Raw genomic sequence first — 112,677 nt, 5'->3', positions numbered from 1 at the left:
CCGCACTGCTCGACGAAATGAATGCCGACGCGCGGATAGCGCGGCAGACCACCGGCCGCGGTCAGCGCCTCGCCTTCATCGCACAGGACCAACTGCCGCCGGGCGCGGCCTACGAGGCGCATATCGCCGCGACAGGCTGCGTGCCCACTCGCCATAACCTGCACGATTTCTTCAATGCCTCGGTCTGGTTTGCCTTCCCGCGCATCAAGGCTGTGCTGAATGCGCGCCAGTCGGCCGCCATCGATGCTCTGGGCGTCGGTCCGACGCGCGGCGGCGTGCGCGATGCCCTGACGTTGTTCGACGAGAACGCCTTGCTGTTCGCGTGTGCGGATCCTCAGCTCAGCCAGGGATTGCGCGGCTTCGACTGGTCGACGCTGTTCGTGGCGAACCGCCCGGCGTGGGGCGAACGCTGCGAGGTGCGCTGTTTTGGTCACGCGTTGCTGGAGAAGCTGATCTCGCCCTATAAGGCGTGCACTGGGCATGCGTGGATCGTCGAGGTCCCTGCCGGATATTTCTCGTGGTCCATCGAGGCACGCAATGCATGGCTCGACGAAGCGGTCAGCCGCGAGCTGTCGTCCTTGCCGGACTTGACGGTCCGCCTGTTCTCACCGCTGCCGCTGCTGGGCATCCCCGGCTGGTGGCCAGCCAATGAGGCGGCGTCTTTCTACGACGATCCCGCGGTATTTCGCGCGGGACGCAGCCGGATTCTCGCCAGGCCAGCGCCTTGAGAACCGATGCCCGTTGTTCGCGCTGAACAGCACGACAGGGCGGTCGACCCGCGAACAGCCGCCGTAGCCTCAGTTTCTATTTCTCCCTCGCCGCGGCCTCATTCGCCCGCAGGTGTTAAAATCCGCGCCAGCAAAGCAGGTCAGGCAGTCGCGGCCTCTGCGGTTTCGGCCAACGAGGGCGAGGAAAGTCCGGACTCCATAGGGCAGGGTGATGGCTAACGGCCATCCGTGGCAACACGCGGAACAGGGCAACAGAAAGCAAACCGCCGATGGCCCGGCGCAAGCCGGGATCAGGTAAGGGTGAAACGGTGCGGTAAGAGCGCACCGCGGCTGCTGCGAGGCAGACCGGCACGGTAACCTCCACCCGGAGCAATTCCAAGTAGGCAGGCTAGCATCTTCGAGATGCAGGATGGGGCCCCCGTCACGTCTGCGGGTAGGAAGCTTGAGCGCGTCAGTAATGGCGCGCCTAGAGGAATGGCTGCCACGCGCGCGGCGCTTCGGCGCGGCGCGTGCACAGAATCCGGCTTATCGACCTGCTTTGCCGCTGAATAGAAAAATGCCGGCATCCGTGAGGATGCCGGCATTTCCTTTCGGTGTCGCCGCCTGGCGCCGCCAGGTTCAGCCCGCGACGATATCGAACGAGTGCGTCAGTTCAGCGGTCTTGGCGATCATGATGGACGCCGAGCAGTATTTGTCGTGCGACAGGTTGATCGCCCGTTCCACGGTAGCGGGGTTCAGGTTCTTGCCGGTGACGGTGAAGTGAAAGTGAATTTTGGTGAACACTTTCGGATCTTCGCTGGCGCGCTCGGCTTTCAACGTCACCGAGCAGCCGGCGATTTCCTGACGGCTTTTCTTCAGGATCATCACCACGTCGTAGGCCGTGCAGCCGCCGGTGCCGAGCAGAACCATTTCCATGGGACGCGGCGCTAGGTTGCGGCCGCCGCCTTCCGGCGCGCCGTCCATCGTGACGAGGTGGCCGCTGCCCGTTTCGGCGGCGAAGGCCATGCCGTCTTGCCCCATCCAGCTAACTTTGCATTCCATGCCTGTACCCCAGCTTGCGCATCTTGTATTCGAAATGCCATTGTAGCCCGAGGTCTGCGCGTTCGCCCGAGGGCACTTCGGCGCGCCGATATGCTCGTTGATGGCTTGCATGTTGCGGTGCCGCATGCTGCGTGCAGTGCGGGATTGCCCTGACGCCATTAGGGGTTTTGCTCTAGTGCAGCCGTGAAAAAGGGCGATGAATCAAAGGCTAAGTGTTTGATATAAATAATATTTATTGCTGAACTCTAGAGCGGAGGTGTGTGCCACATTATGAAATCGAATTTCGTAATGCAAATGATCTTGCGTTGCACAAGGTCGGCTCATATAATCGTTTCCATTGGTTGTCGCAGTTCGGCAACTTCCGCATGTCTCCTCCACCCTCCTCCTATGGTGGATTAAACCCGAACCGCTCGTTCGGGTTTTTTTTCGCCCGCGCCCCGAACCCGGCTTGGCCGCTGCAAATTTTGACGAGCGCGCAGAATTTCCTTTATAATCCAAGGCTTTTCCGCATTCGTGCCCGCGGAGGAAGAACAGGGAGAGCCTGCACGCGCCTCGATGCGCACATTACAAGCAGGAAAAAACACTGGGCGCAGCAATTATTTTTGGATCGATCATGAAGACATTTTCCGCAAAGGCCCATGAGGTTACGCGCGAATGGTACGTGATTGACGCGACGGATAAGGTTCTCGGGCGTGTCGCCAGCGAAGTGGCACACCGTCTTCGCGGCAAACACAAGCCAGAATTCACTCCGCACGTCGACACCGGTGATTTCATCATCGTTATCAACGCCGGCAAGCTCCGTGTCACGGGCAACAAGTCCACGGACAAGAAGTACTACCGTCACTCGGGTTACCCGGGCGGTATTTATGAAACGACGTTCGGCAAGATGCAGGAACGCTTCCCGGGCCGCGCGCTCGAGAAAGCGGTCAAAGGCATGCTGCCGAAGGGCCCGCTCGGCTACGCGATGATCAAGAAGCTGAAGGTCTACGCTGAAGCAACGCATCCGCATTCGGCACAACAGCCGAAAGCGCTCGAGATCTAAGGGGAGCCCACATGATCGGTAATTGGAACTATGGCACGGGCCGCCGCAAGAGCGCCGTCGCACGCGTCTTCATCAAGGCAGGCAAGGGCGATATCGTTGTGAACGGCAAGCCCATCGCCGACTACTTCTCGCGCGAAACGTCGCTGATGATCGTGCGTCAGCCGCTGGAACTCACGAACCACGGCGTCACGTTCGACATCAAGGTCAACGTGACGGGTGGCGGTGAAACGGGTCAAGCCGGTGCGGTTCGCCACGGCATCACCCGCGCGCTGATGGACTACGACGCAACGCTGAAGCCGGAACTGTCGAAGGCTGGCTTCGTTACGCGTGACGCTCGTGAAGTCGAACGTAAGAAGGTCGGCTTCCACAAGGCACGTCGCAGGAAGCAATTCTCGAAGCGTTAATCGCTTCGGTGTGCTCTGGCCTTCGGGTCAGGTCACTGCAAAAGCCGCCAGCGCGTTTGCGTTGGCGGCTTTTTTCATATTCGGGCGTCGTGCGGGCCGACCGCGGGCTGTCGGAGAGAACCCATTGATTTTGTGGGCTTCGGCACGATATTGAGATCAGCCCTACAATAGCGGTTAGAAGCCTTTTTGGAGAGTTCGAATGAACGCAGTCACCGACACCCCCGTGACCGAGATGCCTAGCCCCTTCGTTTTTACCGACGCAGCGGCTGACAAGGTCAAGCAGCTGATCGACGAAGAAGGCAACCCGGAGCTGAAACTGCGCGTATTCGTGCAGGGCGGCGGCTGCTCGGGCTTTCAATACGGTTTTACGTTCGACGAAGCCGTCAACGAAGACGATACCGTGATGAACAAGAGCGGCGTCCAGCTGCTGATCGATTCGATGAGCTACCAGTATCTGGTTGGCGCTGAGATCGACTACAAGGACGACATCAACGGCGCCCAGTTCGTGATCAAGAATCCGAACGCCACGACCACCTGCGGTTGCGGTTCGTCGTTCTCGGTCTGAGATAGAAGGTCGCGGGACTGAGGCCTGAGCAGGCAGACCGGAATCTGGATCGGTGTTACAAGAAACGGGGCTTCGGCCCCGTTTCTCATTGATCCTGCACATTGCCCGCCATGCCGGCCGGGCCTGCGAATCTCTCAGCGCGGATAAATCGCGCCCAGCACTCGCTCTCCCGCCGCGCCCGTGACCGCCGCCAGGTTGCCCGGCTCGCGCGCCACGCAGCGCATCGCCAGCCACGCGAACGCCAGTGGCTCGACCTGGTGAGGCGGCACGCCGAGCGCCTCGGTGGTCAGCACCGGTACGCCGCTAACGCCGCTGTCCTCAAGCGCGGCCTGGATCGCTTTCATCAACACCGGGTTACGCGCGCCGCCGCCGCAGACATACACCGCCCGCACATCCGATGCATGACGTTCGATTTCGCGAGCCACTGTGATTGCTGTCAGCGCGACCAGCGTCGCCTGCACGTCGGCGGGGGCGAGGGCGGCAAACGGCTGCAGTTTCGCGTCGAGCCAGGCCGGATTGAACAGGTCGCGGCCGGTGCTTTTTGGCGGCTGTTGCGTGAAGAACGGCTCGTCGAGTAACGCGTTTAGCAACGGTTGATGCAACTTGCCGCCAGCAGCGAAATGCCCGTTTTCGTCGAACGGCTTGCCGAGATGGCGCTGCGCCCATTCGTCGAGCAGCGCGTTGGCCGGCCCGCAATCGAAGCCGCGCACGCCGCCCGCGGCATTCAGAATCGTAATGTTGCTGATGCCGCCCAGATTGCACACCACGCGCGTTTCGCCCGGCGCTCCGAACACGGTCGCGTGGAACGCCGGCACCAGCGGCGCGCCCTGGCCGCCCGCGGCGACGTCGCGGCTGCGGAAGTCCGCGATCACGTCGATGTGCGCCATTTCCGCCAGCAGCGCCGGATTGTTGGTCTGACGCGTGTAGCCTTTCTCCGGACGATGCCGCACCGTCTGGCCGTGCACACCGATGGCCCGCACGTCGACGGCTGACAGACTGCCCCCGCGCAACAGTTCATGCACGCACACCGTGTAGCGGGTGGCGAGCGCATTGGCCGCCAGCGCTTCGCGCTCGATCTCGTTCTCTCCCGGATGCTGCAGGCCGAATAGCGCCTCGCGCAGGCCTTCCGCGAAGCCCACGAAGGCCTCCGCGAGGACGACCGGCGGCTTGCCCCTGGCGAATTTGACGGCAATGCCGTCCACGCCGTCCATGCTGGTCCCCGACATCAAGCCGAAATAGATGCCGTCCGCCGTGCTCTCTTGCGCCACGATGCTGCTCCTGTCAGTCATTGGTGATGAACCGTGCCGGTTTAAACAGTATGGGTTTTAAACCGCGCGGTTTGAACCTTGTCCGCAGATTATCAGACGCCTGCGGCCCTCGTCTGCGGACTCGGCGGTGTCCATCTATGGGACAATCTCTCTTTTTGCGACATCACGTTCCAGCATGAGCACCGAGTCCACCTCCAAGCCCAGTCCCGCCTTCCCGATCACCGACGAAGTCCGCCACGCGCTCGCCATTACCAAACGCGGCGTCGACGAACTGCTGATCGAAGAAGAATTCGCACAGAAGCTCGCGAAGAGCGCGGCCACCGGCACGCCGTTGCGCATCAAGCTCGGTCTCGACCCGACGGCGCCTGACATCCACATCGGCCACACCGTCGTGCTGAACAAGATGCGCCAGTTGCAGGATCTCGGCCATACGGTGATCTTCCTGATCGGCGATTTCACCTCGCTGATCGGCGACCCGTCCGGCCGCAACGCCACGCGCCCGCCGCTCACGCGCGAGCAGATCGAATCGAACGCCCGGACGTACTTCGAGCAGGCCGCGCTGGTGCTGGATCGCGAGAAGACCGAGATTCGCTACAACAGCGAATGGTCGATGCCGCTCGGCGCCGACGGCATGATCAAGCTCGCCTCGCGCTACACGGTGGCGCGCATTCTCGAACGCGAAGATTTCACCAGGCGTTATCAAGGCGGCCTGCCCATCTCGATCCACGAATTCCTCTACCCGTTGATGCAGGGTTACGACTCGGTCGCGCTCAATGCCGACCTCGAACTCGGCGGCACCGATCAGAAATTCAACCTGCTGGTGGGCCGCGAGCTGCAGAAGCAGTACGGCCAGGAACAGCAGTGCATTCTGACCATGCCGCTGCTCGAAGGGCTCGACGGCGTCGAGAAGATGTCGAAGTCGAAGGGTAACTACATCGGCATCAGCGAAAAGCCGTCGGATATGTTCGGCAAACTGATGAGCATTTCCGACGATCTGATGTGGCGTTACTTCGAACTGCTGTCGTTCCGTCCGCTGGACGAGATTGCCGGCTTCAGGAAGGAAATCGAAGGCGGCCGTAACCCGCGCGATTTCAAGGTAATGCTGGGCCAGGAGATCGTCACGCGCTTTCACTCGCAGGCGGACGCCGAGCGTGCGCTCGAAGACTTCAACTACCGCGCGAAGGGCGGCGTGCCGGACGATATTCCGGCCCTGACGCTGGCGGGCGCGCCGCTCGCGATCGGTCAGTTGCTCAAGCAGGCGAACCTGGTGCCGTCGACCAGCGAAGCGCTGCGCAATATCGAGCAGGGCGGCGTGAAAATCGACGGCGCAACGGTGTCGGACAAGGGCCTGAAGGTCGAAGCCGGCGAATACGTCGTGCAGGTCGGCAAGCGCCGTTTCGCGCGCGTCACGTTGACGGCGTGATGCGGCGGCGCGGGTTCAGGCCGGAGCGTCGCGCATGATCGCGCTGATCCAGCGCGTGCGGCGCGCGGAAGTGCGCGTCGGCGAACGTGTCACGGGCGCCATCGAAGCGGGCCTGCTCGCGCTAATCTGCGCCGAGCGCGGCGACACGGAGGCCGCCGCCGACCGCTTGCTGGCGAAGGTGCTCGGCTACCGCGTGTTCAGCGACGCAGCCGGCAAGATGAATCTCTCCGTGCAGAACGTGGACGGCGCCGGGCGCGCCGGCGGCCTGCTGCTGGTCTCGCAATTCACGCTCGCGGCCGATACGAACAGCGGCCTGCGCCCGAGCTTCACGCCGGCCGCCCCGCCCGACGAGGGCAAGCGCCTGTTCGATTACTTTGTCGCCGCCGCTCGCGCGAAGCATGCCATTGTCGAAACTGGGGAGTTCGGCGCGGACATGCAGGTCTCGCTCGTCAACGACGGGCCGGTGACGTTCTGGCTGCAAACGCACGCGTAACGCCTAATCCCTTTCGCGGCCGTAGCGGGCCGCCATCACCGGCCACGATGCCGCATGCTCATGTCCACGCAAATTCTCTTTATCCGCCACGGTGAGACCGACTGGAACCGCATCAAACGCATCCAGGGTCACACCGATATTCCGCTCGCGGCGACCGGTGTCGAGCAGGCCCGGCGGCTCGCCCAGCGCCTCGTAGAGGAAGCCGCCCAGGGCGCCCGGCTCGACGCGATCTACTCGAGCGATCTTCTGCGCGCGCGGCAAACCGCCCAGCCGATCGCCACGGCGCTCGGTTTGCCCTTGCAACTGCGCGAAGGTCTGCGCGAGCGTTTGTATGGGGCGTTTGAGGGCTACGACCGCGAGCAGATCGCCGAACGCTATCCTGACGAATTCGAGCATTGGCAATCGCGCGATGGCGGCTTCGCGCCGCCGGACGGCGAGTCGATGCGCGCTTTCTATCGCCGCGTGATGGAGACGGTTGCGCCGATCGTCGCCGCACATCCGGGCGGCCGGGTCGCGTGCATCGCGCATGGCGGCGTGCTCGATTGCGTCTACCGGTTTGCGCGCGACCTGACGCTCGAAGTGCCGCGCGACTATGCGTTGCTCAATACGAGCATCAACGTGGTGGATTTCGACGGCGGCAAGGGAAAAGTGGTGTCGTGGGCGGACATCGCGCACCTCGATGCACCGAGCGACGACGACACCTTGCGGCGGATTCCGGAACCGGGCCGCTGAGCGAAGCAAGCGGGATTCGCAGCCGGGATTGCGCAGCTCGCGCTTGCGGCGCGATGGCTGTTGTGACCGCTGCTTAGGCGCGTCCTGCCGCCACCCGCCGGCGCGCCCGCTTCGACACACCGTTGGTCAGCGCCCAACGAATCACCGGCGCGACCAGTTTCACGCCCGGTCTGACGACCACGCGGCGCACGCCGGCGAGGCGGTGGAAGCCGAGCATTTCCTGCGCCCACGGCGGCAACAGATCCGCCCCGGCATTGAGCATCAACGTCCCTGCCGGCCGCAGCGCCAGGCTCGGCGGCCGCGCCTTCATCAGGATTCGCACGACTTCGCGGGTGCGCTCGCTGGTCGCCAGTTCGGGCCGCATCGCCAGCAGGTAGGCGTCGATCTCGTGCCGCGAGCGCGGGATATCGACCGCGCCGAGCATCTCGGCAATCCGCGCCGTCTCCGCGAAGTAACGGTCCTGTTCGGCAACGGGCAGCGCCGGATTCACATAGTGCAGATGCGCGCTCAGGAAGCTCGAGACCTCGGCGACGTGCACCCACGTCAGCAGCGCAGGGTCGCTCGCCTGGTATGGGCGCCCGTCGGGCGCGGTGCCGCTCACGCCAAGATGAATCTGCCTGACCCGTTCGATCAGCGCCAGCGCGTCGTGCCGGTTGCCATAGGTGGTGCCGGCGATGAAGGTCGCGGTGCGGCGCAGCCGTCCGAGGATATCCGTGCGGAACGACGAGTGATCCCACACGCCGGCCAGCGCCAGTGGATGCAGAGCCTGCAAGAGCAGGGCGCTGATGCCGCCGGTCATCATCGAGGTGAAATCGGCGTGGACTTTCCAGCAGACGGTTTCGGGGCCGAACAGGCCGGGATCGCCAGGCGGCGAGGAGTAGTCGAGCGTCGGGCCGCTGCCGCTTGTCAGGTGCGTGACGCCGTTCGCCAGCTTCGAGCGCACGTGCTGGGTGAGGCGTTGGACGAGGCCGGCGCGCTCATCGGAATAGCTGGCTTCATCGGACATGGCTGGCGCTCGGAGCTCTCCTGATCTGGCGGGTTTCGCTCGTTTTCTGCTGGTTTCGTGAGGCGATCCGCAGCGGCTCAGGACTCGCCCGCATCCCACAGGTTACGCACCGGGCTGGACGAATCCGGCGCGGCGAGGCCGAAGTGCCGGTAGGTCAGCAGCGTCGCCACGCGGCCACGCGGGGTGCGTTGCAGAAAACCTTGCTGGATCAGGTACGGTTCGAGCACGTCTTCGATGGTGTCGCGCTCCTCGCCGATGGCCGCCGCCAGGTTGTCGACGCCTACCGGCCCGCCGTCGAACTTGTGCAAGATGGCTTCGAGCAGCTTGCGGTCCATCAGGTCGAACCCCACCGGATCCACGTCGAGCATTCTGAGCGCGGCGTCGGCTACCTGCGCGGTGATGTTGCCGTCCGCCTTTACCTCGGCGAAGTCGCGCACGCGGCGCAGCAACCGGTTGGCGATTCGCGGCGTGCCGCGGGCGCGCTTGGCGATTTCAAAGGCGCCGTCCGGATGAATTTGCGCATTGAGCAGCGACGCCGAGCGCGTGACGATGCGTGCCAGTTCTTCGGCGTTATAGAACTCGAGCCGCGAGACGATGCCGAAGCGGTCGCGCAGCGGATTGGTCAGCATGCCGGCGCGAGTGGTGGCGCCGACCAGGGTGAATGGCTGCAGGTCGAGCTTGACGCTGCGCGCCGCCGGCCCTTCGCCGATCATGATGTCGATCTGATAATCCTCGAGCGCCGGATACAGGATTTCCTCGACGACCGGCGAGAGCCGGTGAATTTCGTCGATGAACAGCACATCGTTCTTTTCGAGGTTCGTCAGCAACGCCGCGAGGTCGCCGGCGCGCTCCAGCACCGGGCCGGACGTCTGCCGCAGATTGACACCCATTTCCCGCGCGATGATGTGCGCGAGTGTGGTTTTGCCGAGACCCGGCGGCCCGAACAGCAGCACGTGGTCGAGCGATTCGGAGCGGCGCCTCGCGGCCTCGATAAAGATTTCGAGCTGGCCGCGCACCTTTTCCTGCCCGACGTATTCGTCGAGCTGACGCGGGCGCAACGCGCGCTCGAACGCTTCTTCGTTCGGCGAGACGGGCGTGGCGGCAATGATGCGCTCGGCGGCGAGTTTGTCGGTTTCGATCATGTCGGCATTGTACCGCGCGGTGCTCGCCGCCGAAGCTAGCCGATCGGCCAGGGTGCATCCCGCGGCGCGGCATGCCAGGATTTAGCCCATGCACGCGGGGTGGCCCGCCTGGCTTGAACCGCTTTAACCTTTTGAGAGCGCCTTCAGTGCGAGCTTGATGCCCTCGGACACGCCCGTGCCCGCCGGCACGTTCTTGACGGCCGCCAAGGCTTCTTTTTCGGAGTAACCCAATGCGATCAATGCGTTCAGGATGTCAGAGGCGTGGTCGGACGCCGACACGGCGCCCGCCATCGCGCCCAGGTCGGCGCCAATCTTGCCCTTCAGTTCGAGCAGCAGGCGCTCCGCCGTTTTCTTGCCGATGCCCGGTACCCGCGTGAGGCGCGCTGCGTCCTGCATCGTGACGGTCTGCGCCAGTTCGTGCACGCTCATGCCGGACAACACGCCGAGCGCCATGCGCGCGCCAATGCCGCTGATCTTCAGCAATTCGCGGAAGGTGGCGCGCTCTTCGGCGCTGCCAAAACCGAACAGCAGATGGGCGTCTTCGCGCACGATCATCTGGGTGAGCAGAACCACCCGTTCGCCGGTCGCAGGCAGGTTGTAGAACGTGCTCATCGGCACATCGACTTCGTAGCCCACGCCGTTACAGTCGACGAGCAGGTGTGGCGGATTCTTTTCCAGCAGGACGCCGGCAATGCGACCGATCATGGCGGGTTCAATCGTGAGAGAAAGGGCGAGTGTAGCGCAGGGCGCCGCCCGTGAGCGAACGTAAGCGTAGGCGTTTTCGCGGTTGACCAGCCGAAAACCGGCCTCTAGACTGAGATCCCTTTTGGCGGGTTCTCGCCCCATCACCGAAAGGATTTATGCTGAGTTTCACTACCATCGCCATCTTTGCCGGCGCGTGCCTCGCGCTCACTGCCACGCCGGGTCCCGACATGCTGCTGATTGCATCGCGCAGCGTCAGCCAGGGAAGATCAGCGGGATTTGCGTCGCTTGCGGGCATTCTGGTGGGCACTTACTGCCACGCACTGGCCGCGGCTTTCGGACTGGCGCAGCTATTTGTCGCCGTGCCCATGGCCTACAACGCCGTGCGCTTTGCCGGCGCGGCCTACCTCGCGTATCTCGCCTGGAAGACGATCCGCTCGAAGGGCACCGCGCTCTCGCCGGACGCATCAATGAGCCGCTATCCCGTCGGGCGCATTTTCCGCCAGGGCCTCTTCACCAATCTGCTGAATCCGAAAGTGGCGCTTTTCGTGCTGGCCTTGTTTCCACAATTCGTGCGGCCGGAAGCGGGGTCGGTGGCGTTGCAGATCATGGCGCTTGCAACCGTGCTGAATTGCATCGGCTTTTGCGTGAACGGCGCGGTCATCCTGATGGCGAGCAAGCTGAGCCGGAAACTGAGGTCGGGGCATCGCCCTTCGCGGGTGCCGCAATATCTGCTGGGCGGGGTGTTCGCCGGGCTCGCCTGCCGCCTGGCGCTGGCGAGCCGTAATTGAACGCCTCGGTGCGCGCGCGCCGGCCGTGATTAACCCACCAGCCGCCCGCGCCGCACCCGCAGCCCCTTTTTGGCGAGCGAGGGCGCGATTGCGCCCAGCGTGCTGAGCGTGCTGCCGCCGTGAGCGTGGCAGATCGCCATGCCGAGCGCGTCGGCGGCGTCGGTGCTGGGTACGCCGGAGAGGTTCAGCAGGCGCACCACCATCTGTTGCATCTGCTCCTTGGTGGCGCGGCCGTAACCCACCACGGCCTGCTTCAATTGCAGCGCGGTATATTCGGCCACCGGCACGCCGCCCGCCACCAGGCCGCAGATCGCCGCGCCGCGCGCCTGGCCGAGCAGCAGCGTGGATTGCGGATTGACGTTGACGAACACCTTTTCGATCGCGGATTGGTCTGGAGCGTGCTGACGGATCAACGTCGAAATGCCTTCGAAGATCGTCCCCAGGCGCGACGGCAGGTCGGCGTCGGCGGTCTTGATGACGCCACTCGCCACGTAAGTGAGTTGATGACCGTTCTGGTCGATCACGCCGAAACCGGTCACACGCAAGCCGGGGTCGATGCCGAGAATTCTCATGAGATGCGCTGCGAACTAAGTGCCTGCGATACTACAACGAACCGGCGGTCCGGCGGCGCGCGCAAATCGCGAAGACAGGAATAAATGGGCTCGCCGGATTTTGCGCCACGTGGCAAGCTGAAGAATTGCGGCATTCGCTGCAACCGGGACGTGCGCACGTGGAAACCTATCGAAATCTAAGCGGTGATTCCGGCATCGAGTCTTATGCGCTCGGTGACGGTTGCATCGCGGTTCGCTTCAAGTCCGGTGTGATCTATTGGTACACGGACGCGAGTGTCGGTCCGGATCATGTTGCGGAAATGATTCGTTTGGCCCGCTACGGAAAGGGACTGAGCACTTACATCAGCAGCCACCCTGACGTGAGTGCGGGTTACGCCAGAAAAATCCCCGAGGCCTGAACAGCGCGCTTCGGCTGAATTCACCTGAAGGCGCTCACATGAAAAACGGCCCGGCGGAAAATTCCGCCGGGCCGTTTTTTCTCGGACCCTGGAGCCCAAAGCGCCACTCGAAAGCGCCGCCGGCTCAAGCCGCAATGATCAGTGCCGGAAGTGACGCACGCCCGTCAGCACCATGGCGATGTTGTGCTCGTCGGCTGCGGCGATCACTTCGTCGTCGCGCATCGAGCCGCCCGGCTGGATCACGGCCGTCGCGCCTGCTGCGACCACCACGTCGAGGCCGTCGCGGAACGGGAAAAATGCGTCCGACGCCACCGCCGAACCCGTCAGCGTCAAGCCCGCATTCTGCGCCTTGATGCTTGCAATGCGTGCCGAGTCCACGCGGCTCATCTGACCGGCACCGACGCCGAGCGTCATGCCGTTGCCGCAGAACACGATGGCGTTCGACTTCACGTACTTCGCCACGCGCCATGCGAACAGCAGATCGTCCATTTCCTTCGGCGTCGGATGACGCTTCGTGACGACGCGCAGTTCATGTGGCTGCACGTTGTGCGAGTCCAGCGATTGCACCAATAGGCCGCCGCCCACGCGCTTCAGGTCGAAGGTGTTGTGTCCGTCGCCGAGCGCGATTTCAAGCAACCGCACATTCTTCTTCGCTTCGAACACCTGGCGCGCCGCCACGCTGAACGAAGGCGCAATTAGCACTTCGACGAACTGCTTGGTCACAGCTTGCGCCGCCGCTTCGTCCACTTCGCGGTTGAAGGCGATGATGCCGCCGAACGCCGAGGTCGGATCGGTTTGCAAGGCCTTCGAATAGGCTTCGTGCGCATCCGCACCCACTGCCACGCCGCACGGATTGGCGTGCTTGACGATCACGCAGGCCGGCACGTCGAAGGTCTTCACGCATTCCCACGCCGCATCGGAATCGGCGATGTTGTTGTATGACAGTTCCTTGCCCTGCAACTGCTCGTAGTTTGCCAGCGCGCCGGCCGGCACCGACAGATCGCGGTAAAACGCGGCGCTCTGATGCGGATTTTCGCCGTAGCGCAGATCCTGCACCTTGTCGAACGCCAGGTTGAAGGTGGCCGGATAGGTGTTGCGCGACGAATGCTGCAGCTCTTCGGTCAGGCTGGTTAGATAATTCGTGATGGCGCCGTCGTATTGCGCCGTGTGCGCGAACACCTTGGTGGCCAGACGGAAGTTCGTCTTGTACGAAACCGCATTGCTGTGTGTGCGCATTTCTTCGAGCACCACCGCGTAATCCGCAGGGTCGACCACCACCGTCACGTCACGATGATTCTTCGCCGCCGAACGCAGCATGGTCGGGCCGCCGATGTCGATGTTCTCGATCGCGTCTTCCAGCGAGCATTCTTCCTTCGACACCGTCTGCACGAACGGGTACAGATTCACGACCAGCAGATCGATGGTCGGAATGTCGTGCTTTTCAAGCGCGGCCATGTGCTCCGGCAGATCGCGGCGCGCGAGGATGCCGCCGTGCACCTTCGGATGCAGCGTTTTCACGCGCCCGTCGAGCATTTCCGGGAAGCCTGTGTAGTCAGCGACTTCGGTGACGGCGAGCCCCGCGTCCGCGAGCAGTTTCGCGGTGCCGCCGGTGGACAGGATCTTGACGCCGAGGTCCGAGAGCGATTTGGCGAAATCGACGATGCCGGACTTGTCGGAAACGGAGATGAGCGCTTGCTTGATCATGATGAAGAATGAGAAGCCGAAGAGGTGGACGTGGCAGGGCGCCAGGAAATTACATCGAGCTACAGCAAACCGTGCTGTTGCAATTTCTTGCGCAGCGTATTGCGGTTGATGCCGAGATACTCGGCGGCCAGCGACTGATTGCCGCCGGCCTGCTCGAGCACCACCTCGAGCAACGGTTTTTCGACACACGAAATAACCATGTCGTAGACGTCGTGCGGATTGGAGCCGTCGAGATCCTGGAAGTACATGCCCAGGCTGTCGCGGACGGATTGTTCGATATTGTTCTTGCTCATGCTGCTAGTCGGTCGGAGTGGTCCGGCTCGCCGTTCGGGTTGACATCCTCTTCCACGTAGACGAGGCGGTCGGAGAGCGCCTTTTGGGCGTCGAAGAACTCGTTGACGGCGAGAAGTTGTTCGCGCGTCGTGTCCAGCGTATTCATGCGGTGCCGGAACACGTTGGCGCCAGAAAGGCCGCGAGTGTACCAGCCGATGTGCTTGCGTGCTGTGCGCACGCCCGTAAATTCGCCGTAGAACGCGTAGTGATCTTCGAGATGCTCGTTCATGACCTGCTGGATCTCGTCGATGCGCGGCGGCGGCAGCAACTCGCCCGTTTGCAGGAAATGTTCGATCTCGCGGAACAGCCACGGACGCCCCTGCGCCGCGCGCCCAATCATGATGGCGTCGGCGCCGGTGGCGGCGAGCACCTCGCGCGCCTTCTGCGGCGAGGTGATGTCGCCATTCGCGACCACCGGGATGCGCACCGCGGCCTTCACGGCGGCGATGGTCTCGTATTCGGCCTCGCCGTGATACAGGTCGGCGCGGGTGCGGCCGTGCACCGTCAGCATCGAAATGCCGGCGTTTTCAGCCAGATGCGCCACGCTCAGCGCGTTTTTGTTGTCGCGGTTCCAGCCAGTGCGGATTTTCAGCGTGACAGGCACCGCGTCCGGCCCGACACCCACCGCGCCCACCACTGCCTCGACGATGCGCTGCACGAGCGGCTCGTTTTGCAGCAGCGCGGAGCCAGCCGCCACATTGCAGACCTTCTTGGCCGGACAGCCCATGTTGATGTCGATGATCTGCGCGCCGTTGGCGACGTTGTAGCGGGCTGCCTCGGCCATCATGGCCGGATCCGCGCCGGCGATCTGCACGGCGATCGGTTCGACCTCGCCCGCGTGATTGGCGCGGCGCATGGTCTTCTCGCTCTTCCACAACTGCGCGTTCGACGCGACCATTTCCGACACGGCATAGCCCGCGCCCAGCCGCTTGCAGAGCTGGCGGAACGGCCGGTCGGTCACACCCGCCATGGGGGCGACGAACAGGTTGTTGCGCAAATTGTGAGGGCCGAGAGTGGGCATAGCAAAGACGCAACCGTCGAACATCAGCGAGATGGGGACGGGCGCGAAATACGAGGGAAAACCGCTATTTTAGCGTTAACGGATAGCCGGCACCGGACTTGAATCCGCCGTAACCCATTAAATCTTCTATGAAAGTGCGTGGATTCATAGAACCGCGAAACGCGAATCACCCGAAGCGGGCGCAGGGGTTCGCGTATGCACCGTGCCTGCGCATACGCGTCGCGCGCTTCGTGTGCGGACGGCTAATTTTGCAAACGTCCGGCGTCTAACGGCGTTGCCCGAACATCATCTGGCGTGCCAGCGCGGTCTTGACCGGCGGCACGAATTCGAGCGCGGTCAAGGCGAGCCCGCGCAGCGTGGCGAGGGCGGGGAAGTCGACGGTGAAGAGGCGCGCGAGCGTGTCGGTCGAACGGATCGTCAGGCGCCGGTCGAGCGTGCGGCGCTGCGCGAACGCGGCCAGCGCGAGCGGCGTGGCGCCGAATGTCGAGAGCGCGTCGGTGAGCGCGTGCGCATCGCGCAGTCCCAGGTTCAGCCCCTGGCCGGCCACCGGATGCAGCGTCTGTGCCGCATTGCCGATCGCCACTACGCGGCCCTTGACGAGCGTGTCGAGCGCGTTCAGGCCAAGCGGGAAAGCGGCGCGGCCTTTGATCTGCGTGAAGCGGCCCATGCGGTCGCCGAATGCGGCGCCGAGTTCGCGCAGGAAGGCGTCGTCGGGCAACTGGGCGCGGCGAGCCGCTTCTTCCGGCGAGCAGCACCAGACGAGCGCGTAATCGGCGTCGCGCGGGCCGCCGGTGGGCAGCAGCGCAATCGGCCCTTGCTCCGTGAAGCGTTCCCACGCGACATGCGGCCGCGGCGTCGACACGCTCACCGTGCCGACCAGCGCGGTCTGCCCATAGTCGCGGGTGCCGGCGGCGCTGCCGCTTTTCTGCTGCTCGTGGAACAGACCGCCCTCGGCATTCACGAGAATGCGCGTGCGCAGATTGCGTTTGCCCTGCGCGGTTTCGACCGGCAGCGTCACGCCCTCGTGCTCCTGAAGCGGCGTCTGCGCCGAGGTGTTCTGTAACCAGTGGACGGCGCTCGGCCGCGCGGCTTCGGCGAGCGCCTGCACGATCGAGCCGTAACGCAGCACATAGCCGAGCGCGGGCAGACCGTGTTCGGTGTGGTCAATCAGCGTGCGGCCGAAATGCCCGCGCTGCGACACGTGGATCCGATGAATCGCCGTGGCGTCCGCCGGCCAGCGCAGCGGTTCGAGGATCATCCGGCTGCCTTGCGACACCGCAATCGCACGCGGATCCCCCTGCGCGTCTTCCGGCTTGCGGGCGTCGACCAAAGCAATCGACAGCGCCCGGGTCGCGCTACGGCGTGCAAGCCAGCCGGCCAACGCGAGCCCGACCGGTCCGGCGCCGACAATCGTCACGTCGAAGTCGAACGGCGCGGCGCCGGCATCGGGCGCACCGGACGAGACCGGTTGCGGTTGAGAAACGTCGCTCATGAGCTTAGGGTGTCCGTGCTGTCATGCCTTGCGCGCCGCGCCGGCCGCGCTCCGCGCTTCCCGCATCAGCGCCTCGATCTCGTCAGCCTTGACCGGCACCCCGCGCGTCAGCAGTTCGCAGCCGTCCGCCGTCACCACGGCGTCGTCCTCGATGCGGATGCCGATGTTCCAGTACTTCTCGGGCACGTTCTCGCCTGGGCGAATGTACAGACCCGGTTCGATCGTCAGCGCCATCGAAGGCCGCAGGATGCGTGACGGCAGTGCGCCTTGCGCGTCGCGCGGCGCATGGCGCTCGCGATAGTCGCCGCAATCGTGCACGTCCATGCCGATCCAGTGGCTCGTGCGGTGCATGTAGAACGGCGCATAGGCGCGTTCTTCGATCACGTCATCGACCGAGGAAAACAGTCCGCGCTCGATGATGCCCGTGTCGAGCAGCCCCTGCGACAGCACGCGCAAGGCGGCGTTATGCGGATCGTCGAAGGAAGCGCCTGCGCGCGTGGCGGCAATCGCGGCTTCCTGCGAGGCCAGCACGATGTCGTACAGCTCGCGCTGCGCCGGCGTGAAGCGGCCGTTCGCCGGGAAGGTGCGGGTGATGTCGGAGGCGTAGCCGTCCAGTTCGCAGGCGGCGTCGATCAGGATCAGGTCGCCGTCCTGCGCGACGGTGTTGCCCGCGGCATAGTGCAGCACGCAGGCATTGGCGCCTGCTGCGACGATCGAGCCGTATGCCGGCCCTTGCGCGCCGTGCTTGCGGAACGTGTACAGCAGTTCGGCTTCGAGTTCGTATTCGTGTACGCCGGCGTGGGACGCAGCCATGGCGCGGCGGTGCGCGATGGCCGAGATTTCGCCGGCCCGGCGCATGATGGCCAGTTCGTGGCTGTCCTTGATGAGGCGCATTTCGTCGAGCAGCGGCAGGATGTCGTGCGCAGCGGCCGGCGCGGCGATACCGCTGCGGCCCTTGGCGCGCACCGCATCGAGCCAGCGGCGCACGTTTTCGTCGAGACCTGCCGAGCTGCCGAGTGCGTAGTGCAGCGCGGGCTTGTCCGCGAGGATGGCGGGCAGTTCGGCCTCGATCTCATCCACCGCAAAGGTGGCGTCGAAGCCGAACGCCTCGCGCGCGGCTTCTGGACCGAAGCGAAAGCCTTCCCAGATCTCGCGCTCGGCGTTCCTGGCGCGGCAGAACAGGATGGCGGCCGGGTCGTTCTCGCCCGCGCTCGCGTCCAGCACCAGCAGGCCTTCGGGCTCGGTGAAGCCGGTCAGGTAGTAGAAATAGCTGTCGTGCCGGTAGGGATAATCCGCGTCGCGGTTGCGCACCACTTCCGGCGCAGTGGGGACGATGGCGACGCCGCCGCCTGCCGCGCGCAGGGCGGCGAGCACGCGCTCGCGGCGCTGGCGGTAAATGTCGATGGCGAGAGTGGGTTCGGTCGGCTGGTTCATCGTGAGATTGTAGCGCCCAATCGGCCTCGGGTTTCAGCACCCTGGCCATCAGGCCAGGTGGACGGGCGGCCCGTAAAGCCGCAATGTTGCAATCCGTCCACAGGTGCGGTGGGCGTTGATCCGGAAGATGGCGCGCGGTTGTCAGGAGGGCCGTCAACCCACGTATACTTCCGCCCAATTCCAGAAAAGGCAATTGTGATGATGAAACTCATCGGTTCGTTCGGCAGCCCGTTCGTGCGCAAGGCGCGGATCGTGTTCGCCGAGAAGAAGATCGACTACAACCTGGTGCTCGAAAACGTCTGGGCGCCGGACACCACCATCCATACCTTCAATCCGATCGGCAAGGTGCCGTGTCTCGTGATGGAAGACGGCGAGGCGGTGTTCGATTCGCGGGTGATCTGCGAATACGTCGATACGCTGTCGCCGGTCGGCAAGCTGATTCCGCCGTCCGGGCGCGAGCGCGTCGAGGTGCGCTGCTGGGAAGCGCTCGCCGACGGGCTTCTGGACGCGGCGGTGCTGATCCGCCTCGAAGGGACGCAGCGGCCGGCCGAACACCGCTCGGACACGTGGGTGGCGCGCCAGCAACTCAAGATCGACGACGGCCTCGTGGCGATGTCGAAAGGGCTGGGCAGCAAGACATGGTGTGCGGGCAATCGCTACACGCTGGCGGATATTTCCCTCGGCTGCGCGCTCGGCTACCTGGATTTCCGCATGCCGCAGTTGAACTGGCGTGAGCTGTACCCGAACCTCGACAAGCACTTCCAGAAGCTGTCGCAACGGCAATCGTTCATGGACACCTTGCCGTCCGACTGAGGGCGGCTTGCGAATCTGACGGACGGCATGGCACGACCAGGGCGGAGCCGTGCGCGCGGGGCAGAGGTGCAAAGCCGCAAGATCCCCATGCGCCGCGAGGGCGCATGGCGCGCCGCGTCAGGTCGCCGCGAGTTCCACTTGCGGCGCAAACGTGTCGGCGCTCGCAATCGGCCACCACTTCTCGTAGATCGAGTAGCGGTACTTCCCGTTCAGCAGATCGTTCGGTTCCAGATACTTCAGCAGATCCGACATCAGGCTGACCTCATGCGAGGACACGCGCCGCACGATGTGATGCGCGCGCAATTCGGCCGGATGCTTGAGGCCGGCGGCCTGGATGATTTCCTGCAGCGCGTGCAGCGTGTTGTGATGGAAGTTGAAGACGCGGTCGGACTTGTCCTGCACCACGAGGGCGCGCTGGCGCACCGGGTCCTGGGTGGCGACGCCGGTCGGACAGCGGCCCGTGTGACACGTCTGCGCCTGGATGCAACCCACCGCGAACATGAAGCCGCGCGCCGAGTTGACCCAGTCCGCGCCAATCGCCAAAGTCTTGGTGATGTCGAACGCGGTGATCATCTTGCCGCTCGCGCCAATGCGAATCCGTTGCCGCAGGCCGATGCCGACCAGCGTGTTGTGCACCAGCAGCAGTCCTTCCTGCAGCGGCACGCCGACGTGATCGGTGAATTCCAGCGGCGCCGCGCCGGTGCCGCCTTCCGCGCCGTCCACGACGATGAAGTCCGGCAGAATGCCCGTTTCCAGCATCGCCTTGGCAATGCCGAAAAACTCCCACGGATGGCCGATACACAGCTTGAAGCCGGTGGGCTTGCCGCCTGACAGATTGCGCAGGCGTTCGACGAATTCGAGCAGGCCGCGCGGTGTGGAAAACTCGGAGTGTGTGGCGGGCGAAATGCAGTCGCGGCCCATCGGCACGCCGCGCGTCTCGGCAATCTCCGGCGTGATCTTGGCGGCCGGCAGCACGCCGCCGTGACCCGGTTTCGCGCCTTGCGAGAGCTTCACCTCGATCATCTTCACTTGCGGTTCGCGCGCCTGCTTCGCGAACTTGTCCGGATTGAACGTGCCGTCGTCGTTGCGGCATCCGAAGTAGCCCGAAGCAATTTCCCAGATGATGTCACCGCCGTGCTCGCGGTGATACTTTGACATCGAGCCTTCGCCGGTGTCGTGTGCGAAGTTGCCCTTCTTCGCGCCGAGGTTGAGCGCCATGATTGCGTTGGCTGAGAGCGAGCCGAAGCTCATCGCCGACACGTTGAAGATCGACATCGAATAAGGCTGCTGGCGGTCCGGGCCGACCACCACGCGGAAGTCGTGACCATCGAGCTGGGTGGGCGCGAGCGAGTGGCTGATCCACTCGTGCGCTACGGCTCTGACATCGAGTTCGGTGCCGTAGGGGCGGCTGTCCACATCATTTTTCGCGCGCTGATAGACGATGCTGCGCTGGGCGCGCGAGAACGGCTTTTCGTCCGTGTCGTCCTCGACGAAATACTGGCGAATTTCCGGCCGGATGAATTCGAACATGAAACGGAAATGGCCCCACAGCGGGTAGTTGCGCAGGATGGCGTGGCGTGGCTGGGCCAGATCGAAAATACCGAGCGCGACGAGCAAGACCGGAACGATGATCCAGAACCACGACAGATGTTGCGCGGCAGCGAGCGCGGCTACGGCGACGAGCAGCACAACCGCGCACCACATGGCCAGATAACGTCGAGAAAACATGGGGACTCCGTTGCAGAGAGCGGGTTGACCGCTGATGGCGCTGATTGTTATGTTGCTGCGCTGCACGCAGCGTGTGGCTGATTTTCCTGCTTGTCATGCAGTTTTTGCGGCTATTGAGGCCGCCGTCATGCAGCGGACCGCGCGCATAACGAACCGCGCGGCCCTTCGCATGAGCGGCTTACCGGGCGCTGAGCAGCGCGGCGGTCTGCGGCGTCCTGGCCGCCGGTTGCACCAGCTGCGCCGTCACGGCGTGCTCGATGATGCCGCCGCCCAGACAGATCTCGCCATCGTAGAGCACGGCCGATTGCCCGGGTGTGACAGCCCACTGCGCGTCGTCGAAATTGAGCGCGAAATGGCCGTCCGTTTCGCCCGCCGTGCTGAACGTGCAGGCGGCATCGGCCTGGCGGTAGCGCGTTTTTGCCCCGCAGGCGAACTCTTCGGCGGGCGGCTGGCCGGCGACCCAGCTGGTATTGCCCGCGCTCAGCCTATGGCTCAGCAGCCACGAATGATCGTGACCCTGGGCGACATACAGCGTGTTCGACGGAATATCCTTGCCCGCGACGAACCACGGCTCGCCGCTGCCTTCCTTGCTGCCGCCGAGGCCAATGCCCTTGCGCTGGCCGAACGTATAGAACGCGAGGCCGATATGCTCGCCGACCACCTTGCCGTCGGTGGTCTTCATGGGACCCGGCTTGGTGGGCAGATAGCGGTTCAGGAAATCGCGGAACGGCCGCTCGCCGATAAAGCAGATGCCGGTCGAATCTTTTTTCTTCGCGTTCGGCAGGCCGATCTGTTCGGCGATCTCGCGCACCTTCGTCTTGGGGATCTCGCCGAGCGGAAACATCGTCTTCGATAACTGGGCCTGGTTCAGGCGATGCAGGAAGTACGACTGGTCTTTCGTATGGTCGAACGCCTTCAGCAGTTCGAAGCGGCCTTCGACCTCACGCACGCGCGCATAGTGGCCAGTCGCGATAGTTTCCGCGCCGAGCGTCATGGCGTGATCGAGGAAGGCCTTGAACTTGATCTCGGCGTTGCACAGCACGTCCGGATTCGGCGTGCGGCCCGCCGAGTATTCGCGCAGGAATTCGGCGAATACGCGGTCTTTGTATTCGGCGGCGAAGTTGACCGCTTCGACGTCGATGCCGATCAGATCGGCCACCGAGACGACGTCGATCCAGTCCTGCCGGGTCGAGCAGTACTCGCTGTCGTCGTCGTCTTCCCAGTTCTTCATGAACAGGCCGACGACCTCGTAACCCTGCTCTTTGAGCAGCCATGCGGTGACCGACGAATCGACGCCGCCCGACATGCCTACTACGACTTTCTGCTTGCTCATTGTGTGCCTGACTTGCTGGATCGGGTGGGGCCGACCGAATGCGTATGCACGAAGTCGAGCGGGAAACGCCGGCCTGCGAGGTAATCGTCGATACAGCGCATCACGAGCGGCGTGCGATGCCGTTCGGGACACGCGCGCAATTCCTCCGCGCTCATCCACAGCGTGCGGACGATATCGGGATCGAGCGCGCGGTTGACCTCAGCCTCGCCGACGCTGCCGCAATACGTGAAGCGCAGATAGGTGGCGCCCGAACTGTCCGGCCGCCCGAAATGCGCCACATACACGCCTACCAGCGCTTCGGGCGTGAAGTGATGCGCCGATTCTTCGAGGGTTTCGCGCACGACCGCTTCGGCCAGCGTTTCGCCCGCCTCCAGATGGCCGGCGGGCTGGTTCAGACGCAGCCCGTCGTCCGTATGTTCCTCGACGAGGAGGAAGCGTCCGTCGCGCTCGACGATGGCGGCCACGGTGACGTGCGCAGCCCAGGTTTCCGGATTCATGGGGCGGTATTTTACCGTTTATGGCGCCTGGCTGCCCGCAAGCGGGCGGGGCGGGACCCTCTGCGCGGCCATGCCGTGTCGCCCTGTCGTTGCCCTTGCTGCTGCCCTTGCCGCGGCGGCCCCCCGGATTGTCCCTGATTTCGGTGCGCCCCCCTGTTTCGGTTAAAGTGGTGTCGTTAGCCGTTGCAATTGCAAGCCGGCGTGCCTCGTCGGCAGCTCTGTCGTAATAACAGCAAGGCCGAGGAGGAGTCAAAGATGCACATTGGAGTGCCAGCCGAGACACGCGCGCACGAAACACGCGTCGCCGCCACCCCCGAGACGGTCAGGAAATACGTGTCGCAGGGCCACCGGGTCACCGTCCAGAGCGGTGCCGGAACGGGCGCCAGCTTCCCTGACGAGGCTTTCAGCGCGGCGGGCGCGGAACTCGTCGATGCAGCCAGTGCGTTCGGCGCCGATCTCGTCCTCAAAGTCCAATCGCCGACTGAAGCCGAGTTGCCGCAGCTGAAGCGCGGCGCGGTGCTGATCGGCATGCTCGATCCTTTCAATGCCGACAACGCGGCCAGCCTCGCCGCCGCCGGGGTGACCGCTTTCGCTCTGGAAGCCGCGCCGCGCACGACGCGGGCGCAAAGTCTCGACGTGCTGTCATCCCAGGCGAACATTGCCGGCTACAAAGCCGTGCTGCTCGCCGCCGACCTCTACCCGCGCTTCATGCCGATGCTGATGACCGCCGCCGGCACCGTGAAGGCGGCGCGCGTGCTGATCCTCGGCGCCGGCGTGGCGGGTTTGCAGGCCATCGCGACCGCCAGGCGCCTCGGCGCCGTGATCGAAGCCTCGGACGTGCGTCCAGCCGTGAAAGAGCAGATCGAGTCGCTCGGCGCCAAATTTCTCGACGTGCCCTATGAAACCGACGAGGAGCGCGAGGCCGCGCAAGGCGTCGGCGGCTATGCGCGGCCGATGCCGCCTTCGTGGCTGACGCGCCAGGGGGCGCTTGTCCACGAACGCGCCAAACAGGCCGATATCGTCATTTCCACCGCGCTGATTCCGGGCCGTCCCGCGCCGACGCTGATTTCCGTCGAAACCGTGCAGGCCATGAAACCCGGCTCGGTGCTGGTGGATCTGGCCGCCGGTCGTGGCCCCGAGTACGAAGGCCGGCGCGGCGGCAACTGCCCGCTGACGGAAGCCGACAGGATCGTGACCAGAAATGGCGTGCAGATTGTCGGCTACACCAACCTCGCTTCGATGGTGGCCGCCGACGCTTCTTCGCTCTACGCGCGCAATCTGCTCGACTTCCTGAAGCTGATCGTCGACAAGGAAGGCGCACTCAACATCGATCTCGCGGATGACATCGTCGCGGCCACGCTGCTGGCCCGTGACGGCGAAGTCATCCGCAAGGCATAAGACACACTTCCTGGGAGAACGGCGATGGAAGTCATCAACCATACGGTCATCAACCTGATCATCTTCATTCTCGCGATCTACGTGGGCTATCACGTGGTCTGGAATGTCACGCCCGCGCTGCACACGCCGCTGATGGCGGTGACCAATGCGATTTCCGCGATCGTCATTGTGGGCGCGATGCTGGCGGCCGGCCTGACGGTGGGCGGCACAGGCAAGTTTTTCGGGACCCTGGCGGTCGCACTGGCCGCGGTCAACGTGTTTGGCGGCTTTCTTGTCACCCGGCGAATGCTGGAGATGTTCAGGAAGAAAGAACCGAAGAAGCTGCCCGCAGCCGCCAAGGAGAACGCGTAATGAGTCTGAACGTCGTCACGCTGCTTTACCTGGTTGCTTCGGTCTGCTTCATTCAGGCGCTCAAAGGGCTCTCGAATCCGAAGACGGCGCGCATCGGCAACACCTTCGGCATGGCCGGGATGGCGATTGCGATCCTCACCACCATCGCGCTGATCCTCAAGCAGGCGGCCGGCCTCGGCTCGAATCTCGGACTCGGCCTCGGGCTGCTGTTCGCGGCGCTGGTGGTGGGCGGGGCGATCGGGGCGTTCGTCGCGGCGCGCGTCGAGATGACCAAGATGCCCGAACTGGTCGCCGCCATGCACTCGCTGATCGGCCTCGCGGCGGTGTGTATTGCGTATGCGGTGGTGTCGGAGCCGTCGGCGTTTGGCCTCGTCGACCCCGACAATCCGATTCCCGGTTTTCTGCCGTATGGCAACCGGATCGAGCTGTTCATCGGCACGTTTGTTGGTGCCATTACCTTTTCCGGTTCGGTGATCGCGTTCGGCAAGCTCTCCGGCAAATACAGGTTCCGTCTGTTTCAGGGCGCGCCGGTGGTGTATCCGGGCCAGCATCTGATCAACCTGATGCTGGCGATCGGCATGATCGGCTTCGGCGTGATCTTTTTTCTCACGCAGTCGTGGCTGCCGTTCATCATCATGACGCTGATCGCGTTCGCGCTCGGCGTGCTGATCATCATTCCGATCGGCGGCGCGGATATGCCGGTGGTCGTGTCGATGCTCAACTCGTACTCGGGCTGGGCGGCGGCAGGCATCGGCTTCTCGCTGAACAATCCGATGCTGATCATCGCCGGCTCGCTGGTGGGATCGTCCGGGGCGATTCTTTCGTACATCATGTGCCACGCGATGAACCGCTCGTTCTTCAACGTGCTGTTGGGCGGCTTCGGCGCGGAAGCGGGCGCGGCGGCCGCAGGCGGCGCGCAGGAGCAAAGGCCGGTGAAGTCGGGCTCAGCTGAGGATGCCTCGTTCATGCTCGGCAATGCCGAAACCGTGGTGATCGTGCCGGGCTACGGGCTTGCCGTGGCACGCGCGCAGCACGCGCTGAAGGAACTCACCGACAAGCTGACCGAGAAAGGCATCGACGTGCGCTACGCGATTCATCCGGTGGCAGGCCGCATGCCGGGTCACATGAACGTGCTGCTCGCCGAAGCCGAAGTCTCCTACGACATGGTCTACGAGATGGACGACATCAACAGCGAGTTCGGCCAGGTGGACGTGGTGCTGGTGCTCGGCGCGAACGACGTGGTGAATCCGGCGGCCAAGAACGATCCGAAGTCGCCGATTGCCGGCATGCCGATCATCGAGGCGTACAAGGCGCGCACGGTGATCGTCAACAAGCGTTCGATGGCGGCCGGCTACGCGGGTCTCGACAACGACCTCTTCTATATGGACAAGACCATGATGGTGTTCGGCGACGCCAAGAAGGTGATCGAGGACATGGTGAAGTCAGTGGAGTGAGGACGATCGACGGCGGGTTTTGGGCCGCGATTTTTACGGCCCGAACCTGCATCGGAATCACTGTCGTTTCACCCCGGGTTTCACTTCGACGTGCCGCAGAAAATCCGCGAGCCGTCTGCCTTCCATATCCGCAAACGGCTCGAGCACCTGCAACTCGCGAATCTCTTCGACGTCGAAATTGCGGAAGTCGCCGCGCAACTCGCACCACGCGCCGATGGTCCAGCGCGCGCCCCAATAAAACAGTCCGAGCGGCCAGATGCGCCGCTGCGAATGCGCGCCTTTGCGGTCGCGATAGGCGAAGCTCACGACGCGTTTGTCGTTGATGGCGAGATGCACCGCGTCGACCTTCCCGGCGAACTCCCCTTTGATGTGAAACGACGGCGCGAAAATCGGCAGCCGTTCGAGCGTCGCGCGTTTGTCGGCGGGCATCGCGGAGGCGATTTTCGCCAGCGCGCCGCGCGCCCCTTTGGCGAAACTCGCGCCGCCCCAGGTTTCGAGCATGCGCGCGCCGGCGGCCAGCGCGGCGAGCTCCTCGACGGTGAAGGTGAGCGGCGGCAGGCTGGCCGAGCGGCTCAGACGATAGCCAATGCCCGCTTCCCCTTCGATCGGCACGCCCGACAACTGCAGGTCGCGCACGTCGCGATAGACCGTGCGCGGCGAGATATGCAACCAGTCGGCAAGCTGCTGCGCGGTCGTCAGACGCCGGCCGCGCAGCAGTTCGGCGATCTGAAACAGGCGGTCGGCACGGCGCGTCATCGGGGGCGTGTTTGTCAGGGTGGAAGGCGATTTCGCGATGATAGCGCTGCGCGAAGACCGTGCGCGCAGCGGGATCGCAAAGGGCCATGCGCGGCGGGCGGATTCCGCTTCGCCGGTGGCGAGTCCGTCAGCCATGCTTCGGCGAATGCAGTCCGATGCGGTTGCCTTCGGTGTCGATAAAGAAGCCGATATAGCCGATGTTCCGAGGCAGCTCGATGGCTGGCCCTTGCACTTTGCCGCCGGCTTTCTCGACGCGTGCCAGTACGGCGTCGACATTCGGCTGCGCATTCAGATAGACGACCACGCCGTCGGCGGAAGGTTTGACCGTCGGGCTATGAACGATGCAGCCGCCGGTGGCCGGTTCGGTGTACTGGAAGATGCCGATCGGTTGATCGCCGAAATTCTCGCGGCGCAGCGCGGTGCCCAGCACGGTCTCGTAGAAACGCGCGGCGCGCTCGAAATCGGTGGAGGGAATTTCGAACCAGGAAACGATGTGGCTGGCGGCTTCTGACATTGCATTCTCCTTGGGCGGATCGGGCTGGGTTGCGCCAGCTTCGACCTTTGCGATGCGCCGGATGGCGTGATCAGAAGTGTGCGGCGGGGCTACTGACAACGGTCTGTCAGTAGCGTTGAGCGTTTCGGTCCATTCAAAGCAAAAGAGGCTGCGGACTTGACGTCCGCAGCCTCGCGACCAGCGTGTAAAAGCCGCTTATATCAATCCGCCGGCACGTCGTTCGCCGGGTTCGCCGGACGTTGCCTGACGCTGCCGGCAATCAGATCGAAGCGGAACAGGCGGCATTCCAGTGCGCCGTTAAAGAGCGGTGTCTTGGTCGATTCACGCAGCCGCAACTGACCGGGCAGCTTGCGATCCGAGGTCAGGATGAACGCGTGCCAGCCGGTGAAACGCTGCTTGAGCGCGTCGCCAAGCGACTTGAAGAATTCGCTGTCCGGCGCTTCTTCCTGGGCGCGGCGGAAGCTGTCGTCTTCGCGGTTTTCTCGCGTTTCGCGCAACTCGCCGCGCGCGTTGCGGCCGCGCACTTCGATCCGCTCGCCGTAAGGCGGGTTGGCGACGAGGATGCCCGGTTCCGTGGAAGGCGGCGCCATGCCGCGCGCGTCCACCTGCTTGAGCGAGACCGAAGACAGGCCCGCCCGTTCGAAATTGGCGCGGGCCTTGACGAGCATGTCGCCGGAAATGTCGCTGCCGAAAATCTGCAGATTGGCGCGCGAGGCGCGGGCGGCGTGTTTGGCATCCAGCGCCGCGGCTTTCAGCGCCTGCCAGGTCTTGGCTTCGTACTGCTTGAGCTTTTCGAAGCCGAAGCGGCGCTCGGCGCCTGGCGCGATATTCAACGCCACTTGCGCGGCTTCTGCGAGGAATGTGCCGCTGCCGCACATCGGATCGTAAAGCGGCGTGCCGGCGCTCCAGCCGGTCAGGCGCAGAATGCCCGCGGCGAGGTTTTCGCGCAGCGGCGCCGCGCCCTTGTCGAGACGCCAGCCGCGCTTGAAAAGCGGCTCGCCCGACGTGTCGAGGTACAGCGTGCAGTCCGTGGCGGTGAGGAAAGCGAACACGCGCACGTCGGGCGCGCTGGTGTCGATGTTGGGACGCGCACCGCTCACTTCACGCAAGCGGTCGCAAATCGCGTCCTTGACGCGCAGCGTGGTGAATTCGAGGCTGCGCAGCGGCGACTTGATGGCCGTGACGTCGACGCGCAGCGTTTCCTGCGCGGAAAACCATTGCTCCCAGCGCTGCTCAAGCGCGAGGGCATAAACATCCTGCTCGCTGCGATACGGCCGCTGGGCGATCTTCAGCAGCACGCGGCTGGCGATGCGCGAATGCAGGTTGGCCGCCATGCCGGCCGCCCAGCCGCCGCGGAAATGCACGCCGCCCGGGACTTGCGCGCCCGCGGTAAACGGCGCGCCATTGAGGTGGCGCGCGGCGATTTCGGCGAGCTCGGCCGCCAGCGCGGCTTCCAGGCCGCGAGGGCAGGGGATGAAAAAATCGAAGGACATGAAGTTGCCGGGAGGCGTTGAATAAGGCGCTATTGTACGCGGTCGGGGTGGGCGGGCAGACGCTGCGCCCGCGCCGTCACTCCATCAATGCCCTTCGCGCGATGCATTCACCGGCCACAGCAGATCGAGCGGCCGCCGCACTACGCGACGCCAGATCGCGCCGCGCAGCGAGCGCACCGTGTTGCGCCGCAAGTCGCGCGAACGCACGGCCATATGAAACGCCAGCGCGAAACTGACGGCCACGTTGAGGACGGCCATGCTGCACACGCCCGCGATGGCCCACCAGAACTCCGGCAGATCGAACGCGCCCTTGCCGAGCACGCCGAGCGCCACGCCGATCGAACCCGCGCTCAAGGTGACGTGCCGGACTTCGAAAGTGAAGGCAAGCGCGCTCACGATGGCGGGCACGAGGCCGAGCATCAGCCCCAGCGTGAGATTGCCCGCCACGCCGGCCACGTTCGAGCGGCACCAGCTCGCGAGGCGTGCGGCGCCGGCCGGCCCGAGGGTCATGCGCAGACGGCGGTTGTAGGTGAGGGCATCGGCGACCCGGTGCAGCACGAACCAGTTGTCTGCCCAGCCCGCCAGCAGGCTCGACGACCACAGCAGCACGCCGGTCAGCGCCGCATACAAGGGCGTGGGCCCGATCAGCGAGAACGAATGCAGCGTCGCGTGAGCTTTCTCGGGCGCGATGATGTCCGCGTGGAAGATGAGGTGCCATAGCAGTTGCACGCCGAGGCACACCGGGAAGACCAGCATCACGTTGCCGAACACGGCCGCAGCCTGGGTGCGGATCAGCGCGACCACCGAACTCACGAAGCTGTCCACGCCTTCGGGCGTGCCTGCGCCGTCGAGCTCGCGGGCGATGGTCGGCGCCGTCATGGCCGGCTGTTTGGTGGCGAGCGAGAAATGCAGGAAGTGCATCAACAGGAAGCTGGCCGCATAGTTGATGCCGGCGAGTAGGCCCTCGATCATCGTGTGCAGATGCGCGCCGGTGATGGCGAATTTCACGCATACCGTCACCACGGTGACAAGGCCGCCGCCCGCAGCCATGCGCAGCATCTTCAGGTATTCGGCGCGGTCGCGCGCAATGTAGTGCTCGCCGGTGTCGGCGCTGTATTCGACCACCTTGCGCGCCAGCAGCGAAAAGTTGCTGCGCAGCAGATGTGCGACGCTCTGGCTTGCATGGTTGGCCTTCACCAGTCCGGCGACGAGGCGTGAACTGGCGTGCGGGTCGTCGGACGCCATCCATGCGTCCAGCAGGTGCTCGGCGCGCTGGATCCGCATGCGCATGCGCTCCACCTGAAACACGATGTCGACGCTCACGCCGTTGCGGTAGAGGTGGCTAAAGACGTTGTCCGTGGCGGTGCGGCATTCGTCGAGCAGTACGCGCAGATAGTTGACCTCGTGCAGCAGCTTGCCGGTGTCGACGCCTTCCACTTGCGCGTGATGCGCCGTTTCCACTGCCAGCATGGCCCGCGTCAGGCGGTAGAACGGCTGCTTTTCCATGGCGACGCGCACGTCGGCGTCGCCCAGACGGCTGCGCACCGTCTGTGACAGGCCGGTGGAGCTGATCTGGCAGGTCAGGTTGTGCAGCGCCGCCAGCAGGTCGAGCGAGAAGGGCACGCCTTCGCGCGGGTTGTGCGCGTCGAGCTCATACGTGAACAGATCGCGGATGCGGCCGAGCAGATCGGTGGGCAGCGCGGCGATCCAGTCGGCGTCGTGCGCCGAGGTGAACATCAGCGTGAAGATGGCCGTCAGATCGCGGCGGTTCGGCGCGGGCGGAATCAGCGACGACTCGAAGCGTTCGAACAATGCGCCGAAGAAGGCCGAATGCACCGGCATGCCGGCGTCGCATAGCAGCGAAATGCCGTCGCTCTCGCGTAGCAGCGCACGCAGGATGCCCGCCACGTTGGCCTTCCACGCCGGGTTGCGGTCCAGCACGTGCAGCAGATAGCGCAGGCGCGCGTGTTCGGGCTGGCGGCGCGCGTCGTCGGCAAGCGGTTCTTGCGCCACGGGCTGCACGGCGCCGCCGCGATGGATCCAGTGCGCCAGCTCGATCAGCCATTCGCTGCGTTCCGCGTAGGGCGCGTGCTGATCGGCAATGGCCAGCAGGGCGTCGAGCTGGTGCCCGCTGTTGCGGGACGCGCGCCATTTCTTGACGAAGGTTTGGATGGAACGAAACATGGGGTGCTCAACGCGTGACGAGTCGCGCTCCTGGGGATGAAGTGCTCAGGATCGCTAATCAGGACGAATCCGGCAAGCTGTCCGGATGGGATAGGCCATTTCGACGCTGCGACGTCGATGCGCGCCGTCAGCGCGGGGCGGGGCGCGTGGACGCGGGTGCTTCGCCTGAAAAGCGGTACCGCGTTCGGCGCGAAAGCTCAAAGCGCGGCAGACGCGCCATGCACGCCTGCCGCGGCCACGCCGCGCAATCAGCCGTTCATGCCGGCGTCATCGACTGCCGCACTCGGCCCGACCGGCAACGGACAGGGCACGGTGGCCGGCGCCATCTTTGCCGGCACGCCGGAAGCATTCTTCGCCGAGGCGGCGGTGGACATGCGCGGCGCCGCGGCCGCCATGGCCTTGATGCCGGCCGCGATCTGCGTGGAGATCTGCTGCACGGCCTGGCGATGGCCGTCGATCAACGCGTCGTAGCCCGCCGTCACCGGCGCGCTGATGGTGCTGCGGCAGGTCATGACGGTCTCGGTGCGCACCGCGCGCACGCTCCACACCGCATCGATCAGGGCATGCGAACCCGGCCACGATTCGAAGCGCTGCACGTTGACGCTGACCCGATATACGGGCGTGCCTTCCGGATACGCGGTGCCGAACACGTCGATGGTATGCAGCTGTTGCGTGAGATCCGTCGACAGCGCGCGACGGATCTCGTCGCCCGGCAGCGAGGCCCAGCGTTCCTGTTCGAGAATCTGCACCTGGGTCGTGCCGCTCTGCACCACGAGCTGGTTCTTGGCGACCTGCGACGGCACGTCGACCGGCGCCACTTCGATCAGCAGCGGCGCGCTGGCCGCGCTGCTGGCGGTGGCGGTGGCGGCGGGCGCGGCGTCGGCGCCTAGCGTATAGAAATGGCTCGGCGGCGACGAAGAGCAGGCCGCGAGCGCCAGCAGTCCGGCACAGGCGCCGAGGCACGCGGCGGCGCGGGCAAGCCCGCGCGGCGAACGGGGGAGCCGGGCAAACATCATGGTTTATCTCCTGGTTTTCCGCGCAACAGCGATTCCGGATGGCGCTCCAGATAATCCGACAGCGCATTCAGAGATTGCAGCGTGCGGGTCAGTTCCTGCAGCGCCTGGTGCACGTCCGATTGCAGCGGCGAGTCCTGCTGCAGCGTCGCTTCGGCCGAGCCGAAGGTCTGCTTGGCGGCCGCCAGCGTATCGCGTGCTTCCGGCACCACCTCGGTGTTCAGGCGCGAGAACAGCTTGTCCGCGTTCTTCAGCGAGCTGTTCAGGTTCTCGCCGATCTGGTCGAACGGCACCTGATCGAGCTTCTTGGCGATATCGGCCACCTGCAGTTGCAGCTCGTCGAGCGTGTTCGGGATCGTCGGCAGTTCGAGCGGATCGCTGTTGACGTCGACCGTGGCCGGCGGCGCTTTCGGGAAGATGTCGAGCGCCACATACAACTGGCTGGTGATCAGGTTGCCCGTGCGCAACTGGCCGCGCAGGCCGTGCTGCACCAGACGCTGCAGCAGTTGCTGCCCGGCGACGCTGCCCGGCGCCGGGGCCGTTTCGCGGAAGCGCTTGCCGAGCCGGTCGGGGTACAGGTTCATCGTTACCGGCATGGTGAAGTTGTTGGTCTTCGGGTCGTAGTCGATGCCGATGTTGGTCACCTGGCCCAGCACGATGCCGCGGAAATCGACCGTCGCGCCCACCGACAGCCCACGCAGCGACTGGTTGAAGTTCATCACCACGCGCAGCGGCACGCCGTCCGGCTCGCGCATCGCGTCGGTTTCATCCGAGCCGAGGCGGAACGTCATGTTCTGCGGCGCCTGCGTGCCGACCGCCTGGCCCGGCGGCGACTGGAACGACAGACCGCCCACCAGCACGGTGGCGAGCGATTGCGTGTTCAGCTTGAAGCCGCTCGAATCGAGCCGCAGGTCGACGCCGCTCGCATGCCACCAGCGCGTGTTGACGCCGACATACTGGTCGTATGGCGCGGCGACGAACACCTGCATGGTCACGCCGGTGCCGTCTTTGTCGAGCGAGAAGCCCACCACCTGGCCGACCTGCACGCGCCGGTAGAAGATCGGCGAGCCGATGTCGATGGAGCCGAGCGAGTCGCCATGCAGCGTGAAGCGATGGCCCTTCTGGTCGCCGGTAATTGGCGGCGGCGTTTCGAGGCCGACGAAGTCCTTCTGCGAGTCCTGCGAATGACCGGCGTCCACGCCGATATAGGCACCCGAGAGCAGCGTGGTGAGACCGGAGACGCCGCTCGCGCCGACCCGCGGCCGCACCACCCAGAAGCGCGTGTCCTTGACGGCGAAGTTCTCGGCTTCCTTGGTCAACTGGACCTGGATCAGGACGTGCGAAAGGTCCTTCGACAGCGTGACGTTCTTCACGAGGCCGATATTGACGTCCTTGTACTTGACCTGGGTCTTGCCCGGTTCGAGCCCTTCGGCGCTGGTGAAACTGATGGAGATCTCGGGTCCCTTCTCGGTCACCGATTTGATCACAAGCGCAATGCCGATTAGCGCGGCGATCAGGGGGATCACCCAGACGAGCGACGGCAGCCAGTGACTGCGCGGTTCGATCTCGGGATCGGGCAGGTTGGGTGGCAGCGTGGGTCCGTTCGAATCGTTGCGCGGCGCGCTGGGGGCGGGCGTCGGTCCTTGCGGGCTAGTCATGTTTGGGGTCCTGAGATTGTTGGGTGCTGCCTTGCGCGAGATTCGAGCCTGCCACGCGTTTCGTTTTTTTCACAGTCTTGTCCGCGCCTTCCGTGGTGTCCCAGATGAGGCGGGGATCGAATTGCATCGACGCAAGCATGGTCAGGATCACGACCGAGCCGAACGCGATCGCGCCAGGCCCCGCCGTGATCACGGCGATCGACTTGAAGCGCACCAGCGCCACTGTCAGCGTGACCACGAACACGTCGAGCATCGACCAGCGGCCGATCCGCTCGACCATGCGGTACAGCTTGGTGCGCTGCATGGGACGCCAGCGCGAGCGCCGCTGCGCCGTGATCGTGAGCAGCACCAGCACGCTCAGCTTGAGCATCGGCACCATGATGCTGGCAATGAACACGATGACGGCGAGCGGCCAGTCGCCCGAGGTCCAGAAATAGACGACGCCGCTCATGATCGTGTCGTCTTCCGAGCCGAGCAGCGACGACGTGTGCATCACCGGCAACAGATTCGCCGGAATATACAGCAAGGCGGCTGCCAGCAGTAGCGCCCAGGTGCGCATCAGGCTGTCGGGGTTGCGCCGATGCAGCCGCGCGCCGCAGCGCGGGCAATGCTGCGGCGTCACCGAGCGGATGCGCGGCGACACTTGCCCGCAGGCGTGACAGGAAACCAGGCCCGCGCGCAAGGCGGTGACGTATTTCATCGCGCGCTCATCCCTGGTGCGGCGCCGAGGGCTGACCCGACGGGCTCGCCGTGAGGTTGGCGGCAACCGCGGCGGCGGCGCTGTCGGCCGAGGTGCGCGGCAGGGGCCTGGCGCGCCGGGCGCTCAGCTCGTCGGCGATGTCCCACAAGGTGCGCGGGTCGAACATCACCACCACCGCGAACATCAAGGTCAGCGCGCCGAAGGCGAACAGCGCCGCCTCGGGAATCACGCGCGCGAGGCTCACCATCTTCACAATGGTGATCAGCACGCCGAGCATGAACACTTCGATCATCCCCCACGGCCGCACGAACTGGATGGCCCGCAGCACCTGGTTAAAGCCGGCCGGCACATAGCCCGAGCGGATCGGGATCAGCACGTAGAGCAGCGCGACCAGTTCGGTCAACGGGAACAGGATGGTGGCGCAGAACACCATCACCGCGACGATCTGCATGTCCTCGTTCCACAGCGCGACGAGCGCGCCGAACAGCGTGGTCTGCGAGGTGATGCCATTAGCGTCGAGTTCGACGATCGGATAGGCCTGGGCAATCAAAAAAGTAAACAATGCCGCCAGCGTCATGGCGCTGATGCCGTCCAGCCGCCGCGAGGCGCTGCGATACAGCGTGGCGCCGCAGCGCGGGCAGCGCGCGACGGTGCGGCTGCCGAGCAGGCGCGGCTTCTGGAAAAGGGTATCGCACTCGTGGCACGCGATCAGGTTGTCATGTTCCATACGGCTAAGGGCAAAACGACGTGAGCGGGGGCGTGCAACGCAGGCGTGCACGGTAGGGACGGGCGACAAGCCTTGAGCAATAGTACCAAAGGCGTCCCACCATGCGTGCTTGGGTCAGCGTGAGGTGTCCGTCAGGTAAGCGTACAGCTTCCTTAAGAAATCCGACAGATATGGGACATCCTCGGTCCCCAATTGTTCAATTGCTTTGTTGCGGGATATTTCAACGCGCCGGCGCTGCGCCGAACTATGCCTGCCTGCTTTTTCGGCTTGGGGTAGCATGGCGGCCTTGACGTGCGTTACGGCAGCCGTGGCTGGCCGGCGATTCCGGCCCTTCCGGCGAGTCCTGTGCCTGCTGCACGGCGACGCTACGCAATTCGCATGCGCGATGGCCGCTCAGTTTCGGACCGGCTTGTCATCCGCCTGCGCCGCTAACCTCTCAGCTTGCGTTGACCTTTCATGGCAATCAAACCCACCTTCGGCGCACGCGATTCTTACACGCGAACGGCCATTGCATTTCACTGGCTGATCGCGCTGCTGATCGTATGCGGCTTCGCGCTTGGCTGGGTGATGACCGACATCCCCGGCTTCACGCCTGCCAAGCTGCGCTACTTCTCCTGGCATAAATGGATCGGCGTGACGGTGTTTGGGCTATCGGTGCTGCGCATTCTCTGGCGCGCCAGCCACGACACACCGGCGTTGCCGCGCCGCATGGCCGCGTGGCAACGCACGGCGGCGCATCTGACGCATTTCCTGCTCTACGTGCTGATGATCGCGATTCCGGTGTCCGGTTATCTGTATAGCTCCGCCGCCAATGTGCAAGTGGTGTATCTGGGTCTCGTGCCGCTGCCGCGTCTGATTGCGCCGGACCCGGTGCTCAAGGTGCTGCTGAAAAACATCCACATCACGCTCAACTACACGCTGCTTGCGCTGTTCGTGCTGCATGTGGCCGCGGCGCTCAAGCATCAATGGCTGGACCGTGACGGCTTGCTGTCGCGCATGCTCCCTTTCATCAAATAAAGGACACCTATGAGAGTTTCGTTTTATCGCTACATGCTGGCGGCCTTCGCCGCCGCGTCGCTGAGCGCGGCAGGCAGCGCACTGGCCCAGGTCGATGTTGCCAGGAGCACCCTGACCGCGACCTCGAAGCAGATGAACGTGCCGGTGGAAGGCAAGTTCAGCAAGTTCAGCGCGCAGATCAGTTTCGACCCGGCGAGGCCCGCCGACGGCAGCGCCCAGTTCAGCGTCGACGTGGGCAGCTACGATCTCGGCGACGAAAGCTACAACGACCAGGTGCGCGGCAAGGACTGGTTCGACGCGAAGACTTACCCGCAGGCCACTTTCGTATCGAGCGCGATCGCGCTGGCGGGCGGCAACCGCTTTAACGTGACTGGCAGGCTGACCATCAAGGGCAAATCTCAAACCGTGGTGGTGCCGGTGACGGTGACACAGCAGGCGGGCGTTCAGGCCTTCGACGGCGTGCTGCCGATCAAGCGCCTGCAGTTCGATATCGGCACCGGCGAATGGAAAGATACGTCGGTGGTGGCGGACGACGTCGTGATCCGCTTTCACATCGTTGCAGCGCGTAAATAAGGAGCGGCTTGGACTTCAGCACGAAGTATGGTTTCAGTATGGAGACCAAACTGAATATTCAGGCGGAAGGCATCAGGCAGTGAGTGGCTGGCGGCGCGGCCAGGCTAGTCGCGCGGCGGTAAACGAAAAAGGCCGGTTCTCCCGAGGAACCGGCCTTTTTTTGCGCCTGCCGCACGTGGGCTGCGGGCGTGACTGCCTTGAAACCTAGACCTGTGCGCCCGCGTTCGGGTCGCTTGGGTCGTGGCGTTCCTTCTTTTCCTTGATCAGGTCGTCGCGCTTCACGCCGAGCCACATCGCCAGCGCCGCCGCAACGAACACCGACGAATAGATACCGAACAGAATACCCACCGTCAGCGCCAACGCGAAGTAGTGCAGAGTCGGACCGCCGAACAGGAACATCGACAGCACCATCATCTGCGTACAGCCGTGGGTGATGATGGTCCGCGACATCGTGCTGGTAATGGCGTGGTTGATGACTTCGATCACCGTCATCTTGCGTTCGCGGCGGAAGGTCTCGCGAATCCGGTCGAAGATAACCACGGATTCGTTCACCGAGTAGCCGAGCACCGCCAGCACGGCGGCCAGCACCGAGAGCGAGAATTCCCACTGGAAGAAGGCGAAGAAGCCGAGAATGATCACCACGTCGTGCAGGTTGGCGATCACGCCGGCCACCGCGTACTTCCATTCGAAGCGGAACGACAGGTAGATGACGATGCCGGCCACCACGCAGGCGAGCGCAAGCAGGCCGTTGGTGACGAGTTCCTTGCCGACCTGCGGGCCGACGAACTCGACGCGCTGCAACTGCACCTGAGCGTCTTCGCCCTTCAGTGCGCCCATCACCTGATCGCTCTGCTGGGCGGAGGTGAGGCCGGCCTTGACCGGCAAACGGATCAGCACATCACGCGAAGTGCCGAAGTTCTGCACCTGAGCGTCCGGATAGCCGAGCTTGGCGAGCGTGCCGCGCACCGGTTCGAGCGGCACGGTGGTCGGATACTGCACTTCGATGACCGTACCGCCGGTGAACTCCACCGACAGATGCAGCCCGCGATGCAGCAGGAAAAACACGGCAGCGATAAACGTCAGCAGCGAGATCGCGTTGAACAGCAACGCGCGCTGCATGAGCGGCAAATCTTTGCGAATGCGGAAAAATTCCATGGTCTTGTTCTCCGGGGCTCAGCGGGATGAACCCGGTTTCTGCGGCGTGTTGCCGGGGGCATTGCGACGGCGCACCGTCGGCTTGCCGGCGGCGGCGCGCGCCTGAGCGCCTGCCTTCGGCTTGGCGATTGCCGCGGTGATGGCGCGAGCCGTGTCGGTGGCCGTGTCTTCGCTGCCGAGATACGCGGCAGCGCCGGCACCTTCAACCGCTGCCGGCCGCCAGACCTGGCCGATTGCCAGCGACTTCAGCTTCTTCTTGCCGCCGTACCAGAGGTTCACGAGACCGCGCGAGAAGAACACTGCGGAGAACATCGAGGTCAGGATGCCGATACAGTGCACGATTGCGAAGCCGCGCACCGGACCCGAGCCGAACGCGAGCAGCGCGAGACCGGCGATCAGCGTCGTCACGTTCGAGTCGAGAATCGTCGCCCATGCATGCGCGTAGCCGTTCTGGATGGCCAGTTGCGCCGGCGCGCCGTGCCGCAGTTCTTCGCGCACCCGCTCGTTGATCAGCACGTTGGCGTCGATTGCCATACCGAGCGCCAGCGCGATAGCGGCGATGCCCGGCAAGGTCAGCGTGGCCTGCAGCATGGACAGCACCGCGACCAGCAGCAACAGGTTGACCGACAGGCCGATCATCGAGATCACGCCGAACAGCATGTAGTACGCAATCATGAAGACGGCGATGGCGGTAAAGCCCCAGATCACCGAGTGGAAGCCCTTCTTGATGTTGTCGGCGCCAAGGCTCGGGCCGATCGTGCGTTCTTCGATGATGTCCATCGGCGCGGCCAGCGAACCGGCGCGCAGCAGCAGCGCGAGGTCGGTGGCGGCTTGCGGGGTCGGCTGGCCGGTGATCTGGAAGCGGTCGCCCAGTTCCGACTGGATCGTCGCCACGGTCAGCACCTGGCCCTTGCCCTTTTCGAACAGAACCATGGCCATCGGCTTGCCGATGTTGTCGCGCGACACGCTCGCCACGGCCCGGCCGCCGGCCGAATCGAGACGGATGTTGACCGAGGGGCGCTGATGTTCGTCGAAGCCTGCCGAGGCGTCGATGATGCGGTCGCCGGTGAAGATCACCTGCTTGCGCAACAGGACCGGCGCCTGGTTGCCCTCGGTGAACAGTTCGTCACCGGCCGGCACCGGGTCCGAGGGGTTTGGATGAAGGTTCACCGGGTCGGCGAGGCGCGCTTCGAGCGTCGCCGTGCGGCCGATGATGTCCTTCGCCTTCGCCGTATCCTGCACGCCCGGCAGTTCGACCACGATGCGGTCGGCGCCTTGCTGCTGGATGACCGGCTCGGCCACGCCCAGTTCGTTGACCCGGTTATGCAGCGTCGTGATGTTCTGCTTGAGTGCCGCGTCTTCCACCGTTCTCTGCACGGCCGGTGTGAACGTGCCGACCAGTTGCACGCTGCCGTCAGGCGCCGTTTGGGTGGCCCAAACCAGTTCGCCGATGTTGCGTGAGAGCTGCTTGTTCGCCGCGTCCGCCGTGTCCTTGTCCGCGAAATTGATGACCACGGTCTGGTTGACGCGGTTCACGCCGCCGTCGCGAATGTTGTTGTCGCGCAGCAGGGTGCGGGCGTCGGAGGCGTCGGAATCGAGCTTCTTGTTCAGCGCGCCCGCCATGTCCACCTGCAGCAGGAAGTGCACGCCGCCGCGCAGGTCGAGGCCGAGGTACATCGGCAGCGCGTGCAGGGCGGTCAGCCAGTGCGGCGAGGCGCTTTGCAGGTTCAGGGCGACGACGAAATTCGGGTCGTTCGGATCGCTGTTCAGCGTCTTCGAGAGCAGATCCTTCACGCGCAATTGCGTGTCGGTATCCGACAGACGCACGCGAATGTTCGCGTTGGTCGACGAGTTGTCGAACGTCACGTCGGAAGCGGTGATCTGATTGGCAGCCAGTGCAGCTTCGATTTGCGATAGCGTCGACGAATCGAGCCTGACCGTTGCCTTGCCGCTCAGCACCTGTACCGCTGGCGCTTCGCCGAAGAAATTGGGCAATGTGTAGATGAGGCCGATGGCAAGCGCCACGACCATCACGACATATTTCCAGAGGGGGTAACGATTCATGGAGTGGTCCAACGGGAAGGTTGGCTTGGAAGCGATGCGTCCGGCGATGAGCGCGGGAAGCGCCGCGTACCTGTTTGCATGGATGTCATGGCAGGCATGCTGGCTTCAGTTTCGCGAGGCCGCGCCGGACGCGAGAGAGCAGGCCTTACAGCGACTTGATCGTGCCTTTCGGAAGAATCGTCGTAACCGATGCCTTTTGCACGGTGATTTCGGTGCCTTCAGCGATTTCCACGCCGACATACGCGTCGCTAACCTTGGTCACCTTGCCGACGATGCCGCCATTCGTGACCACTTCGTCGCCCTTGGCCATGGCCGAGAGCATGTTGCGATGTTCCTTCTGGCGCTTCATTTGCGGGCGAATCATGATGAAGTACAGCACGCCAAACATCAGGATCAGCGGCAGGAAACTCATCAGGCTCGATTCTGCACCGCCTGTGCCTTGAGCGAAGGCGCTTGAAATGAACGACACGTTGGTCTCTCCGTTATAACGATCAAAAAAATCAGCCGATTATTCTACCACCGGCATTTGGTACGACACCGCCGTAAATGGGCTTTACGATCAAGCTGTTAAAGCTCATTTGAGCCGTGTCGCAATGAAATTGTAATAAGTAGCGTGTTTGCGTTGGCGGATTTATCCGCCCTGGTCGACGCCGCGCGCCCGGTTCTCGTGAAAGCGCTTGCGGAAGGCTTCGAACTCGTGGGCCTCGATGGAGGCGCGGACTTCGCCCATCAGTTCGAGGTAGTAATGCAAATTGTGGATCGTATTGAGCTGCGCGCCAAGAATTTCCCCGACCCGATGCAGATGATGCAGATAACCGCGGCTGAAATTTCGGCAGGTGTAACAGCCGCAGCTTTCGTCGAGCGGGCGCAATGAGTTTTTATGGATCGCATTGCGGATCTTGACGTCGCCAAAGCGCGTGAAAAGCCAGCCGTTGCGGGCGTTGCGGGTCGGCATCACGCAGTCGAACATGTCGACGCCGGCTGCCACGCCCGCCACCAGGTCTTCGGGCGTGCCCACGCCCATCAGGTAATGCGGCTTGTGGGCCGGCAGCTTCGGACCGATGTGGTTGAGCACGCGCATCATGTCTTCCTTCGGCTCGCCGACCGACAGGCCGCCAATCGCGAGGCCGTGGAAATCCATTTCCGCCAGACCGGCCAGCGACTCGTCGCGCAGGTCTTCGAACATGCCGCCCTGGACGATACCGAACAGCGCGTTCGGATTGCCGAGGCCCTTGAATTCGTCGATGGAGCGCTGCGCCCAGCGCATCGACATGCGCATCGAATCGGCGGCGTCCTGGTGCGAAGTAGGGATGTTATTGGTGGCGTAAGGCGTGCATTCATCGAACTGCATGACGATGTCCGAGTTCAGCACCTTCTGGATCTGCATCGATACTTCGGGCGACAGGAACAGCTTGTCGCCGTTGATCGGTGAAGCGAAGGTGACGCCATCTTCGGTGATTTTGCGCAGATCGCCTAGCGAAAACACCTGAAAGCCGCCGGAATCCGTCAGGATGGGCTTATTCCAGCCCATAAAGCGATGCAGGCCGCCGTGTGCGCCGATGGTGTCAAGTCCGGGGCGCAGCCACAGGTGGAAAGTGTTGCCGAGAATGATCTGCGCGCGCATTTCTTCGAGCTCGCGCGGCTGGACGGCCTTGACGGTGCCGTAGGTGCCCACCGGCATGAAAATCGGTGTTTCGACCACGCCGTGGTTGAGCGTCAGGCGGCCGCGGCGCGCCTGGCCGTCGGTGGTAAGCAGGTCGAATTTGAGGCCGTTGTCGGGACGTTCGACGCTGTTGCCGGTGTGATCGGGGCAAGCAGGGCGGGCGGCGCTGGCTGCGCCCGTATCGTGGGTATGACCGTCGGTCATGCGGGACTCCTATGCAACCGGAGAACAGTCCGGCGCAAAACTTAAGCGCCGCCACGCGTGTCGCGGCGGCTGGGTAAAAAGAACGACGAACGAACAACAAAGCGCGCAGAAAGACGCGCCGAAAGAAAATCGAGGTGCGGCAGACTACCCTGAGCGCGGACGGGATGCAACGGTGCCGCGCTCTATCATTTATTACGCGACACGGCGCGCAAAGTGTCGCGGCGGGCGCAGCGGCGCGCCTTAGCCGTCGTTGCGCGTCAGCAGCATCGCGTCGCCGTAGCTGAAGAAGCGGTAGCGTTCCTCGATGGCATGCCGGTACGCGGCGCGGATTGTCTCGATGCCCGCAAACGCCGAAACCAGCATCAGCAGCGTCGATTTCGGCAGATGGAAGTTCGTCACCAGCCGGTCCACCACGCGGAACCGGTATCCCGGCGTGATGAAGATGTCCGTCTCGGCGGCGGTTGCGGCGAGCGGCCGGCCGGCGGTTTCGGCCTCGCGCGCGGCCGCTTCGAGCGCGCGCATCGAGGTCGTGCCCACGGCGATCACGCGGTTGCCGCGCGCTTTCGTCTCGGCGATCCGATCCACCAGGTTTTGCGGCAACTGATACCACTCGCTGTGCATCTTGTGCTCGGAGAGGTTTTCCACCCGCACCGGCTGGAAGGTGCCGGCGCCGACGTGCAGAGTCAGGGTCGCGCGCTCCACGCCGCGCTGGTCGAGACGCGCCAGCAGGGCGTCGTCGAAGTGCAGACCGGCGGTGGGTGCGGCCACCGCGCCCGGATTTTGCGCAAACACGGTCTGGTAGCGGGTTTCGTCGTTGGCGTCGGGGTCGTGCTCGATGTAGGGCGGCAACGGCAGACGGCCGAATTGTTCGATCAGCGTCAGGCAGTCTTCGGGGAAATGCAGCGTGTAGAACGGTTCGACCCGCTCGCCCACCGTCACGTCGAACGCGTCCGCCAGACGCAGCGTGGTGCCGGGCGCAGGGCTCTTGCTGGCGCGAATCTGCGCGAGCGCCGTGTTTGCGCTGGTCAGCCGCTCTACCAGCACTTCGATCTTGCCGCCACTGGCCTTTTGGCCGAGGAAGCGCGCCTTCAGGACTTTGGTATCGTTGAATACCAGCAGATCGCCCGGCGTAATGCAACTGGGCAGTTCCGCGAAGCGGCGGTCGATGAGGCGCGCGGGCGTCGCGAGGCTGTCCACTTCGAGCAGGCGGCTCGCGCTGCGTTCCGGCAGCGCGGTTTGCGCGATCAACTCGGGCGGTAAATCGAAATCGAAATCGGAAAGCGTGAACATGCGAACGGGCTGGCTACAGGATGTAAAACGAAACGGATTTGGGCCGAAGCCGGGCGGAATTGCCCCGAAGCCTCACGGCGGGCGGCTATGATTGCGAGACGCCGCAGTGGCGCCACATGGCGGGTCGTAGGCCGGTCATGGAGCGGGTCATAGCCGACGCACTGCGAGGCCGCGAAACCTTTGAAAGCCGATATTGTACTTGCGAAGCAACTCATGCCTTTGTCCGACCGCCGTTTCCCCCCTGCTACTGACGAAGTGAGCGCCGAGCCGAAGCGCCCCGCCGCGCGCGGCAAAGGGGGTGAATTGCTCAATGCCGGCCCGGGCAAGGCGGCCAAAGGCGCGCGGCCGGCCGAGGCTGCGGGCGGCGCGGGCGCGGGCGCTTCGCCCAGCACACCGAAAGCCGCGAAGGCCGGCAAAACCACCGCCGAAGCTGCAAAAAAAGCCGCAGACAAAGCCCCGCCGGCGCTTGCCAAAACCGCCGACAAACTCGCCAAACTCGGCCTGACGAACGACATCAACCTGGTCCTGCATCTGCCGATGCGCTACGAGGACGAGACTTCGCTCACGCCGATTGCGCATCTGCTGCCGGGCGGCATCGCGCAGACCGAGGGCGTGGTGTTCGACAACGAGATCGCCTATCGCCCACGCCGCCAATTGCTGGTCAAACTGCGCGACGACGCCGGCGATGAACTGGTGCTGCGTTTCCTCAATTTCTACGGCTCGCAGGTCAAGCAGATGGCGATCGGCGCGCGGTTGCGCGTGCGCGGCGACGTCCGCGGCGGTTTCTTCGGCATGGAGATGGTGCATCCGGCCGTGCGCGTGGTGGATGACGATACGCCCTTGCCGCAGGCGCTGACGCCGGTCTATCCGAGCACGGCGGGCGTGAGCCAGGCGTATCTGCGCAAAGCGATCGACAACGCGCTGTCGCGCACGGTATTGCCGGAGCTGCTGCCGGCGCCGGTCGCCAAGGCTTATCTGGAGCCGCTCGGCGTGCCGCCGCTGATGCAGGCTGTGCGCCTGCTGCATCACCCGGGCGTCGATTGCGACGAGACCGCGCTGATGGACGGCACCCATCCTGCCTGGGTGCGCATCAAGTTCGAGGAGTTGCTGGCGCAGCAGATGTCGCTCAAACGTGCCCACGACGAGCGTCGCACCCGCGCGGCGCCGGGCATGCCGCGCCGTACCGCGGACGATCCGGCCTCGCTGGTGGCGCGCCTCCTGAAAGCGCTGCCGTTTTCGCTGACACGCGCTCAGGAGCGCGTGGGCGGCGAGATCGCGCTGGATCTGACCCAGCCGCATCCGATGCAGCGTCTCTTGCAGGGCGACGTCGGCAGCGGCAAGACCATCGTCGCCGCGCTGGCGGCTGCGCAGGCCATCGACGCCGGTTATCAGGCGGCCCTCATGGCGCCGACAGAAATCCTCGCCGAGCAGCACGCGCGCAAGCTGCGCGGCTGGCTGGAACCGCTCGGCGTGAGTGTCGCGTGGCTGGCCGGCAGTCTGAAGGCCAAAGAGAAGCGGGCGGCGCTCGAAGCAGCGGCGCTCGGCACCGCGCAGCTCGTGATCGGCACGCACGCGATCATTCAGGATGCGGTGGAATTCGCGCGACTTGGGCTCGTGATCGTCGACGAACAGCACCGTTTCGGGGTGGCGCAGCGGCTCGCACTGCGCGCCAAGGCGCACAACGCCGCGGACGGCGCGAGCGACTTTCAGCCGCATCAGCTAATGATGTCCGCCACGCCGATCCCCCGCACGCTGGCGATGACGTATTACGCGGATCTCGACGTCTCGACCATCGACGAACTCCCGCCCGGCCGCACCCCCATTCTCACCAAACTGGTCGCCGACGCGCGCCGCGAGGAGGTGATCGGCCGGGTGCGCGAGGCCGCGCTGACGGGCCGCCAGGTCTACTGGGTGTGTCCGCTGATCGAAGAAAGCGAGACGCTGCAACTGCAGACCGCCGTCGAGACTTACGAAACGCTGGTGGCCGCCTTGCCCGAACTGAAGGTCGGGCTGGTGCATGGACGGCTCGCGCCTGCCGAAAAAGCCGCAGTGATGGACGCCTTTACCCGCAACGAAGTGCAGTTGCTGGTGGCGACCACGGTGATCGAAGTGGGGGTCGACGTGCCGAACGCCTCGCTCATGGTGATCGAGCACGCCGAGCGCTTCGGCCTCGCGCAGCTGCATCAGTTACGCGGCCGGGTAGGGCGGGGCAGCGCGGCGTCCGTCTGCGTGCTGCTTTACACCGGGCCGCTGTCGATGACGGCGCGCGCCCGCCTGCAGACCATGCGTGAAACCACCGACGGCTTCGAAATCGCCCGCCGTGATCTCGAGATCCGCGGTCCCGGCGAGTTTCTCGGCGCGCGGCAGTCGGGCGCGGCCATGCTGCGCTTCGCCGATCTGGAGCAGGACGGCTGGCTGATCGAGCCGGCGCGCGAGGCGGCGGCGCATCTGCTGGAGGCGCATCCGGAGGTCGTGACCCAGCATCTGGCCCGCTGGCTGGGTGCGCGTGAACAGTATCTGAAGGCCTGAGCGGCGCGGCGGGATCGGCGGCGGCCATCGCCAGGGCGTCCAGATAAGAGGATTGACGCCCGGTAACCTTTGCGGGCCTTCCCTGCGGCAGGGAGGTTGGCGAATTGGCCCCATAGGTGTATAACAGAAACCTATCGAATTCACCGCACTGATTGGTCCCCAATGACGCTCACTGAATTGAAATATATCGTCGCGGTTGCTCGCGAGCGGCATTTCGGCCGCGCGGCCGAGGCGTGCTTCGTCAGCCAGCCGACGCTGTCGGTGGCGATCAAAAAGCTCGAAGACGAACTGAACGTGCAGATTTTCGAGCGCGGCACGAGCGAAGTCAGCGTCACGCCAATCGGCGAACAGATCGTCACCCAGGCGCAACGGGTGCTGGAGCAGACGCTCGCCATCAAGGAAATCGCCAAGCAGGGCAAAGATCCGCTGGTCGGGCCGCTGCGGCTTGGCGTGATCTACACCATCGGGCCGTATCTGTTGCCGACGCTGGTCAAACAGATGATCAAGCGCGTGCCGCAGATGCCGCTGATGCTGCAGGAAAATTACACGCTCAAGCTGATCGAATTGCTGAAACAGGGCGAAATCGACGTCGCCATCATGGCGCTGCCGTTCCCCGAAACCGGCCTGATGCTGCGTCCGCTCTACGATGAGCCGTTTGTCGTGGCGTTGCCGTCCGGCCATGCGTGGGAGCATCGCGCGAAAATCGATCCGGACGATCTCAAGCAGGAAACCATGCTGCTGCTCGGCAGCGGCCATTGCTTCCGCGATCACGTGCTGGGCGTCTGTCCCGAACTGATGCGCTTCTCGCAGAATGCGGACGGCATCCAGAAGACGTTCGAAGGCTCGTCGCTCGAGACGATTCGTCATATGGTGGCGAGCGGGGTCGGCATCACGGTGTTGCCGCGCATGTCGGTGCATGAAGTGAAGGCGCATGCGGGCGGCATCGATGCCGGGCTGCTCAGCTATGTCGCCTTCGACGATCCGGTGCCGGATCGTCGTGTGGTGCTGGCCTGGCGCAAGAGCTTCACGCGCATGCCGGCTATCGACGCCATCTGCGACGCCATCAATGCCTGCGACCTGCCGGGCGTGAGCAAGCTCGATCTGCCCGTCGCGGTGAACTGAGCGCCTTTCCTGGCAAGGCCGGCGCCCCTGCGCGCCGGCTGGCAGTATCGAGGGCCGATAGCCTCGGCCCCTATCGAATAGATAAAATTAATCAAATGCCAATTTTCGATAGCATTGTTATAGTTTCCTCCATGGATCGCCCGATCCAACAAGACACGGAGGAAGTCATGACCCAGTCTCAAGCGCAGCAAGCCCAGCCTGTTTCCACCCAACGCATTGTTTCGGCCGGCCGCCTCTCGGCGTCGATTGACAGTTTGCGCACGGTGGCGTTCGCGCTGCTGGTCGATCGCGCGCTGAGCGCCTGAGTCAGCCGCTTCGTTCAGTCCGGGCGGTCTCGCGCAGTTATCGCCCCATTGCCTTCCGCATAAAAACACCATCTCGACAGGAATACACGATGTCCGAAAGCAAACTCACAACGGCCGCTGGCGCACCCGTCGCCGACAACCAGAATTCGATGACCGCCGGCGTTCGGGGACCGGTCGTGCTGCAAGACGTCTGGCTGCTCGAAAAACTCGCGCACTTCGATCGCGAAGTGATTCCGGAGCGCCGCGTGCACGCCAAGGGTTCGGGCGCGTTCGGCACGCTGAGGGTCACGCACGACATTTCGCGCTACACGAAGGCCAAGGTGTTCGCCGAGGTCGGCAAGGAAACGCCGCTCTTCATGCGCTTTTCGACGGTGGCCGGCGAACGCGGCGCCGCCGATGCGGAACGCGACGTGCGCGGCTTCTCGATCAAGTTCTATACGGAAGAGGGCAACTGGGACATCGTCGGCAATAACACGCCGGTGTTCTTCATCCGCGATCCGCTCAAGTTCCCGGACTTCATCCACACGCAAAAGCGCGATCCGTACACCAACATGCGTAGCAACGTGGCGGCGTGGGACTTCTGGTCGCGTCATCCGGAATCGCTGCATCAGGTGACGATTCTCATGAGCGATCGTGGCATTCCGCAGAACTACCGCCAGATGCACGGCTTCGGCTCGCATACGTTCTCGTTCATCAACGAGCAGGACGAGCGTTTCTGGGTGAAGTTCCACTTCAAGTCGATGCAGGGCATCGAGAACTACACCGACGCCGAAGCCGGCCAGGTCGTCGCACAGGATCGCGAAAGCGCGCAGCGCGATCTGGTCGACAACATCGATCAGGGCAACTTCCCGAAATGGCGTTTCTGCATCCAGGTGATGCCGGAAGCGGATGCCGTGACGTACCGCTACAACCCGTTCGATATTACGAAGGTGTGGCCGTACAAGGACTACCCGCTGATCGACGTCGGCACGATCGAGCTGAACCGCAACGCGCAGAACTATTTCGCCGATGTCGAGCAGGCCGCCTTCACGCCGGCCAACGTGGTGCCGGGAATCGGCTTCTCGCCCGACCGTCTGCTGCAAGGACGTCTGTTCTCATACGGCGACACGCAGCGCTATCGCCTTGGCATCAACCACCATCAGATTCCGGTGAATGCCTCGCGGGTGCAGCGTCAGCATTCGTTCCATCGTGACGGCGCGATGCGCACGGACGGCAATCTCGGCAGCAACGTGAACTACGAGCCGAACCGCTTCGCCGATTTCGCGCAGGACCGCAACGCCGCCGAGCCGCCGCTCGCCGCGGGCGCCGTGGACCGCTACAACCACCGCGACGACGAGGACTACTACAGCCAGCCGGCGGCGCTGTTCCGGTTGTTCGACGCGGCGCAGCGCGAGCGCTTTTTCGGCAACATCGCACGCCATATCAACGGCGTGCCGCAGGAGATCGTCGCGCGTCAGATGGAGCATTTCCGTCGTATCGACCCGGCCTATGCCGACGGTGTCGCAGCGGCTCTCGCGGCGCTGCAGAAGGCGGCGAAGTAAGCATCGCCCGAAGTACCACGAAGCCGGCACACCGCCGGCAAGCAGGACGAACAAGCGGGCTCGGGCGGCGGCATCAGCAGCACCGCCTGAGCCCGATCCGATATAGCGGATTGGCGCATCGGCGTCGTGCCGGTTCGAAGATGCAGCGAAGGAGAACGATCATGGTCCAGATGTTGAGTACCGGCGGTGCGCGGATCGCACGCGATGCACGCCTCGTCTTTGGCGGCAACTTTTCGCGCAAGCTGATTGGCCTCGCCATCGTGACGGGCGGTTACGCATTGATTGCGTCGCACGCGTTGCAACATCTTTCGGGCCACTGACGCTGGCTCAGCCGGACCCTATTGGGTCCACGCAGCCGGCGTTACGCCTGGGTTTTCATACGGAGGTTGTCATGTCGCTTCACCCTACCCGCAACGCGCTGCCGGAAACGATCCGGCGCACGTCGGTCGATCTGCTGGCTCAATCGCTCGTCACCGCAATCGACGTGCAGCGGCAAGCCAAGCAGGCGCATTGGAACGTGAAAGGTCCGAATTTTATCGCGCTGCATCTGCTGTTCGACGAGCTTCACACGGCCGCTATCGAATGGGCTGACCTGAGCGCCGAGCGCCTGGTCGCACTCGGTGGCACGGCCGATGGCCGGGTGCAGCAGGTGGCGGCAAAAACGTCGATCGATGCCTATCCGCTCGACTTGCAGGATGGCGCGGACCACGTGCGCCAGATCGCGACCGTGCTGGCCGCATACGGGCAGCAGATGCTCGAGGCAATCGACAAGTCGGGTGAGGCGGGCGATCCGGCGACGTCCGATCTGTTCACGGAGATTTCGCGCGCAGTCGACGATTATCTGTGGAAGGTCGAAGCCCACAACTACGCGAAGTAGCGTGGTGAGAGGTGCTGCGCGGCGGCGCAAGATGCGCGCGCCGGTTTGAGGTTGTCGACGCTCCCACGACGTCGGGGTGCTATGCGGTTTGCGGCTGGCTGCCGCACAAAGTTTGCGTGTTTGTACGATAAACTGGCGGACATTCGCGGATTCATGCCGTGCGTTATGCGCGCGTCATGGTCCGCCTGCCGCTTCGCATCACTCTTAAAGGAGTCGTCATGGCCAAGAAAGAAACCGTGCAACACGTCAATATCGGTATCAGCGACAAAGACCGCAAGAAGATTGCCGACGGCCTGTCGCATCTGCTCGCCGACACGTACACGCTGTATCTGAAAACGCACAACTTCCACTGGAACGTCACGGGGCCGATGTTCAACACGCTGCACCTGATGTTCGAGACGCAGTACAACGAACTGGCGCTGGCCGTCGATTCGATCGCCGAACGCATCCGTGCGCTGGGCGTGCATGCACCGGGCAGCTACAAGGAGTTTGCGAAGCTGTCGTCGATCCCGGAAGCGGACGGCGTGCCGGCTGCAGAAGAAATGATTCGCCAGCTGGTGGAAGGTCAGGAAGCCGTGGTGCGCACCGCGCGCGGCATTTTCCCGGCCACGGAAGCCGCTAACGACGAACCGACCGCCGACCTGCTGACGCAACGCATGCAGATCCACGAAAAGACCGCATGGATGCTGCGTTCGATGCTGGCGTAAGCGGTTGCCGCAGGAATGGCTGATGCACGAGGCCTCCCTGAACGGGAGGCTTTTTTGTGGGCGCGGGTTGTTGACCGCCGCGCTGCATCTGCAAGCCACCGCCGCGCTGCGCGCTTGTGCCGCCCGGGTCGCGCACATACCTTAAAATGTCGCCACTGCCCGCACTCGACAACGCCCGCCCATGTTCGCCCGACTCCCCCTGTATCTGCGCCTCGTCCGCATGGACAAGCCGATCGGCAGCCTGCTGCTGCTGTGGCCGACGCTTAACGCGTTGTGGATTGCGTCGGACGGGCGTCCGTCGCTGTCGCTGCTGGTGATCTTCGCGCTGGGCACGATCCTGATGCGCTCGGCCGGCTGTGCCATCAACGATTACGCCGACCGCGATTTCGACCGTTACGTGAAGCGCACCGAAAACCGGCCGCTTACCTCGGGCAAGATCAAGGCGTGGGAAGCGCTGGCGCTCGCCGGAGTGCTCGCGCTGGTGTCGTTTCTGCTAATTTTGCCGCTCAATACGCTGACGAAAGAGCTCTCGGTGGCGGCGCTGTTCGTGGCGGGTTCGTATCCGTTCACCAAGCGGTTCTTCGCGATTCCGCAGGCGTATCTCGGCATTGCGTTCGGCTTTGGCATTCCGATGGCCTTCGCCGCCGTGCAGGGCCACGTGCCGATGCTCGCGTGGCTGATGCTGCTCGCTAACGTGTTCTGGTCGGTGGCATACGACACTGAATACGCGATGGTCGACCGCGACGACGACATCAAGATCGGCATCCGTACTTCGGCGCTGACCTTCGGCCGTTACGACGTCTTCGCGATCATGCTGTGCTACGCGTTCACGCTCGGCATCTATATCCGCATTGGCCTGACGCTCGGCTTTGGCCCGCTGTACTGGCTCGGCTGGGCCGCGGCCGCGGGTTGCGCGATTTACCACTACACGCTGATCCGCCATCGCGAGCGCATGTCCTGCTTCGCCGCCTTCCGGCATAACAACTGGCTCGGCGGGGCGCTATTCGCGGGGATCGCGGCGCATTACGCGGCCGCGTCCTTCTGAGGCTGCCGCGCGCCTTATTGCTTGCCGAACTCGTCGCCCATTTCCTTCGCGCGGGCATCGGCGGCCAGCACGCCGCGCACGATCGCATCCTTGATGCCGCTTGCGTCGAACGAGGCCAGTGCCGCCGCCGTCGTGCCGCCCTTCGATGTCACCCGTTCGCGCAACACGCCTGGTGGCTCGTCGGATTGCGCCGCCAGTTGAGCCGCGCCGGTGAAGGTGGCGACAGCCAGCGCGCGGCCCTGGGCCTTGTCCATGCCGAGTTGGCGCGCGGCTTCCTGTAGCGCCTCGATGAAGTAAAACACGTAGGCCGGGCCGCTTCCTGAAATGGCGGTCACGGCGTCGATCTTCGCCTCGTCGTCGAACCACACCGTCTCGCCCACGGCGCCCAGCACCTCGGCGGCGAGCGCCCGGTCGGCGGCGTCGACACTGCCGGTGGCCGTCAGACCCGCCACGCCCATGCCGATCAGCGCGGGCGTATTCGGCATCACGCGCACGATGCGCCGATGGCCGTCGAGCCAGCGCGACAGGTCGGCGCTGCGAATGCCGGCGACGATGCTGATGACCACCTGCCTCTCGCCCAGATGCGGCGCCAGTCCTTCCGCTACGGTCTTGAGAATCTGCGGCTTCACGGCCAGCACGATGGCGTCGAACGGCGCGAGCGCGGCGTCCGCGCCGGCGCCCGTGCGAATGCCGAATTGCCGCTCGTTGCGCTTGCGGGCGTCTTCGTTGGGATCGATCGCGTACAGGTCAGCGGGCGCGACGCCATGCTTGATCAGACCGCCGATGATTGCAGCGGCCATGTTGCCGCCGCCGATGAAGGCAATTTTCATGATGTTCCGGGGAAGGTCAGTTGGAGTAGTCGCGGGCGCCGAAAATCGCCGTGCCGACGCGCACGATCGTCGCGCCTTCGAGCACCGCGGCTTCGAGATCGCCCGACATGCCCATCGAGAGCGTATCGAGGTCGAGTCCGGCGGCGCGCAGTTGCTCGAACAGTTCGCGCAGCTTTCGATGCGGCCCGCGTTGTTCCTCGATGGTTTCGGCCGGCTCGGGAATCGACATCAGCCCGCGCAGACGCAGTTGCGGCAGCGCCGCGATCGCCTGCGCCACCTCGGCCGCCTCGGCCGGCGTCACACCCGCCTTCGATGCCTCGCCACTCACGTTCACCTGCAGGCACACATTGAGCGGTGGCAGATGCGCCGGACGCTGCTCGGCAAGCCGTTGCGCGATCTTCAGGCGGTCGACCGAATGCACCCAGTCGAAATTTTCCGCCACCGGACGCGTTTTGTTCGATTGCAGCGGCCCGATGAAATGCCATTCGAGCGAGGCGCGCAGATCGGCCAGCGCCGCGATTTTCGTCAACGATTCCTGCACGTAGTTCTCGCCGAATCCAAGCTGACCGGCCGCATGCGCGGCGCGCACGTCTTCGGCGGGAAAAGTCTTCGAAACCGCGAGCAGGGTGATCGAGCGCGGGTCGCGCCCGGCAAGCTGCGTGGCGAGCGCGATGCGCTCAGAAACCGCGTGGAGGTTGTGTTCGAGATCGGGCATGAGACGTCGGAGGAAAGCTGCACAGGGCGATGGATCCGATTATACGGACCCCCGCTGCGCAACCTCATCCATCACGCGGACAACATATGTTCGACGAGTTCGATCCAATGGGCCACCGGCGTCGCCGTGCCGCTTTGCAGATGCGCAATGCAGCCGACGTTTGCCGAGACGATGACCTGCGGTTCCTGCTCCTTGAGCTTCTCGAGCTTCTGGTCGCGCAGCGCATAAGAGAGCGCGGGCTGGGTCAGCGAATAGGTGCCGGCCGAGCCGCAGCACAGATGGCTGTCGGCGGGCAGGCGCACTTCGATGCCGAGCGCGGTCAAAACGTGTTCGACCTTGCCGCGCAACTGCTGGCCATGCTGCAGCGTGCAGGGCGGGTGGAACGCCACGGTATGGACGGCGCGGCGGCGTGCCACGGCAACCAGCGCTTCTTCGAACTCCGGCAGAATCTCGGAGATATCGCGCGTCAGTTCGACGATGCGTTGCGCCTTCTGCGCGTATTTCGGATCGTCGCGCAGCAGATGCGCGTATTCCTTGACCGTCGCGCCGCAGCCCGACGCATTCATCACGATCGCTTCCACGCCCTGTTCGACATACGGCCACCAGGCGTCGATATTGGCGCGGATGTCGTCGAGCGCCTCGTCGTTATAGCCCAGATGCAGCCGGATCGCGCCGCAGCAGCCGGCCTCGGAGGCGATCACCGTCTCGACGCCGAGCTTGTCCAGGACACGTGCGGTGGCCACGTTGACGTTCGGCATCATCGAAGGCTGCACGCAACCGGCCAGCATCAGCATCTTGCGCTCGTGTTTTGCGGTGGGCCATTCGAGCGGGCGCTGGCGGGCCGGCACCTTGTCGCGCAGTTTCTTCGGCAGGAATGCGCGCACGTGCTGGCCGAGGCGCATGGCCGGCGTGAACAGCGCGCTGTTCGGCACGAAGCTCGCGAGCAGGCGCCGCAGCAACCGTTGGCCGAGCGGACGGGTCACCGTCTCCTCGGTGATCTTGCGGCCGATTTCCACCAGCCGCCCGTACTGCACGCCTGACGGGCAGGTGGTTTCGCAATTGCGGCAGGTCAGGCAGCGGTCCAGATGCACCTGGGTGCTGCGAGTCACCTCCGCGCCTTCGACCATCTGCTTGATCAGGTAGATGCGCCCGCGCGGCCCGTCGAGCTCGTCGCCGAGCAACTGATAGGTCGGGCAGGTGGCGGTGCAGAAGCCGCAGTGCACGCATTTGCGCAGGATGGCTTCGGCTTCGGCGCCATCGGCGCTGTGGCGAATGAATTCCGCGAGATTGGTTTGCATCGCGCCGCTCAGAAGTCGGGGTAGAGCCGGCCGCGATTGAAGATGCGGGCGGGGTCGAAAGCGGCCTTCAGGCCGCGATGGATTTTCATCAGCGGGGCGGGCAAGGGTGTAAACACACCGGCGCTGCGGTCATAGCCCTGGCCGGTGCGGAAGATGGTGGCATGGCCGCCGGCCTGCTTGGCGCTGATGCGCACGGTTTGCGCGTCGGTGTCGGTGATCCACCAGCGCTGGCCGCCGCCCCATTCCATCAACTGGGCGCCCGGCAGTGACAGCGGTTCGGTGATCGACGGCAGCGCCAGGCGCCACAAGGCGGTCCTGGGTCCGATGCCGGCAAAGAACGGGTCGGTCTGTTCGCGCAGGCCGGCCCAGAACCGCTCGGCTTCGACGGCGTCCACCACCTCGCCGCCGAGCGCCGAGCGCGCCGATTTGACGGCCGCTTCGGCGCCGCCGAGGCGCACCGCCAGCGTGCCGTGACGCCACGCGCTCGCCGTGATGGGCAGCGGACGGCCGCCCCATTCGTTGAGCTTGCGGACTGCGTCAGTGCCGTTCATGTCGAATTTGAGCGTGGCTTCGGCCTTCGGGAACGGCAGCACCTTCACCGACAGCTCCAGGATCAGCCCAAGGGTGCCGAGCGACCCGGCCAACAGCCGCGAGACGTCGTAACCCGCCACATTTTTCACCACCTGGCCGCCGAAATGCAGCACCTGGCCCTGGCCGTTCATCAGGACCGCGCCGAGCACAAAGTCGCGCGCGGCGCCCGCGGCCGGCCGGCGCGGCCCGGCGATGCCCGCCGCGATGCAGCCGCCGAAGGTGGCGCTGGGCCCGAAATGCGGCGGCTCGAAGGCCAGCATCTGGGCGTGGTCGGCCAGCGCCGCCTCGATTTCCAGCAGCGGCGTGCCAGCCCGCGCGGTAATGACGAGCTCGGCCGGGTCGTAGGCGATGATGCCGCGATGCGCGCGCGTGTCGAGGATATCTCCCTCCAGCGTCTGCCCGTACCAGTCCTTGGTGCCCCCGCCGCGAATGCGTAGCGGGCGGCCTTCGGCGGTGGCCGAACGGATGCGTTCGGACCATGCGGCGACGATGTCGTCCTCTTCCATGGTGTCCTGCTTCGTTGTGTTTCGCTCGATTGTACCTGGCAGGCACATGCTGACAACCCGGAGCGGACCCGCATCGGGTTGTCTGTCGAAGGCCTGCGGCGGGATTCTACGGCTGGGCGGCGGCCCGAACGGGTCGCCTAAAACCTCGGCAAGTCGGGACGGGGCAGCAGGCCGCCGCGCACGTGCATCTTGCCGTACTCGGCACAGCGCGCCCGCGTCGGGATGCCCTTGTCCGGGTTCAGCAGGCCGGGCGGGTCGAAAGCGCGCTTGACGGCGTGGAACGCGTCGCGCTCTTCAGGCGAAAACTGCACGCACATCGAGTTGATCTTTTCGATGCCGACGCCGTGTTCGCCCGTCACCGTGCCGCCCAGCTCGACGCACGTCTCGAGGATGTCCGAGCCGAACGCCTCGGCGCGGTGCCATTCGTCCAGATCGTTGCCGTTGAACAGGATCAGCGGATGCATGTTGCCGTCGCCGGCGTGGAAGACGTTCATGCAGCGTAACCTGTACTTCTGCTCCATCGCCTCGATACGTGCGAGCAACGGCCCGATGCTGCGGCGCGGCACGGTGCCGTCCATGCAGTAGTAATCCGGCGAGATACGGCCCGCGGCGGGAAACGCATTCTTGCGGCCGGACCAGAAACGCAGCCGCTCGCTTTCCGAGCGCGAAATCTGGATGCGCGTGGCGCCATGTTCGCGCAAGACAGCCGTCATGCGGACGATTTCGTCGGCCACTTCCTCGGCCGTGCCGTCCGATTCGCACAGCAGGATGGCGGCGGAGTCGAGGTCGTAACCGGCTTTGACGAACTCCTCGACGGCGCGCGTCGCGGGCTTGTCCATCATTTCGAGACCTGCCGGAATGATGCCCGCCGCGATAATGCCGGCGACCGCGTCGCCGCCTTTCACGACGTCGTCGAAACTCGCCATCACGACCTGCGCCGTTTGCGGCTTGGGGATCAGCTTGACGGTCACTTCGGTGACGATCGCAAACATGCCCTCGCTACCGATCAGCACCGCCAGCAGGTCGAGCCCCGGCGCATCGGGCGCGAGCGAGCCGAACTCGACCACTTCGCCTTCCATCGTAATGGCGCGTACCCGCAAGACGTTGTGCACTGTCAGACCATATTTCAGGCAATGCACGCCGCCGGAATTTTCCGACACGTTGCCGCCGATCGTGCACGCAATCTGTGAGGAAGGATCGGGCGCGTAGTAGAGCCCATACGGCGCGGCGGCTTCGGAAATAGCCAGATTACGCACGCCTGGCTGAACCGTCGCGGTACGTGCATAGGAGTCCACTTCGACGATTTTTCTGAAGCGCGCAAGCGACACCACCACGCCGTGTCGGATCGGCATGGCGCCGCCCGACAGACCCGTGCCGGCGCCGCGCGGCACGATGGGCACGTCGAGCCGATGGCAGATCTGCACGATGCGCTGCACCTGCGATTCGGTTTCCGGCAGGGCCACCGCCAGCGGCAGCCGGCGATAGGCGGCAAGACCGTCGCACTCGTAGGCGACGGTGTCTTCCTCGCGGTACAGCAGGCAATGGGTCGGCAACACGGCCATCAGTGCCTGCACGACTTCGCGTTGGCGCTGCGCGAGCACTTCAGCCGACAGTTCGGCGGGTGCGTTCATCTTTCCTCTCCTCGTACTCCGTTGCGCCGCGGCCTTGCCGCGCGAGGTATGACAGGGCCAGCGGGCGAATCCTACGCCGCCCACGAGAAAATCTTGCCGGGATTCATCAGATTACGCGGATCGAGCGCGTGCTTGATTGCGCGCATCGTATCTACGGCCACCTCGCCGTGCTCTTCCAGCAGGAAGCCCATCTTGTGCAGCCCGACGCCATGTTCGCCGGTGCAGGTGCCGCCCATGCGCAGCGCGCGCTGCACGATGCGCTGGTTGAGGCGTTCGGCTTCCGCGAGTTCTTCGGGCCTGGCCGGGTCGATCAGGATGGCGACGTGGAAATTGCCGTCGCCCACATGGCCGACGATCGGACACGGCAGCGGCGAGGCGAGCAGGTCCTGCTCGGTTTCGACCACGCATTGGGCGAGTTGCGAGATCGGCACGCAGACGTCGGTGGTGACGGCGCGGCAGCCGGGCTTCAGTTGCAGCATCGCGAAATAGGCGTTGTGGCGCGCATTCCATAGACGGCTGCGATCCTCGGGACGCGTGGCCCATTCGAAGCCTTCGCCCGCGTTTTGCGCGGCGATCTCCTGAACCGTTTCCGCCTGCTCCTTCACGCCGGATTCGGTGCCGTGGAACTCGAAGAACAGCGTGGGTGCCTCGCGCAGCGTGAGGTTCGAGTGACGGTTGATGGCGCGGATGGCGAGTGAATCGACGAATTCCACGCGCGCGATCGGCACGCCCGTCTGAATGGTTTCGATGACGGCGCGCACCGCGTCGCCCATCGACGCAAACGTGCACACCGCGGCCGAGATGGCTTCCGGCTGCGGATAGAGCCGCAGCGTGATTTCGGTGATGACGCCGAGCGTGCCCTCCGAGCCGACGAACAGGCGGGTCAGGTCATACCCGGCCGCCGACTTGCGGGCTCGCGTGCCGGTCTTGATGACCCGGCCATCCGCCAGCACGGCGCGCAGACCGAGCACGTTTTCGCGCATCGTGCCGTAGCGCACGGCGTTGGTGCCCGACGCGCGCGTCGCCGACATGCCGCCGATACTGGCATCCGCGCCTGGATCGATGGGGAAAAAGAGGCCGGTGTCGCGTAGCGCTTCGTTCAGTTGCTTGCGGGAGATGCCCGGCTCGACGGTGACGGTGAGGTCTTCCGCATTGATCGACAGCACGCGGTTCATCTCCGACAGATCGATCGACACGCCCCCCTGCACGGCCAGCAGATGACCCTCCAGCGACGAACCGTTGCCATACGGAATGACCGGCACGCCGTATTGCGCGCAAAGCCTGACAATGGCCTGCACGTCTTGTGTGGTGCGGGCGAACACCACGGCGTCGGGCAATTGCGGATCGAACGGCGACTCGTCCCGGCCATGATGGGCGCGCACGGCTTCGGCGGTCGAGACGCGCTCACCAAAGGCGGACTTCAGCGAGGTGAGCAACTCGACGGGGAACGGACGGCGCAAGGGGGCCGGCGGCGCGGGATGGTTCACAGGTGTCTCCTGAGTGACGGGCATGGCGTCTGTACTTCCGTTTCATTTTACGCCGATCGTCCGATGACCGGCGTCCAGCCGGGCCGGCCGATCCTATAATGGCCGCGGAAATGGCGCTGGCGCGGAATTATCCGTAAAGACCCTGCGAAATACCCGATGCCGGTATGAAGCAAACCGAAGCAGACGCATCCGACACTGAAAGGACGGCAGACATCATGGGCAACCGCTTGAGCAAGATCGCCACCCGCACCGGCGACGACGGCAGCACGGGTCTGGGCGATGGCCGCCGGGTGAGCAAGGACGCCGCGCGGATCGCCGCGATTGGCGACGTGGACGAACTCAACTCGAATCTCGGCGTGCTGCTCTGCGAAACCTTGCCCGATAACGTGCGGGCGGCGCTCACGGCGATCCAGCATGACCTGTTCGATCTCGGCGGCGAGCTTTGCATTCCCGGCCACACCATGATTACCGACCCGCATCTGGCGCAACTCGACGCGTGGCTCGCCGAATACAACGCGACCCTGCCGCCGCTCAAGGAGTTTATTTTGCCCGGTGGGTCGCGGGCTGCCGCGCTGGCGCACGTGTGCCGGACGGTGTGCCGACGTGCCGAGCGCGCCATCGTGGCGCTGGGCCAGGCGGAGACGATCAACGCGGCGCCGCGCCAATATGTCAACCGCTTGTCCGACCTGCTGTTCGTGTTGGCCCGCGTGCTGAATCGCGCGGACGGCGGCAGCGATGTGCTCTGGCAGCACGAACGCGGCTCGAAGTAGGGCGGTAGTAGTAAGACCTCGGCTTAGCCACTGCAAGCCGGCAAAGCGCGCTACTGTCAATAAATACCCTGTGCGACCGGGAACCGGCCCGCGCGCCTCAGCCTACGGCCAGCGTGACCGGCTTGCCGATCCGGCCCATCATTTCGATCAGCGTGTCGAGCGTGAACTTGGTGGTCTTCTTGTTGACCACGTCGGACACCCGCGGGCGCGACACCATCAGAATCTCAGCGGCTTCCGCCTGTTTCAGATGGTGCTCGTCGATCCAGGTAGACAGCTCCGCCATCAGTTGCTCCTTCAGCAGCCGGGTGTCGTTGATTTCTTTTTGCGACGCCGCGTGCAGCCGTGCCGCTTCCTCAGCGGGAAAGCCGAGCTGGAGGAAGAGGTTGTCTCCCGGCTTCGTTACGTGACGGATTTTGGTATCGATCGTCATTGCTATGCCTCGTTATGGTTGACTACGGCGCGATAGCGCGCCTTTCCAATCTGAACGTCGTGCCGGCTCGTGACCTGGGTCTTTTTGTGGAAGCAGTGCAGAACGTAAATGGCGTGTTCCAGCTTCGCGACGTACATGACCCTATAAGCGCCGCTCGTGTCGTTGAGCCGGATTTCACGCGTGCCGGAACCCACGGTGGGAAAGGATTTCCAGTCGTCCGGGTCCAGGCCTGCCTGGATTTTGCTCAACTGAAAACCGGCCTGCCGACGTGGTTCCTCGGGAAATGCCAGTAAATCTTTGTAGCTGGAGCCCACCCAGCAGATATCTTTTTCGTACTCCATGAGTGCCCTTCATGTATAAAACTTTATACCAATCTCCCGGGAAAGGCAATACGTTTTCCGATCCCGCCTTGGGCAACTACGGTACAGGGTCGGGGCGCGCGCCACCATTCGTCCGTTCGGGTAACTAACCAATTGGCCAGGGTTGAAAGAGGAGCGGAATAGGGGCGAAAAAGAGGTCGCAGAGAGAGGGGGGAAGGGCAGCCAAATGACGGGCGGAGGACGAAAAAAAGCCCGGCTCACTGGCCGGGCTTGCGACATGCGTCTAAAGTTTTTTGAGCAGCGCGACTGCTTAATTACCGCTGCCGCGCGCCACACGGCGCTGTTTGACCGCTTCGGCCAAGCCTTCCAGAACAGCGACACTTTCGTCCCAGCCAATACAGGCGTCGGTCACGCTCTGACCATACGTCAGCGCGCAACCTTCCTTCAGATCCTGACGTCCGGCGACAAGGTGCGATTCCACCATCACGCCGACAATCCGCTCGTCGCCACCAGCAATCTGGCGGCCGATGTCCGCGCACACCGGGATCTGGTTCTCGTGCTTCTTCGAGCTATTGGCATGGCTCGCGTCGATCATCAGACGCGCCGCGAGACCGGCCTTGCCAATGTCGGCACACGCCGCGTTGACGTTTTCCGCGTCGTAGTTCGGCGCTTTGCCGCCGCGCAAAATGATGTGGCAGTCCTCATTGCCGGCTGTCGAGACGATCGCCGAGTGGCCGCCCTTCGTCACCGAGAGGAAATGGTGCGGCTGCGAGGCAGCCTTGATGGCGTCAACGGCGATTTTCACGTTGCCGTCGGTGCCGTTCTTGAAGCCGACCGGACACGACAGACCCGACGCCAGTTCGCGATGCACCTGCGATTCCGTTGTGCGCGCGCCGATTGCGCCCCACGAGATCAGATCGGCGATGTACTGCGGGCTGATCATGTCGAGGTATTCGGTGCCGGCCGGCAAGCCGAGCTCGTTGATGCGCAACAGCAACTCGCGCGCGGTGCGCAGGCCGTCGTTGATCTTGAAGCTGTTGTCCATGTGCGGGTCGTTGATGAGACCCTTCCAGCCCACCGTCGTGCGCGGCTTTTCGAAGTACACCCGCATCACGATTTCGAGTTCGCCCGCGAAGCGCTTGCGCTGCTCGACCAGCCGTCCCGCGTATTCGAGCGCCGCCTGGGTGTCGTGGATCGAGCACGGTCCGATGATCACGATCAGGCGGTCTTCCATGCCGTGCAGGATGCGGTGCATCGACTGGCGCGAATGGTAGATCAGGTCCGAGACTGCTTCTTCGCAGGCGAATTCGCGGATCAGGTGAGCGGGCGGCGTGAGTTCTTTCAATTCTCGAATGCGGACATCGTCAGTGTTGTGTGGGGGCATGGTGGTTCTCCAGGATTCGTTGCGTAGCGTGTTCGTGTGGTTCGTAGCGTGTTTGTGCGGGGCGAAAAAAAACCGCCAGACTCGCTGGCGGTTTTTTCGGGAATTTTGGGTGCCTTACGTGCACTAACACCCCTCTCGATCCGCCAGCGGTCTGAGATGCCAGAAAAAGTAAAAATAAAACTTGGCGGACATGGCGAAAGTGAGGTCGCTGATGAAAAAGGGTGAGTGACTTTATAACCCGCGCAGTCTCGATTGGCAACCGGGCGGCGGTAAAAATGCGGACAATCCGCATACTTCGCGCAAAATTTGCACGAAGTATGCGTGAAACTTCAAATCAGGCTGTGCCGCCAACCGTCATCTTCTCAATACGCAGGGTCGGCTGACCGACGCCCACCGGCACGCTCTGGCCTTCCTTGCCGCACACGCCCACGCCCGAATCGAGTGCCATGTCGTTGCCGATCATGGTGACGTACTTGAGCGATTCCGGGCCGCTGCCGATCAGCGTCGCACCCTTGACCGGGTACGTCACCTTGCCGTTTTCGATCATGTAGGCTTCGGACGCCGAGAACACGAACTTGCCGTTGGTGATATCCACCTGGCCGCCGCCGAAGTTCACCGCATACAGGCCGTTCTTGACCGAGGCGATGATTTCCTGCGGGTCCTTGTCGCCGTTCAACATGTAGGTGTTGGTCATGCGCGGCATCGGCAGGGCGGCGTAAGATTCGCGGCGCGCGTTGCCCGTTACCGGCATCTTCATCAGACGGGCGTTGAGCGTGTCCTGGATGTAGCCCTTCAGGATGCCATCCTCGATCAGTGTGGTGCACTGGGTCGGATTGCCTTCGTCGTCGATGTTCAGCGACCCGCGGCGATTCGGCAGTGTGCCGTCGTCCACCACGGTGACACCCTTGGCCGCCACCTGCTCGCCGATGCGTCCGGCAAATGCCGACGAACCCTTGCGGTTGAAGTCGCCTTCCAGACCATGGCCGATCGCCTCGTGCAGCAGCACGCCGGGCCAGCCCGGTCCGAGCACCACTGTCATCGCGCCGGCCGGAGCCGGGCGGGCGTCGAGGTTGACGAGCGCCGCATGCACGGCGTCGTCCACGTACTTTGACAGCACCGCGTCGGTGAAATAGCCGTAATCGAAACGGCCGCCACCGCCGCCGCTGCCGATCTCGCGGCGGCCGTTCTGCTCGGCGATCACCGTGACGGAGACGCGCACCAGCGGCCGGATGTCGGCGGCCATGGCGCCGTCGCTGCGCGCCACCAGCACCACGTCGTATTCGCCGGCCAGACCCGCCATCACCTGGGTGATGCGCGGATCGCGGCTGCGCGCCATCTGTTCGACGCGCTCCAGCAGTTTGACCTTGGCGGTGGCGTCGAGCGAATGCAGCGGATCGGACGGCAGGTACAGATCACGCCCGGCGACGCCGGTCAGCGCGGACGCCACCTTGATCTTCTGCTTGCCGCCGCCGGCCTTGGCGATCGAGCGGGTGGCGAGCGCCGCCTGGCGAATCGCCTCGGGCGAGAGGTCGTCCGAGTAGGCAAACGCGGTCCGGTCGCCCGACACGGCGCGCACGCCGACCCCTTGGTCGATGCTGAAGCTGCCTGATTTCACGATGCCTTCTTCCAGGCTCCACGCTTCGCTGCGGGTGGCCTGGAAGTACAGGTCCGCGTAGTCGACGCGGTGCGTGAAGATTTCGGCGAGCGTGCGGGTGAGCACGGATTCGTCGAGGCCGTAAGGCGTAAGGAGCACGTCCTTGGCAGTGGCGAGATTGCGGATACCGGGTTCGATGATATTCATGCGAGGTATGTTCTGCTCGATACAAAGTGGTTCGGTTGGCGCACGCGCATCACATACATGGGTGGGCGGCGTCGTACTTTCAATGTCAGGTGCAGCTTTTGGCGCGTTTAGCTCGTCAGCACACGGTGACGCCAGGCCGGCAGGCTTTGCCGGACCTCGTCGATGCGTGCGCGCTCCAGGTTTCCGGCGACGACACCGGCGCCTTCCTCACGTACCGCGACGACCTCGCCCCATGGATCGACCAGCATGCTGTGTCCCCATGTGCGGCGGCCGTTTTCGTGCTTGCCGCCTTGCGCCGCGGCGAGCACGTAGCACTGGTTTTCGACGGCGCGGGCGCGCAGCAGCATCTCCCAGTGCGCACGGCCGGTCGTGTACGTGAAAGCCGAGGGCACCACGATCAGCGCGCAATCGCCCATGCGGCGATATAGCTCCGGAAAGCGCAAATCGTAGCAGACCGATAGCCCGACCCGCCCGAACGGCGCGTCGAAGGTGCGGACTTCCTCGCCGGGGCGGATGGTGCGGGCCTCGTCGAACGATTCGTCACCTTTTTCGAAATTGAACAGGTGGATCTTGTCGTAGCGTGCGGTTTCCTCTCCCTGCGGGTTGAAAACCAGCGTGGTATTGAGGACGCGGGAGGCTTCCGGGGCGGTGATGGGCAGCGTGCCGCCGATCACCCAGACGCCATGGCGGCGCGCCGCATCCGCCAGAAAACGCTGGATCGGGCCGTCGCCGTAGGGTTCGCGCACGCTGAGCTTGTCCGTGTCCTTGAAGCCCATGAAACAGAAATACTCGGGCAGCAGGACCAGTTGGGCGCCGTCGGCGGCGGCCTCGGCGATCAGGCGTTCCGCCTCGGCCAGGTTGCGCTCGCGATCCGGCGTGCTCACCATTTGCAGGGCGGCGACGCGGCTGGACGGCTCTTGGGGTGTTGAGTGGGCGTGGTGTTCGCTCATGAGCGTTTCGAATGACTCCCGGCAGTGAGCAGGCTGGCATGAATCTTCAGGCGCCTGCGTCGATCAACGCTGTCGCGCCGCCGCTTCGGCGCAGCGCGTACCGGCAGTTGGCACGGGCTGCGGGTTTACTGCGCTTGCGCAGTCGAAGCCGGCAGATCCATCTTACCGCGATCGCCGTGCACCCGCTCGACATGCGCTTTTGACCACGAACCGGTGATGGCGTAGTCCATCGCGAAGGCCTTCGAAATGGACTTGGACAGCGCGAAATCGGCGACCAGCGCGGCCAGGCCGAAGAGCGGATTGATTACCGTGGCGGCGACCACGCCGGCCCCGGCGCTGACGGTCGGAACGATGTGCACGTGCAGGTCCTGCGTTTCCTGCGCGAGGTCGATCGAGCCGGTCATCTCGGCGCGGGCGGGCGCCGTCACCATCTTGAAGTTATCCGTGCGGCCGATGCCGTCGCTGATTTGCGCCGTGCCTTTGACGCTTTCGAACGGCAGGCCTTCGCCGATCACGTCGCGGAAATTCAGCGTCGCAAAACGCGCGAGGCTTTGCAGGCTCAGCACGCCCAGCAACTTGGCGACGCCTGGATCGACCTTGAGGATCTGGCCGTGCTCGAGATCCACCGCGAGGTTGCCGTTGAGCGTCGGATAGTCGATGCGGGTCGGCCCGCCGCGCCACACCACCTTGCCCGACAGCGTGCCGCTGCCGCCCTTGAGCGTGCGCGGCTGGCCGGCCCGTTCGAGCAGCGCGCCGGCATCCTTGATGTCGAGCTTGAAATCGAACACGGTGCGCCTGGTGGCGTCTTCGTCGGCGCCGGCGTTGAGGCCGGTCGAGGTGCGCCAGTTGGCGGTGGCGGTCAGCGTGGCGGCCGGGTTGCTGATATTGAGCTTGTCCAGTTGCCAGACGGGTACGCCGTCTTCCTCGAAGTTGTGCGCGTCGACTTCCAGACTGCCGATGTTGTGATCGCGCACGATCAGCTCGTTGACGATCAGATCGATGGACGGCATGTTTTGCGCCGGCGCCGAAATCGCCCGGCCGAGCAGGTCGTTTTCGGTGGCGGACGGAATCACCAGACGGGCGAGGCGCGCCTGCAGCGTGCCGGGCGAGCCTTTGGTCGGACCCGGCAGCCACGCCACATGGCCAGACACCTGATTCGAGGCGACGTTGGCCTGCCAGTTGCCCTTGTCGCGCGAGGCGCCGACGATCACGCTTTCCCAATGGCGCTTGAGCAGCGTCAGCGTGCCGATGTGCACGGCAAAGCGGTTCGGCAGGAATTGCGTCAGCGTGGGGTTGGGAGCGGCCGCAGTCGCCGTTGCAGTTGCGGCCGGGGCCGACGCCGCAGGCGCCGTGGCGGCGGCCTGGCTGCGCATCTGGGTGACGAGGGCGCGCCACTGGTCGGCGTCGAAGGCATCGACGTCGACTGCGGCGGTAACGCCTTCGGCCGGCAGCTCGGCCGGCTTGTTGACGCCCACCGCGCCGGCCACCACGGCCGGCGGCTGGCCCGGCGTGGGGCGCAACAGATAGGTAGCGGCGATTGGGCCGAACTGCAGGTCGGCGCGCTGCAGGCCGGGCTCGCTCGCCATGCTGGCCGGCTTGAAGGTGAAGTGCAGCGGCATCGGCTGGCCGAGCGGCTTGTTGAACGGCGCGGGGAAATCGAGCGCGAGGCCGCTCAGGTCCGAGTTCGCGGTGACGTCCGGCAGGCGTCCTTTCGCGCCGTTCACGCTGAGGTCGTAGGGCGCGCTGCCGCTCATGCGCGTGAGCACCTGCGCGGCCGGTCCATGCAGATTCAGGCCGCGCGCGGCATCCACGGCAATGTGGCCGTTCAGGTCGAGCGCGTAGTTGCCGCCTTTCTGAAAGCCGCCGTTGGCGTGGACGTCGCCGCCGAGGAACTGGCCGGAGAGCCGGTCCAGTTGCGCGGTGTATTCGGTGAAACGGACCTTGCCGGTGAGTTGCGACAGCGGCGGCACGTTGTCCACGCTCAGGCGGTTGTTCTGGAAGCCCAGCGCGCCTTCGACCGCGATATGCGGCTTGGGCGTGCGCGGCACCGTCAGTTTCAGCGCGAGCGAGGCCGGCCCCTCGGCCTCCACCTTTTCGCCGACGTGCTTCGACAGGCCGCCGAGCGCGCTGGCATTGACGTAGTCGATCATGTCGGCGAGCGGGCCACGGCCGTCGCCGTTGATGACGAGGCTCGAGGCCTTGGTGCCGAGGTCGTCGATCTTGCCGCTCACCTTGGTGAGGGCGATGCGCTTGTAATGCGCGCGGTCGACGTCAAAGCGCAGCACGTTCTCTTTCAGCTCGAAGGTGCCGTCGATGCCGTCCAGCGCCGGCCACACATTCGGCGTCACGCCGTCTTTCATCAGACGCGGCGGGAACGGCGAAGGATCGAACTTGCCGCCCCGGAACGGCGCGACGATGTGAAACACGCCGGCAGCCGGATCACGCGAGTAGGGGAATTTGGTGAGGTCGCCGTGGACCTCGATCACCGCGCCGCGCGAGGTGCCGGCCTGCAGTCCGTGACCGAGATAATTGCGCAGCTTCTCGCTGATGCTGGTGGGCAGGTAGCGGACGATGCTGGTTACCTTGGCGTGGTCGAACTTCGCCGTCAGGTCGAGCGAGCCGCGTCCGTGGCCCGGATTGCTGTAATTGGCCGTGACGCTCGCGGCGGTGTCCGCGTTGGCAACCCGCAGTTCCGGCACGGCGATCGCGAACGACTTGTGCTGTTCGCCCGGCGCGGTAGGTTTGACCGTCCACGTGCCGCTGCCCTGCAGGCGGTCGAATTTGAGGCGCGGATCGTCGAACACGCCCGGCAGGGTGAGCGCCACATTGTTGGTGTCGATGTCCATCGAGCCGTGGGTTTCGTCGGCGTCCACTTTGCCCCACAGGTTTTCCACGCCCGGCAGGCCGGCGCGCGGGTGGCCGAGCGGCGTGAGCCCCGGCGGCGGTTCCTGGGCCGCCACGCTGATGCCCTGCAGATCCGCCTTGAAGCGGTAGCGCATGATCGGTTCGGCGCCGCCGGTCCGTTCGCTGTCTGCTTCGCCGGAACTCGGCGTGGCGCGCTCGACCACGATCAGATAGTTCGCCACCAGCCCGCGCGGGTTGAAGCGCACCAGTTCGTTGAGGATGCGCCCCGTGAGCGGCAGCGCGCGGCTGAATTCGGCGAGGATGCCGAGGTCGACGCGGTCGCCCGTCACGCTGAACAACTGGCCGTGCTGCAAGGATGCCTTGCGGTAGTGGCCGGTCAGCGTGGTCAGGGCGAGCGTGCGGGTGAGCGGCGTGCCGTCTTCGAGCGGCGGCTGGCCGAGTTCGGCGTGCATGTGATTCAGCTGCAGCGTGTAGTCGCCCGGCGTCATGTCGACTTTCCACGAGAAGCTCGCCACCGGCACGTCGAGGCGCGGCTGGGTCGGACGCACGCGCATCGAGACGTTGGCGCCCGACAATTCGCCGCTCGCCGATTTCATCCGGCCGTCGCCGAAATCGACCCAGATGGCGTTGTCGATCCGGCCCGCGAAGGTCTCGATGGGAAAGTCGATGTAGTGGGCGAGGGCGGGCAGGTCGACCGGTCCCGTCGACACATAAGCCTGGCCGGTCCAGTTGATCGGCTTGCCGATGGCCCCGAGGCGCGCGTGTCTGAAGTGGGCGCGGAAATCGAGCGGGCCGTGCAGGACGTTGCCGTCCGGCGGCGCCTGTAGCGCGAGGTGGTGATCGTAGCCGTCGTTTAGGATGGCCAGGCGAATGTTCTGCAACGCCAGCTCGGGCGCGTCATGGCGCGCGTCCTTCCAGCGCAATGTGCCGCCGCGCAGAACGATGGCCTGCTGGCGCAGCAGCCAGGTACTGAAGGTGTCGTTGCCCGTGTGGGTGCTCGGCATCGTGACCCCGGCCACGGATAGCGAGCCGTCGCTGCCGCGCGCGATCAGCACGTCCGGCTGATCGACGATCAGGCTTGAGAGAATTGGCTTGAGTTGCCACAGCGAGCTCCACGAAACCGTGGCGGTGGCGTGCGGGATAGCGAGTCCGACCGTGCCGTCGCGGCCGCGGATGGTGAGCGCGGTGACGTCGATGCCGGGCTGGAAACCGCTCCAGTGCGGCGCCAGTTTGCCGATGGTGAGTTGCGCGTGAATCTTCTCGGAGACCAGCGTCTCGATGCGTGGCCGGAACGAATCGACCTGCGGCAGCAGGCCGTAGCGCAGCCCCATGAAGAGCACGGCCGCGATGAAGTAAATGATCAGCGCGATGGCCGCCACGACCCTCAGGGTATGGCGCAGCACCACGTGGTCACCGCCGTGCACTGAACTGATTTGTCCGGGTTCGGGGGGCGCGGCGGATTCGTTTCGCTCGGACATGCGGCGGCGGGGGTGGGCGTATGGTAATTTTGCGGTCTGACGACGAAATGTAACACACGGGCAAGCCCCGACGAATATCCGTCAAAGCCTGTATTCATGCCGAGTTGCGACCTGCTGGGCGGTGCGCGGCAGCGCGCATGGCACCGTGACAAGACGGATGACGCAACAAGCGATCCAGATCTCCGATGACCGACACCACGCTCCTGAGTTCCAGCTATTCACACTACGCGGCGCGCGCGCTGGCGGCCCGTCCCGAACTTGCCGGACGCATCGCTGCGCTGGCGGCGGCGCCGCTCACGCGCGAGCGCATCGAAGCCCGCTTCGACGAGTTATGCGTGGCGCACGCCGCTTCCGGCAGCGTTGCGTTGACCGAGGACGGCCTCAAGCGGGCGTTGCGCCAGTTGCGCACCGAGGTGTTTTGCGCCGTGATGGAGCGCGATCTGGCCGGCCAGGCGGACGTCGCCGAAGTGACCGGCGCGATGACCGATCTGGCCGAAACCACCATCCAGCGGGCCCTGGCGGTGCTGTCCGCGGACCTCGAAGCGCTCTACGGCGAGCCGCGCGGACCGGAGGGCGAACGGCTCACGCTGGGTGTGGTCGGCATGGGCAAGCTCGGTGGGCGCGAGCTGAATGTGTCCTCGGACATTGATCTGATCTTTATCTACGAAGAAGACGGCGAGACTGCCGGCGGCCAGCGTGCGCCGATCCCGACGCAGGACTTTTTCTCCCGGCTCGGCAAGCGGCTGATCGCGGCGCTCGCCGAAACGACCGCGGACGGCTACGTGTTTCGCGTCGACATGCGGCTGCGCCCGAACGGCGATTCGGGGCCGCTCGTGTGTAGTCTTGGCATGCTCGAGGAATATTTTTACGTGCAGGGCCGCGAGTGGGAGCGCTACGCCTGGATCAAGGGCCGGCTCGTCTCCGAAGACGCGAGCGACGCCGCGCGCCGGCTCGCGAAGCAGCTCGACGCGATTGTCCGGCCTTTTATCTACCGGCGTTATCTGGACTTCGGCGTGATCGCCGCGATCCGTTCGCTGCATCTGCAGATTCGCCAGGAAGCCCAGCGCCGCGCCTCGATGAGGCCCGACAAGGCCGACGACATCAAGCTCGGCCGGGGTGGCATCCGCGAAATCGAATTTAGCGCGCAGGTGTTCCAGTTGATCCGCGGCGGCCAGGATGCGGGTTTCCGCGTGCGGCCGACGCTCGCCGTGCTGCGCCACGCCGCCACTCACGGCCTGATTACGCCTGCTGTCTGCGTGAAGCTCTCGCAGGCTTACCGTTTCTTGCGTGAGCTCGAACACCGTCTGCAATACCGTGACGACGCGCAAACCCACGCCATGCCGGTCGACGAGGAAGCGCGCGCGGCGCTCGCGCAGACCATGGGCTTCGACGATTACGCGGCGCTGATGGCGAAGCTCGACGCGCACCGCGAACTGGTCGAGCAGCAGTTCGATCAAATTTTCGCCGACAAGATAGGCGGGCGCGACGGCTGCGGCGCCCCGGAAGACGGCGCGGCGGCGTGGGTGTGGAGCAGCGCGCTCGCCGACGACAGCGCGGACGAAGCACTGCAGGCGCGGCTTGTCGAACTCGGCGTTGCCGAACCGGGCGAACTGCTCGCCCGGCTGCGCGCCCTGTGGCAGTCGTCGCGCTACGCGGGGCTGGCCGAGCGCAGCCGGCAGCGCTTCGACATCGTGGCGCAACGCGCGCTCGAAGCCGCCCGCACGCTGGAGCCGCCTGAGCGGCGCGGCGATACGGTGGCGCGCTTTTTCGATTTGCTCGAAGCCGTGAGCCGGCGCGGCGCCTATCTGGCCTTGCTGACGGAATATCCACAGGCGCTGCATCGCGTGCTGTCGGTGCTGGGCGCCTCGCATTGGGCGGCTGGCTATCTGATCCGTCATCCTCAATTACTGGACGAACTGCTGGACGACGAGGCGATTGCCAGCCCGTTCGACTGGCCCGAGTTCAAGCGCACGCTGCGCTTGCGGCTCGCGGCGGCTGACGGCGTCGAACAGCAGATGGATCTGCTGCGCCACGCCCACCAGGCCGAAGTGTTCCGCATTCTGCTCATCGATCTGGCCGGCAAGCTGAGTGTCGAACACGTGAGCGACCGCCTCTCGGAACTCGCCGACGCCGTGCTCGACGTGACGCTCGAAGCCGTCTGGAACCATCTGGCCCGGCGTCACCGCGAGGTGCCGCGCTTCGCGGTGATCGCCTACGGCAAACTGGGCGGCAAGGAGCTGGGTTACGCCTCGGACCTCGATCTGATCTTCCTCTACGACGATCCGGACGAAAACGCGGCGGAGATCTACGCCATGTACACGCGTCGTCTGATCACCTGTCTGACCATGGCGACGGGCGCGGGCATCCTGTTCGACGTCGACCTGCGGTTGCGGCCGAATGGCGAGTCCGGCCTGCTGGTGACGGATCTGGACGCGTTCAGGCGTTATCAGTTGCGCGAGGGCGACGCCGCCAATACCGCCTGGGTATGGGAGCACCAGGCGCTGTCACGCGCACGCTATTGCGCGGGCGATGCCGAGATCGGCGCGAAGTTCGAGGCAATCCGCGAACAGGTGCTGACGACCCCGCGCGAGGCGGGGCCGCTCGCGCGCGAGATCGTGGAGATGCGCGCGCGCGTGGAAGCCGGACATCCGAACCGCACCCAGCTATTCGATCTGAAGCACGACCGCGGCGGGATGGTGGATATCGAATTCACCGTTCAATACTGGGTGCTGTTGCACGCCGCGCGCGACCCGGAACTGATCCGCAATACCGGCAATATCGCCTTGCTGCGCGAGGTGTCGCGCTTCGGCATGATGAGCGAGGAGGAGGCCGAGACGGTGGGCGCGGCATATCGCACGTACCGCAAGCTGCAGCACAAGCTGAGGCTCGACGGGATGGAAAAGGCCCGCGTCGAGCCGGCCGCGGTCGAGGTGGAGCGGCAGGCGGTGCTGGCGTTGTGGCAGCGCGTGTTCGGGTGAGGATGCGGCGGCCTTTATGCCGCCAGCATTTCCTTGGCGTGCTTGCGCGTGGTGGCGGTGATTTCCAGGCCGCCCAGCATGCGCGCCACTTCCTCGATGCGGCTCGTTTTATCCAGCGCGATGACGCTGCTGACCGTGCCGCCCTTGCCGTTCCCTGCTTTGGCCACCTGGAAGTGGTGGTCGCCACGCGCGGCGACCTGCGGCAGGTGGGTCACGCACAGCACCTGGCGCGCGCGGCCGAGTTGATGCAGCAGGCGTCCGACGACTTCGGCGACGCCGCCGCCGATGCCGGTGTCCACTTCGTCGAAAATCAGGGTGGGCGTGGGACTGGCGGCACTGGCGATGACCGCGAGCGCGAGGCTGATGCGCGCCAGTTCGCCGCCCGAAGCGACCTTGGCCAGCGGCCGCAGCGGCACGCCGGCGTGGCCCGCCACCCGGAACTCGACCTGTTCCAGTCCGTGCGCGCCGCCTTCCGGCAGCGCCACCAGCGCGACTTCAAAACTGCCGCCTTTCATCGACAATTCCTGCATGCCCGTGGTGACCGCCGCGCCGAGCGCCCTGGCGGCTTTGGCGCGCGCCTTCGATAGCTGTTTGGCCTCGGCGAGATAGGCTTCCTTCGCTTTGGCCTCGGCGGCATGCAGGGCTTCCAGATCGGCGGCGGCATCGAGCGCGGCCAGTTGGGCGCGGCGGGCGGCATGTTCCTCAGGCAGCGTTTCCGGCTTCAGGCGGAACTTGCGTGCGGCCGAATGAAGTGCGTCGACCCGTTTTTCGATCTGCGCGAGGCGCTCGGGATCGAGTTCCAGGCGCTGCGCATAATGGCTCAGCGAATACGCCGCTTCCTGCAACTGGATCTCGGCAGGTTCGAGCGCGGCGAGCGCGTCGTTCAAGGCCGGATCGATCTCGGCCAGATCGCGCAGCCGGGAGACGATCGATGCCAGATGCGTGATCATCGCCTCGTCCGATTCGGACAGTGCGGCGAGCGCGCCCTGCACGCCTTCGATCAGATTCGCCGAATGCGACAGGCGGTTGTGCTCGGCGTTCACCTCTTCCCACTCGCCTGGTTGGGGCGCGAGCTTGTCGAGTTCGGCCAGCTGCCATGCGAGGCGTTCGCGCTCCAGCTGCAGTTCGCGGTCGCGGGTGCGGGCGTGCTCGACGGCCTGCGCCTTGTCGCGCCAGCCGCGCCAGGCGCGGGCCACCGCGGCGGCCTTGTCGAGCAGCCCGGCATGGGTATCGAACAGTTCGCGCTGGGCATCCGGGCGCATCAGCAACTGGTGGGCGTGCTGGCCGTGAATGTCGACCAGCATTTCGCCCACTTCGCGCAGTTGCGCGAGCGTCGCGGCGGTACCGTTGATGAAGGCCCGCGAGCGGCCGTTGGCGTCGACGACGCGCCGCAGCATGACGGTGCCGCCGTGGGTGTCGTCGTCCGCGGTGCTTCTGGTCGAGCCGAGCGCCTGCCCGTCGAGCCAATACTCCACTTGCGTGTGGGTTTCGAATTCGGCGGTGATGTCGGCGCGCGCCTCGCCGCTTCTCACGATGCTCGCGTCGGCACGGGCGCCTAGCGCCAGCGCCAGTGCGTCGATCAGGATCGACTTGCCGGCGCCTGTTTCACCTGAGAAAACCGTAAAGCCGCTGTCGAATTCGAGATCGAGCGCGGCGACGATGACGAAGTCGCGTATCGAGAGGTGGCGAAGCATGGAGGTCGTCTGGTGGGCGTGGGTTACCGGCTGGGGCGATCCGCTCAGGGCTTGATGTCGTCTTCGTGCGACGGGTATTCGTTCCAGTGAAGTTTCTTGCGCAGCGTCGCGTAGTAGCTATAGCCGACCGGATGCAGCAACGGCACGGTGTGGCGCGAGCGGCGCACTTCGATGGTGTCGTTGTGTTCGAGGGCGGTGAACGACTGCATGTCGAAATTGACGTTCACGTCCCGGCCCGCGACGATCTGGATGCTCACCTTCGACTCGTCCGGCAGCACGATCGGCCGGTTCGACAGCGCGTGCGGCGCGATCGGCACCAGCACGATGCCGCCCAACTGCGGATGCAGGATCGGCCCCGCGGATGACAGCGCATACGCCGTCGAGCCGGTCGGGGTGGCGACGATCAGACCGTCCGAGCGCTGGTTGTACATGAAACGGCCGTCCACCGAGACGTGCAGTTCCGCCATGCCGGAGAAGCCGCTGCGGTTCACCACCACGTCGTTGAACGCGAGAGCGTGATAGATCGGGCTGCCGCCGCGCATGATGCGGGCCTCCAGCAGCGTGCGGTCCTCGCGCTCGAAGTCGCCACCGAGCATTCTCGGGACGATTTCCTGCATGTCCGAAATCGGGATGTCGGTAATAAAGCCGACCCGCCCATGGTTGATGCCGATCAGCGGCGTGCGGTACGGCGCGAGCTGGCGGCCGATGCCGAGCATCGTGCCGTCGCCGCCGAGCACCACGGCGACGTCGGCGCGCGCGCCGATCTCCGCGGGGCGCAAGGCCGGGTAAGCCGTGACGCCGATCTCCGCGGCGGTGTCGGCTTCGAACACCACGTCGAAGCCGCGTTTCGCGATGCACGTGGCGAGCGCCGTCAGCGGCTCGCCGATGCCTGGCGTGTTGTTGCGCCCGACTAGCGCGACGGTCTTGAACTGGCTGGTAGCTTGCATGCCGGCATTACACCATAGGTAGGGACTGAAAAGAACCGCCCGCGCCCACGTGGACGCCCGGCGCAGGCCGCAGGCGCCGCGCGCGGCGGAGGATTCTCGTTAGAATGCTCAGGTCCTGACGACGGGGATGCGTGAGGCGAGCCCGGCGCCACGACGAACCCACGGGCGCGGATTGCCGCGAGAAGTTGTCTTGCTGGGCGGGCCCGCCAACGCGGGTTGGGCTTGCGCCAGATTTCCCGCCCATCCAGGCTGATATTGTTAGCGCTCGCGGTTGTCGCATCATTAAGCTAAAATTTTCCGTCATGCTAGATCCCCGCGCACAAACCCTCCTCAAAACGCTGATCGAGCGCTATATCGCCGAAGGTCAGCCGGTCGGCTCGCGCACGTTGTCCCGCTATTCCGGCCTGGAACTGAGCCCGGCGACTATCCGCAACGTGATGTCCGATCTGGAGGAGCTGGGGCTCGTCATCAGCCCGCACACCTCGGCGGGTCGCATTCCTACCCCGCGTGGCTATCGCCTTTTCGTCGACACGATGCTCACCGTCGAGTCCGCCGCCGACGAGGAAGCCGTCACCCGCACCGTCAAGACCACTCTGCAGGCAGGCGAGCCGCAAAAAATCGTCGCGGCCGCCGCGAGCGTGCTCTCCAGCCTGTCGCAATTCGCCGGCGTGGTGCTGACGCCGCGGCGCAGCCACGTGTTCAAGCAGATCGAGTTCATGCGCCTGTCCGACAAGCGCATCCTGCTGATCATCGTCACGCCCGAAGGCGACGTGCAGAACCGCATCATGGCGACCCAGCGCGACTTCTCGCCGTCGCAACTGGTGGAGGCATCCAATTACATCAACGCGCATTTTGCCGGCCTGTCGTTCGACGAGGTGCGCCGGCGTCTGCGCGAAGAGATCGACGAACTGCGTGGCGACATGACCACGCTGATGCACGCCGCCGTCACCGCCAGCACCGACGAAACCGACGCCGGTGAGACCGTGTTGATCTCCGGCGAGCGAAATCTGCTCGAAGTGGCCGACCTGTCTTCCGACATGGCGCGGCTGCGCAAGCTGTTTGACGTATTCGACCAAAAGACCAGCCTCCTTCAGTTGCTCGACGTGTCGAGTCACGCCCAGGGCGTGCAGATTTTCATTGGCGGCGAGTCGAACCTCGTGCCGATCGAAGAAATGAGCGTGGTGACCGCGCCGTATGAAGTGAACGGCAAGATCGTCGGCACGCTCGGCGTGATCGGACCGACGCGGATGGCCTACAACCGCGTGATTCCGATTGTCGACATTACGGCGCGGCTGCTTTCGCTCACGCTTAGCCAGCAATAAGTCAGCATAGCCGCCGTCACAACGTGCTGTGGATCTCCGGCAGGAACCCGAAGCTCATGCCGGTAATCATGCCGGGCGGCGCGGCGCTTGCCAATTGGCCGAACGGCCAGGTATCGGTGGCGCGGGGCACGCCGCTATAATGGATTCCACCTGAAACGACTTTCCGCCGCCAGCGGTTCACCCTGTTGCCTATGCGTTTCGACCTCGAGCGGCCATCTCAGCCCGCCACAGCCCATCGTGTTGCGGTGCTGCTGATCAACCTGGGCACGCCCGACGCTCCAACGCCGAAGGCCGTGCGGCGCTACCTCGCGCAGTTTTTGTCGGACCCGCGGGTGGTCGAAATTCCCGCGCTTGCCTGGCAACTCATCTTGCGGCTTTTGATCCTGCCGTTTCGCGGGCGCTCCTCGGCGCGTAAGTACGCGGCGGTGTGGACGCCGGAAGGCTCGCCGTTGCGCGTGTTCACGGAGAAGCAGACGGAAGCGCTGCGGCATCTGCTACAGGCGAACAACTACACCGTGCTGGTCGATTTCGCCATGCGCTACGGCGTGCCGGGTATCCCGGACATGCTGAACCAGCTCAAGCTGGCGGGCGCCGAACGGGTGTTGCTGATGCCGATGTACCCGCAATATTCTTCGTCCACCACGGCGACGGCCTTCGACGCCGCGTTTGCCGCGCTCGGGCGCATGCGCAACCAGCCTGAAATTCGCACCGTCCGGCAATATGCCGACCATCCGGCCTATATCGCGGCGCTGGCCGCACAGGTGCACCAGTATTGGCACGCGCATGGCCGTCCTGACTTCGCGGCGGGCGACAAGCTGGTGCTGAGTTTCCATGGCGTTCCGAAACGCACGCTGGACCTCGGCGACCCGTATCACGAGCAATGTCAGCAAACCGGGGCGCTGCTGATGCAGGCGCTCGAACTGAGCCCGGTGGAATGCCGCATCACCTTTCAGTCGCGTTTCGGTAAGGCCGAATGGCTGCAGCCGTATACGGCGCCGACGCTGAAGGAACTGGGCGGCGCAGGCGTGCGCCGGGCCGATGTATTTTGTCCGGGTTTCACGGCCGATTGCCTTGAGACTATCGAGGAAATCGGCATGGAAGTGCGCGACGAGTTCGTCCACGCGGGCGGCAAGGAGTTTCACCGCATTCCGTGCCTGAACACCTCGCAGGCGTGGATTGCCGCGCTCGGCGAGATCGTCGCGCAGAACCTGCAGGGCTGGCCGGTGCAGACGGCGTCCCTGCAGGGCGTGGTCGAGGCGTGAAGAGGCAGGTGTGACAGCGGTTTCAATGGGCGCCGGGCGCCAGACTGAGCGATGAACTACAGGATTTCCTCCGAACCTGGTGCGCGTTTGCGCATCGACAAATGGCTATGGGCCGCACGCTTCTACAAGACGCGCTCGCTCGCGGCGGATGCTGTCGATAAGGGCCACGTGCGTATCGGCGGGGCGACGGTCAAACCGGCAAAGGACGTGCGCGTCGGGGACCTCGTTGAAATCGAGATCGAACGGGTCATCTGGCAGGTCGAGGTGTTAGGTATGTGCGACGTGCGCGGTCCGGCAAGTGTGGCGCAGACGCTTTATGCGGAGACGGAAGAGAGCAAGGTGAAGCGGCAGGTGGAACAGGAACGGCGCAAGACGTATCGCGAACCGGCCGCCGCTTTGCACGGACGTCCGACCAAGCGCGACCGGCGCACTATCGACAAACTTTCGCGTGAGGATTGAACAGTTGTTCCATGGTGGCGTGAACGCCGCCATATTCGGTCGTGCTGTCGTTGACGGCCCCGGACATGCAGATGGTCGTGGTTCCCGCGATGAGCACCAAGGCGACCACGGATATTGCGAAGGTCAGTTTCACGGTACTCCCCCGAAAGGATGCCGAACGAACGTTTAATGGGTTGATTGAAGTGGTATATAACCGGGTAGGGTAAACGTGCCTTCCCTGACGCTTATGAGCAGTTTAGGTCAGTCCTCGACCCCGCTCAATCTCATTCTGATGAAGTCAGAGTAATGGTTGTAACGAGGCATTTCTGCCGCACTGCTGCGGTGCAGAAACGTCGTTTTGACCGCTTGAAATCGTGCTTTAGGCCCCCAACTTATCGGACGAAGAGCGGTGGCTGCTGTGGTGTTTTTGCAACGCTCGAACGAGCGCCGTCAGTACACAATGCGGCCGCCCCTGGCATTAACTTTTTAACGACTTTCAGCGACATGGAAAACACGCAAGAGAACCCGACGAGCCAGAATCCCACGCCCGCCGAAGAAGCCGCGCGCCAGGCCGCCGAGGCCGCCGCCCATCCGGAAGTCAGCCCGGCTGAGGGTGCCGCCGAACCGGCAGGTGTCGAAGCCGCTTTGGCCGAGGCGCAGGCCAAGATTGCCGATCTGCAGGAGAGCTTCCTGCGTGCCAAGGCCGAGACCGAAAACGTGCGCCGCCGCGCGCAGGAAGACGTCGCCAAGGCTCACAAGTTTGCGATCGAAAGTTTTGCCGAGCACCTCTTGCCGGTGGTCGACAGTCTCGAAGCGGCCGTGGCGCACTCTTCCGACGACCTGCAGAAGGTCCGCGAAGGGGTGGAGCTGACGCTGCGTCAGTTGAACGGTGCGCTCGAGAAGGGCCGCGTCGTCGCCATCAATCCGCCGGCCGGCGAGAAGTTCGACCCGCATCGTCACCAGGCTATCTCCATGGTGCCGGCCGAGCAGGAACCGAACACGATCGTCTCCGTGCTGCAAAAGGGCTTTGTGATCGCCGACCGCGTATTGCGTCCGGCGCTGGTCACCGTCGCGCAGCCGAAGTAACCGGCCGGTTCGCTCAGAGCTGTCCAGGTGAACACCTCGCTATCATGGCCAACCTTCCCGTCGACGCCACGGCCTTTGCCGTGTTCGAGATGCAGGAGTTGAGCGCGGAGTCGTTCGACGCCGCGCTCGAAGCCGCTGGCGACGAACTGGCCGTGGTGTTCTTCTGGGGGCTGGACTGCTTCAACTGTGAAATAGCGAAGAAGGCGATGCTGGCGCAACCCGAGGCGATTCGTGCACTCGGGCTCAGATGGTTTCACAGCAATGTCTACGAGCACCGCGATCTGGGCCGCCGCTTCATGTTGCACGGCGTGCCGACGTGGTTCTTCTTTCACCGTGGCAAGCGGCTTGGCCGGGCAACCGGCTGGCACGGCCTCGGGCAGTTCGAAGCAGCGGTGGCGGCCGCACGGGAGAAGGTTCGGGCGAAGGCCGCGAACAGCGCCCCGGACGGCGGGTCGATTGAAGGCAATTGCGGCAATCCCCAAGGCGTCGGCGATTGAAAAAAATTAAAGACCGCATTGTGTTCAAGGTCTTGAAAACGATGCGGACGCACTTATGTTGAGTGCAGGTTTGAATTGAAGGCGGGTTGCCTTGCCGCCAGATGGGCTCAAGGCACCCTACCGCAGCGATCAAAGTCAGGAGATTAGTAAAATGGGCAAAATCATCGGCATCGACCTCGGCACGACCAACTCGTGCGTGGCGATCATGGAAGGCAATTCGGTCAAGGTGATCGAGAACTCGGAAGGTGCGCGCACCACGCCGTCGATCATCGCTTACATGGAAGACGGCGAGATTCTCGTCGGCGCGCCTGCGAAGCGTCAGTCGGTCACCAACCCGAAGAACACGCTGTACGCGGTCAAGCGCCTGATCGGCCGCCGCTTCGAAGAAAAGGAAGTGCAGAAAGACATCGCGCTGATGCCGTACAAGATCATCAAGGCCGACAACGGCGATGCATGGATCGAAGTGCGCGACCAGAAGCTGGCGCCGCCGCAGATCTCGGCGGAAACGCTGCGCAAGATGAAGAAGACCGCTGAAGACTACCTCGGCGAGCCGGTCACGGAAGCAGTGATCACGGTTCCCGCGTACTTCAACGACAGCCAGCGTCAGGCGACCAAAGACGCCGGCCGCATCGCCGGTCTGGAAGTCAAGCGCATCATCAACGAACCGACCGCTGCCGCGCTCGCGTTCGGCCTCGACAAGGCGGAAAAGGGCGACCGCAAGATCGCCGTGTATGACCTGGGTGGCGGCACGTTCGACGTGTCGATCATCGAAATCGCCGACGTTGACGGCGAAATGCAGTTCGAAGTGCTCTCGACGAACGGCGATACGTTCCTCGGCGGTGAAGATTTCGACCAGCGCATCATCGACTACATCATCGGCGAGTTCAAGAAAGAACAAGGCGTCGATCTGTCGAAGGACGTGCTCGCGCTGCAGCGCCTGAAGGAATCGGCTGAAAAAGCCAAGATCGAACTGTCGTCGAGCCAGCAGACCGAAATCAACCTGCCGTACATCACTGCAGACGCGTCGGGTCCGAAGCACTTGAACCTGAAAATTACGCGTGCGAAGCTCGAAGCGCTGGTGGAAGAACTGATCGAACGCACCATCGAACCGTGCCGCATGGCCATCAAGGACGCGGGCGTGAAGGTTGGCGAGATCGACGACGTGATTCTGGTCGGCGGTATGACGCGTATGCCGAAGGTGCAGGACAAGGTTAAGGAATTCTTCGGCAAGGAACCGCGCCGTGACGTGAACCCGGACGAAGCCGTGGCCGTGGGCGCCGCGATCCAGGGCCAGGTTTTGTCGGGCGACCGTAAGGACGTTCTGCTGCTCGACGTGACCCCGCTGTCGCTCGGCATCGAAACGCTCGGCGGCGTGATGACGAAGATGATCAACAAGAACACCACGATCCCGACCAAGCACGCACAGGTCTACTCGACGGCGGACGACAACCAGGGCGCCGTGACGATCAAGGTGTTCCAGGGCGAGCGCGAAATGGCAGCCGGCAACAAGCTGCTGGGCGAATTCAACCTCGAAGGCATTCCGCCGGCGCCGCGCGGCGTGCCGCAGATCGAAGTGAGCTTCGACATCGACGCGAACGGCATTCTGCACGTCGGTGCGAAGGACAAGGCCACGGGCAAGGAAAACCGCATCACCATCAAGGCGAATTCGGGTCTGTCGGAAGCCGAAATCGAAAAGATGGTGAAGGACGCCGAAGCGAACGCTGAGGAAGATCACAAGCTGCGCGAACTTGCCGATGCCCGCAACCAGGGCGATGCGCTGGTCCACAGCACGAAGAAGGCGCTCACCGAGTACGGCGACAAGCTGGAAGCGGCTGAGAAGGAAAAGATCGAAGCCGCGCTGAAGGACCTCGAAGAAACGCTGAAGAGCGGTTCGAGCGACAAGGCGGCGATCGAAGCCAAGATCGAAGTCGTGGCCACGGCCTCGCAGAAGCTCGGCGAAAAGATGTACGCCGACATGCAGGCCGAGCAAGGTGCCGCAGGCGCAGCGGCAGGTGCTGCCGGTGCAGCGCCGGGTGGTGCCTCGGCCGGTGGCGCGAGCCAGCCGGAAGACGACGTGGTCGACGCCGAGTTCAAGGAAGTGAAGAAGGACTAAAGCCAGGTCGCCAATTGACCGTAAAGCCGCACACAGCAATGTGTGCGGCTCGGCTGCAAAACGGTTTGCGCCCGGCTTCGGGCGCATGAACCTGTAAAGCGGTTATCGCGCCTGGTGAGCCTTTTTGGGCTCTCCGGGCACATTTGTTTTATGGAGGGCGTTGCTTAAGCCGCTTAATCGGCGGGCGAGCAGCGGCCGGACGAGTCGCAAGACTCCAGCATTCAAGAGGAGCCGCCGCGCCTTGCTGCGCGGAGGGCGTTGAACCGATATGGCGAAACGGGATTACTACGAGGTTCTGGGCGTCGCGAAGAACGCGAGCGACGACGAAATCAAGAAGGCTTATCGCAAGCTGGCGATGAAGCATCACCCTGACCGCAATCCGGGCAACAAGGATGCGGAAGAGCATTTCAAAGAGGTGAAGGAAGCCTATGAAATGCTATCGGACTCGCAGAAACGTGGCGCATACGACCAGTATGGCCACGCAGGTGTCGACCCCAACATGGGCGGTGCCGGCGCGCAGGGCTTCGGTGGCTTCGCCGATGCATTCGGCGATATTTTTGGCGACATCTTCGGCCAGGCGGCCGGCGGCGCTGCACGCGGCGGTGGCGGCCGTGCCGGTCCGCAGGTTTATCGCGGCGCCGATCTGCGCTACAGCATGGAAATCACGCTGGAACAGGCCGCGCACGGTTACGACACGCAGATTCGCGTGCCGAGCTGGGTTTCGTGCGAAATCTGTCACGGTTCGGGCGCGAAGCCCGGCACCAAGCCTGAAACCTGCCCAACCTGTAACGGCGCGGGTTCGGTGCGCATGTCGCAGGGCTTTTTCAGCATCCAGCAGACCTGTCCGAAGTGCCACGGCACCGGCAGCCATATTCCCGACCCATGCCTGCATTGCCACGGCGCTGGCAAGGTGAAGGAAACCAAGACGCTGGAAGTGAAGATTCCGGCGGGTATCGACGACGGTATGCGCATTCGCTCGGCCGGCAACGGCGAGCCGGGCATCAATGGCGGTCCGTCAGGCGACCTGTACGTCGAGATTCACATCAAGCAGCACTCGGTGTTCGAGCGAGACGGCGACGACCTGCATTGCCAGATGCCGATTCCGTTCACTACCGCCGCCCTCGGCGGCGAGATCGAAGTGCCGACGCTGGCGGGCCGCGCGAGCTTCACCGTACCCGAAGGCACCCAGTCGGGCAAGACGTTCCGTCTGCGCGGCAAGGGCATCAAGGGGCTGCGTTCGAGCATTGCCGGCGATCTGTACGTGCATGTGCAGGTCGAGACGCCAGTCAAACTCACCGAACCGCAGCGCGAGTTGCTGCAGCAGTTCGAGAAGTCGCTGGTCGAGGGCGGTGCGCGCCATAGCCCGCAGAGCAAGAGCTGGTTCGATCGTGTGAAGAGCTTCTTCGATTAATGGCAGTTTGAAGCTGGCGGTAGGCAAGATGGTGGATGATCGCGGCGCCGTGTTCGCATTGCTCGACGATTGCGACGCGAGCACGGCGCGGCGCTCGAGCCGTCTGTACACGCGGTTTGCGCACGAACACGTGTGTGCCGACGCGGCTCAGCTCGATGCCGTGTGCGAGGCGGTGGCGGCCGATCTGCGCCGCGGTCTGCAGGCGGTGGTGCTGGGCGATTATGAGTTCGGCCATCGGCTTGTGCTGGAACGCGGGGCTGAAGCGTCGGCGCGTGGCGCGGCCATTCACGGCGCGACCTCTACGCCTTCCGGCCAGCCGTCTTCCCAGTTGGATAAAACGCAGCCTGGCGATGCCACGCTGCGTTTTTTATTGTTCGAGCAATGCACGAAGCTCTCGCGTGACGAAGCCGACGCCTGGCTTGCGCAACGCGACGGCGGCGCGGCGCAGCCGTCTGTGGCCGGGACGGCTGGCGTGCGAGCCAGCGTCGATCCGGCGCAGTTCGAAGCGGCGATCAGCGCAATTCACGACGCGCTGCGAGCCGGCGATTCGTATCAGGTCAACTACACGTACCGGCTCGGCTTCGATGTCTTCGGCGCGCCGGTTGCGCTGTATCGGCGTCTACGGGCGCGCCAGCCGGTGCCGTATGGCGCGCTGATCGCGTTGCCGGGCGGTCGGTGGGTGCTGTCGTGCTCGCCGGAACTGTTTGTCGAGAAGGTGGGGACGACGCTGCGTGCGCGTCCGATGAAAGGCACCGCGGCGCGGGTGCCGAACGACCCAGTTGCCGATCGCCATGCCGCCGAGTTTCTTCGCAACGACCCCAAAAACCGCGCCGAAAACGTGATGATCGTCGATCTGCTGCGCAACGATCTGTCGCGGGTCGCCGAGACCGGCTCGGTCAAGGTGCCGGCGTTGTTCGCGGTTGAGCCCTACGCGTCCGTCTGGCAGATGACGTCGACCGTCGAGGCACGATTGCGCGCGCGGACGTCATTCGTCGACGTGCTGCGTGCGTTGTTCCCATGCGGATCGATCACCGGTGCGCCGAAGCATCGCACGATGCAGTTGATCGAGACGCTCGAAAGCACGCCGCGCGGTCTTTATACGGGGACGATCGGCTGGCTGGATGCCGAAGGGAACGATAGCGCCCACGACGCCTGCGGTGATTTCTGCCTGTCCGTCGCGATTCGCACGCTGACGCTCGACGCGCCTTCGCACGGCGCGAACGGGCGTCGCGGCAGCATGGGAGTCGGCGCGGGGATCGTGCTGGACAGCGTCGCGGCTGACGAATATGCGGAGTGTCAATTGAAAGCCCGTTTCCTGACCGACGCCGATCCCGGTTTCGAACTGTTCGAGACCATGTATGCCACGCGCGAGGCGGGCGTCCGGTATCTCGCCCGTCATCTCCAACGGCTCGCAGCGAGCGCGGCGTGGCTCGGCTTCAGGTTCGACGAAGAGGACCTGCGCGCGCGTATCGCGGCACAGTGCGATTCGTTGGCAGCAGAGACGCCGCACCGGATACGGCTCGCTCTCGGCAAAAGCGGCGCGGTGCAGATTGCCGCCGCGCCGCTGTCACCGCTACCACTTCTACCCAATGGCGAAGTGGGCGTGCTGCTGGCGCCGGATCACGGTTTCGCCGCGACCGAGGCAAGCGACGCGCTGTTGCATCACAAGACCACCCGCCGCGCCGACTACGACCGCGGCTGGCGCAGCGCGGAGGCGCTCGGCGCTTTCGATACGCTGTTTTTCAACGAGCGCGGCGAGTTGACCGAAGGCGGCCGCTCGAATGTGTTCGTCAAGCTCGGCGGGCGCTGGTGGACGCCGCCGTTGTCGTCGGGCGTGTTGCCGGGCGTCATGCGAGGCGTGCTGCTGGAAGACGCCGGGTTGGACGCCGCAGAGCGTGTGCTGACGCGGGACGACGTGTTGAATGCGCAGGCACTTTTGGTTTGCAATGCCTTGCGGGGCGCATTGCCGGCACGCGTGGTCGGATAAATCAAACCGGGCTTGCCGGTGTGGTCACGCGCTGCCGCGCGGGTCCGCTTGATCGTGCAGGGCAAAGCGGGAATAGCGGCGAGCTAACGAAAATTCAGCCACGCCCAACCCGCAGCAGGCGCGTCACCCACGCACTCAGACCGTTCAGGCGTGCGCAAAAAATGGATTCCTGCCACTCAGGCGCGGTGGCGGCGTGATCGCGGATTTCCGCGACGTTGATCAGGCAAAACGGGCTCATGGACGTCTCTCTTCGGTTCGCGGCGGGGCCGCGGCAATGGATCGAAGAAGATAGACGCCAGGCCGTCGCGGGGGAATCGGACGGGTCCCAAAGCGGAACACAAGCGCCGGGCGGCGCGAAAGATGGCTCGGCGGGACGGACGCGCCCGAAAGCACGCCCGTCGAATACAGGTGCTTTCAGATCGCCGCCAGCTTATCTGAGCCACCCACCCGGCCGACAATCACGCCACCAACCCGGCAAAACTAAAGACCGATCAATCTCAAAATAAAAAGGTATGTTCCGGCGCCGGGAACGAGCCTTCCTTCACCGCTTTCACGTATGCTTCGACCGCCGCAAAAATGCTCGGCTGGCCCTGCGTGAAGTCCTTCACGAAGCGCGGCCGCTTGCCTGGGAACACGCCCAGCATGTCGTGCAGCACCAGCACCTGGCCCGAACATTCCACGCCCGCGCCGATGCCGATAGTCGGAATCCGTAGCTGCTTTGTGACTTCGGTGGCGACTGGAGCAGGCACCGCTTCCATCACGATCAGTTGCGCCCCCGCGTCCTGCACGGCCAGCGAATCGCGCAGCAACTGGGCGGCCCCGGCTTCCGTCTTGCCCTGCACCTTGAAGCCGCCAAAGGCATGCACCGACTGCGGCGTCAGGCCCACGTGCGCGCAAACCGGCACGGCCCGTTCGACGAGGAACCGCACCGTATCGGCCAGCCACTCGCCGCCTTCCAGCTTGATCATCTGGGCGCCCGCGCGCATCAATTCCACGGAACTGGCGAAGGCGGCTTCCGGCGTGCCATAGGTGCCGAACGGCAGATCCGCGACGATCAGTGCCGTCGGCCGGGCCCGCGCCACGCAGGCGGTGTGATAGGCGATCTCGGCGAGCGTGACCGGCAGCGTCGTGGTCTGGCCTTGCACCACATTGCCGAGCGAATCGCCGATCAGCATCACGTCGACGCCGGCACGGTCCAGCAGCGCCGCGAAGCTCGCGTCGTAGCAGGTGAGCATGGCGATTTTTTCGCCCGCGTCGCGCATTGCCTGCAGTTTCGGAACGGTAATGGCGTTCCGGCTCGTTTCCTGCAAATAGGTCATGGGGTGTTCCGTTGCAAAAAGAAAGGGCGTTGTCGCTCAGAGCGACGTGCCTTTGACAAAGAATTCCTTGCGCCCGCGCATCGTTTCGATGCGTTCGACGAGCAGTGCAAGGTCCGCGTCCGAGTCGAGCGGGTTCAGATGTTCGGCATTGACCGTCAGCACGGGCGTGCGGTCGTAGTGATAGAAGAATTCGTTGTATGCGTCGCACAGGGCGTGCAGATACGCGTCGGAGATTTGCAATTCCATCGGGATGGCGCGCTTCTGGATGCGCGCGAACAGCACTTCCGGGCTGGCCTGCAGATAGACGACGAAATCCGGGGCCGGCGCGGCGCCGGGGCTGCCGGCGGCGATGCCGCGCAAGGTTTGCACGTCGACCCGTGCCGAAAGCGCGCGGTATAGCTGCCATTCGTCTTCGGGCAGCGTCAGCCGCGCGAAGATTTCGTTTTTATCCGTCATGAAATCGGCGATCAGCGGCGTGCCGACGGCGTGTATCGCGGCCACTTCCTGCGCCTGTTGCGCACGTTGCAGCGCGAAATGCAGTTGCGCCGCCAGCGCGTAACGCGCGGTATCTCGATAGAAACGTTCGAGAAACGGATTGTCTTGCGGCCGCTCGAACAAGGTATGCATGGACCATCGTTCGGCGAGGCGCCGCGCCAGCGATGTCTTGCCGACACCAATCGGCCCCTCGATCGCAATGTAGCCAAACGGCGGCCGCAACTGCGGCGCCGTGACCGTCAGCGGAATGATGCTCATGAGCAACGGCCTTTGGTGGTCTGGGCGCTTTCGTTGCTGCCGCCGCCCAGCGCATTGAGCACCGGACACTGGCAGGGCGACTTCATCTTTTCGATGCGTTGCTCCGCGACGGCGGCGAGAAACGCGTCGGCGCGGCCACGTTGGGGAATGATCAAATCAGGATCGAGTTCGACGAGCGGCACCAGCACGAAAGCGCGCTCGGTGAGGCGCGGATGCGGCACGCTCAGGTCGGATTCGTCAATCACCTGATCGCCGTACAGCAGGATGTCGAGATCGAGCGTGCGCGGTGCATTGCGAAACGGCCGCTCGCGGCCGAAGTGCAGTTCGATCTTGTGACACAGCGCGAGAAGATGCCGCACCGTCAGCGTCGTTTCGAGCTTCACGACACAGTTGAGGTAATCGTCACCGCCGGCGTCGATCGGGGCGGTGCGATACAGGCTCGACCTGGCGAGCACGGTGATGGTGTGCTGTTGTGCCAGGCACACCACTGTGTCTTTCAGGGTCTGGCGCGCGTCCCCGAGATTCGCGCCGAGGCCGAGATAAGCAACCGTCATGGCATAACTTCCTGCGACTATCGTTCGGCGGCCAGCAGCCTGGCCGCGTCAGTCTTCGTGCGAGCCGCCCTGGCTCACGTCGTCTGCTGCGCGGTCGACTGGCGTGCCGCCCTCCATTCCGTCACCCGGTTTGCGGTTCCTGGCGCCACTGCTGCGCCTCCGTCGTTTCTTGGGGCTTCGGTCCTTCCCGCCTTGCGTGAGCAACGTCTCGCGCGCGACGGCGTCTCCTTCGATGAACTCCGTCCACCACGTACCCACCGACTCGTCGAGTTCACCGGATTCGCAGCGCAACAGGAGGAAATCATACCCCGCTCTAAATCTTTGGTGTTCCATCAGCTTCAGCGCGCTGCGGCCCGAGCGTTTTTCAAGGCGCAACTGCAAGCCCCAGATCTCGCGCATGTCCGAGGAAAAGCGCTTGTGAATGGCGAGCTTCTCGGTCTGCATGTCGAGCACTTCGTCCATCGCGCGGTGCAGCGCGGGCACCGGATATTCGCCGTTTGCCTCGAACGCCTGCCAGCGTTGCTGCACGTCGTGCCACAGCAGCGTGGCGAACAGGAAGCCCGGCGAAACCGGTTTGCCGGCGCGAACGCGGTTGTCCGTGTTGGTGAGGGCGAGCGTGATGAATTTCTCGCCGTGCGGCTGTTCGAGCACCACGTCGAGCAGCGGCAGCAGGCCGTGATGCAGCCCTTCCTGACGCAGCCGCTTCAGACAGGCGAGCGCGTGGCCCGACATCATCAGCTTGAGCATTTCGTCGAACAGACGCGCGGCCGGCACATTGTTGATCAGGTCAGCCATTTCCGTGATCGGCGCACGAGTGGTGTCTTCGATCTCGAAGCCGAGCTTGGCGGCAAAGCGCACCACGCGCAGCATGCGCACCGGATCTTCGCGGTAGCGTGTGGCCGGATCGCCAATCATGCGCAACAGGCGGGCGCGCATGTCGGCCATGCCGTTGTGATAGTCCAGCACGGTTTGCGTGGCCGGATCGTAGTACATCGCGTTGATCGTGAAGTCGCGGCGGGTGGCGTCTTCGTGCTGCTCGCCCCAGACGTTGTCGCGCAGCACGCGGCCGCTGGCGTCGACGGCGTGAGTGCGGCGGTCCAGTTCATCGCGCTTGAGGCGCCGCGGCGGCGCGGCGTCGGCCGCGGGCGGATCGACGAGGGCGCGAAACGTCGAGGTTTCGATGATTTCCTGGCCGAACTGCACGTGCACGATCTGAAAGCGCCGGCCGATGATGCGTGCGCGGCGGAACAGCTTCTGCACCTGTTCGGGGGTGGCGTCGGTGGCGACGTCGAAATCTTTCGGGGCAATGCCGAGCAGCAGATCGCGCACCGCGCCACCGACGATAAATGCCCGGTGGCCCGCCTGCTGCAGCCCTTCGGTGACGCGAATCGCGTTGCGCGAAATCAGCGCCGGGTTGATGCCGTGCACGTCGGCCGGAATGATTACCGGCACGTCGGGATCGCGGGTAGCCTTGCCGGTGTCGCGCGCGGTTTTGCGGCGTGGTGACGGTTTGGCGGCAGCGGCGTCGCCCTGAGCGGCGCGCGCCGGAGCGCGGGCTGGTTGGTCTGCTTCGGAGGGTGCGGTGTCGTCAGCGGGTGCCGGATCCTGTCCGAACAGTTTGCGGATAAATTTTTTGATCACGTGGGTTGAAAGAGTTCGAGGATGCGCCAGCCGTTTGCCTGCGCGTGAGCGCGGAGCGTGTCGTCCGGATTGGTCGCGATCGGGTCAGTGACCTTTTGGAGCAGCGGGATGTCGTTGTGCGAATCGCTGTAGAAATAGCTGCGCTCGAAGTCCGACCATGTCTTGCCGAGCGAAGCGAGCCACGCCTCGGTACGGACAATCTTGCCTTCCTTGTAGCTGGGCGTGCCGGTGGGACGGCCGGTGTAGTCCGAGTGCGGCTGGCCGTCCACGGTTTCAGCTTCGCAGGCGATCAGCTTCTCGACACCGAATACGGCGGCGATCGGGCCGGTGATGAATTCGTTGGTGGCGGTGACCATGCAGCACAGGTCGCCGGCCTCGCGGTGCTGGCGGACCAGTTCGAGCGCGGCCGGCACGATGGCAGGCTTGATCACCTCGTGCATGTACATCTGGTGATACTCGGCGAGCTGTGCGCGCGAATATTTCGCGAGCGGCGTCAGCATGGCGACGAGATAGGCGTGAATGTCCAGCTTGCCGGCCTTGTAGTCGGCAAAGAAGCGATCGTTTTCACGCGCGAAGTTTTCGGCGTCGACCATGCCGTGTTTCACCATGAAGCGGCCCCATTCGTGGTCGCTGTCGGTGGGGATGAGGGTGTGGTCGAGGTCGAAGAGTGCGAGATTAGCCATGGAGGCCCATTTTACTTGAAGCGGGTGAAACGGTTGCCGTTCTCAATTCTTCGCTGCCGGCGGGGGAAGCCAGCATCGTGCGCAACAGCGGCAAAGTGACCGCGCGTTTCTGTTCGAGCGAGAAGCGGTCGAGCGCGTCCAGCAACGCCATCAGGCTTGGCATGTCGCGCCGGAAGTGGGTCAGCAGGTAGGCCGGCACGTCGTCGGCGAGGGCGATGCCGCGCTCGCGGGCGGCGTGCTTGAGCACCGTGGCCTTGTCTTCGTCGGGCAGCGGCGCGAGGTGAAACACGAGGCCCCAGCCGAGCCGCGTGCGCAGATCTTCGCGCACCGCGAGCCCAATCGGCGCGGCATTGCCGGCGGCCACCAGCGCGCAGGTGGGATGTGCGCGCACTTCGTTGAACAGGTTGAAGGCGGCGATCTGCTGCGCGCCGGACAGGCCGTCGCAGTCGTCGATTGCGTACAGCGCGACGTGCGGGTCGAAGGCGAAGGCGGCGAGACTGCTCTGCGGGCTCACGAAACGGGCATGTCCGGCCTGCGCCTCGTGGATCAGCGCCTGCAGCAGATGGGTGCGGCCGCTGCCGCTCTCGCCCCAGACGTAAAAGGTGCGATCGGCCACCGGACCGGCGGCGAGCGCGCTTTCCAGCTCGCGCAGCCGCGTGACCAGCTCGGCGTTGGCGCCGGCGAAGAAATTGTCGAATGTCGATGGCGGCGGGGTGCCGAGATCGAGCGTCAGTTGACGAAGCACAGTAATGGAGGCCGGAAATGGATGCGGCGAGGAGCCAGTGCACTCATGGTGAATTACTTGTAAAGCGCGCTCGACAGATAGCCCTGGCGCAGTTCGCGCAGGGCTACCGAGAGGATCGCGCTGACGGGAAGCGCGAGCAGCACGCCGAAAAAGCCGAACAGTTGACCGAACGCGAGCAGGGCGAAGATCACCGCGAGCGGGTGCATGCCGATCCGCTCGCCGACGAGGCGCGGCGTCAAAAAGAAGCTCTCGAGTATCTGCCCGACCCCGTAAATCACGGCGACCGCGCCGAAGCCGTACCAGTCGCCGAACTGCAGCAGCGCGGCGAGCAGCGCCAGCGCGAGGCCGGTGGCGTATCCGATGTACGGAATGAACACCGCCACGCCGGTGAAAATGCCCACCGGCAGCGCGATCTCGAAGCCGGCGATGGTCAGCGCAATGGCGTAAAACACGGCCAGCACGGCCATTACGAGCAACTGGCCGCGCAGGTATTGCGACAGCATCCGGTCCATGTCGCGCGCGAGCTGCACGGTCTTGTCGAGCCAGCGGCGCGGCACGAAGCCTTGCAGGCGCGCCAGCATGCGGTTCCAGTCGTAGAGCAGATAGAACAGCACGAGCGGCACCATCACCACATTGCCGATCACGGTAATCATGACGTTGCCGCTGGTGCGGATCGAGGTCCACGCATAGAGCGCGATGGTTTGCGCGCTGCCTTCCAGTTTGCTGGTGATGAGATCGCGGATGCTGGCGAAATCGAGCGAATCGCCGAGGTTCAGCAGGGCGAGCTTGGGCTGCAGCCAGGCGCTGACGTGCGCGAACAATACGGGCACCTGTTGCTTGAGTTGCGGCCCTTCCTTCTGGATCACCACCAGCACGAGCAGGATCATGATCGTCAGGGCGGCGGTGAACAGCAGCATCATCAGCAGGGCGGCGAGGCCGCGCGGCACGCGCCGGCGCACCAGCCACGCGACGCCGGGTTGCAGGATGTAGGCGAGGATGGCGCCGAGCAGAAACGGCGTGAGCACCGGACTGAGCAGCCACAGCAGGATGCCGAGGGCCAGCGCGATGGCGACCCAGATAAAGGCCTGGCGCTGATACGGGGTAAGAATCGACGAGTTTTGCTGCAAAATGCGTGTCCCAGATGATTGGCGCGGGTGAAGGTCCAGCCAGAGGGCCGGTAAGCCGGTGTGGGACCCGAGTAGACGCCGAAGCGCCAACTCGGGTCGGCAACTCTGTATGGGACCAGAGTAAGCGCTGAAGCGCCAACTCTGGTCGGCATCGGGTAAAATCGCATTTTACCGACCTTCGAGCTCTTCCCCATGAATCAACCGAAATCCGCCCAGCATTCAACCGATTCGGCCCAAGGTCTGTCGTATCGCGACGCCGGTGTGGACATCGATGCAGGCGACGCCCTTGTAGACGCAATCAAGCCCTTTGCCAAAAAGACGATGCGTGACGGCGTGCTGGGCGGCATCGGCGGATTTGGCGCGCTCTTCGAAGTGCCGAAGAAATACCGCGAACCGGTGCTCGTGTCGGGCACGGACGGCGTCGGCACCAAGCTGAAACTGGCGTTTCATCTGAACAAGCACGACACGGTGGGCCAGGATCTGGTGGCGATGAGCGTCAACGACATCCTGGTGCAAGGCGCCGAACCGCTGTTCTTTCTCGATTATTTTGCTTGCGGCAAGCTCGACGTCGGCACGGCATCGACGGTTGTTAAGGGCATTGCGCAGGGTTGTGAACTGGCGGGTTGCGCGCTGATCGGCGGCGAAACGGCGGAAATGCCGGGCATGTATCCGGACGGCGAGTACGACCTGGCCGGTTTCGCGGTGGGCGCGGTCGAAAAGAGCAAGATCATCGACGGCAGCACGATTACTCCGGGCGATGTGGTGCTGGGTTTGGCATCGAGCGGCATCCATTCGAACGGGTTTTCGCTGGTGCGTAAGATTATCGAACGGGCGCAGCCGGATCTGAACGCGGACTTCGACGGCCGTTCGCTGGCCGATGCATTGATGGCGCCTACGCATATTTATGTGAAGCCGCTGCTTTCGCTGATGGAACAGATCGCGGTGAAGGGCATGGCGCATATCACCGGCGGCGGGCTGGTTGAAAACATTCCGCGGGTTTTGCGCGCTGGCTTGACGGCTGAACTGGATCACCGCGCGTGGCCGCTGCCGCCGTTGTTCTCGTGGTTGCAGAAGCATGGCGGCGTGGCTGACGCTGAAATGCACCGCGTGTTCAATTGCGGGATTGGGATGGCTGTGGTTGTGGCTGCTGCTGACGCTGATAAGGCCATTGGGCTTTTGGCTGCCGCCGGGGAGCAGGTTTGGAAGATTGGGGTTGTGCGGGAGTCTTCTTCTGAGGGTGAGGCGCAGACTGTTGTGGTTTGAGGGTTTTTTTGCCTTTCGGCGGGTTGGTGGTTGTTCTTTGTTTTTGTTGGCCTTTCCTTGCTTTGTTAGTGGTTTGCTTGCGATGCCCCTGTGCGGGGCGGCACTTACTTTCTTTGCCGCCGCAAAGAAAGTAAGCAAAGAAAGCGGGCTTCAAACCGCTAGCCAGTAGTGAGCCATCCCGGTCTGCAACCGGGAACGGCCCAACACGAGATGTGCCCTCGCACCGCCGCCTCCTAATGACACAGGGCTCATCCGTTCCAGCGTCGCGCTGCGCGCTCCGCCGTTGGGTATGCAGTTTCGGCAGTTTCGGCGGATTCAGTAGGATACCTAATGTATCTGCAGGGTATTCATCGCGGCTGGAGGAGGGCGCCGTATGTCGCTGCGTTTTCTACTCCGCGTCCGAAACAAGCAGCCCGACGCTATCTGCCTCGCTCTCCCGCACGGCCTTCCCCTGTAGACCCCTCCGCGACGCACGTGGTGCGGAGTGGGATGGATGAGCGCTTTGTCACGGGCGGGAGAAACGCGAGGGATGGTCTCGTTTCGGACCACTCCGGGATCGGGCAAGAGGTGGACACCTAAGAGCTAGCGGTTTGAAGCCCGCTTTCTTTGCTTACTTTCTTTGCGGCGGCAAAGAAAGTAAGTGCCGCCCCGCACAGGGGCAACGCAGGCAAACCAATAAGACAGCAAGGAAAGGCCAAAAAAAACAGAAAAAACCCCCAAAAACCCAAAGCGCCGCAGGCAAAAAACCCCACCGAAAGAACAAAAAAATCACCGACCAATAACATCCTCAACAGCCCGAACGGCCCGCCCCACCGCATCCCCCCCGCAACAATCCACGACAACCCTCTCAGGCATGCTGCGCAGCCAGGTAAGCTGCCTCTTGCAAAGCTGCCGCGTGGCAAAAACCCCCTTATCCCGCATGGTTGCGAAGTCGACCGCTCCATCGAGATACTCCCAGACCTGCCGATATCCCACGCACCGCATCGACGCCAATCCAGGATGCAAGTCACCACGCGCCCGCAAGCGTTCCACCTCTTCGATCAATCCGCTCGCCAGCATCGCGTCGAACCGCGCCGCGATCCGTGCATGCAACACACTGCGATCCGAAGGCTCCAGCGCCACCGGCACAAAGCGCCACGCTGCCGCCGCTTCGTCAGTCCGTGCAGGTGCCGCCAACAAAGATGACATCGGCTGGCCCGTCAACATGAACACCTCCAGCGCCCGCTGAATCCGCTGCGAGTCGTTGGGCGCGAGCCGTGCCGCCGTGGGTGGGTCGACCAAAGCAAGCCGGGCATGCAAGGCTGGCCAGCCGTCGCGCGCGGCATCGGCATCGAGTGTCGCGCGGACCTCGGGGTCGGCCGACGGCAGGTCGTTCAGGCCCTGCGTCAGCGCCTTGTAGTACAGCATCGTCCCGCCGACCAGCAGCGGCACACGCCCGCGCGCGGAAATTTCGGCAGCCAGTCGCAACGTGTCGGTGCGAAATTCGGCCGCCGAATAGGCATCGGCAGGGTCGACGATATCGATCAGATGATGTGGCGCCTGCGCCCGTTCTTCCGCGCTCGGCTTGGCCGTGCCGATGTCCATCTGGCGATACACCAGCGCGGAGTCCACGCTGATGATTTCGATTGGCCGGCGCGCCGCCAGCGCGAGCGCCGCCGCGGTCTTGCCCGAAGCAGTGGGGCCCAGCAGACAGGCGATGGGCGTGACGGTGCTTTGCGTCATGACGTGCTCACCCGCGACGCCGATGGCCGTCTGACGCTGGTGACATCGTGGATGACTTCAGCGGCCACCGTCGTGCCAGGACATTGCGATAGCCAGGTCCGGACAGCGCCTCGACGCCAACCGCGCTTAACTGAACCGCGCTCAACGGAACCGCGCCGGGTCCGCTGGCCGCACCGACAACGAGAAACAGCGATTCCATCGCGCTCATTGGCCGCGCATGAACAGTCGGTCGAGATCGGAGAGCGTCAGTTGATACCACGTGGGTCGTCCGTGATTGCACTGGTCCGCGCGTTCGGTCGCTTCCATCTGGCGCAGCAGTGCGTTCATTTCGTCCAGCGTCAGACGCCGGTTCGCGCGTACCGCGTGATGGCAAGCCAGCGTGCCGAGCAATTCGTGTTGCCGCTCCGTCAGCACGCGCGAGCCGCCGTAAGCGTGCAGATCGGTCAGCACCGCGCGCGCCAGTGCCTGCAGATCGGCGTCCTTGAGCAACGCCGGCACCGCGCGAATCGCCAGCGTGGTCGGCGACAGTACCGCGAGGTCGAAACCGAGCGCATCGAGCGTGTCGCGCTCTTCCTCCACCGTGCCGATTTCGACCGCATCGGCCGGCATCGTCAGCGGAATCAGCAACGGCTGCACTGCAATGGCCCGGTCCGCCAGCGCGTTTTTGAACTGCTCGTACAGAATCCGCTCGTGCGCCGCGTGCATGTCGACAATCACCAGGCCCTGCGCATTCTGCGCCAGCACGTAAATGCCGTGGATCTGGCCGAGCGCGAAGCCGAGCGGCTGTTCGTCCGAGGCGTGAAACGATGGGTTGCCCGCCGTTGATGCGGACCCGGGCGGCGCGAAGAACGACGGCGCTTCAGCGGCGGAATCGCGCGCTTCCAGCGTGGTGGTGCCGTGGGCCGTGCCGACGCCGCTATCCTTGCGGCCAAACAGCGCGTCGTACAGCGCCAGAGGTTGAGCGACCGGCAGCGTGCCTTGCGTCATGCGGGCCTGCCGCAGCCAGGTGTTGCCGGCCTGGGCGCTGCCAAAGCCGCTACCCCCACCGTTGCCGTTGCCGCCAAAACCGCCGCCGCCACTCGCGCTGCCGGTGAAACCGCCGCCGTTCCCGCCGACACCCGCCAGGCCACCCGCAAAAGCGCCACCGCCCGCGCTCCCCGTATTGACGCCGGCTGCACCGCCGATACCGCCCGCAACTCCAAGGCCGCCGAGTGGCGTGGCCGCGAACGACGCCGGATTGCCCGCAACCGGCGCCAGATGTGCCGCGTGTCCGCCTGCCGTGGTTTCCGGCGACGCCCCCGCATGTCGCGCCAAGGCGCGCTGCACAGCGTGGAACACAAACTGGTGAATCGAGCGCGAATCGCGGAAGCGCACCTCGATCTTCGACGGATGCACATTCACGTCCACGCCCTCGGGCGGCAGATCGAGAAACAGCACATACGACGGATAGCGCTCGCCATGCAGTACGTCCTCGTAGGCGGCGCGCACGGCGTGGGTCAGCAGCTTGTCGCGCACGAAACGGCCGTTGACGAAGAAATACTGCTGGTCGGCCCGTCCGCGACTCGCGGTCGGCAGGCCGGCGCAGCCGTAGACCGCCAGCGGCCCCGCCGATTCGTCGAGCGGCAGATGGGCCGTGGCAAAGGTCTCGCCCATGATCTTGGCGACGCGGGTCGCCGGCTCCGACGCGTTCCAGTGTTCGACCGCGCGGCCGTTGTGCAGCACCGAAATCGCCACGTCCGGCCGGGCCAGCGCGGCGCGGCGGATCATCTCGAGGCAGTGGCCGAGTTCGGTCTGCTCGCTCTTGAGGAATTTGCGGCGCGCGGGCGTGTTGAAGTACAGCTCGCGTACTTCGATGGTCGTGCCCTGGGTGCCGGCCGCCGGGCTCAGCACGCCGGTTTGCGCCTCGATCCGCATGGCGTGGGCGGCGTCGGCGGTGCGGCTCGTAATGAACATCTCCGACACCGACGCGATCGACGCCAGCGCTTCGCCGCGAAACCCCAGCGTGCCGACCGCTTCGAGCTCCGCGAGCGAGCGGATCTTGCTGGTGGCGTGGCGCATCAGGGCGAGCGTGAGTTCGCCTTCGGGAATGCCGCAGCCGTCGTCGGTGATGGAGATGCGCTTCACGCCGCCTTCGTCGAGCAGGATGCGCAGTGTCTGCGCGCCGGCATCGAGGGCGTTCTCCAGCAACTCCTTAACGACCGACGCCGGCCGTTCGACCACTTCGCCCGCCGCGATCTGGCTGATCAGCAGGTCGGGCAGGGGCTGAATCGCCCGCAGCGGGCGTAAGGCGGGCGCTGCGGCCTGGGCGGCGGCGTCGACGGGCGGTTCGGAATATTCGGACATGGCGAAATTATAGCGATTCGCTGCGAACCCGCTGCCCGGCGTCGGGCGACTGGCCGGCTACGCTGTCTCCGGGCGGTGTTCGGTGTTCGGCGCACGCCAGGCTGCAACGCGACTCGGCGCGGTAGCGTGCCCGCGTCCGTAGATTTCTTATCGCTGCCGGGCACTTTCGGTATCATGGCGCGGTCAATTTCTGCGCCTGGGGTCGGGGCGCGGATCGCTACCTGGTTCAACACTTTGTGACGGCATGCCGCTTCGGCGGTCCACGCCATCGGCTCAATTCGCTCAATAAGGGACGCTTTTGGACACGCTGCTGCAGTTTGTGAATCTTGTCCTGCATATCGACAAGTTTCTAGGGATTTTCATTCATCAGTACGGCGCCTGGGTCTACGCGGTGCTCTTCATGATCGTCTTTTGCGAAACCGGGCTGGTGGTGCTGCCGTTTTTGCCGGGGGATTCGCTGCTGTTCATCGGCGGCGCGTTTTGCGCGAGCGGCGAAATGAACCTCGGCCTGCTGATCGTGCTGCTGCTGGTGGCGTCGATTGGAGGCAATACGGTCAATTATCTGATCGGCAAGGCCATTGGACCGAAGGTGTTCAACTCGCACGTCCCGGTACTCGAGCGTTTTCTCGACCGCGCCGCGCTGCAGAAGACCCATAATTTCTACGAAAAACACGGTGGCAAGACGATCGTGCTGGCGCGCTTCATTCCGGTGGTGCGCACGTTCGCGCCGTTTGTCGCCGGCGCGTCGCAAATGACCGTCAGCCGCTTTCAATTATTCAACTTTGTGGGCGCGCTGTTGTGGGTGCTCTTGCTGGTGTTGCTCGGTTATTTCTTCGGCAACATTCCGTTTATCCGCCAGTACCTGAACGTGATCGTGCTGGTGGGCGCGGGCGCCGCGATCGTGCCGGTGGTGCTGGGTGCGCTGTGGAAGATGATGCGTAAGCCGGCTGCGAGGCCGGGACCCGGTAGCCAGTAGGGCACGCAGCCCGGCGCGGGCTTGGCCTGAATTGATCTGTCAGGTTGCCGCGCGTCGCACGAGCGGGGTTTCGGGCGTCGGGTAGCCCGCGTCGCGGAAGGTCTCGATGATGGCCCGGTTGGTGTCGAAGTAGACCTGCCAGTAATTGTTCGTATGCGTGTAAGGACGCACGCAGAGCAACGGACCTTCCGGCGTGAACGATAGAACTTCGATGTCGGGCGCAGGACTATCCGCGACGTTCGGAATCTTGACGACAGCCGCGCGCAGGCGATTGGCGGCGTCGATCGGATCGACTCCATTGGCGATCTTCGCCGTCAGCTCCACGCGACGCACCGGCAACACACTGTAGTTGAAGATCGTGTCCGAGAAGATCTTGTTATTGCCGACGATGGTCGTGACGTTGTCCGGCGTAATGATGGTGGTGCCGAACAGGCCGAGCTCCTGAACCGTGCCGGTCACGCCGCCGGCCATGACGAAATCGCCCACTTTGAACGGCCGCAGCACCTGCATGAAGATGCCGGCGGCGAAGTGGGCGAGCAGGCCGCCCCATGCCGTGCCGATGGCAAGACCGAGACCGGCCAGCAGAGCCGCGAACGAAGTGGTTTGCACTCCGAACACCTGCAGGATCGCGAGGATCAGCAGCAGGTTCAGCAAGGCGCCGAGAATCGAGCCGAGATAATGCGCGAGCGTGGGGTCGACGCGCCCGCCGCGCGCCAGCAGCTTGCGCAGCAGACCGGTGATCAGCCCGATCACCCAGCGCCCGACGATCCACAAGACAATTGCGCCGAGAACCTTGGTGCCAAGGTCGATGCCTCGGGTCATCAGAAAGATGCGTACGGTGTCGAGATTCACGATGCCCTCGCTTAAGTCGGTTGCGTGTGACTGATGACGAACTCGTTCGATTCAACACAGCGGCTGCAAGGCCCGACGACGGCCGCGGTCTCTCACTCCGGTCTTCGCAAGTTATAGGCGACGGCTCGCGCAGAAGCAAGCAGCATTCCCGGCCGGATGAGTCAAAATGGTTTGACGGGTATTAACGGGGTGTCTGATTGACGCTATTGTTTCCCGTTTCGGCGATTTAACGATTGGGATTTAACGATTGATGAGGCAGACCATGGTTCCGAACAGAGACGTTCATTTGATCCCGGCAAAGCTCACGGCCTTGCGTCCCACGCAGATGACGGTGGGCTACCGTGAGGTTGCGCTCAAGCGTGCTCATTGGAAGACGCTGGATAAAAAACAGCGTGCCGCCGCGATCGACGCGCATTCGTTTCCTGCGGTGCTCGGGCCGGAAAGCCGTTACTACATCGTCGACCATCATCACCTTGGACGGGCGCTGCTCGAAGAGGGCGTCAAGGAGGTGAAGGTGATGGTGCTGAAGGACTTGTCGTGGCTCGATCACACCATTTTCTGGCGCATGATGGAGCACAACCAATGGGTTCATCCGTTCGGTGCGGATGGTTCGCGTTACGACTACGAACACCTGCCGAAGGTCGTCACCGAGATGAGCGACGATCCGTATCGCAGCCTCGCCGGCGAACTGCGCAATGCAGGCGGCTATGCAAAGGACGCGACGCCGTTCAGCGAGTTTCTGTGGGCCGACTTCCTGCGACCGCGCGTGTCGGCGAGCAAGATTGCGAAGAACTTTGCGAAGGCGCTCGAGCAGGCGAAGACGCTGGCTCACACGCCTGAGGCGCGCTATCTGCCGGGGTGGTCGGGTGTGATCAAGGCGGTCTAGTCTGAAAGTGGCCGCGCGGTGCGAATGACCGTCAAGGCCGCTTTGGGCGCTTCGTCACATGGGCAGATGTGACTGGGTATAGGCCGAGGTGCGAATGACCACGGCGTCGCCGGCTTTGACCTTTTTCATGCGAGTACGCATGCGGTGCGCGCAGTAAAGCGCAAGCGCGCTGGTTACAGTATACGCACATGCACGTTCGACGAATGCGGTGGGTGTGCTGAATACGCCGTATCGGCTCGGCGCGTCGGCGAATACGCAAAACGTCAGCGTGGCATCGAACACGGCGGCGGTTGCCACCAGCATGAGGTAGGCGTAGCCGCCGTTCAACGCGAGATCGGGCCGGGCGAGATTGCACAGATGACACGCGATCAGCACCGCCGCCAGAAGCGCGAGGTTCGTGGTGAGGTCGAAAAGAAAGTTGCTCATGATGTCGGAATGAAAGCGCGGGTGCCATTGGGCTTTGCTCGTGCGCGTTACTGCGGATTGCGGCAACACGTTGTTAGCAAGCCGGGCGCGATCATCACACGTCTTCGCGTCTCAATAAATGCGAATGTTCGGACTCCGATTAAGTGAAATCTCGGATGGGTGTCAGAGTTTGCGTTGATGCTGCGGGATATGCTTGATGAGGGTTCCGATTATCTGTCGGAATGTTGATGCTCATCTCCTCATGTGGATGGATATCCGTTTAGGCACGTAGAATCCTTTGTGGAATCGAGGCGTGGCTGAAAGCGCGCCCATGCACTCGTTACCTTAATGACGAAAAGGGTGAGACAGAATGCGAGGCAACCCGTTGCGGCACTGCGCGTCTTGGGATTTGTATTGTTGTACAAATGTTCGTTTGTGCAATGCCGGGGTATGACCACGGGGATGGCTAGGACCAGCCATTCGACGCTGCTTCCTCGAGCCTCAAACCGGAGACAGCCGTTGCCGGCAACCCCGCACTTTCCGAAACCACACGCCTCATACTCGGATTTTTCCGGTATCAACGAGGCAGGCCCAAATATAGAGTCCAATTTTGCGAAATGGATCTTGTTCAAAGGGTTGTTTGAGGCATGTCAGGTACATCGGGCAGTGACTCTGCTCTTCAGCACCTGCGGCGAGTACCGCGCGAAACGCCCCTTCGAAGTTCCGGGGCATTTTTGCCTGGCACTGCTGCGTTGCTCCAGTTCTGATCAGAAATGACAATGCTTTGTATTGACGCCGCCGGCGTGTGGGCCGTGGGGCCGCCTGAGGATACTGGGCCTGACGTCCACTAAGGCTCTGCCGGTTCTCCAAGGTATGCATCAGCGTCTGAACGCGTTGGAAATGTGCTTTCACCGGCTCGAGGTGGAGCAGTGAGCAATTCCTGACCGTGCCCGCTTCACCAATCCCGGTTGATGCGATTGCTCTGTGAAGATTGGCACCTACAAATCCCTTTATGTTCTATAGGCAGGTAAAGCAGGAAAGCATGGTGATCTGTCAGCCATCGTCTATCTCGAGAAAGCGGGTAATGCGTTGAGGCAGCAAAGTGTGGCCGGCGACACGCTTCTGCCGCATCCGTCGCCGTTGAGCTGCGGCATATCAATCGGATCGGTGAGTATGCCTGGCAAACGAGCAAGCGTGTTGTGAAAGGACGCTTTCGGCCGTTGCGCGCAATGATGTCTCCGCCTCCCTGGCTTGCGCGAATTTCCTTTTCTTGAGATGAACCCTTTACCGACTGCCAATGACCGACCCGAGATTTTTCGTACCGATCGTTCTTTTTGCTTTGGGGATTTTCACCGGGGCTGGCTTTGCTCTGGGCCTGATTGAATCGGCCGAGATGTTATGTCTCGACGGACTGGAGCGTGGCATTACGCGCAAAATGGCTCTCGGTCTAGGGCTTTATTGTGTCTTCGTGTGCGCTGGCTCGTTCTCCGTACTCCTGCCGGAGGTGATAGCACGTGCGTTGGGAATTTTTCAATTTGGACTTCTTGCAAACGTAGTGGTTCGCTCCGGTACTCGCATCACCGTCGATCTCGGCTCGACGGTGGGTTGGCTCCTGGGCTTAACCATATCAATACTGGTTCTCGGATCGCCCGCCCATGTTGACCATTGAAAAATGGATATCGAATCTTAAACACGGACAGGATGTCGTTCGATGCAGCCAGGTCTGAAATCGGGCGGCGGCCGGGATATGCCTTCGTCGCGGCCTTGGCGGCGGCAGCAAAGGTTCGATCAATGTCCACAGTTTCATCAATGATCGGCGCGCCCATCCCCTTGGTTCCAGTTGTTCAGGTGGCCAAGGTCAACAGCTTTCCGGGAAGGTTAGCAGTCCTCTTGGGGTCTTTTTTGAAACGGTCTCTTATAAAGGAATTAAGCAATGAGTGCAAAAATTCTCCCTTGGTGCGAACGTGTCAGGCGGGTCAAGCAGGGCCGTCCGGATCTTGCAAACAAGGACGTGGGGAAGACCGATAATCTTGACGTCGATGCCTTCAGGCGCCTATTTCCTCTTCCGCATCGGAAGGAAGCCAACCAATACATCGCCAGCCAGCTCGAAGAGGAGCGCAAAAGGGCGGAAGAATTCATCAACGGTCTGTCGCCGGAGGAGCGCGAGCGCCTGCTGCAATCCGGTTCGGGGTTCATGTGGTTCGATTAACCGCTTGGATGCGCACCGGAACGTTGCCAATCGCTAAGCTGAAAATACCGGAAAGGAAAACTGAATGTTGAACATCGGGGCAACCAGGACCGCGTTGCTGGGGAATCGTGTCGGATTTGCAACGGCGATAGGAACAGGTTTCTGTGTTCTCGCAATCGCAATTCTGTTGTTTGTGTCTTTTAGAAAGCGCCAAAGGCAGCGAGTGGATTCTTCTCATGCCGGAAATCCCGATCATCTTGAGCCGCGGAGTCCTGTTCCTCCGGGGTCTGACAAGGAGAACGACGATCCTGTTGAACTGGCTCCAGCAATCCGGGCGCTCGAACGTGGGCAGTTTCGGCGCGTGATACGGTTGGCTCACCGTTATGTCGAGGATGATCGCGAACCGGTCCGAGCTGATGCCCTGCGCCTCATGGCGCTAGCTCACTCAAGGCTGGAGGAATACGCAGATGCGTATTCATTCTGGCTCAAGCTCGCTTCTATCGAGCCAAGTTCGTGGAACTACCTGAACATGGCATCCACTGCCGCAGTCATCGGCCGGTTTGAAGCGGCCGAGAAGGAGTTTGCATTGTGCAGACGGGTCTACACGCTCGAATGCGGTAATGATCCTGACGAGAGGATTACGTTCCACGGCAGGTATCAAGCGAACTTTCTGTCTTCGCTTGATAAGGGAGGGCGCCCAGATTTAGCACTTGGGTATCTCGACGAGTTGGCAATCTGGTATTCCGAGATACATATTACCGACTCGATGTTTCTGCACATGCGGACGATGCCGCCACTGGAGGTTTTCCTCGCACAGTCTCTGCCCATCGTGCGCAAGGTGATGGACGAGTCGGCCCTCAGCGAATGGTACCGTCGTGTCTATGACGCAGTCGACGAAGATGGAAAAGGAATGTTTGCGTCGTATCGGATACCACATTGATCGGCAGATTCTCGGACGACGTCAGCAGAAACAAATGAGAGCAGCGGGGCCGAGCCGTCCGAGCTGACGCGAACAGGAATTCCGGCCGGCAGCATATTCAAGACATCTCATAGTCATGAATCGTTGGGCTGGTTACGGCCACAAAAGGAGTTCGACCCGCCACGCCGATCTCTTGTCCGTCGCATCCCGAGACGGCATCCTTAGACCCGCAGACACAACCTGGACATGACGGCATGCGAGCGGGTGCCCACAATGCGCGTTGCCTGGCTACGGCCGCCACACAAGAATGGAACCATCAATCAGCGCAGCATCTCTAGTGGTGAAGGGTGCGACCTCGGCGATCTGGAGTTTGCTGAAGAGGCCGCTGGAACTGATCACCCAGTTCCTCTTTCGTTCAGCCTATGAGGTGTCCACACTTCACCGGTCTCGTCGCGACGTGAAGGGGCTTTGGCGAGGTCAACTCGGCGACTACTTCGCCTACAGCGTGAACTGGAAGAAGCTATTTCTCGAAAAGGAGCAACAGACATGCACGCTATGGATCAAAGCGAATGAAGGAAGGTCGTTCAAACGGGCGACTCTTTGCGTAACTGCATCGCTCGAAACCCTTCGCTATCAGTCAACGATAACTCTTTACGATGTTGACGAGACGCCGACCGTCGCGGCCGTCCCGAGCATACCCCTGCTGACGCTATCAAGCTGGTTTTTGACTCGGCGCTGAGGGTTGGTGCGACGCTAGATCGTTGCCAGGCTTATTGGAATCAGGAGCTGGGGTGTTTTTGGTTAGCTACGAGGGAAAACTGAGGGCGCATGTATGTTTCTTTCGACACAAGAATTAGTACAACTGACGGGTAGAAAGGTGAAGGCGAAACAGATTGATGCGTTGCGGTGCATGGGTATCGCGTTCTTCGTAAGAACGGACGACGCAACCGACGTGGCAACCTCGTGTGATGGTTGGGTGATATGGGTCGTCGTCCTTCGAAAAATTTGAATTTGCCGCCAGGCATGCGTGCTCGACCCCAGCGCAGCGGCACGATCTATTATTACTTTGATGTTGGTGGTACGCCTCGGCGAGAAATCCCCTTAGGGGCTGATTTTGTCGAAGCGGTGCGAAAGTGGTCTGAGTTGGAGGCGCAGAGTCAGAACCGTCATGCGCAACTGGTTACGTTTCGGTATGCGGCGGAAAGGTATGTGCGGGAGGTGTTACCGGTCAAAGCGCGGCGTACGCAGCGAGATAACCTGTTGGAACTCGAGAATCTCTATAAATTCTTCGATGAACTGTGTACGTTGAGGATGACGTATTTCAGCGTGTCTGGGCCGTCGCAGATCAGCCGACACGCGATGCAATGGATCTAGCCTACCTGACCGGGCAGCGGCCGGCGGACACCTTGAAATTTGCCGAAAGCGACGTCCGAATGGGGGAGCTTTGGGTTGTACAGGGGAAGCGAGGCAAAAAATTGCGTATCACGGTGTCTGGCGAGCTCGCGGTTGTGATTGAACGAATTCGCTCGCGTAAGCTGGCTTGCGGGTCGAAGTGTGACTCGCTTGTAGTGAATGAAGCCGGTGAGCGTTTGATGCGTGATGCACTTCGTTTTCGCTTCGATCGAGCTCGTCTTGCCGCGCGGGTCGAGAAGGACCTATTTCAGTTCCGTGATTTGCGGGCTAAGGCTGGAACTGACAAGACTGAATCGTCGGGAGACGTTCGCGCGGCGCAACTCCAATTGGGGCATAAATCTCTGAAGATGACGGAGCACTGCGTCAGAGAGCGCAAGGGGGATAGGGTTGATCCGACGAAGTAGCGGCGTGTCCTTTGTCCCCTTTTGTCGAGGGGTACGACGACCCTAGGACGATAAAAAGATAGTTTTTTCGTTGCGCATCTGCACAAAAACCGCGAGAATCGGCAAAGAATGTTGTTTTTCGGGAGGAATGGTGCTTATCCAATTTAGCGTCGAGAACTTCGGTTCGATTCGGGAGCGTCAGACGCTTAGCATGACCGCATCGCGGTATTTCAAAGATTTAGAGGAGACAAACACCTTCGATGCCGGTTTGGGGGATGATTTTCCCCGATTGTTACGCACCGCTGTCATATACGGTCCGAACGCCGCTGGCAAAACGACGTTGATTCAAGCAATGAACTTCGTCGAAAATTTCGTGATGGACTCGGCGAAGGACGCGCAAGCTAACGATGAAGTGGGTGTGGAGCCGTTCAGGTTGGCCGCGTCCACGCGTGATATGCCAAGCGAGTTTGAGATCGCCGTAATTGAGGACGGCGTACGCTATCAATTTGGGTTTGCTGCCACGAAGGAGAGGGTCGTAGAGGAATGGCTGTTCGCCTATCCAAACGGCCATATGCAGAAGTGGTATCACCGTGTGTTTGACAGTTCGGCCGGTGCTTACGCCTACAAATTCAGTCCTTCATTTATGGGCGGCCGCAAGCGAGCGGATTGGAAAGCACAGACCCGCGATAATGCTCTCTTTCTGTCAACCTCAATATTGCTGAACAACGAGCAGTTGAAGCCGGTGTTCAATTGGTTTCAAAAACGGGTTGCGACGCTGGGAAGAGCGGAACTGTTCGCTACGGCAGGCTATACAAGTCGTATCTGCGTCCAAGATCCTGAGAAGCGAAAGCGAGTTGTATCGTTTTTGAATCTGGCCGATTTGGGCGTTGAAGACCTAACTGTGTCTCCGCACAGCTTTAGTCCGGATAGCCTGCCGAGTGACTTGCCGGCGTCGGTACGTGACGACATCGTGAAAAACATGAAAGATCGTACTTTTCACGACGTTACATACCTACATAGGGACCCAGAGTCGGGTGAACTCGTTGGGTTGGCCGAAGAGTTGGAATCGGACGGTACGCGCGGCCTATATGCATTCGCGGGGCCGTGGATGGACGTGCTCGATAACAGTAGAGTCTTGTTCGTAGACGAACTCGACACCAGTCTGCATCCGCTGATAGTCCATCAGCTGGTACGGTCTCTTAATCGTGTTGGCACGAAAGCGCAGCTGATTTTTACGACTCACGATACAAGCATCTTGAGCCAGCGCATTTTGCGACGTGATCAAATCTGGTTTGTAGATAAAGGGCCCTCAAAAGCGACCAAGTTGTATTCCTTGGGCGATTTCAGCGTCAGAGAGCAGGAAGCGGTTGAAAAAGGCTACCTCACTGGTCGATATGGTGCGATCCCATTTCTAAAGGATCTGGAACTCCATGGGCAGTGACAATCTGTTCCATAAACGGAAGGCCCAGCGTGCGTCTTCCTTCGTGCGGCAGAAGCGCGAAAAACCTCAAAAGCCGCGTTACTTGATCGTGTGTGAGGGCTCAGCTACTGAGCCGAATTACTTCAACGGTCTTCGCAACATTGAGCGATTGCCGACGGCTCACGTCAAGGTTTGTGGGGAGGAGTGTGGCTCGGATCCTCTGTCGGTCGTGCAGTATGCGCTCCAGTTATACGAGGATGAGGAATTTGACCGCTTTGACAAGGTGTTTTGTGTGATTGACAGGGATGGACACACAACCTTCAAACCCGCTGTCGCTCTCGTAAAGGATGTCCACGAAAAAGGCACACCGATCGAGTTGGTGGTTTCGTGGCCGTGCTTTGAATATTGGGTCTTGCTCCATCATCAATACAGGCGCAGTCCCTACTATCCTACGCGCGGTAGATCGAGTTGTGATGCGGTAGGTTCTGAGATACGACGGAACCACGACCGCAATTACAGCAAAGGTGCGGATGACCTATACGCTATGTTGCGAAGCAAGCAGGAAGGGGCGTTGGAGAATGCGGCCACTGCTTTGGCCGATGCTGAAGCGACAGGCGAGAAGAATCCCAGTACGCAGGTCCACCTGCTAGTGGAGGCGCTTCTTGCATTGAAGCTGCCGTAAAGGCGATGGGCGGTTCAGGTCTAGCGGCTTGAAACACCCAACAATTTTGAGAATTGCGGAGCGGTCGCATTTCTGCGGAGCAAGAAAAAGGGCTTAGCGCGAACGCTAAGCCCTTGAATCTTTTGGTAGGCCGTACGGGATTCGAACCTGTGACCAACGGATTAAAAGTCCGAAAGAGTCGGCATTCCCGTACATTGATCGAGTTCCATCTGAATGCCCAGAAGCACTGTATTTATTGGGGTGTAGCGATATTGCATGGATTTTGATATTGACTGATGTTGATCGATTACTCTAGGATTTGCCTACATGGTGCCTACACAGATCGATCAATGAAAAAACAGAGCTTCACTACCGCGCGGGTCGACAGCTTCGCGTGCGAGCCCGGAAAACAGCAGAGCATCTATTGGGATGCTAAAACGGCGGGCTTCGGGTTACGCGTCACAGCAGCAGGTTCGCGAGCATACATTTTCGAATCACGTCTGTTCGGCAAGACGATCCGCGTGACGATCGGCGATGCCAAGGCATGGGAACTCGGCAAGGCACGCACTGAGGCGAGCAGGCTAAGGACACTGGTTGATGACGGCAAAGATCCGCGAGAAGTTCGCGCTGAACTGCAGGTTGCCCACGAGGCTCGGCGAGCAGAAACGCGGCGGCAGGACGTCACGTTTGGTGAAGTGTGGGACGAATATGTGCAAGCTCGGAAACTCTTTTGGAGCGAGCGACATCATCGCGATCATCTCCAACATGCTGACCAGGGCGGCTTGCCGAAAAAGCGAGCCAAAGGCTTGACCCGACCTGGGCCGCTTGCGGTCTTGCGACAGTTCAAGTTGCCCGAGCTGACCGGTGAGCGCATCGCTGAATGGCTCACATTGCAAGCGGCAGATCGTCCCACCATGGCTGCGCTTTCGTTTCGACTACTGCGCAGTTTTATTCGTTGGGCGGCCGAGACCCCTGCCTATCGCGGCATTATTCCTTCCGATGCTTATAAATCGCGAGATGTGAAGGACGCTACTCCGCGCGTGAAAGCGAAAGAAGGGGATTCGCTGCAACGCGAACAATTGAACGTATGGTTCGCGGGTGTGCGTGAGATTGCCAATCCTGTTATTAGCGCCTATCTGCAGGGCTTGCTGATTACCGGCGCGCGGCGCGAAGAACTGGCGGCGCTGCGTTGGGACGATGTCGATTTTCGCTGGCGCAGCCTTGTTCTCGATGACAAGGTTGAGGGAACTGGCGGTCGCACTGTACCGCTTACGCCCTATCTGGCAAGCTTGCTGCTGAATCTGAAGCGGCTCAACGAGATTCCTCCGAACAAGCGGCAGGTGGCACGGCTCGCGAAAAAGAGCGAGCAGTGGTCGCCTTCGCCCTGGGTGTTTGCAAGCAAGACCGCCGCGGATGGCAAGATCGCAGAGCCGCGGATCGCGCATAACCAGGCACTTGCCGCCGGGGGCTTGCCTCATGTCACCCTGCACGGTTTGCGCCGCTCGTTCGGCACGTTGTCGGAATGGGTCGAATGTCCAGTCGGTGTCGTGGCGCAAATTCAGGGCCATAAACCGTCTGCGATCGCGGAGAAGCATTACCGTCGTCGGCCTATCGACTTGCTGCGCATGTGGCACGACAAGATCGAAGCCTGGATGCTGGCGCAGGCCGGAATCGAGTTCGGGCCAGATCAGAAGAGTCGGGCTGAAGCCGCGGGCAGCTTTGCCAGTTCCCAATAACCAAACTGATAGGTTTATACTGTCCATGCCGACTTTCTTGCGCGTGCTCGGTTACAGCGTAGTGATCTACACGCACGACCACCGGCCGGCGCACATCCATGTGATTGGCCCCAATGGGCGCTCCGTGTTCAATCTAAACTGTCCCACGGGTCCTCTTGAGCTGCGTGAAGTCGTCAGAATCACCGGAATACAGCTTCGCCGACTTGAGCGAGTAATCGAGCCGGAAATTGTGGCGCTATGCGTCGAGTGGAGGAAAATTCATGGCCGTTACCACTGAGTCAATCGCTGCAGCGCGCAAAGCGGGCAAGGCGCTGGGCCCGCGCATCGTGTCCGCACGTTATCGCCGTGCGGGCGGTAAGTTGGAGGTCGAATACGAGAACGGCGTGATGCTTGCCGTGCCGGTCGCGTTGATCCAGGAGTTCGCCCTGCTGGAAACGACTCCGAGTACAACCGACCTTTCGAGAATCAGCATTTGGGGAGGCGGCTATGACCTTCACTTCTCGCGGCTTGATATGTTTGTCCACGGGACCGCGTTGCTCAAAGGTATTCTTGGGACAAAAGCATGGATGCGTGAACATGCACGAAGCTTGGGCACGACAAAATCTCCAGCAAAGGCTGCTGCCGCACGCGAGAATGGCAAGAAGGGCGGTCGCCCCCGTAAACAGCCGGTTGCCACCACGAGTGCGAAGCAACGTAATGTGACTGCACGTGCGCACGCCTCGCCGTTGCGCTGAAGCCCCCGCACTTTGACGGGAAAAAGGTTGCGAGCATCTGTCAGGCTGGCAAGGTCAGCTAGCCCGTGTTTGCGAAGTATCTGAATACCAGTACGTCTACGGTGCAGGAGTGGGAAAGCGGTGCTAAACGGCCGAGCGGCATGGCAGCAAGACTGCTTCAGGTGATCCAGAAGCACGGCTTGGATGTGCTTGCCTGAGTAATGAGAGGTGTCTGCGGAAAATCGGGGGCGAGGAAATGATGAAATCCACCGTGATCGGCATCATGCCTCTATCCCCGTGTTGCGTTGGGCCGCCCAGCGTACGCGTTTGGGTGATGAGGTGCTCGCTGGGCGTTTCCGCAAGTGGCCGTTATGGCTCAGCGGAGAAGCGCAGCCGACGCGCAACTGGAAGACGTTGCGCGCCTCACCCATACGGCGATCGGATATTTCTTTTTGCCCGAGCCACCCGCGTTGATGCTGCCCGTTCCGACTTTCGCATGCTGCGCGATGAGGCGCTGAACCAGCCCAGCGGCAATTTGCTGGATATGCTCTACCTGTGCCAGTAACGACAAGAATGGTGTCACGAATATGCGTTGGTGTATGGCCTGCCGGCATTCACGTTTATCGGCAGTGCCGCCACCGCGCAAGCACCGGAAACGGCGGCTCAACACATGCGCGAGATTTTGGGTTTGTCCGCTGAAGAGCGTCGGCAGTTAAGGGTGGCATCACGGATTACCGAAGCTGTCGACGGGTGTGTTAGCGGCATGGCGAATCTGCGCGTTGCCATGGCGATCGCCAAAGAGGCGGTCAATACAAACTAGTCTGAACTGGTGCGCTACAGTCCCGAAGGACGATCGCGCTCCTATTAATTTCGGAGTTTCGTTTCCGTTAACTTGTAACACCTTCCTATACACAGCACGCGCATGACCACGGACACTACGAGCACGCAACGATCGCCTAAACCACTTTCACCGCCCATTACGCTGCACGAGGCGATCGATTCTATCGCTGAACACATCGAGGTTCCCCCCGACTGGAAGCAAAGGATCGAGCGCTGTGCTTTTGCGTATTTACCGGAGTGTGGGTTCGATCCGGAAAACAATCGCCTTCACCATGTTCAAGCTTCACTTTTGGCTGGCAGCCTGAATAGTTCGTGGCGCTGCTGGCAGGCAGCAGCCCGACTTCACTATCAGTTGATCGAAGCCGCCGAGCAAGGGCCGAAATGGCGGAACTGGCTAGGTACAGGTTTCCCGGTACTGCTCGACCCGGAGGGGCGGAAGAACGCCTTGCATTGTCTTGAGTGCCTTTCTCAAGATTCAGAGGGGCGAGTTTTGGCTTACCTCGACGGCCGGTTTAATGCTGGCTCGCGCAAGCCACGCAGTCTTCCTCCGTTATTCAGCCCTGAGAATCAAGAATGGCTGAATTGCCTCGGGTTCGAGTGCGTAGAGTTGGACGCATGGCTCGATCAGGCCGGAATTCCACATGATTTGATGGTGTCTGTTGATGCAGATGAGGCGATGCCGGATTCATCATCTGTAGCCCAGCCGTCGCCATCCCTATCCAAGAGTCCCCCTGACGCGGAACAGGGGTTCTCTACTGCGACACCACTTGGTGGTTTACGTTGGTCGTGGCTCCTCTCCTATCACCAAAATGAAATGCATAGGCGGCCGGTTAGCGTGCCTGAGGGGAATGAGGAGCGTGATAATGTAAGGATCGACGACGCTGGGGACTTCGTTTCGTTGGACGTTGTGTTGAGCGCAATCGCTGCACGCGTCGTCGTTCCGGAGCTAGCTATTTCTCCTGGTTCCGAAAAGAATAACTGGTTCGCCTCCGTTGCTGAATCGTACTACCGGCCTTCCAAAGCTGCAGCGATACTCGAAAAATATCTTGTTAGCATTCCTGCTGACAAGACGCCGGGTTGGTATGATTTTCGTAAAGCCGAGAAGGTGCCAAGGCTCAATGATGATGCCCGTACAAAGGGTATAGCGTTGCTGCAGAAATACGCCGCATGGTACGAGCAATGGCTCGGCATAGGTCAAAAATATGGTGAGCGGCGCGCCGATATTGACCGCTGGAAGCAACAGCCAGTCTTTGAAAAAAACCTCACGGATCTGTCTAGGTCGCCATATGAGGATGACGAGAATATGGTGTTCTCGCGGCGCGTCGGATTTGATCGAGATGAGATGGTCGGATTTTTTCTTGGTCAACGAATTCCAAACTCAGCTGTTAGTGAGCTTCCTGTCCCGTTGGTTCGTCGAGATGGTGAACCGGGAGTCGTTGCCCGATCTCCGGGTGTGAATGCGGGTAATGAGGAGCTGCAATCAGCAGGCGCCGAACCTCCTAAGTCTTGGCCCACCCATGCTAAGGCCGAAAAGTTGTCGCCTATGGAGAAACAAGAGGACGCTCCGAGGCTATCGACGAGCGGAATGGCTGCGGCATTTTGCGACACCGACGATTGCATGCACAAAACGGGAAAGGATTATGACGGATGGTTGGCGTATTTGCAGGGTAGCTTGCCGGAATGGGCGAAGTCTGGGCGCATCAGGGTGCACAAAGGTAATCAAGGGAAGGGCGATACGTCGTACTGGAACCCGTTTGAATTCGCAAGGCTGGCGGTAGAAAAGACAAGGCCGAAAATACCTCCCAAAGCGTTCGACGAGCGGTTTCGGAAGGTGAACGCTTTGCTTCCTTGGAGCGAAGAGTGGAAGTCGCGAGAAGATGGAGGCAATGCGGCCTGAATGAATGGTTCATGACTTCTAGAACCGGCGAGGGTGTCCGGAATTTTGTGTAAACGGGTATTGATTTAACCCGGTAACAGGCGGTCTTCGAACTGGATAGTGAAGCGGTTCAGGGCTGCCTTCCAGTCGCGGATCGGCATCGACCACTTCTTGCTGATGTTGTTAAGTGCCAGGTAAAACAGCTTGGTCACGGCCTCGTCGGTCGGGAACGAACTGCGGTTTTGATCACCTTGCGCAGGCTCATGTTGATCGATTCGATGGCGTTGGTGGTGTAGATCACCTTCCGGATTTCCGGCGGATAGTCGAAGAACGGAATGACGCGTGCCCAGTTGCGCCGCCAGCTCTGCCCGATGGACGGATAGTCCTTGTCCCACGTGGCTTCGAAGGCACTCAGCTTCTGCTCGGCCAGCTCGACCGTCGATGAAGTGTAGATCGTCTTCAGGTCGGCGGCGACCTCGCGCTGCACCTTCCAGGACACGAAGTTCAGACTGTTGCGCACCATATGCACGATGCACAGTTGAACTGCTGCCTTCGGATAGACTGCTTCGATGGCTTCGGGGAAGCCCTTGAGCCCATCGACACAGGCAATAAAAATGTCCTGCACGCCGCGCGTTTTCAGCTCGGTCACCACCTGCAGCCAGAACTTCGCGCCCTCGGTCTGGGCGATCCACAGCCCCAGGACTTCCTTGTGGCCGTCCATGTTCACGCCGATGGCGAGGTAGACCGCCTTGGTCCGTACAGCACCGCTGTCGCGCACCTTGACGTGGATGCAGTCGAGATAAACGATGGGGTACAGCGCGTCGAGCGGGCGGGCTTGCCAGGCCTTTACATCCTCGCTCACCGCGTCTGTCACGGCCGAGATGAGCGTGGGCGACACCTCGGTACCGTACATTTCTTCCAGATGCCCCTGAATCTCCCGCACGCTCAGGCCGCGGGCATATAGCGAGATGATCTTGTCGTCAAAGCCCGACCAGCGCGTCTGATGACGACTCACCAGCTTCGGTTCGAACGCACCCTGACGGTCACGCGGGATATCGAGCGGCAACTCGCCAAACTCCCCCTGCAGCGTCTTGGCGCTATGGCCGTTGCGGGTGTTGCCCGTGGCATTGGTGACCGCTTCGCTCTTGCCGTGGCCCAGGTGCTCGGACATCTCCGTCTCTAGCGCCCGTTCAACCGTAAGCGGCTCGGCTGGGCCGTGTCCTCACGCGCGCGCGAGCAAGGCATGATGGTGATGGCGTGTTGGAGTCCGTGTAGATCAAGGGAGATCGTGGGCACGATCCATCCAAATCTATCCAGATCTACCCGGTTGAGAGTGTGGGTGGGGTGAGGGGTTTTAGTTTGTCAGCCACATTCCAAGGCAGCAATTCGTCGATGCGAGAGATCTTGTGATCAGCGATGTGGGTCAGGACGTATTCCAGGTAGGCACGCGGGTTGATTCCGTTGAG

104 protein-coding genes, 1 other RNA gene and 4 pseudogenes (1 of these 109 only partly in view) are annotated in these 112,677 nt (G+C 63.2%); 53 read left to right on the top strand and 56 right to left on the bottom strand.

What is annotated here, in order from left to right; genetic code table 11:
* On the top strand, positions 1 to 728 hold the 3' portion of the coding sequence (locus FQ755_RS35315) for a DUF3025 domain-containing protein (RefSeq protein WP_313957491.1). 115 nt of this gene lie to the left of the window's left edge; the window shows 728 of its 843 coding nt (coding positions 116–843); its start codon lies off the left edge, out of view; the stop codon is at positions 726 to 728.
* Between the two features lie 132 nt (positions 729 to 860).
* Positions 861 to 1,272: RNase P RNA component class A (gene rnpB, locus FQ755_RS35310), an RNA gene on the top strand.
* A 74-nt stretch (positions 1,273 to 1,346) separates the two neighbouring features.
* Here rnpB and FQ755_RS35305 read toward each other — a convergent pair.
* Positions 1,347 to 1,769 carry an OsmC family protein gene (locus FQ755_RS35305; protein ID WP_063497318.1) on the bottom strand — a complete coding sequence of 141 codons (423 nt, stop codon included), beginning with the start codon at positions 1,767 to 1,769 and terminating at the stop codon, positions 1,347 to 1,349.
* Positions 1,770 to 2,029: 260 nt separating this feature from the next.
* Between FQ755_RS35305 and FQ755_RS35300 the strand changes: the two genes are divergently transcribed.
* The 4 genes from FQ755_RS35300 to erpA all read left to right on the top strand — a co-directional run bounded on the left by FQ755_RS35300 (position 2,030) and on the right by erpA (position 3,780).
* Positions 2,030 to 2,386: a hypothetical protein gene (locus FQ755_RS35300; protein WP_144162563.1), complete on the top strand. Its 357-nt coding sequence runs from the start codon at positions 2,030 to 2,032 to the stop codon at positions 2,384 to 2,386.
* Complete coding sequence (gene rplM, locus FQ755_RS35295) at positions 2,383 to 2,811, top strand: 50S ribosomal protein L13 (RefSeq protein ID WP_074262452.1); 429 nt, start codon at positions 2,383 to 2,385, stop codon at positions 2,809 to 2,811. The genes FQ755_RS35300 and rplM overlap by 4 nt, the downstream gene beginning before the upstream one ends.
* Before the next feature lie 11 nt (positions 2,812 to 2,822).
* Positions 2,823 to 3,215 carry a 30S ribosomal protein S9 gene (rpsI, locus tag FQ755_RS35290; RefSeq protein WP_011489810.1) on the top strand — a complete coding sequence of 131 codons (393 nt, stop codon included), beginning with the start codon at positions 2,823 to 2,825 and terminating at the stop codon, positions 3,213 to 3,215.
* A gap of 199 nt (positions 3,216 to 3,414) precedes the next feature.
* A complete protein-coding gene (erpA, locus tag FQ755_RS35285) occupies positions 3,415 to 3,780 on the top strand; it encodes an iron-sulfur cluster insertion protein ErpA (RefSeq protein WP_074262450.1) in 366 nt (121 codons plus the stop codon).
* 134 nt (positions 3,781 to 3,914) lie between these two features.
* Here the strand turns inward: erpA and FQ755_RS35280 are convergent, their stop codons facing one another.
* A complete protein-coding gene (locus tag FQ755_RS35280) occupies positions 3,915 to 5,069 on the bottom strand; it encodes an anhydro-N-acetylmuramic acid kinase (protein WP_144162561.1) in 1,155 nt (384 codons plus the stop codon).
* Between the two features lie 154 nt (positions 5,070 to 5,223).
* Between FQ755_RS35280 and tyrS the strand changes: the two genes are divergently transcribed.
* Genes tyrS through FQ755_RS35265 form a run of 3 tightly spaced genes read left to right on the top strand, consistent with a single transcriptional unit; the run spans position 5,224 to position 7,696 of the window.
* A complete protein-coding gene (gene tyrS / locus FQ755_RS35275) occupies positions 5,224 to 6,471 on the top strand; it encodes a tyrosine--tRNA ligase (RefSeq protein WP_144162559.1) in 1,248 nt (415 codons plus the stop codon).
* 34 nt (positions 6,472 to 6,505) lie between these two features.
* The gene (dtd, locus tag FQ755_RS35270; protein WP_144162557.1) at positions 6,506 to 6,964 is read left to right on the top strand and encodes a D-aminoacyl-tRNA deacylase; all 459 of its coding nucleotides are present in this window, start codon (positions 6,506 to 6,508) and stop codon (positions 6,962 to 6,964) included.
* Positions 6,965 to 7,024: 60 nt separating this feature from the next.
* On the top strand, positions 7,025 to 7,696 hold the full coding sequence (locus FQ755_RS35265) for a histidine phosphatase family protein (protein ID WP_144162555.1): 672 nt from the start codon (positions 7,025 to 7,027) through the stop codon (positions 7,694 to 7,696).
* A gap of 73 nt (positions 7,697 to 7,769) precedes the next feature.
* On the opposite strand, the gene FQ755_RS35260 is transcribed toward FQ755_RS35265, so the two are convergent.
* The 3 genes from FQ755_RS35260 to ruvA form a co-directional block, all read right to left on the bottom strand.
* Complete coding sequence (locus tag FQ755_RS35260) at positions 7,770 to 8,702, bottom strand: oxygenase MpaB family protein (RefSeq protein ID WP_144162553.1); 933 nt, start codon at positions 8,700 to 8,702, stop codon at positions 7,770 to 7,772.
* Between the two features lie 77 nt (positions 8,703 to 8,779).
* A complete protein-coding gene (gene ruvB, locus FQ755_RS35255; RefSeq protein ID WP_144162551.1) occupies positions 8,780 to 9,844 on the bottom strand; it encodes a Holliday junction branch migration DNA helicase RuvB in 1,065 nt (354 codons plus the stop codon).
* A gap of 123 nt (positions 9,845 to 9,967) precedes the next feature.
* The gene (gene ruvA / locus FQ755_RS35250; RefSeq protein ID WP_144162549.1) at positions 9,968 to 10,549 is read right to left on the bottom strand and encodes a Holliday junction branch migration protein RuvA; all 582 of its coding nucleotides are present in this window, start codon (positions 10,547 to 10,549) and stop codon (positions 9,968 to 9,970) included.
* Positions 10,550 to 10,704: 155 nt separating this feature from the next.
* Here ruvA and FQ755_RS35245 point away from each other — a divergent pair, with 155 nt between their 5' ends.
* The gene (locus tag FQ755_RS35245) at positions 10,705 to 11,337 is read left to right on the top strand and encodes a LysE family translocator (protein ID WP_144162547.1); all 633 of its coding nucleotides are present in this window, start codon (positions 10,705 to 10,707) and stop codon (positions 11,335 to 11,337) included.
* Positions 11,338 to 11,366: 29 nt separating this feature from the next.
* Here FQ755_RS35245 and ruvC read toward each other — a convergent pair whose 3' ends face one another.
* The gene (gene ruvC, locus FQ755_RS35240; protein WP_144162545.1) at positions 11,367 to 11,909 is read right to left on the bottom strand and encodes a crossover junction endodeoxyribonuclease RuvC; all 543 of its coding nucleotides are present in this window, start codon (positions 11,907 to 11,909) and stop codon (positions 11,367 to 11,369) included.
* A gap of 158 nt (positions 11,910 to 12,067) precedes the next feature.
* On the opposite strand from ruvC, the gene FQ755_RS35235 reads away from it, so the two are divergent.
* Positions 12,068 to 12,307: a hypothetical protein gene (locus tag FQ755_RS35235; protein ID WP_144162543.1), complete on the top strand. Its 240-nt coding sequence runs from the start codon at positions 12,068 to 12,070 to the stop codon at positions 12,305 to 12,307.
* 138 nt (positions 12,308 to 12,445) lie between these two features.
* Here FQ755_RS35235 and purH read toward each other — a convergent pair whose 3' ends face one another.
* The 5 genes from purH to FQ755_RS35210 all read right to left on the bottom strand — a co-directional run bounded on the left by purH (position 12,446) and on the right by FQ755_RS35210 (position 18,291).
* Positions 12,446 to 14,011 (bottom strand): bifunctional phosphoribosylaminoimidazolecarboxamide formyltransferase/IMP cyclohydrolase, encoded by a 1,566-nt coding sequence (gene purH, locus FQ755_RS35230; RefSeq protein WP_144162541.1) that lies wholly within the window; start codon positions 14,009 to 14,011, stop codon positions 12,446 to 12,448.
* A gap of 59 nt (positions 14,012 to 14,070) precedes the next feature.
* A complete protein-coding gene (locus FQ755_RS35225; protein WP_007180440.1) occupies positions 14,071 to 14,304 on the bottom strand; it encodes a Fis family transcriptional regulator in 234 nt (77 codons plus the stop codon).
* The gene (gene dusB, locus FQ755_RS35220) at positions 14,301 to 15,365 is read right to left on the bottom strand and encodes a tRNA dihydrouridine synthase DusB (protein ID WP_144162539.1); all 1,065 of its coding nucleotides are present in this window, start codon (positions 15,363 to 15,365) and stop codon (positions 14,301 to 14,303) included. The genes FQ755_RS35225 and dusB overlap by 4 nt, the downstream gene beginning before the upstream one ends.
* A gap of 265 nt (positions 15,366 to 15,630) precedes the next feature.
* Positions 15,631 to 16,857: a UbiH/UbiF/VisC/COQ6 family ubiquinone biosynthesis hydroxylase gene (locus FQ755_RS35215; protein ID WP_144162537.1), complete on the bottom strand. Its 1,227-nt coding sequence runs from the start codon at positions 16,855 to 16,857 to the stop codon at positions 15,631 to 15,633.
* A gap of 21 nt (positions 16,858 to 16,878) precedes the next feature.
* The gene (locus FQ755_RS35210; protein WP_144162535.1) at positions 16,879 to 18,291 is read right to left on the bottom strand and encodes an aminopeptidase P N-terminal domain-containing protein; all 1,413 of its coding nucleotides are present in this window, start codon (positions 18,289 to 18,291) and stop codon (positions 16,879 to 16,881) included.
* A 198-nt stretch (positions 18,292 to 18,489) separates the two neighbouring features.
* Between FQ755_RS35210 and FQ755_RS35205 the strand changes: the two genes are divergently transcribed.
* Positions 18,490 to 19,104, top strand: a complete 615-nt coding sequence (locus tag FQ755_RS35205; RefSeq protein WP_186308750.1) for a glutathione S-transferase C-terminal domain-containing protein — start codon at positions 18,490 to 18,492, stop codon at positions 19,102 to 19,104.
* A 117-nt stretch (positions 19,105 to 19,221) separates the two neighbouring features.
* On the opposite strand, the gene FQ755_RS35200 is transcribed toward FQ755_RS35205, so the two are convergent.
* The 3 genes from FQ755_RS35200 to FQ755_RS35190 form a co-directional block, all read right to left on the bottom strand.
* Positions 19,222 to 20,832, bottom strand: a complete 1,611-nt coding sequence (locus FQ755_RS35200) for an FMN-binding glutamate synthase family protein (protein WP_144162533.1) — start codon at positions 20,830 to 20,832, stop codon at positions 19,222 to 19,224.
* A gap of 178 nt (positions 20,833 to 21,010) precedes the next feature.
* A complete protein-coding gene (gene mnmA, locus FQ755_RS35195) occupies positions 21,011 to 22,165 on the bottom strand; it encodes a tRNA 2-thiouridine(34) synthase MnmA (RefSeq protein WP_144162530.1) in 1,155 nt (384 codons plus the stop codon).
* A complete protein-coding gene (locus tag FQ755_RS35190) occupies positions 22,162 to 22,662 on the bottom strand; it encodes an NUDIX hydrolase (RefSeq protein ID WP_144162527.1) in 501 nt (166 codons plus the stop codon). Before FQ755_RS35190 ends, mnmA begins: the two co-directional genes overlap by 4 nt.
* Before the next feature lie 255 nt (positions 22,663 to 22,917).
* Between FQ755_RS35190 and FQ755_RS35185 the strand changes: the two genes are divergently transcribed.
* From FQ755_RS35185 to FQ755_RS35175, 3 genes are read left to right on the top strand one after another with little or no spacing between them, the layout of a single operon-like run.
* Complete coding sequence (locus FQ755_RS35185) at positions 22,918 to 24,060, top strand: Re/Si-specific NAD(P)(+) transhydrogenase subunit alpha (protein WP_144162524.1); 1,143 nt, start codon at positions 22,918 to 22,920, stop codon at positions 24,058 to 24,060.
* 24 nt (positions 24,061 to 24,084) lie between these two features.
* Entirely contained in the window at positions 24,085 to 24,411 is a 327-nt protein-coding gene (locus FQ755_RS35180; RefSeq protein ID WP_144162520.1) for an NAD(P) transhydrogenase subunit alpha, read from the top strand.
* Positions 24,411 to 25,865 (top strand): NAD(P)(+) transhydrogenase (Re/Si-specific) subunit beta, encoded by a 1,455-nt coding sequence (locus FQ755_RS35175; RefSeq protein WP_144162517.1) that lies wholly within the window; start codon positions 24,411 to 24,413, stop codon positions 25,863 to 25,865. The genes FQ755_RS35180 and FQ755_RS35175 overlap by 1 nt, the downstream gene beginning before the upstream one ends.
* A 57-nt stretch (positions 25,866 to 25,922) precedes the next feature.
* Here the strand turns inward: FQ755_RS35175 and FQ755_RS35170 are convergent.
* The 8 genes and pseudogenes from FQ755_RS35170 to FQ755_RS35135 all read right to left on the bottom strand — a co-directional run bounded on the left by FQ755_RS35170 (position 25,923) and on the right by FQ755_RS35135 (position 34,910).
* Positions 25,923 to 26,709 (bottom strand): annotated as a pseudogene (locus FQ755_RS35170) (helix-turn-helix transcriptional regulator).
* 39 nt (positions 26,710 to 26,748) lie between these two features.
* Positions 26,749 to 27,135, bottom strand: coding sequence for a VOC family protein (locus tag FQ755_RS35165; RefSeq protein ID WP_144162511.1), 387 nt, complete (start codon positions 27,133 to 27,135; stop codon positions 26,749 to 26,751).
* A 200-nt stretch (positions 27,136 to 27,335) separates the two neighbouring features.
* On the bottom strand, positions 27,336 to 28,628 hold the full coding sequence (locus FQ755_RS35160; RefSeq protein WP_144162508.1) for a class I SAM-dependent RNA methyltransferase: 1,293 nt from the start codon (positions 28,626 to 28,628) through the stop codon (positions 27,336 to 27,338).
* Between the two features lie 84 nt (positions 28,629 to 28,712).
* Entirely contained in the window at positions 28,713 to 30,812 is a 2,100-nt protein-coding gene (locus tag FQ755_RS35155) for a site-specific recombinase (protein WP_144162505.1), read from the bottom strand.
* 248 nt (positions 30,813 to 31,060) lie between these two features.
* The gene (locus FQ755_RS35150) at positions 31,061 to 31,828 is read right to left on the bottom strand and encodes a membrane integrity-associated transporter subunit PqiC (protein ID WP_144162502.1); all 768 of its coding nucleotides are present in this window, start codon (positions 31,826 to 31,828) and stop codon (positions 31,061 to 31,063) included.
* The gene (locus FQ755_RS35145) at positions 31,825 to 33,483 is read right to left on the bottom strand and encodes an intermembrane transport protein PqiB (protein ID WP_144162499.1); all 1,659 of its coding nucleotides are present in this window, start codon (positions 33,481 to 33,483) and stop codon (positions 31,825 to 31,827) included. Before FQ755_RS35145 ends, FQ755_RS35150 begins: the two co-directional genes overlap by 4 nt.
* Complete coding sequence (locus tag FQ755_RS35140; protein WP_144162495.1) at positions 33,476 to 34,183, bottom strand: paraquat-inducible protein A; 708 nt, start codon at positions 34,181 to 34,183, stop codon at positions 33,476 to 33,478. The genes FQ755_RS35145 and FQ755_RS35140 overlap by 8 nt, the downstream gene beginning before the upstream one ends.
* A 7-nt stretch (positions 34,184 to 34,190) precedes the next feature.
* Entirely contained in the window at positions 34,191 to 34,910 is a 720-nt protein-coding gene (locus FQ755_RS35135) for a paraquat-inducible protein A (RefSeq protein WP_144162492.1), read from the bottom strand.
* Between the two features lie 456 nt (positions 34,911 to 35,366).
* Between FQ755_RS35135 and FQ755_RS35130 the strand changes: the two genes are divergently transcribed.
* A complete protein-coding gene (locus tag FQ755_RS35130) occupies positions 35,367 to 35,927 on the top strand; it encodes a cytochrome b (protein ID WP_144162489.1) in 561 nt (186 codons plus the stop codon).
* 9 nt (positions 35,928 to 35,936) lie between these two features.
* Positions 35,937 to 36,500: a YceI family protein gene (locus FQ755_RS35125; RefSeq protein WP_144162486.1), complete on the top strand. Its 564-nt coding sequence runs from the start codon at positions 35,937 to 35,939 to the stop codon at positions 36,498 to 36,500.
* A 204-nt stretch (positions 36,501 to 36,704) separates the two neighbouring features.
* Here FQ755_RS35125 and secF read toward each other — a convergent pair whose 3' ends face one another.
* The 5 genes from secF to queA form a co-directional block, all read right to left on the bottom strand.
* Positions 36,705 to 37,655: a protein translocase subunit SecF gene (gene secF / locus FQ755_RS35115; RefSeq protein WP_144162483.1), complete on the bottom strand. Its 951-nt coding sequence runs from the start codon at positions 37,653 to 37,655 to the stop codon at positions 36,705 to 36,707.
* 18 nt (positions 37,656 to 37,673) lie between these two features.
* Positions 37,674 to 39,719: a protein translocase subunit SecD gene (gene secD / locus FQ755_RS35110; protein WP_144162480.1), complete on the bottom strand. Its 2,046-nt coding sequence runs from the start codon at positions 39,717 to 39,719 to the stop codon at positions 37,674 to 37,676.
* 145 nt (positions 39,720 to 39,864) lie between these two features.
* Positions 39,865 to 40,188, bottom strand: coding sequence for a preprotein translocase subunit YajC (gene yajC / locus FQ755_RS35105; RefSeq protein WP_144162477.1), 324 nt, complete (start codon positions 40,186 to 40,188; stop codon positions 39,865 to 39,867).
* 162 nt (positions 40,189 to 40,350) lie between these two features.
* Positions 40,351 to 41,586, bottom strand: coding sequence for a tRNA guanosine(34) transglycosylase Tgt (gene tgt, locus FQ755_RS35100; RefSeq protein ID WP_144162474.1), 1,236 nt, complete (start codon positions 41,584 to 41,586; stop codon positions 40,351 to 40,353).
* 240 nt (positions 41,587 to 41,826) lie between these two features.
* Positions 41,827 to 42,876 (bottom strand): tRNA preQ1(34) S-adenosylmethionine ribosyltransferase-isomerase QueA, encoded by a 1,050-nt coding sequence (queA, locus tag FQ755_RS35095; RefSeq protein ID WP_144162471.1) that lies wholly within the window; start codon positions 42,874 to 42,876, stop codon positions 41,827 to 41,829.
* A gap of 213 nt (positions 42,877 to 43,089) precedes the next feature.
* On the opposite strand from queA, the gene recG reads away from it, so the two are divergent.
* From recG to ubiA, 8 genes are all read left to right on the top strand, one after another.
* The gene (recG, locus tag FQ755_RS35090; protein ID WP_144162468.1) at positions 43,090 to 45,405 is read left to right on the top strand and encodes an ATP-dependent DNA helicase RecG; all 2,316 of its coding nucleotides are present in this window, start codon (positions 43,090 to 43,092) and stop codon (positions 45,403 to 45,405) included.
* A gap of 162 nt (positions 45,406 to 45,567) precedes the next feature.
* On the top strand, positions 45,568 to 46,527 hold the full coding sequence (locus FQ755_RS35085) for a LysR substrate-binding domain-containing protein (RefSeq protein WP_144162465.1): 960 nt from the start codon (positions 45,568 to 45,570) through the stop codon (positions 46,525 to 46,527).
* Between the two features lie 167 nt (positions 46,528 to 46,694).
* Positions 46,695 to 46,832, top strand: a complete 138-nt coding sequence (locus FQ755_RS37735; RefSeq protein WP_186308749.1) for a hypothetical protein — start codon at positions 46,695 to 46,697, stop codon at positions 46,830 to 46,832.
* An 89-nt stretch (positions 46,833 to 46,921) separates the two neighbouring features.
* Complete coding sequence (locus FQ755_RS35080) at positions 46,922 to 48,373, top strand: catalase (protein ID WP_144162462.1); 1,452 nt, start codon at positions 46,922 to 46,924, stop codon at positions 48,371 to 48,373.
* 161 nt (positions 48,374 to 48,534) lie between these two features.
* Complete coding sequence (locus FQ755_RS35075) at positions 48,535 to 48,693, top strand: hypothetical protein (protein WP_260859023.1); 159 nt, start codon at positions 48,535 to 48,537, stop codon at positions 48,691 to 48,693.
* A 71-nt stretch (positions 48,694 to 48,764) separates the two neighbouring features.
* Positions 48,765 to 49,250 (top strand): DNA starvation/stationary phase protection protein Dps, encoded by a 486-nt coding sequence (dps, locus tag FQ755_RS35070; RefSeq protein ID WP_144162456.1) that lies wholly within the window; start codon positions 48,765 to 48,767, stop codon positions 49,248 to 49,250.
* A 218-nt stretch (positions 49,251 to 49,468) separates the two neighbouring features.
* Positions 49,469 to 49,957: a Dps family protein gene (locus FQ755_RS35065; protein ID WP_144162453.1), complete on the top strand. Its 489-nt coding sequence runs from the start codon at positions 49,469 to 49,471 to the stop codon at positions 49,955 to 49,957.
* Positions 49,958 to 50,138: 181 nt separating this feature from the next.
* A complete protein-coding gene (gene ubiA / locus FQ755_RS35060) occupies positions 50,139 to 51,002 on the top strand; it encodes a 4-hydroxybenzoate octaprenyltransferase (protein WP_144162450.1) in 864 nt (287 codons plus the stop codon).
* Positions 51,003 to 51,016: 14 nt separating this feature from the next.
* Here ubiA and proC read toward each other — a convergent pair whose 3' ends face one another.
* The 6 genes from proC to FQ755_RS35030 all read right to left on the bottom strand — a co-directional run bounded on the left by proC (position 51,017) and on the right by FQ755_RS35030 (position 58,060).
* Positions 51,017 to 51,832 (bottom strand): pyrroline-5-carboxylate reductase, encoded by an 816-nt coding sequence (gene proC / locus FQ755_RS35055; RefSeq protein WP_144162447.1) that lies wholly within the window; start codon positions 51,830 to 51,832, stop codon positions 51,017 to 51,019.
* Between the two features lie 16 nt (positions 51,833 to 51,848).
* On the bottom strand, positions 51,849 to 52,547 hold the full coding sequence (locus FQ755_RS35050) for a YggS family pyridoxal phosphate-dependent enzyme (RefSeq protein WP_144162444.1): 699 nt from the start codon (positions 52,545 to 52,547) through the stop codon (positions 51,849 to 51,851).
* A 71-nt stretch (positions 52,548 to 52,618) separates the two neighbouring features.
* Positions 52,619 to 53,845, bottom strand: coding sequence for a glycolate oxidase subunit GlcF (gene glcF, locus FQ755_RS35045; RefSeq protein WP_144162441.1), 1,227 nt, complete (start codon positions 53,843 to 53,845; stop codon positions 52,619 to 52,621).
* A gap of 8 nt (positions 53,846 to 53,853) precedes the next feature.
* Positions 53,854 to 54,942 carry a glycolate oxidase subunit GlcE gene (glcE, locus tag FQ755_RS35040; protein ID WP_144162438.1) on the bottom strand — a complete coding sequence of 363 codons (1,089 nt, stop codon included), beginning with the start codon at positions 54,940 to 54,942 and terminating at the stop codon, positions 53,854 to 53,856.
* 137 nt (positions 54,943 to 55,079) lie between these two features.
* Positions 55,080 to 56,573 carry an FAD-linked oxidase C-terminal domain-containing protein gene (locus tag FQ755_RS35035; protein WP_144162435.1) on the bottom strand — a complete coding sequence of 498 codons (1,494 nt, stop codon included), beginning with the start codon at positions 56,571 to 56,573 and terminating at the stop codon, positions 55,080 to 55,082.
* Between the two features lie 71 nt (positions 56,574 to 56,644).
* Positions 56,645 to 58,060 carry an FAD-binding oxidoreductase gene (locus FQ755_RS35030; RefSeq protein ID WP_144162431.1) on the bottom strand — a complete coding sequence of 472 codons (1,416 nt, stop codon included), beginning with the start codon at positions 58,058 to 58,060 and terminating at the stop codon, positions 56,645 to 56,647.
* A gap of 215 nt (positions 58,061 to 58,275) precedes the next feature.
* Here FQ755_RS35030 and FQ755_RS35025 point away from each other — a divergent pair, with 215 nt between their 5' ends.
* A complete protein-coding gene (locus tag FQ755_RS35025) occupies positions 58,276 to 58,830 on the top strand; it encodes a cob(I)yrinic acid a,c-diamide adenosyltransferase (RefSeq protein WP_144162428.1) in 555 nt (184 codons plus the stop codon).
* A gap of 97 nt (positions 58,831 to 58,927) precedes the next feature.
* Here the strand turns inward: FQ755_RS35025 and FQ755_RS35020 are convergent, their stop codons facing one another.
* The 6 genes from FQ755_RS35020 to FQ755_RS34995 all read right to left on the bottom strand — a co-directional run bounded on the left by FQ755_RS35020 (position 58,928) and on the right by FQ755_RS34995 (position 68,058).
* Positions 58,928 to 59,260, bottom strand: coding sequence for a helix-turn-helix domain-containing protein (locus FQ755_RS35020; protein ID WP_144162425.1), 333 nt, complete (start codon positions 59,258 to 59,260; stop codon positions 58,928 to 58,930).
* A 2-nt stretch (positions 59,261 to 59,262) separates the two neighbouring features.
* Complete coding sequence (locus tag FQ755_RS35015) at positions 59,263 to 59,601, bottom strand: type II toxin-antitoxin system RelE/ParE family toxin (protein ID WP_144162422.1); 339 nt, start codon at positions 59,599 to 59,601, stop codon at positions 59,263 to 59,265.
* 289 nt (positions 59,602 to 59,890) lie between these two features.
* Positions 59,891 to 60,964, bottom strand: a complete 1,074-nt coding sequence (gene aroG, locus FQ755_RS35010) for a 3-deoxy-7-phosphoheptulonate synthase AroG (RefSeq protein ID WP_144162419.1) — start codon at positions 60,962 to 60,964, stop codon at positions 59,891 to 59,893.
* Positions 60,965 to 61,298: 334 nt separating this feature from the next.
* Positions 61,299 to 62,765 carry a metalloprotease TldD gene (gene tldD / locus FQ755_RS35005; RefSeq protein WP_144162416.1) on the bottom strand — a complete coding sequence of 489 codons (1,467 nt, stop codon included), beginning with the start codon at positions 62,763 to 62,765 and terminating at the stop codon, positions 61,299 to 61,301.
* Positions 62,766 to 62,872: 107 nt separating this feature from the next.
* Positions 62,873 to 63,715, bottom strand: coding sequence for a carbon-nitrogen hydrolase family protein (locus tag FQ755_RS35000; RefSeq protein ID WP_144162413.1), 843 nt, complete (start codon positions 63,713 to 63,715; stop codon positions 62,873 to 62,875).
* 125 nt (positions 63,716 to 63,840) lie between these two features.
* A complete protein-coding gene (locus FQ755_RS34995; protein ID WP_144162410.1) occupies positions 63,841 to 68,058 on the bottom strand; it encodes a YhdP family protein in 4,218 nt (1,405 codons plus the stop codon).
* Between the two features lie 185 nt (positions 68,059 to 68,243).
* Between FQ755_RS34995 and glnE the strand changes: the two genes are divergently transcribed.
* Positions 68,244 to 71,036, top strand: coding sequence for a bifunctional [glutamate--ammonia ligase]-adenylyl-L-tyrosine phosphorylase/[glutamate--ammonia-ligase] adenylyltransferase (gene glnE / locus FQ755_RS34990; protein ID WP_144162407.1), 2,793 nt, complete (start codon positions 68,244 to 68,246; stop codon positions 71,034 to 71,036).
* 14 nt (positions 71,037 to 71,050) lie between these two features.
* Here the strand turns inward: glnE and recN are convergent, their stop codons facing one another.
* Positions 71,051 to 72,730, bottom strand: coding sequence for a DNA repair protein RecN (gene recN, locus FQ755_RS34985; protein ID WP_144162404.1), 1,680 nt, complete (start codon positions 72,728 to 72,730; stop codon positions 71,051 to 71,053).
* 44 nt (positions 72,731 to 72,774) lie between these two features.
* Entirely contained in the window at positions 72,775 to 73,677 is a 903-nt protein-coding gene (locus FQ755_RS34980; protein ID WP_144162401.1) for an NAD kinase, read from the bottom strand.
* A 302-nt stretch (positions 73,678 to 73,979) separates the two neighbouring features.
* On the opposite strand from FQ755_RS34980, the gene hrcA reads away from it, so the two are divergent.
* The 8 genes from hrcA (at position 73,980) to pabB (ending at position 83,793) form a co-directional block, all read left to right on the top strand.
* Positions 73,980 to 74,999, top strand: coding sequence for a heat-inducible transcriptional repressor HrcA (gene hrcA / locus FQ755_RS34975; RefSeq protein WP_144162398.1), 1,020 nt, complete (start codon positions 73,980 to 73,982; stop codon positions 74,997 to 74,999).
* A gap of 191 nt (positions 75,000 to 75,190) precedes the next feature.
* Positions 75,191 to 76,261 carry a ferrochelatase gene (hemH, locus tag FQ755_RS34970; RefSeq protein WP_144162395.1) on the top strand — a complete coding sequence of 357 codons (1,071 nt, stop codon included), beginning with the start codon at positions 75,191 to 75,193 and terminating at the stop codon, positions 76,259 to 76,261.
* Between the two features lie 51 nt (positions 76,262 to 76,312).
* On the top strand, positions 76,313 to 76,720 hold the full coding sequence (locus FQ755_RS34965; protein ID WP_144162392.1) for an RNA-binding S4 domain-containing protein: 408 nt from the start codon (positions 76,313 to 76,315) through the stop codon (positions 76,718 to 76,720).
* A gap of 483 nt (positions 76,721 to 77,203) precedes the next feature.
* Positions 77,204 to 77,785: a nucleotide exchange factor GrpE gene (grpE, locus tag FQ755_RS34960; RefSeq protein WP_144162389.1), complete on the top strand. Its 582-nt coding sequence runs from the start codon at positions 77,204 to 77,206 to the stop codon at positions 77,783 to 77,785.
* A 44-nt stretch (positions 77,786 to 77,829) separates the two neighbouring features.
* Positions 77,830 to 78,282: a thioredoxin family protein gene (locus tag FQ755_RS34955; protein ID WP_144162386.1), complete on the top strand. Its 453-nt coding sequence runs from the start codon at positions 77,830 to 77,832 to the stop codon at positions 78,280 to 78,282.
* Between the two features lie 91 nt (positions 78,283 to 78,373).
* The gene (gene dnaK / locus FQ755_RS34950; protein WP_260859022.1) at positions 78,374 to 80,395 is read left to right on the top strand and encodes a molecular chaperone DnaK; all 2,022 of its coding nucleotides are present in this window, start codon (positions 78,374 to 78,376) and stop codon (positions 80,393 to 80,395) included.
* Positions 80,396 to 80,663: 268 nt separating this feature from the next.
* Entirely contained in the window at positions 80,664 to 81,806 is a 1,143-nt protein-coding gene (gene dnaJ, locus FQ755_RS34945; protein WP_144162381.1) for a molecular chaperone DnaJ, read from the top strand.
* Positions 81,807 to 81,834: 28 nt separating this feature from the next.
* Positions 81,835 to 83,793, top strand: coding sequence for an aminodeoxychorismate synthase component I (gene pabB, locus FQ755_RS34940; protein WP_144162378.1), 1,959 nt, complete (start codon positions 81,835 to 81,837; stop codon positions 83,791 to 83,793).
* A gap of 94 nt (positions 83,794 to 83,887) precedes the next feature.
* Here the strand turns inward: pabB and FQ755_RS37730 are convergent, their stop codons facing one another.
* The 8 genes from FQ755_RS37730 to FQ755_RS34905 all read right to left on the bottom strand — a co-directional run bounded on the left by FQ755_RS37730 (position 83,888) and on the right by FQ755_RS34905 (position 90,615).
* On the bottom strand, positions 83,888 to 84,031 hold the full coding sequence (locus tag FQ755_RS37730) for a hypothetical protein (protein ID WP_186308748.1): 144 nt from the start codon (positions 84,029 to 84,031) through the stop codon (positions 83,888 to 83,890).
* A gap of 259 nt (positions 84,032 to 84,290) precedes the next feature.
* Positions 84,291 to 85,112 (bottom strand): 3-methyl-2-oxobutanoate hydroxymethyltransferase, encoded by an 822-nt coding sequence (panB, locus tag FQ755_RS34935; protein ID WP_144162373.1) that lies wholly within the window; start codon positions 85,110 to 85,112, stop codon positions 84,291 to 84,293.
* A 36-nt stretch (positions 85,113 to 85,148) separates the two neighbouring features.
* On the bottom strand, positions 85,149 to 85,865 hold the full coding sequence (locus FQ755_RS34930) for a deoxynucleoside kinase (RefSeq protein WP_144162370.1): 717 nt from the start codon (positions 85,863 to 85,865) through the stop codon (positions 85,149 to 85,151).
* The gene (gene folK / locus FQ755_RS34925) at positions 85,862 to 86,419 is read right to left on the bottom strand and encodes a 2-amino-4-hydroxy-6-hydroxymethyldihydropteridine diphosphokinase (protein WP_144162367.1); all 558 of its coding nucleotides are present in this window, start codon (positions 86,417 to 86,419) and stop codon (positions 85,862 to 85,864) included. The genes FQ755_RS34930 and folK overlap by 4 nt, the downstream gene beginning before the upstream one ends.
* Positions 86,420 to 86,467: 48 nt before the next feature.
* Complete coding sequence (pcnB, locus tag FQ755_RS34920; protein ID WP_144162364.1) at positions 86,468 to 88,060, bottom strand: polynucleotide adenylyltransferase PcnB; 1,593 nt, start codon at positions 88,058 to 88,060, stop codon at positions 86,468 to 86,470.
* Positions 88,057 to 88,743: an HAD family hydrolase gene (locus FQ755_RS34915; RefSeq protein ID WP_144162361.1), complete on the bottom strand. Its 687-nt coding sequence runs from the start codon at positions 88,741 to 88,743 to the stop codon at positions 88,057 to 88,059. The genes pcnB and FQ755_RS34915 overlap by 4 nt, the downstream gene beginning before the upstream one ends.
* A complete protein-coding gene (gene hda / locus FQ755_RS34910) occupies positions 88,736 to 89,494 on the bottom strand; it encodes a DnaA regulatory inactivator Hda (RefSeq protein WP_313957492.1) in 759 nt (252 codons plus the stop codon). Before hda ends, FQ755_RS34915 begins: the two co-directional genes overlap by 8 nt.
* Positions 89,495 to 89,541: 47 nt before the next feature.
* Complete coding sequence (locus FQ755_RS34905; protein ID WP_144162355.1) at positions 89,542 to 90,615, bottom strand: AI-2E family transporter; 1,074 nt, start codon at positions 90,613 to 90,615, stop codon at positions 89,542 to 89,544.
* Positions 90,616 to 90,807: 192 nt separating this feature from the next.
* On the opposite strand from FQ755_RS34905, the gene purM reads away from it, so the two are divergent.
* A complete protein-coding gene (gene purM / locus FQ755_RS34900) occupies positions 90,808 to 91,878 on the top strand; it encodes a phosphoribosylformylglycinamidine cyclo-ligase (RefSeq protein WP_144162352.1) in 1,071 nt (356 codons plus the stop codon).
* A 768-nt stretch (positions 91,879 to 92,646) separates the two neighbouring features.
* Here purM and miaA read toward each other — a convergent pair.
* Together miaA and mutL are read right to left on the bottom strand one after the other, a co-directional pair.
* The gene (miaA, locus tag FQ755_RS34890) at positions 92,647 to 93,600 is read right to left on the bottom strand and encodes a tRNA (adenosine(37)-N6)-dimethylallyltransferase MiaA (protein ID WP_144162346.1); all 954 of its coding nucleotides are present in this window, start codon (positions 93,598 to 93,600) and stop codon (positions 92,647 to 92,649) included.
* Between the two features lie 204 nt (positions 93,601 to 93,804).
* Entirely contained in the window at positions 93,805 to 95,943 is a 2,139-nt protein-coding gene (gene mutL, locus FQ755_RS34885; RefSeq protein WP_144162343.1) for a DNA mismatch repair endonuclease MutL, read from the bottom strand.
* Between the two features lie 298 nt (positions 95,944 to 96,241).
* On the opposite strand from mutL, the gene FQ755_RS34880 reads away from it, so the two are divergent.
* Positions 96,242 to 96,919: a VTT domain-containing protein gene (locus tag FQ755_RS34880; protein ID WP_144162340.1), complete on the top strand. Its 678-nt coding sequence runs from the start codon at positions 96,242 to 96,244 to the stop codon at positions 96,917 to 96,919.
* 39 nt (positions 96,920 to 96,958) lie between these two features.
* On the opposite strand, the gene FQ755_RS34875 is transcribed toward FQ755_RS34880, so the two are convergent.
* Positions 96,959 to 97,771, bottom strand: a complete 813-nt coding sequence (locus FQ755_RS34875; protein WP_144162337.1) for a mechanosensitive ion channel family protein — start codon at positions 97,769 to 97,771, stop codon at positions 96,959 to 96,961.
* A 262-nt stretch (positions 97,772 to 98,033) separates the two neighbouring features.
* Between FQ755_RS34875 and FQ755_RS34870 the strand changes: the two genes are divergently transcribed.
* A complete protein-coding gene (locus tag FQ755_RS34870) occupies positions 98,034 to 98,657 on the top strand; it encodes a ParB-like protein (protein WP_144162333.1) in 624 nt (207 codons plus the stop codon).
* Between the two features lie 54 nt (positions 98,658 to 98,711).
* Here the strand turns inward: FQ755_RS34870 and FQ755_RS34865 are convergent, their stop codons facing one another.
* Positions 98,712 to 99,083: a hypothetical protein gene (locus FQ755_RS34865; protein WP_144162330.1), complete on the bottom strand. Its 372-nt coding sequence runs from the start codon at positions 99,081 to 99,083 to the stop codon at positions 98,712 to 98,714.
* A 1,276-nt stretch (positions 99,084 to 100,359) separates the two neighbouring features.
* On the opposite strand from FQ755_RS34865, the gene FQ755_RS34860 reads away from it, so the two are divergent.
* The gene (locus tag FQ755_RS34860; RefSeq protein ID WP_144162327.1) at positions 100,360 to 100,731 is read left to right on the top strand and encodes a hypothetical protein; all 372 of its coding nucleotides are present in this window, start codon (positions 100,360 to 100,362) and stop codon (positions 100,729 to 100,731) included.
* A 16-nt stretch (positions 100,732 to 100,747) separates the two neighbouring features.
* On the opposite strand, the pseudogene FQ755_RS38510 reads toward FQ755_RS34860, so the two are convergent.
* Positions 100,748 to 100,888, bottom strand: a pseudogene (locus FQ755_RS38510) (IS5/IS1182 family transposase); the annotation flags it as partial.
* 107 nt (positions 100,889 to 100,995) lie between these two features.
* Between FQ755_RS38510 and FQ755_RS34855 the strand changes: the two are divergent.
* From FQ755_RS34855 to FQ755_RS34795, 14 genes and pseudogenes are all read left to right on the top strand, one after another.
* A complete protein-coding gene (locus tag FQ755_RS34855; RefSeq protein WP_144162324.1) occupies positions 100,996 to 101,271 on the top strand; it encodes a hypothetical protein in 276 nt (91 codons plus the stop codon).
* 64 nt (positions 101,272 to 101,335) lie between these two features.
* The gene (locus FQ755_RS34850; protein WP_144162321.1) at positions 101,336 to 102,190 is read left to right on the top strand and encodes a tetratricopeptide repeat protein; all 855 of its coding nucleotides are present in this window, start codon (positions 101,336 to 101,338) and stop codon (positions 102,188 to 102,190) included.
* Between the two features lie 286 nt (positions 102,191 to 102,476).
* Positions 102,477 to 102,908: a hypothetical protein gene (locus tag FQ755_RS34845; RefSeq protein ID WP_144162318.1), complete on the top strand. Its 432-nt coding sequence runs from the start codon at positions 102,477 to 102,479 to the stop codon at positions 102,906 to 102,908.
* 93 nt (positions 102,909 to 103,001) lie between these two features.
* Positions 103,002 to 103,178, top strand: a complete 177-nt coding sequence (locus FQ755_RS38855) for a DUF4224 domain-containing protein (protein ID WP_144162315.1) — start codon at positions 103,002 to 103,004, stop codon at positions 103,176 to 103,178.
* A complete protein-coding gene (locus FQ755_RS38505; RefSeq protein ID WP_260859020.1) occupies positions 103,151 to 103,543 on the top strand; it encodes a hypothetical protein in 393 nt (130 codons plus the stop codon). Before FQ755_RS38855 ends, FQ755_RS38505 begins: the two co-directional genes overlap by 28 nt.
* Complete coding sequence (locus FQ755_RS38500; protein ID WP_260859019.1) at positions 103,534 to 103,986, top strand: tyrosine-type recombinase/integrase; 453 nt, start codon at positions 103,534 to 103,536, stop codon at positions 103,984 to 103,986. Before FQ755_RS38505 ends, FQ755_RS38500 begins: the two co-directional genes overlap by 10 nt.
* 127 nt (positions 103,987 to 104,113) lie before the next feature.
* Entirely contained in the window at positions 104,114 to 105,406 is a 1,293-nt protein-coding gene (locus FQ755_RS34830; protein WP_222105827.1) for an AAA family ATPase, read from the top strand.
* Positions 105,396 to 106,067, top strand: a complete 672-nt coding sequence (locus FQ755_RS34825) for an RloB family protein (protein WP_144162312.1) — start codon at positions 105,396 to 105,398, stop codon at positions 106,065 to 106,067. Before FQ755_RS34830 ends, FQ755_RS34825 begins: the two co-directional genes overlap by 11 nt.
* Before the next feature lie 329 nt (positions 106,068 to 106,396).
* Positions 106,397 to 107,782 (top strand): tyrosine-type recombinase/integrase, encoded by a 1,386-nt coding sequence (locus tag FQ755_RS34820; RefSeq protein ID WP_144162309.1) that lies wholly within the window; start codon positions 106,397 to 106,399, stop codon positions 107,780 to 107,782.
* 25 nt (positions 107,783 to 107,807) lie between these two features.
* Positions 107,808 to 108,059 (top strand): DUF4160 domain-containing protein, encoded by a 252-nt coding sequence (locus FQ755_RS38850; RefSeq protein WP_144162306.1) that lies wholly within the window; start codon positions 107,808 to 107,810, stop codon positions 108,057 to 108,059.
* Positions 108,043 to 108,516 carry a DUF2442 domain-containing protein gene (locus FQ755_RS34810; protein ID WP_186308747.1) on the top strand — a complete coding sequence of 158 codons (474 nt, stop codon included), beginning with the start codon at positions 108,043 to 108,045 and terminating at the stop codon, positions 108,514 to 108,516. Before FQ755_RS38850 ends, FQ755_RS34810 begins: the two co-directional genes overlap by 17 nt.
* 65 nt (positions 108,517 to 108,581) lie before the next feature.
* Positions 108,582 to 108,713 (top strand): annotated as a pseudogene (locus FQ755_RS38845) (helix-turn-helix domain-containing protein); the annotation flags it as partial.
* Between the two features lie 374 nt (positions 108,714 to 109,087).
* The gene (locus FQ755_RS37725; RefSeq protein ID WP_186308746.1) at positions 109,088 to 109,315 is read left to right on the top strand and encodes a VENN motif pre-toxin domain-containing protein; all 228 of its coding nucleotides are present in this window, start codon (positions 109,088 to 109,090) and stop codon (positions 109,313 to 109,315) included.
* A 102-nt stretch (positions 109,316 to 109,417) separates the two neighbouring features.
* Entirely contained in the window at positions 109,418 to 111,232 is a 1,815-nt protein-coding gene (locus FQ755_RS34795) for a hypothetical protein (protein WP_144162303.1), read from the top strand.
* 65 nt (positions 111,233 to 111,297) lie between these two features.
* Here FQ755_RS34795 and FQ755_RS34790 read toward each other — a convergent pair.
* Both FQ755_RS34790 and FQ755_RS34785 read right to left on the bottom strand, forming a co-directional pair.
* Positions 111,298 to 112,406, bottom strand: a pseudogene (locus tag FQ755_RS34790) (IS256 family transposase); the annotation flags it as partial.
* Positions 112,407 to 112,530: 124 nt separating this feature from the next.
* Positions 112,531 to 112,677, bottom strand: a 147-nt coding sequence (locus FQ755_RS34785) for a transposase domain-containing protein (protein WP_144162300.1), incomplete at its 5' end; no start/stop codon positions are given.

Origin of the sequence: Paraburkholderia sp. BCC1885, assembly GCF_900996235.1 — a bacterium.
Classification (GTDB): domain Bacteria; phylum Pseudomonadota; class Gammaproteobacteria; order Burkholderiales; family Burkholderiaceae; genus Paraburkholderia.
Note: the sequence above shows the minus strand (reverse complement) of the source record. Positions and strands in the feature narration are given on the sequence as shown.

Bases quoted from the DNA above. Each gene is read 5' to 3' on its own strand.
- FQ755_RS35305 (WP_063497318.1), bottom strand. From the start codon at position 1,769: ATGGAATGCAAAGTTAGCTGGATGGGGCAAGACGGCATGGCCTTCGCC.
- rplM (WP_074262452.1), top strand. From the start codon at position 2,383: ATGAAGACATTTTCCGCAAAGGCCCATGAGGTTACGCGCGAATGGTAC.
- rpsI (WP_011489810.1), top strand. From the start codon at position 2,823: ATGATCGGTAATTGGAACTATGGCACGGGCCGCCGCAAGAGCGCCGTC.
- erpA (WP_074262450.1), top strand. From the start codon at position 3,415: ATGAACGCAGTCACCGACACCCCCGTGACCGAGATGCCTAGCCCCTTC.
- FQ755_RS35280 (WP_144162561.1), bottom strand. From the start codon at position 5,069: ATGACTGACAGGAGCAGCATCGTGGCGCAAGAGAGCACGGCGGACGGC.
- tyrS (WP_144162559.1), top strand. From the start codon at position 5,224: ATGAGCACCGAGTCCACCTCCAAGCCCAGTCCCGCCTTCCCGATCACC.
- dtd (WP_144162557.1), top strand. From the start codon at position 6,506: ATGATCGCGCTGATCCAGCGCGTGCGGCGCGCGGAAGTGCGCGTCGGC.
- FQ755_RS35265 (WP_144162555.1), top strand. From the start codon at position 7,025: ATGTCCACGCAAATTCTCTTTATCCGCCACGGTGAGACCGACTGGAAC.
- FQ755_RS35260 (WP_144162553.1), bottom strand. From the start codon at position 8,702: ATGTCCGATGAAGCCAGCTATTCCGATGAGCGCGCCGGCCTCGTCCAA.
- ruvB (WP_144162551.1), bottom strand. From the start codon at position 9,844: ATGATCGAAACCGACAAACTCGCCGCCGAGCGCATCATTGCCGCCACG.
- ruvA (WP_144162549.1), bottom strand. From the start codon at position 10,549: ATGATCGGTCGCATTGCCGGCGTCCTGCTGGAAAAGAATCCGCCACAC.
- FQ755_RS35245 (WP_144162547.1), top strand. From the start codon at position 10,705: ATGCTGAGTTTCACTACCATCGCCATCTTTGCCGGCGCGTGCCTCGCG.
- ruvC (WP_144162545.1), bottom strand. From the start codon at position 11,909: ATGAGAATTCTCGGCATCGACCCCGGCTTGCGTGTGACCGGTTTCGGC.
- purH (WP_144162541.1), bottom strand. From the start codon at position 14,011: ATGATCAAGCAAGCGCTCATCTCCGTTTCCGACAAGTCCGGCATCGTC.
- FQ755_RS35225 (WP_007180440.1), bottom strand. From the start codon at position 14,304: ATGAGCAAGAACAATATCGAACAATCCGTCCGCGACAGCCTGGGCATG.
- dusB (WP_144162539.1), bottom strand. From the start codon at position 15,365: ATGCCCACTCTCGGCCCTCACAATTTGCGCAACAACCTGTTCGTCGCC.
- FQ755_RS35215 (WP_144162537.1), bottom strand. From the start codon at position 16,857: ATGAGCGACGTTTCTCAACCGCAACCGGTCTCGTCCGGTGCGCCCGAT.
- FQ755_RS35210 (WP_144162535.1), bottom strand. From the start codon at position 18,291: ATGAACCAGCCGACCGAACCCACTCTCGCCATCGACATTTACCGCCAG.
- FQ755_RS35205 (WP_186308750.1), top strand. From the start codon at position 18,490: ATGATGAAACTCATCGGTTCGTTCGGCAGCCCGTTCGTGCGCAAGGCG.
- FQ755_RS35200 (WP_144162533.1), bottom strand. From the start codon at position 20,832: ATGTTTTCTCGACGTTATCTGGCCATGTGGTGCGCGGTTGTGCTGCTC.
- mnmA (WP_144162530.1), bottom strand. From the start codon at position 22,165: ATGAGCAAGCAGAAAGTCGTAGTAGGCATGTCGGGCGGCGTCGATTCG.
- FQ755_RS35190 (WP_144162527.1), bottom strand. From the start codon at position 22,662: ATGAATCCGGAAACCTGGGCTGCGCACGTCACCGTGGCCGCCATCGTC.
- FQ755_RS35185 (WP_144162524.1), top strand. From the start codon at position 22,918: ATGCACATTGGAGTGCCAGCCGAGACACGCGCGCACGAAACACGCGTC.
- FQ755_RS35180 (WP_144162520.1), top strand. From the start codon at position 24,085: ATGGAAGTCATCAACCATACGGTCATCAACCTGATCATCTTCATTCTC.
- FQ755_RS35175 (WP_144162517.1), top strand. From the start codon at position 24,411: ATGAGTCTGAACGTCGTCACGCTGCTTTACCTGGTTGCTTCGGTCTGC.
- FQ755_RS35165 (WP_144162511.1), bottom strand. From the start codon at position 27,135: ATGTCAGAAGCCGCCAGCCACATCGTTTCCTGGTTCGAAATTCCCTCC.
- FQ755_RS35160 (WP_144162508.1), bottom strand. From the start codon at position 28,628: ATGTCCTTCGATTTTTTCATCCCCTGCCCTCGCGGCCTGGAAGCCGCG.
- FQ755_RS35155 (WP_144162505.1), bottom strand. From the start codon at position 30,812: ATGTTTCGTTCCATCCAAACCTTCGTCAAGAAATGGCGCGCGTCCCGC.
- FQ755_RS35150 (WP_144162502.1), bottom strand. From the start codon at position 31,828: ATGATGTTTGCCCGGCTCCCCCGTTCGCCGCGCGGGCTTGCCCGCGCC.
- FQ755_RS35145 (WP_144162499.1), bottom strand. From the start codon at position 33,483: ATGACTAGCCCGCAAGGACCGACGCCCGCCCCCAGCGCGCCGCGCAAC.
- FQ755_RS35140 (WP_144162495.1), bottom strand. From the start codon at position 34,183: ATGAAATACGTCACCGCCTTGCGCGCGGGCCTGGTTTCCTGTCACGCC.
- FQ755_RS35135 (WP_144162492.1), bottom strand. From the start codon at position 34,910: ATGGAACATGACAACCTGATCGCGTGCCACGAGTGCGATACCCTTTTC.
- FQ755_RS35130 (WP_144162489.1), top strand. From the start codon at position 35,367: ATGGCAATCAAACCCACCTTCGGCGCACGCGATTCTTACACGCGAACG.
- FQ755_RS35125 (WP_144162486.1), top strand. From the start codon at position 35,937: ATGAGAGTTTCGTTTTATCGCTACATGCTGGCGGCCTTCGCCGCCGCG.
- secF (WP_144162483.1), bottom strand. From the start codon at position 37,655: ATGGAATTTTTCCGCATTCGCAAAGATTTGCCGCTCATGCAGCGCGCG.
- secD (WP_144162480.1), bottom strand. From the start codon at position 39,719: ATGAATCGTTACCCCCTCTGGAAATATGTCGTGATGGTCGTGGCGCTT.
- tgt (WP_144162474.1), bottom strand. From the start codon at position 41,586: ATGACCGACGGTCATACCCACGATACGGGCGCAGCCAGCGCCGCCCGC.
- queA (WP_144162471.1), bottom strand. From the start codon at position 42,876: ATGTTCACGCTTTCCGATTTCGATTTCGATTTACCGCCCGAGTTGATC.
- recG (WP_144162468.1), top strand. From the start codon at position 43,090: ATGCCTTTGTCCGACCGCCGTTTCCCCCCTGCTACTGACGAAGTGAGC.
- FQ755_RS35085 (WP_144162465.1), top strand. From the start codon at position 45,568: ATGACGCTCACTGAATTGAAATATATCGTCGCGGTTGCTCGCGAGCGG.
- FQ755_RS37735 (WP_186308749.1), top strand. From the start codon at position 46,695: ATGACCCAGTCTCAAGCGCAGCAAGCCCAGCCTGTTTCCACCCAACGC.
- FQ755_RS35080 (WP_144162462.1), top strand. From the start codon at position 46,922: ATGTCCGAAAGCAAACTCACAACGGCCGCTGGCGCACCCGTCGCCGAC.
- FQ755_RS35075 (WP_260859023.1), top strand. From the start codon at position 48,535: ATGGTCCAGATGTTGAGTACCGGCGGTGCGCGGATCGCACGCGATGCA.
- dps (WP_144162456.1), top strand. From the start codon at position 48,765: ATGTCGCTTCACCCTACCCGCAACGCGCTGCCGGAAACGATCCGGCGC.
- FQ755_RS35065 (WP_144162453.1), top strand. From the start codon at position 49,469: ATGGCCAAGAAAGAAACCGTGCAACACGTCAATATCGGTATCAGCGAC.
- ubiA (WP_144162450.1), top strand. From the start codon at position 50,139: ATGTTCGCCCGACTCCCCCTGTATCTGCGCCTCGTCCGCATGGACAAG.
- proC (WP_144162447.1), bottom strand. From the start codon at position 51,832: ATGAAAATTGCCTTCATCGGCGGCGGCAACATGGCCGCTGCAATCATC.
- FQ755_RS35050 (WP_144162444.1), bottom strand. From the start codon at position 52,547: ATGCCCGATCTCGAACACAACCTCCACGCGGTTTCTGAGCGCATCGCG.
- glcF (WP_144162441.1), bottom strand. From the start codon at position 53,845: ATGCAAACCAATCTCGCGGAATTCATTCGCCACAGCGCCGATGGCGCC.
- glcE (WP_144162438.1), bottom strand. From the start codon at position 54,942: ATGGAAGAGGACGACATCGTCGCCGCATGGTCCGAACGCATCCGTTCG.
- FQ755_RS35035 (WP_144162435.1), bottom strand. From the start codon at position 56,573: ATGAACGCACCCGCCGAACTGTCGGCTGAAGTGCTCGCGCAGCGCCAA.
- FQ755_RS35025 (WP_144162428.1), top strand. From the start codon at position 58,276: ATGGGCAACCGCTTGAGCAAGATCGCCACCCGCACCGGCGACGACGGC.
- FQ755_RS35020 (WP_144162425.1), bottom strand. From the start codon at position 59,260: ATGACGATCGATACCAAAATCCGTCACGTAACGAAGCCGGGAGACAAC.
- FQ755_RS35015 (WP_144162422.1), bottom strand. From the start codon at position 59,601: ATGGAGTACGAAAAAGATATCTGCTGGGTGGGCTCCAGCTACAAAGAT.
- aroG (WP_144162419.1), bottom strand. From the start codon at position 60,964: ATGCCCCCACACAACACTGACGATGTCCGCATTCGAGAATTGAAAGAA.
- tldD (WP_144162416.1), bottom strand. From the start codon at position 62,765: ATGAATATCATCGAACCCGGTATCCGCAATCTCGCCACTGCCAAGGAC.
- FQ755_RS35000 (WP_144162413.1), bottom strand. From the start codon at position 63,715: ATGAGCGAACACCACGCCCACTCAACACCCCAAGAGCCGTCCAGCCGC.
- FQ755_RS34995 (WP_144162410.1), bottom strand. From the start codon at position 68,058: ATGTCCGAGCGAAACGAATCCGCCGCGCCCCCCGAACCCGGACAAATC.
- glnE (WP_144162407.1), top strand. From the start codon at position 68,244: ATGACCGACACCACGCTCCTGAGTTCCAGCTATTCACACTACGCGGCG.
- recN (WP_144162404.1), bottom strand. From the start codon at position 72,730: ATGCTTCGCCACCTCTCGATACGCGACTTCGTCATCGTCGCCGCGCTC.
- FQ755_RS34980 (WP_144162401.1), bottom strand. From the start codon at position 73,677: ATGCAAGCTACCAGCCAGTTCAAGACCGTCGCGCTAGTCGGGCGCAAC.
- hrcA (WP_144162398.1), top strand. From the start codon at position 73,980: ATGCTAGATCCCCGCGCACAAACCCTCCTCAAAACGCTGATCGAGCGC.
- hemH (WP_144162395.1), top strand. From the start codon at position 75,191: ATGCGTTTCGACCTCGAGCGGCCATCTCAGCCCGCCACAGCCCATCGT.
- FQ755_RS34965 (WP_144162392.1), top strand. From the start codon at position 76,313: ATGAACTACAGGATTTCCTCCGAACCTGGTGCGCGTTTGCGCATCGAC.
- grpE (WP_144162389.1), top strand. From the start codon at position 77,204: ATGGAAAACACGCAAGAGAACCCGACGAGCCAGAATCCCACGCCCGCC.
- FQ755_RS34955 (WP_144162386.1), top strand. From the start codon at position 77,830: ATGGCCAACCTTCCCGTCGACGCCACGGCCTTTGCCGTGTTCGAGATG.
- dnaJ (WP_144162381.1), top strand. From the start codon at position 80,664: ATGGCGAAACGGGATTACTACGAGGTTCTGGGCGTCGCGAAGAACGCG.
- pabB (WP_144162378.1), top strand. From the start codon at position 81,835: ATGGTGGATGATCGCGGCGCCGTGTTCGCATTGCTCGACGATTGCGAC.
- FQ755_RS37730 (WP_186308748.1), bottom strand. From the start codon at position 84,031: ATGAGCCCGTTTTGCCTGATCAACGTCGCGGAAATCCGCGATCACGCC.
- panB (WP_144162373.1), bottom strand. From the start codon at position 85,112: ATGACCTATTTGCAGGAAACGAGCCGGAACGCCATTACCGTTCCGAAA.
- FQ755_RS34930 (WP_144162370.1), bottom strand. From the start codon at position 85,865: ATGAGCATCATTCCGCTGACGGTCACGGCGCCGCAGTTGCGGCCGCCG.
- folK (WP_144162367.1), bottom strand. From the start codon at position 86,419: ATGACGGTTGCTTATCTCGGCCTCGGCGCGAATCTCGGGGACGCGCGC.
- FQ755_RS34915 (WP_144162361.1), bottom strand. From the start codon at position 88,743: ATGGCTAATCTCGCACTCTTCGACCTCGACCACACCCTCATCCCCACC.
- purM (WP_144162352.1), top strand. From the start codon at position 90,808: ATGAATCAACCGAAATCCGCCCAGCATTCAACCGATTCGGCCCAAGGT.
- miaA (WP_144162346.1), bottom strand. From the start codon at position 93,600: ATGACGCAAAGCACCGTCACGCCCATCGCCTGTCTGCTGGGCCCCACT.
- mutL (WP_144162343.1), bottom strand. From the start codon at position 95,943: ATGTCCGAATATTCCGAACCGCCCGTCGACGCCGCCGCCCAGGCCGCA.
- FQ755_RS34870 (WP_144162333.1), top strand. From the start codon at position 98,034: ATGGTTCCGAACAGAGACGTTCATTTGATCCCGGCAAAGCTCACGGCC.
- FQ755_RS34865 (WP_144162330.1), bottom strand. From the start codon at position 99,083: ATGAGCAACTTTCTTTTCGACCTCACCACGAACCTCGCGCTTCTGGCG.
- FQ755_RS34860 (WP_144162327.1), top strand. From the start codon at position 100,360: ATGACCGACCCGAGATTTTTCGTACCGATCGTTCTTTTTGCTTTGGGG.
- FQ755_RS34855 (WP_144162324.1), top strand. From the start codon at position 100,996: ATGAGTGCAAAAATTCTCCCTTGGTGCGAACGTGTCAGGCGGGTCAAG.
- FQ755_RS34850 (WP_144162321.1), top strand. From the start codon at position 101,336: ATGTTGAACATCGGGGCAACCAGGACCGCGTTGCTGGGGAATCGTGTC.
- FQ755_RS34845 (WP_144162318.1), top strand. From the start codon at position 102,477: ATGGAACCATCAATCAGCGCAGCATCTCTAGTGGTGAAGGGTGCGACC.
- FQ755_RS38855 (WP_144162315.1), top strand. From the start codon at position 103,002: ATGTTTCTTTCGACACAAGAATTAGTACAACTGACGGGTAGAAAGGTG.
- FQ755_RS38505 (WP_260859020.1), top strand. From the start codon at position 103,151: ATGGGTCGTCGTCCTTCGAAAAATTTGAATTTGCCGCCAGGCATGCGT.
- FQ755_RS38500 (WP_260859019.1), top strand. From the start codon at position 103,534: ATGGATCTAGCCTACCTGACCGGGCAGCGGCCGGCGGACACCTTGAAA.
- FQ755_RS34830 (WP_222105827.1), top strand. From the start codon at position 104,114: ATGGTGCTTATCCAATTTAGCGTCGAGAACTTCGGTTCGATTCGGGAG.
- FQ755_RS34825 (WP_144162312.1), top strand. From the start codon at position 105,396: ATGGGCAGTGACAATCTGTTCCATAAACGGAAGGCCCAGCGTGCGTCT.
- FQ755_RS34820 (WP_144162309.1), top strand. From the start codon at position 106,397: ATGAAAAAACAGAGCTTCACTACCGCGCGGGTCGACAGCTTCGCGTGC.
- FQ755_RS38850 (WP_144162306.1), top strand. From the start codon at position 107,808: ATGCCGACTTTCTTGCGCGTGCTCGGTTACAGCGTAGTGATCTACACG.
- FQ755_RS34810 (WP_186308747.1), top strand. From the start codon at position 108,043: ATGGCCGTTACCACTGAGTCAATCGCTGCAGCGCGCAAAGCGGGCAAG.
- FQ755_RS34795 (WP_144162303.1), top strand. From the start codon at position 109,418: ATGACCACGGACACTACGAGCACGCAACGATCGCCTAAACCACTTTCA.